Genomic DNA, 115,343 nt, shown 5'->3' with positions numbered 1-115,343 from the left:
AGTTTTGGAAATATCTGTGAGTGAAATTACAAATGGACTCATCTTTGATAAAGTATTGGTTTGCATAAAGTTAACGAAATATATTTCAGCAAACAATAGCATTTCGGCAAAATAATTTACAGGTGATGTGCCCCCGGCTCCCCGCAGCTGCGCGTTAAGGACAAAAGTGGGTACCGGCCTTGCGCTGGCATCGCGGGCCGGCCGTGCCTAATGCCTGTGCAGTATGAACGAATGGCCTGGCCGCAGGCAACGCCCATATTATATAAAGCTATCACACCATCTCAAGCTCTCTTTTCACCGATGCCTGCCTTTTAAAGAGCACTACGGCAAACAATGCCCCGGTTACCGCCATTACAACGCCTACCAACTCGGGCGAGGTAAAACCATAACCCATGGCAATTGGCAGGCCGCCAAGAAACGCGCCTAAAGCGTTGCCGGTGTTAAAGGCGGCTTGTGTGGCTGCTGCACCAAGCATTTCGGCACCTTTGGCCGTACGGATCATGAGGATTTGGATAGGTGAGCCGATGGCCATAGACAAGCTGCCGGTTATAAACGTCATGATGAGCGACAGTACCTGGTTGCCAGATACAAAATAGATGGTGATGAGCGCCACAGCCATGCTGATGAGTAGTATTAAACAAGCCTTTACAGGGGCAACCCAATCTGCCAGTTTACCGCCTAATATGTTGCCTATTACCATGCCCAGGCCGGCAATAATGAGTACAAGTGGTACGGTATCTTTTGAAAAATGACTTACATCGGTCATGAGCGGGGCTATATAACTGATCCAGCAAAACAGGCCGCCGGTGCCAATGGCGGTGATGAGCAAAATAAGCCAGGCCTCGCGGGTTTTAAAAAAGCCCATTTCTGATTTGATATCACCCGCGCGGTTTACAGGTAAAGCCGGAAGCCACAGCTGGATGAATAACAGCGCCATTAGCCCTATAAAAGCGATAAGTCCAAACGTGTAGCGCCACGAATAATGGTGGCCAATGTAGGTACCTAACGGAACGCTTAGCAGGTTGGCGATGGTTAAGCCGGCAAACATGACCGATATGGCCTGTGCCTGTTTTCCCTTCTCGGCCAGGCGGCTTGCCACTACCGAGCCTACACCAAAGAACGCGCCATGCGGCAAACCGGATAACAACCGGGCGATAAACAAAGCATTATGATCGGGCGCGAACGCGGAGAATGCATTGAAAACCGTGAACATAACCATTAAGGCAATCAGTATTTTTTTAGGCGGATAGTTGCTGCTGATGGCTACCAGCAAAGGTGCGCCGATAACCACGCCAAGCGCATAGGCCGAGATGAGATGCCCGGCCACGGGGATGCTCACCCTGAAATCTTTGGCTATATCGGGTAACAGGCCCATCATTACAAATTCGGTGGTGCCTATACCAAGGCCGCCAAGGGTAAGGGGAATTAAATTCTTTTTCAATGAGGGTTAAATTATGGTGATGCCTGCTTGCTTGTAAGCGGTTAGTCTATCGTCGCTTGCTTCGGCATCGGTAACAATAATATCTATAGCTGTAGCCGGGCTGATGTAGTACGATTCGGCGGTATTTAATTTATCGATGGTGGATAGGGCGATGGTTTGGCCGGCCATTTCCATCATGGTGCGTTTTACCTGTGCTTCATCGTGGTTTACGGTAGTTAGGCCCATGGTGGGGTGAATGCTGCAAACGCTCATCAGGCATAAGTCTGCGCGAAAGTTTTTGAAAGTCTGGATGGTTTCATATCCTATAGTGGTAAAAGCGGTTTTACAAAGCCGGCCGCCGGCAAATATCACTTCGGCGGTGGGATGATCTTCCAGTACGCTTACTACAGGGAAGCTGTGGGTAACTACCGTGATCTTCATATCGGCAGGGATCAACTCGGCCAGGGCCTGGATGGAGGTACCACCATCGAGGAAAATTACCTGCCCGTCTTTTATGAATTGTAAAGCCTTTGAAGCTACAATACGTTTTTGCGCCATATCGTGCTTTTCCCTTGCCCGGAAGTGCCGCGGCGTAGGCGAATGCGCCACAGCCCCACCACGAACGGCTTTCAGCAGGCCCTGGTCCGACAGGATCTTGATATCGCGGCGGATGGTATCTTCTGATACATTGAGCGCGTTGCTGAGGTCGGTAAGTGATACGCTGCGCTGCCTTGCCACATGCGCCAGTATTTGTTCTAAGCGTTCGTCCTTAATCATAGCTTAATTGCAATTTGTTGCAAATTTAAAAATAAAATTTGCAAAATATTGCAGAAAATGATTTTATTTGCAGAAAAATATTGCAAACCAGATGAAAAAAACAATAGCAATTGACATGGATGGCGTAATGGCCGATACCGAGCCCCATTTTTTTGACTACTATGAACAGGAAACCGGCATAAGGCTAACCCGGCAGGATATTGCAGGCATGACCGAGTACGACGCTTTTAAAGGCAAAGGCCACGGGATGGTAAATAAACCCGGTTTTTTCCGCACGCTGCCGCTGATGGAAGGAGCGGTTGAAGCGGTAAAGTCGCTGATGGAGGATTTTGAGGTGTATATTGTATCGGCCGCCATGGAGTTCCCGTTGTCGCTTCCCGAAAAGTACGAGTGGCTGGCCGAGCACTTCCCGTTCATCCACTGGAGAAACATTGTTTTTTGCGGCGATAAAAGCATCATCAAAACCGACTTTTTAATTGACGACCACTGCAAAAACCTGGACTACTGCCACGGCAAGCCCATTATGTTTGATGCTTTCCATAATACCAACCTGCATCACCACCAAAGGGTTAATAGCTGGGCTGAGGTGCTGGAGTTGTTGGAGGGGGAAAGAGCTGCAAAAGTCAAGAATTAAGAATCAAGACAGTTTTGTAAATTGGTTTGGAGGAGGCTTAATAATATAAAATTATGCCTCTCGTTGTTCATGAAATATCCGGTTTTCCTGTCATCCTGATGAACGAAGGATCTGCCAACTATGCATAACCGAAGGAAAAGTTCGCAAATAGATGCTTCGTGCCTACCCATGACATGTTTCTTTTTCTGTCATCCTGAGCGATAGCGAAGGATCTATTCTACGCCATGCATAACCGCCAAAAAAGTTCGCGAATAGATCCTTCGTTCCTCAGGATGACAGTCTTTTATTTTTGAATGTCATTCTCCCTTCAGAATTTCGCGAAATTTTACCACTCAGCATGACAATAGTAAAATAAAGCGCCCCATTTTTTCATTTATTAAACTACTTTAATTTTATTGCGGCTATGTCTCGGTTCCTTTGTATCACATTAAAACGTAATACAAATGAAAACATCACCAGAAGAAACCATTAAGCAATACGTAGCCTCATGGAACGTACAAGGCGAGGACGACATTAAAGCGGCATTTGCCAAATGCTGGGCCGCCCATGCTATTTACACCGATCCTAACTATGAAAATGTAACCGGGGTTGACGGCATTGCCGCATTGTGCGTAGGCTCGCACCAGTTAGCGCCAGGCCGCATCTTTCACGTACACACCCTGCCCGAGCACCACCATAACGTGGCTTTATATACCTGGACGGTTGACATCCCCGGTAAAGAAACCAAGGGCGGTACAGATTATATTGAATTTGATGAAGACGGGAAAATAGCAAGGTTGGTGAGCTTTTTTCCGCCGTTGCAGTAGGGACGCGGTTGCATAACAATTTTACAAGCCATTAAATACTGTCATGCTGAGGTACGAAGCATCTATTCTACGCCTTACAAAGTACGCGCACAGTTTGCGAATAGATGCTTCGTACCTCAGCATGACAGGTGGCTTTTGCTATGATTAAAAAACATCTGCACATCTGAAATTTGAAATCTGCACATTAAAAAGTAAACCCCGCCTCACTATCAGGGTTATCCAGCTTATCGCTCTTACGTTCGCCGCCTACTGTTACGTGCAGCATGTTTATTTGCTGGGGGTGTTCGGTATAAAGCAAATCGTCGTGCACATCAATCTTTTTGGGTTTGCTGATGCCTTTGGCTTCAAAGTAAACCCAGGCGCCATCTTCCTGTATCTCGTAGCCCAGGTAGGTTAGGGCAATAACTTTATTACCGGCTTTTATTACCAGGTGCTTTTTAATGTAGTCGTTCAGCATCTCGTTCAGCTTCGCCTTGTCTTTGGGGTGCACAATATCAACCGGGGTTTTGTATTGCTTTTCTATGGTGCGCTCCAGGTCGTCGTAAAAAATGCGGCAGCTTACCTCAACGCTTTGGGTTTTGGCGTTGTGGGTAATTTCGGTAACACTTACAAAAAAGGGGTGGAATAAGCTGAACAGGCTTATCATCATCAACTGTAACATCTCTCGTCCGGGTGTTTTATTTTCGACAAAAAACGTTATTTTTATTGGCAATTGCGAATTAGCTCAATGACTGACTTTTCATTATACTTCCAGTTAGGATGGCAACACATCTGTAACTGGGAGGGGTACGACCATATTTTATTTGTTACCGTGCTTTGCGGTACCTACCTGCTGGCCGACTGGCGCAAGGTGCTGGTACTGGTTACTGCCTTTACCATAGGTCATTCTATCACGCTGGCTTTAAGTGTGTTAAATGTTATTCATATCAATACTTCGCTTATTGAGTTTTTAATTCCTGTTACCATAGTATTTACAAGTTTGGTTAATGTGCTTAATAAAAGGCGCACAACAGGCACTATGCGGCTTAACTACGCACTGGCCTTATTTTTCGGCCTTATCCATGGTATGGGCTTTTCAAACTACTTAAAAAGTTTGCTGGGCAGCAGCACTAATATCACTGCCGAGTTGTTTGCTTTTAACCTTGGGCTGGAGTTTGGGCAGGTATTAATTGTAATATCTGCGTTACTTATCTCTTTCCTGCTCGTCAAATTTGCCAAAACACCGCAGCGCGACTGGACGATGTTCCTGTCGTCGGCTATATTTGGAATTGCTTTTATCATGTGTATCGAACGTTTTTTCCTAATTAAATTCAGATGAATAAATTTTACCCTGCCCTATTTTCGTGCCTGCTGATGGCCTCGGCATCATGGGCACAACACGACAACAACCCCGGCTCCAATCACGGTAACCGTTTTGAGCAGCTGGGCACCATGCTAAGTACCCCAAACAGCTATCGCTCGGCATCGGGCGCGCCCGGCCCTAAGTATTGGCAGCAAAAAGCCGATTACGAAATTAACGCCACCCTTAACGATGATAAGCAGCGTTTGGATGGATCGGAAACTATTACCTACAGCAACAACTCGCCCGATGCGCTTACCTACCTGTGGGTTCAGCTGGATGAAAACCAGCACATGAAGGATGCCGAAAGCTTTACCACTGCCGAAAGCAAAATGCAGGGCAAGATGACCATGCGCCAGCTGCAAGGCGTTATGGGCCATAACCTTGATTTGGGTAACCACATCGAGAGCGTAAAGGATGCCAATGGCGGCGCCCTTGCTTATACTATTAACGAAACCATGATGCGTATTGAATTGCCAGCTACTTTGGCACCGGGCGCAAAATTTAAGTTTAAAATTAACTGGTGGTACAATATATCCGACAGGATGACCATTGGCGGCCGCGGCGGGTACGAGTACTTTGCCGAGGATAACAACTACCTGTACACCATGACGCAGTGGTACCCAAGAATGGCTGTTTACAGCGATTTCCAGGGATGGCAAAACAAACAGTTTTTGGGCAGCGGTGAGTTTGCCTTAACCTTTGGCGATTTTAAAGTGAACATTAACGTACCTGCCGATCATTTGGTAGGCGGTACCGGCCAGTGCTCCAACTATGCCCAAAACCTTACTGCTGCGCAGCTAAGCCGCTGGAACAAGGCACAAACGGCTACCACGCCCGTGCAGATAGTTACCTTGGATGAAGTTAAAAACGCCATGAAAGGCCATGCAGCAGCGCGCAAAACATGGAGTTTCCATGCCGAAAACGTGCGCGATTTTGCATGGGTATCATCACGCCGGATAGTTTGGGATGCCATGAGCGCCCAGATTGAGGGCGGCCGCAAAGCCATGGCCATGTCATACTATGGCCCCGAGGCTTACCCGCTTTACAGTAAATACTCAACCAAGGTTGTTGCGCATACTATAAAAACTTATTCAAAACATACCATCCCGTACCCTTACCCGGTTGCTATCTCTGTTGAGGCGGCAAACGGTATGGAGTACCCGATGATTTGCTTTAACTACGGCCGTGCCGAAAAAGATGGCACTTACAGCGAGGCTACCAAAAACGGGATGATAGGCGTAATTATCCACGAGGTTGGCCACAACTTTTTCCCGATGATTGTGAACTCCGACGAGCGCCAGTGGACCTGGATGGACGAAGGCCTGAACACCTTTGTACAGTACCTTACCGAGCAGGAATGGGATTCAAAATACCCGTCATCACGCGGTCCGGCCTACAAAATTGTTGATTACATGAAAATGCCCAAGAACCAGCTGGAGCCTATCATGACCAACTCCGAAAACATTATCATGTTTGGCCCCAACGCATACGCCAAACCGGCTACCGCGCTTAACGTACTGCGCGAGACCGTAATGGGACGCGAGCTGTTTGATTATGCCTTTAAAACATACGCCAAACGCTGGGCCTTTAAACACCCGACACCCGAGGATTTGTTCCGCACCATGGAAGATGCATCCGCTGTTGACCTGGATTGGTTTTGGCGCGGATGGTTTTACGGAACCGAACCGGTCGACGTATCGCTTGATAGCGTAAAATACTATAAATTAAACAGTAAAAACCCTGCCCTTGAAGGCGCTACCGACCGTGCCGCGTACGACCATAATATGGAAAACATCAGTACCACCCGCAACAAAGCGGCCGGTATGCAAACTACCGTAGAAGCCGATACCTCGCTACAGGATTTTTACAGCAAATGGGACCGCTTTGCCCCAACACCTTTAACCGCTAAAGCTTACCAGGATATGTATGCCGGTTTAAGCCCCGATGAAAAGAAGTTTTACGATAGCAAAACCAATTTTTACGAACTTACCTTCAGCAACAAAGGCGGCCTGGTAAGCCCAATCATCATTGAGTGGACTTACACCGACGGCACCAAAGAAGTTGATAAACTGCCGGCCTACATCTGGCGCAAAAACGAGTTTAAGGTAAGCAAGGTATTTGCCAAAGCCAAAGAAGTAAAATCAATTAAGCTTGACCCATACCGCGAAACCGCCGACATTGACGAAGCCAACAACAGCTGGCCCCGCGAATACGCCCCAACAAGGTTTGAACTGTTTAAACAACAGGTTTTACCACGGGGAGCCACATCGGGCAGTAACCCGATGCAGGATGCCAGGAAAACGAATTGATATAATAAAGCCCCCGATGATGAGTTGGGGGCTTTGTTTTTGTGAGTAGTACAGCCTGGTAACACCAATAACGGGCTGGATAAAATAATTTTGAATACTTGTAACGTAATAAAAAAAAGATCGGTCTATAAGCTATTATGAAACATATTTATCTGCTGGCCATCACTCTTTGTTTTCCCCTGTTAATTAAAGCTCAAAAGCGCGATTTCAAGATCGTTTACACATCCGACATTGACAGGTTTTGGTTAGCATATGATAGTGTTGCAACCACCAGCGATACAGCAAAGCAAATGGATTTTATCCAACGCCTTTATGTGGATAAGGCCACGCCAGGGTTAAATGCCTTTATGAAAGCCCGAAACTATAATGCAAAGTTGTGGACTACATTAATTAATAAGTATCCTAAGTTTTGGAAAAGTATCAGAAGTAATACCCTGAGTATCAAAAATCAGGTACCTGCCATTACCAGCAGTATCGAAAACTTTCGGAAGCTATATCCCGAAATGCGCCCGGCTAAAATGTACTTTACCATTGGCGGCCTGCGCTCGGGCGGTACCACTACTGATGATATGGTGCTTGTTGGTGCAGAAATTGCTACAGCCGACAAAAATACCGACGCTTCGGAATTGAATGACTGGTTAAAGAACGTATTCAAAAATCAACAGCCGTCAAATCTGGTTGCCCTTAATGTTCATGAATACGTGCACACACAACAAAAGGGTGGTGACGGGCAACTTTTGCTTGCGCAGGTAATTACAGAAGGGGCTGCCGACTTTATTGCCGAACTGGTAACCCGTAAGAAAAACAATAATGCTTACATGATTTACGGACGGGGGCATGAGCAGGAGCTCAAAGAAAAATTTCTGATTGAAATGTTTAGCGGCGCAACAGGTAACTGGTTATATAACGGTTCCAACAATCCCCATGCAGATTTGGGGTACTTTGTGGGTTATAACATTTGCCAGGCTTATTACGGGCATCATGCAAACAAAAAACAGGCAATAAAAGAGATTATTGAATTGGATTACACCAATGAACAGCAAGTTACAGACTTCCTTACACAATCCGGATACTATACGGGCCCCATTGATAAACAGGAGCTGTTAAAGAAATTTGAAAAGATGCAGCCGCGGGTAGCCGGGCTAACACCCGAAATAAACGGACAGGAAGATGTTTCGCCGACACTGACAGAACTCTCCATAAATTTTTCGGAACCAATGGGTGAGGGGTATTCTATTGATTTTGGTGAAGGCGGTAAAGAGCATTTCCCCATTTCTGGTGTAGCAGGCTTTACAGAAGATCGTAAATCATTTAAGCTCAAATTAGCTTTACAATCCGGTAAAACTTATGATTTTGTAATTACCGACAAATCGTTCAAGTCCAAAGCAGGTTATCCGCTGCTACCATATACTGTGCATTTTAAAGTAAAGTAGAATCCTTTTTTAGAGGAACCTTTTACAGCCCGCACAGCGGATGACCTATTATATACAGCCCGATAGCACCGACCGCAGGCTGAAGGGATTACGCCCCATCGAGGTTTGGACTGTTTAAACAGCAGGCTTTACCAAGGGGGCTCATCGGGAGGGAATCTAATGCAGGATGCGAGGAAAATGAATTAATATAATTAAGCCTCAATGATGAGTTGGGGGGCTTTTTTTGTGCGCCTCTAAACAATGTCGAGTGGCCATCAGATAAACCAAAACAAACATGGTGATAAGGTGCTACGGATATAGTTAACTGTCGTAATTGTGAGTAACCATCAGGTAAGCCTGAAAAAAATGTTATGACGTGCAACGAAATATAGTTAAATTAATGTCCTATAGTACCGTCATTGAGGCACAAAGCAATCCCGAACTATGTGGGACTTAGCATGTCGGAGATTGCTTCGTACCTCGCAATGACGGGTATTCGATATTGCGAGGCAATAACTTACAAGTATGTCATTATAAGCGATTGCTTGCTCCTCGCAATGACATTTTTTTACAGTCCTTATCCCCTACAACTCATACGACGATTTCCTGCTCACTTCGCTCACCAATTCCTTAATCAATTCCCGTCCGCTTTTCCACCGTTTTAAACGGTTAACCAACTGGATATCGGCCCTGGTTTTAATTTCATTATTGGGTTGGTAGTAATCCCGCATTATGGTTTTCATGGCATCGTGTACATCAGCTGCAATACCGTTTAACAGGAGTTCCGGATTGTTTTTTACCAGGTCGGCCAGGGCGTCGGCCATGCTGGTGGCGTAGTAGGGGCAGTCCCAATCGTGGCGGTAGGGGTTATCGCCTTTGATATTTACTTTTTGTAAGGGGTGCGAAAGGTCTTCCACTATCTCGGCTATCGCGTCGCCAAATACGTGCGAATATTCTGCAATAAAATGGTTCCACCAGCGCGGGTGATGGGGGAGGTCTTTAAGCAGGGTATCACAAACCATCACACGGCGTGGGAAATCGGGGTTTGCAGGATCCATGATCACCAGCGATGTTCCAAAATGACCCTCTTCGGGCGAATGCCTGCTGTAGATGACAAAAAATTGAAGCTGGGTTTCGCCAGCGTCATGCATTTGGGCTGCAAGTTCTTTTATATCCTGTAAACGGTCTTCCAAAAAACCGCGTTTAAAAAGTACGTGCAGGTTAGCTGCCGACTTTGCCCTGCAGTGCCTGCTATGTTCATCAAACACGTTTCCGTTTGCCGGGCGGCTGCTAAAATGATTGCCGCTGTTATACCGGATTTCTTCCGATCCCTCGGGATAGGTGCTGATATCCGCGGTATCGCCTGCCTCGGTCTGCTTATTGGGATGAACCGAGCGGAAAGGTACATGCATGCGTTCGCTGTCCATCCGGCGGGCAAGGTTATAAATGCGCTGTTCTGTGGGTGCCAATAAAGGGTCGCCGGTTATCGGGTCGAAATAAACAGCCCCTGCACGCCGGCCCAGGTGGCAGGCTATGGAACGGTTGGTTAATAATTGCTGTATAGGATGCCGCGTATTCAAAAACAAATCGCGCAGTGCGTCATTTGCTAAATACTCATCTAATGGCTGATCAAACTGCAGCAGCGTTTTATCCTCGTGGTTATGTACCCATGCGCGCAAAAAATTGTGCACTTCCCACTCGAAACTGCGGTTGGCAGCTTCTGCTATCTCCTTAATACACGTGCGTTGTTTCATAAACTCCATCGGGGCCAACAGTATCGCGGTGAAAAGCGCGATAAAGGCCAAAAGATACTTATAAATTGCCGGATTCTCTTGTCTGAACCGGAATTTATCGAATTAAAGAATTAACAGAATAATTGTCTGAATCAGGATTGGCAGAATTTTAGAATTAACAGAATTTAAAAAGCGATTCGACAAATTCTAAAAATTCGCTCAATTCTGATTCAGACAAATGCATTAGCGATAGTAGCGGATACCGGCCCGCGCCTAAGGCCTTGTGCGCGTATGAGCGCGACCCGCAGGGAATGCTATCATTAGCTCTTTGATGATGTCCCCTTAATATTTTAATAACCATTAATGCCGGTTCTCGTTTTATTTTTTTCTTATATTGTCTTCACCAAATAAAGCCCTATGCCACAGCATGCTAAAAACAAAATTGTACCCAAACACGATGGCGAGAAACTGGAGATTTACACCGTACGCGACTGGAAAGAGTATGTAGGCGAATCGCTGTTGATTGTGTTCAGCGTGTTTTTGGGATTGTTTTTAACCGAATTTATTAATAGCCGGCACGAAAAGAAAGAAACCCAGGAACTGGTAAACAACATCAGAGCCGAGTTGATTAAAAACAAACAATTTACGGTTGAGCAATACGCTTATGACCAGAAGGTTTTGAAATCGATAGATTCGGCTTTGGTCGATCCAAAATTGCAGGCCAGGATGGTAGCTAACGATGAGTTTCATTTAAATTATATTGCCCCTGCCGGGGTTTTATACCGTTACCTTGATAATGTTGCCTGGGATGTGGCCAAAGGGCACAACATTCTTTCGAAGATAACATTTAAGCAAGCCGCCCTGCTTACCCGCATTTATGACGAGCAGGCCCGGATTATGAAGGTAGAAGATGAAGTAGCCAAAGTGATGTTTGATCCGCAAGCGCGTAAAACGCCCAACGCCCATGCTACGCTCATGTTAATAAAAGATAATTACCACGCCTGGGCGGTTGATAGGGCGCCAGGCCTGCTAAAGCAGTACGACGAAGCTATTGAATTGCTAAAAGAGGACTGATAAAGAGCGTTACTGGTTTTTCAGTTTTTTATTCGTGATCTGCAAAAAGGTAGTCTCTACGAGGCAGCTTAACACGGTATTGTTCTGCAAACGTTTATTAACTATAGAACTTTTTACCCTAAATCTTATACCTTTGCCCCTGTGAAATTCCTTTGCTACCTATCGGCCATTGTTGTGCTGCTGCTTACAGCCAAGCCTTGTTGTGCCGATAATGATTGTGGCACTAAAAATAAGGTCGAAAAAAGCACCCCGTCCAAATCATCATCCAAAGAAAAAGATTGCCAGGGTTGTTCGCCATTTTTTGCGTGTGGCGCATGCACCGGGTTTATTGTTGCAAAAGCGGTTGGTCACAGTCCGTTTTTACTGCCCGAAACACATGTTAAACATGTTATTGCTTATCATCGCCCATACCCTGAAGATGTTGCCCTTTCCATCTGGCAACCACCCCAGATAAGTTAATACAACCTACCATTACAGCTAAGCAGCTGGTTATTTGTATTAGGCCTCACCCTGCCCTCTCCAAAGGAGAGGATTCAAAGAAAATAAATTTTAAATGCCGCGCAGGCAAAGTCCTCTCCTTTGGAGAGGATTTAGGTGAGGCCAAACGTTTATACTAATTATAATATTTATGAAAAAAATTATAGTGTTTTTTACAGCACTTTTATATACTGCTACGGCGTATGCCCAGGATACGTTTAAGGCAATTATTAAAGACGCCAAAACTAACGAAACCCTTATTGGTGCAACAGCATTACTACAAGGCATTAATAAAGGGGCTACTGCCGATGCCGCAGGCCTTATTGTATTAACCAATATACCCGCCGGTAAACAGGTTATCCGCTTTAGTTATATAGGTTATGAAACCCGGCTGGATACTTTAACATTCCCGTTTACACAAACAGAGCCAATGACCATCTTGTTACAACCTAAAGGAGAAGGTGATGGCGAGGAGCTGGGCGAGGTTACCGTTTCATCAACCCGAAGCAGCCGCACCATTGCCAATATACCTACCCGGGTGGAGGTGATATCGGGCGAAGAACTTGACGAAAAAGCCAATATGAAACCAGGCGATATCAGGATGATGCTGGCCGAAAGCACGGGCATACAAACACAGCAAACATCGGCTACCAGCAATAACTCCAGTATTCGCATCCAGGGGCTCGATGGTAAGTACACACAAATTATACGGGATGGTTTCCCGCTGTACTCCGGATTTTCGGGCGGTTTGGGTTTGCTGCAGATAGCTCCGCTCGATTTAAAACAGGTGGAAGTTATTAAAGGTTCGTCGTCAACACTGTATGGTGGTGGCGCCATAGCGGGCCTGGTTAACTTAATATCTAAAACCCCAACAGATCAAAGGCAACTCAACTTCCTGTTAAACGGCACATCGGCCCTGGGTTTGGATGCCAGCGGCTTTTATTCACAGAAGTTTAAAAAGGTAGGCGCCACTATATTTGCGGCCTATAATCACGGCACAGCTTATGACCCGGCCCACATTGATTTAACGGCCATCCCTAAGTACAATCGTTTTACACTCAATCCCAAATTGTTTTTTTATCTTGATGATAAAACCACGCTGATAACCGGCATCAACAGCACTATTGAAAACCGCATAGGGGGCGACCTGCATTATATTGAAGGCGACGGTAATGCGCAGCATAGTTATTTTGAAAAAAACAAGACGGGCAGGTACAGCACCCAGCTGGAGCTTGACCGCAACCTAAGCGATAAAGAAAAACTGGTGGTTAAAAACAGCGTAAGCTATTTTGACAGGGCTATTAACCTGCCGGACTATCGCTTTTCGGGCCTGCAGTTTTCCACCTATAGCGAGGCCACTTATTCGCGTAAAAGCGAAAGGTTTGATTGGGTTGCCGGGCTAAATTATCTTTCAGAAAAATTCAGCGAGGATAAGAACAGCAGTTTCGCACTCCGGGACTACAGTTACAATACCATTGGCGGTTTTATACAAAACACCTGGGATGCTACCGAAAAGCTGACGATTGAAAGTGGCTTGCGCGGTGACTATCACAACAGGTATGGCTTTTTTATACTGCCCCGTATATCGGCTTTGCTGAAGATCAACTCCCATTTTTCTACACGTTTAGGGGGCGGGCTTGGTTATAAAGCGCCTACGGTATTTACCGAGGATGCCGAACGCATTCAGTTTAGGAACGTGCTGCCTATTGATGTTAAAAACACCACAGCCGAGCGCTCATACGGCGCCAGTTATGACCTGAATTACCGTACCGGTTTATTTGATGATAAGGTGAGCTTTAGCATCAATCAATTGTTTTTTTATACCCGGATAGAGAAACCCATCTTGCTTGCCTCGCTGCCGGATGGCAACCTGCAATACCAGCAACCCCGCGGCGACCTGAACACAAAGGGATTGGAAACCAATGTAAAGCTAACCTATGCCGATTTTAAGCTTTTTATAGGTTACACACTGGCAGATGTAACACAGCATACAGGCAACAACATTACTACATATCCTTTGGTATCCAAACACCGGCTTAATAATGTGCTGGTTTATGAGCTGGAGAATAAGTTGAAAATTGGTTTGGAAGCTTATTATTTTAGTCAGCAACGTTTAAATGACGGCACCACCGGCAGGGGCTACTGGACAACCGGGCTGATGGCCGAGAAGATATGGGAACGTTTTTCGCTATTTATCAACTTTGAAAACCTGACCGATACGCGGCAAACCAAATTCGACGCCATTTATACCGGGAGTATTACCAACCCGGTATTTAAGGATATTTATGTGCCGTTAGATGGTTTTGTTATTAACGGCGGAATAAAGATTAGGTTGTAATAATAATTTGTGGCGGTAGTCGTTTAAAAAGCCAATGAAAGCAATTTCTTTTGTTATGTTAATTTGTTTGCTGCTCCTTTCCGTTATTCCGGCAAGGGTGATGGCTGTTGCTAATATGCCCAAAAAAGATTGCTGCCACAAAATGGCCGCTGCTCCTTGCGGGCACAATTCAAAAAAAGCCTGCGATGGCGGGATGTGCGCTACCATGTTATCATGCGGCACTTGCTGCTTTGTAAAAACGGAGCCAGTTACTGTTGCAGCCATAGCTGCCACTTTTAATGCCAAAGATGTGACGCCATATCGTGTGGGCGATTTATCTGATTATTCCATCACCTGCTGGAACCCGCCAAAAGTTTAATAAAATCATCTGCCTTTTTCAGAACGTATTTTTTTATTAAACATTAATTATTCAAAATCATGAAAAAAATTCTTTTCATCACAACGCTGATGCTTTTTACTATTTGCAATATATCATTTGCCAATACACCTTGCTGCAATACCAAAATGAACCAATGCAACAAGTGTGCTAAATCATGTACCAAACCAAACTGTTTGGATACCTGTGGCAAAGCCTGCAAAGCATCGGGCGAATGCACACGGAAGTGTAGCAAATAACAAAAATGCCCCGGCCTTGGCCGGGGCATTTTTGTTATGCTTAAAAAGTTTACAATGTTGGTGTTGCTGTAAAAATACTTTTGTAATATTTAAAATAAGCAATGCCTAAAAACAGGTTCAAGATAACAACTGCCAACCCAATTGGCATACCGGCAGGTGCCAGCAGGGTATGAAAAAGAAAGATATTTAACGAAATAGGGAAAAGTACAAGTACAAACAAGGCGGTGTACCGGTTAATGAGTAAAAAGAGGCCGCCAACAATCTCGATAACTTTCATGTACTGAAAAAAGTAACCCGAGCCAAATAACCCGCCGCTGAAAGCCTGGGCTTTAGGTGGCATTGGTGGTTGGCCAGTCATCGGGATAAAATGGAAAAAGAAATTAAGACCAAATACCACGAATACCAGGCCCAGCAATATGCGGGCAATTAATACTGCAATTTTCATAATGTGTTAGCGTAATGTTTAAACACTAAGTTTGCTAATTTAAGCGGCAATACCAAATTGTCACCCGGCTAATTAACTAACCTACAGGTTACTTGCATTTGTAGCAATATTAAACTGCTTCTCGGGTTTACAATTACAGTAAGCCAAAATGACTTAAATGCCGCCAATTCAATACATCTGCTACATTCCCGGAAAATGCAAAAGCCCGAGCAAAGCCGGGCTTTTATGTATACAATACGGGCTGCTTAAGCTACCCTGTTGGTTTTATAAATCGTAACTCCGCCATCAAGTATCGGGCCGGCTTGTGCTACAAATTTTTTGATGTGCGGTTGCTGGTTATGTACATCCAAACCTTCCTGGCTGGTCCATGTTTCGTGGAAAATAAACTGGGTATCATCATCTGTTGATTGGTATAGCTCATATTGCAGGCAGGCTTCCTCTTGGTTTGATGCTGCTACCAGCTGCTCAAGGTAACCTTTTAGCTCGCCGGTATTACTCGGTTTACACTTCACTAAGGCTGTTAAGTACACTTTCATGGTTGTTGTGGTTTTTGATAAATAGCTTGTTTAAATGCTCCTGGTAATTTTGCAGGTTGGTTGCAATGTTAGCGTTTTTCATCACATCATAAAAATGCATGCTTTCTAACGGTTCCATACCGGTAAAGGCATTCATGCGGTGAAAGCCAAACAACGGGCCTTCATCAACGCTGTGCTCATTAAAAAATTCGCCAGGCAGGGTAAAGGCTGTTAAAGGGGCGTTCCATGAGGTGGTTAGCAGGTATTTTTTGCCATGCATTAAGCCGCCGGTACCATAGTTAATGCCGGGGTTTTCGGCCGTGCGGCCATCGCTGCGGTAAATACCATTTTGATAGCCAGCTGTAAAAACCTCATCAATATACTTTTTAAAACCATAAGGCAATTGAAACCACCAAACCGGCGTATGGTAAATAATTACGTCGGCCCATTTGTAGTTTTCGGCCTCCTGTGCTGGGTCATAAGCGTTGTTGATATCCGTGGACCGCACTTCAAAATCAGGGTTTTCCTCAAAATATTTTACAGTCGTATCCAGCAATGTTTTATTGAACTGGCCGCCCGAATGGGCGAAGATCTGCCCGCCATTTATAACAAATATATTTTTCATTTTTTATCTCGTTTTAACTGGCATCAAAATTACAGTGCTGTTTACTATAATTAAAATAACATAAGTTATATATTTGTATTATAATTATGATGATTGGTTATGGTGAATTTAGAATGGTTCCGTACGTTTAAGGCGATATATGAAACAGGTTCGTTAACCGGCGCGGCCGAATCTTTGTTTATTTCGCAGCCCGGGGTAAGCCTGCATTTAAGCTCGCTTGAAAGTTATGTGGGCTACAAACTGTTTGATCGCTCATCGCGCAAAATGGTATCAACCGAGCGGGCTAAGATATTGTATAACTATATACAGGAGTCGATTTGTAAGTTAGAGGAAGCCGAACGGCATTTTCATAAAAGTACCGAAAAAGATGTGCCTACCATCAGTATAGGCATGTGTTTTGAAACTTTTCAGTTTACACTGGAATCGTACCTGCCCACGCTACCCTTTAACGTGATCATTAAATTTGGGGATTATCCTCAGATGCTGGCCGATTTGGATAGCGGTATCCTGGATATGATCATCACCCCTCAAAAAGGTGATTATAAGGCTTTGGAATATAAACCGTTTTTTAAAGAGCGGATTGTAGTACTTGCCGGCCCGCAAACCGATGTGGAAGAATTTAACAAGTTACTCAAAACAAAAGATTTGCCCAAAATACAGGATTGGTTAAAGGCCCAAACCTGGTATGGCTCGTCGGGCGATATGGAGCACCTACGGCGTTTCTGGCACACCAATTTTGGTAAACGCCCCGATTTTAAACCCAATTTTATAGTGCCCAACATGGGTTCCATCATCCGCTGCCTTAGCGGTGGCAAGGGTATTGCCGTAATCCCCGATTTTTTATCAAAAACCGAGCGCGACCTGGGGAACATTAAACTGCTTTGGGAAGGTTATAATATTATAGAAAATACCCTGTACTTTGGCACACGCAAAAAATCAATCTATGCCCGTGAAGTAGCTATGGTGCAGGAAATTTTTGAACGCGAAATGGTGTAAACAAAAGGTAACCGCCTAAGCAATTAAGGTGAGCTTCTTTTTATCTACCCCTTTGGCAAATTCATCTGTCCGCATAAATTCGTAGCCCTTTGATTTTCCCCAGTTGATAAACTCTTCCAGCCTGTTTGCAAAAGGTTGCCCCGAATTTTTGACCACATATTTGGGAAACCCAAACCGGGCATCGTGCAGGTTGGTAAATTCCCAGGGGTGAAAATACAGGTTAAGGTAGCCATCCTTTTTATGGGTGATGCCGCTCATCCACTTTAACAGCCCCATAGGCAGGTTATGAAAGCTGAGCCAAAATAACGGGAAACGGATCAACGGCGATACCGATGCCGGAATCTGTAACACACCCTGTTCATAAAACCAGCTGCGGGGCTTGCCAAAGTTATTGTACCTGCCGGGGATAAATGTGGGGTTAATAGATGAATTATAGGTATAGCCCGCCTTAGCTATCTCCTGTTCATCAACCGGCATCATCCTGGCCATACGGAAGCCGGTTACTTCGGCCCTGGATATTTCTTCAAGTTTGGTTTTTGATTGCGCCAGGTGCTCGGGTTTAAAATCTGAATGATAGTAACCGTGCGAGGCTATTTCATGGCCTTCGCTTACAATCTGGCTAATAACTTCGGGTTTTTGTACAGCATAATTTGCTGTACAAAAAAAGGTAGCCTTAATTTTTGCCGCTTTTAATATGGCCAAAATAACGTTAGTACCCTGGGTTGATATAGACAGCTGCTCGGCGAACGATATTTGTTTGCCATACTCCAATGGCATGTCAAACTCCTCGATATCAAACCCTAATAAGATCATTATTTACATTTACAAGGTTGGTAGACCTGATGAGATAATTTGGACGTGCTTTTGACTGCATAAATATTTTGCCTACATATACGCCAATGATGCTTAATACCATTAACTGCAGACCCCCAAAAAATGCGATGGTAGCTATAATAGATGCCCACCCGTTAACGGCGTAACCTTCGGCAAAGCTAATTAAAACGTAAGGGATGTAAAAGATTGTCATGAGGGAAACTGTTAAGCCCACACCTGTCATGATATACAAAGGCCTTGCACTGAAAGCCATAATACTGCCAATGGCCAGTTTTACCAGTTTGGCAAAAGAATAACTTACTTCGCCGGTATGCCTTTTTGATGGTGTATAGGGGATGCCTGCTTGTTTAAAGCCCGCCCATTTAATAATACCTCTCAAAAAAAGTTCGTGTTCGTCAATAAGCTTTAAGTCCTTGATAACCCTTTCGTCCATCAACCTGAAATCGGAAGTGCCATCTTCCAGTTTGATATCTGATAGCATATTTATCCCTTTGTAAAAAAGTCTGGAGGTTACCTTTTGATATAATTTGGCGTGCGGGTTCGCATTTTCCCGGTAGGTATAAACAATGTCATAACCTTCTTCCCAAAATTGCAGCATTTTAATGATCATACCGGGCGGATGCTGCATATCGGCATCCATAGTTATTACGGCGCTGCCGGTAGCCATGCTAATGCCGGCTTTCAACGCGTTATCTTTCCCAAAGTTTTTTGAAAGTTCGATGTAAAAAACATTGGGATAAATGCCGGCGTTGAATTTAATTTCGTTCACGGTATCGTCGCTGCTGCCGTCATCAACAAAAATCAACTCGAAATTATATTCGGTTTCGTTTAACGTTTTGGTAAGTGCCTGAATCAGAAATCCCACATTATTCTGCTCGTTATGGCAGGGAATAATCACAGAGAGTTTCATCTTTAAATCGGGAATCATATTGCTCAATAGGTTTTAAGGTTGCTGCAGGTCAGCTTATACCCTATGAATATTTTATTTTACTGTTTATTAAAAAGCGTATATAAATCAAAAGCAGTTGCACTTGTTTTACCGTTAGGATTCCGGTATACCAATGCCCCGCTTTTCCTCAATACGAAGTTTTTTGTATAAATGTAACTTTCTCTTTACAAAAATAATAATTTATGTATCATTTTAATTACAAAGCGCATTTTAGGGCATTAATCTGAAGAAATTCTGAATTCTTTGCTAATAAGCGATAGACTGTAAAAAACAGACATTCAAATTATAAAACAGGCCTGGTTTCTGGCTTTGCAAAGTTCCTGCTTAGTGTTTCATACACTATTTTCAGCCATATTAAAAAACAGGGCAGCGACTTTAATTTGTATGGCAATACGTACGTTTCGCGGATGGATCTTGGGAAAAGATCGGAGGGCGACAGGGTAGTTAAAATGATGGCCATCACCAGCAAAAATATTTCAAAACCGGTTACAGGTCTGTCTAAATTCATAAACCAAATGCCTACACCCGCGAATGCGATAATATAGGTGGGCGACTCGGATCCGCTGCTAAAAATTACGGCAAATATTAGTGCCGATGACAGGATAAGTAAACGGTAAGGTGTCGATTTAAAACAGTTTATCCGCAGGTATGAAAGGGCGAACAACGCCATTGCCGGGATAATTACCACCGCGTTTTTTAGCCCCGGGTAGTTTAATATTTTGCGGAAAAAGCCCATTACGCAAATATCCTGCATAATAGAGCCTTCGTTTTGTAAGTTTTTGCCTTTTAGGTCTACATACCAGTCGCGGTAGGATTGCACAATAAACGCCGGCGACGAGATGAGCATCGGTAACACAAACATTACTACCGACCAAAAAATAAAGCTGGCAATGAACTTTAGTTTGTTATCGGAAAAAAAGAAGAACGCCAGGCCAACAATACCGTACAATTTGATGAACGTGCCCAACGCAATCATTAGTGCTGCCCAAAAATCCTGCTTTTTGTTGATGAAGTTGAAACTTAAAATAATAAGTCCCGCCACCAATGGATTACTTTGCACATTGGCCGATGCCGTCATTAATTCGTGGGCGCAAATAAGTAGTACAATCACATATTGATTTTGCTTCAGCGGCAGTAGCTGGATAGCTTTAAACAGCACAAACGCGTTAAACATTACCCAAAACATAATGCCCACGTAATCAGGAAAAAACGTAAAGGGTGCAAATATGATTGAAAATATAGGGCCGTAATGATTCAGGTCGTAATAATGTTCAGGGTACGCGGCATACAGGTTTTGCTGGTGCAGCGTATGTAAAAAATTGTATTTAAAAATGGTGTAGTTATTAAAACCCTGGTGGTTCAGGATCTCTTTTAGCACAATAAGGAAACTCAAACCAAACCATGCGGCATATACAAAGGGTTTATTATAAATGAGTTTGGATAATTTTTGAATCATGAGGGATAAAGCAGGGCTCAAATATAGTAATCTATCAAGAATGTTACGTGGGTTTTAATAAGTTGATGGTCTATTTGCATTGCTGTTGAGCGTTTCCATGGTCAAAATCCTTACACAGTAATGAAACAAAAAGCATCGCAAATGAGTATTTTTACAATATGTAACAGCCCCGGTGTTAAGTCAATAGTCTTAAGTTGGAAGTCTTAAGTCGAAATTTGTCTATTTCCGGCTTAGAACTCAATACTTTCGACTTAAGACTATGTGTCAATTTATGATTGAAACAACACATATTATGGAGCTGTTTATCAATTAAACAAAACAAAAAATGCCTTCAAATATTCAAAAAATAACTTTTGGCAATGGGTGCTTTTGGTGCACCGAAGCCATTTTCCAATCGCTTAAGGGAGTAATTTCAGTAACATCGGGCTACATGGGCGGCCATGTTGATAACCCCACCTATAAACAGGTTTGCACCGGCACCACGGGCCATGCCGAGGTTATTGAACTGGAGTACGATGCCGATGTATTGTCGCTGGATGAACTGTTGCTGTTTTTTTTTAAAACCCATAACCCAACAACACTTAATCGCCAGGGTAATGACGTAGGTACGCAATACCGCTCAGCCATTTTTTATACAACCGCCGAGCAAAAGGACGCAGCCATTGCCATGATTAATACCCTAACCAACGAAAAGGTTTTTGACAGCCCGATAGTAACCGAGGTAACGCCGGCCAGCCAGTTTTATAAGGCCGAAGATTATCATCAAAATTATTTTAACGATAATCCGGGGCAGTCGTACTGCGCATTTGTTATCCAGCCTAAACTCAATAAATTTGCCAAAGAGTTTACGGACAAAATTAAGCCGGAGCTGTTGTAAAGCTATTTTGGTGGGATGTAGGGTTTCGCAAAGTTCGATACAGATACATTGGCTTTGAACGCTGGCTAAGACTCACCCCGGCTACGCTACGTTGGCCGACCCTCTTTGCGGAGAGGGTGCAGGTCATTTTTTATATTTTTACCCCTCTATGCGCGACGCGGAGAGAGGGGTGACGGGCGTAGCCTCGTCGGGGTGAGTCGTTTCCGCCATGCGATATAAGAGTAATTAAAAGAACATAACTACCAATGAAAAAAATACACCTACTGCCCATAATTCTGTTATTTACAGCCTGTGCCACAACAAAACCCGTAGCTACAAACAGCGCCGCATCCATCACCAATAATGGCAAAGTATGGGGCTCTATATGGCAACAGCGCGCCGCAGAGTATAAGGCTTTATGTTTCCAGGCGTATAACATTGCCAGGCTTAGGGTTGATGAAGGTGTAAAAAATTCCGGCAGCAAGCCGCTGGCCATTGTTACCGATATTGATGAAACCTTGCTGGATAATAGCCCCTATGATGCAGCCCGTGCCCTGCAAAATAAAGACTACACCGATGCCACCTGGAAGGAGTGGACCGACAAGGCTGTGGCCGATACGGTACCCGGCGCCCCGGCATTTTTTAAATACGCGGCGTCAAAAGGCGTCACTATTTTTTACATCACCAACCGTAACGAAAATGAGCGGGCTACAACCCTTAAAAACCTGCAATTATATGGCTTGCCAAACGCCGACGACGCACACCTGCAATTAAAAACATCAACATCAAGCAAAGAGGCGCGACGGTTAAATGTTTTAAAAACCCATAATATCCTGCTGCTTTGCGGCGACAATCTGCCCGATTTTGACGTGCTGTATGATAACCACCCGATGGAGGAAAGCCGGGTAGCCACCACTCAAAAACTGGAAACGGAATTTGGCAGCAGGTACATCATCATCCCTAATCCATCTTATGGTGATTTTGAGGGTGCGCTTTTCGGGTTTAACTATAAGCTTACAAACGCACAAAAGGATTCAATTATCAGGGCTAAAATCAAGACGGATAAGTAAGTTTTTATTCAGCTTTTTTGGCATTTGATAATGACCAATATGTTTTTTTGACACAGATAGCCTATCTTTAGCCATTATGGCTGCAAAAAACTTGCCTCATAAAACCTGTTCAGTTTGCAAAAAGCCTTTTAGCTGGCGCAAAAAATGGGAAAAATGTTGGGAAGATGTCAAATATTGCAGCGAACGATGCAGGAGAAATAAATAAATTGCAAATTTGTAGCCTGCATTAATACAGTTAACTCCCTGTTTAACTATGAGCGATAGAACGATACTGGTTTGGTTTAGAAATGACTTGCGGATACATGATAACGAAATTTTGTTAGAAGCCGTTCGCAAGGTTGATAAAGTTCTGCCGGTATATTGTTTTGATCCGTATTACTTTCAGCAAACAACATCTGGCGCCAGCAAAACAGGAAGTTTCAGAGCCCGGTTTTTATTGGAAGCCGTAGCCGATTTACGTAAAAACCTGCAAGGCTATGGGGCCGAACTGATTATCCGCATAGGTAACCCTGCCGAAATTATACCCCAGCTTGCAGGCCAATACCACGTAAGTGAAGTTTATCATCACCGGGAGGTAGCCTACGAAGAAACCGCAAAATCCGAAGAGGTTGAGGCTGCACTTTGGAAACTGCGCCTTAACCTGAAGCACTTTATTGGGCATACCATGTACCACAAGGAGGATTTACCCTTCCCTATAAAAGATATCCCGGATAGTTTTGCTGTATTTAAAAAGAAAGTTGAGCGCGACAGCAACGTACGCCCATGTGTACCCACCCCCGAACATATTTATACCCCCGATATTGCCGATGCGGGCGAGTTGCCAACCCTGCAGCAGTTGGGCTTAAACCAACCTGTTGACGATGTGCGTGCTACCAATTATTTCCAGGGTGGCGAAACAGCTGCGCTGGTACAGCTGCATAAATATTTTTCGAAAACCGACCTTGCCGTTAAAGCCAAAGGTAAAGCAGGCATCATTACCAATACATCAAAATTATCGCCCTGGCTGGCTGTAGGCTGTATTTCACCAAGGCAGGTTTACTGGGAAATATTTAAGCATAACGATGCCCAAAGCAGTATGCTTAAACTGGAGCTGTTATGGCGCGATTATTTCAGGTTTATGTTTAAAAAACACGGCCAGAAATTCATCCAGGCAAAGGTTACTGAAGAAGCGGTTGCCATAAACAACGATAACTTTGATAAATGGGCGGCAGGCAAAACCGGCATCCCATTCATTGACGCCTGTATGCATGAGTTAAATGCCACAGGCTACATTTGCAACCAATGCCGCCAGATAGTGGCCACCTACCTGGTAAACGACTTAAAAGCCGACTGGATTAAGGGCGCTACCTATTTTGAAGAAAAATTGATAGACTACTCGCCTGCAAGTAACTGGGGCAACTGGGCGTTTATAGCAGGCGTAAATGATGCTAAAGTAAGCAAGTACACCATAGCCGCCATCCCGCAAAAAGAACTGGATACCAAAAGCGATTTTGTGACTACCTGGGAGTCATCTCCTGTAGATGAGGCCGGAGATTTGGTAGGGGTGTGAGGAAAAAGTAATTTTATATTGTCTTTTTTGCTTAAAGAATAGATAAAACCGCCTACTTTTAGACTTTGGTCTATATCGTTGATTTTCATGAATGTACTGCCGGAGAGTTACAAGGATACACTTATAGCTTTAAAAAATAAGATAAGACGAGCGCAAACTAAAATAGTTTTAACTGCGAACGTTCAACTTTTAGCTATATATTGGGAAATAGGCGAGTTTATTTGTCATATCGAAAAACAAAAAGATTGGGGTAGTAAAATTATTGATCAAATATCTGCCGATTTAAAGGATGACTTTCCTGAATTAAAAGGACTATCGCCGCGAAATCTCCGGTATATGCGTAATTTCTTTGTGAATTGGCCTCAATTATCTTTATTGCGTCAAAATGGTATAGCGGTGGATAATCTAATTTTGCAACAGCCTGTTGCAAAATTGCCGTGGGGACATATCTGCATTTTAAATGACCGCATTAAGTCAGATGAAGAACGTAACTTTTACGCGGCTAAAACTGCTGAAAATAACTGGAGTCGCAATGTCTTATTAAATCAAATCGATTCTGGTCTTTTCATTAGACAGGGCAAATTACTAAACAATTTTACACATACCTTGCCGCTTTTGCAAGGAGACTTGGCAAAAGAACTATTTAAAGATCCCTATAAATTCGACTTTTTTCATTTATCTGAAGAAGCAAAGGAAAGAGATTTAGAAAACGCTTTGATCGCCGATATACAGAAATTTTTGCTTGAATTAGGGAAGGGTTTTGCTTTTGTTGGAAGGCAATTTAAGATTGATAAGGGAGATAGTGAATATTTTCTCGATTTATTATTTTATCACACAAAGCTACACTGTTATATTGTTCTTGAACTGAAAACGGGAGAATTTAAACCGGAGTATGCGGGCAAAATGAATTTCTATTTATCAGTAATCGATGAACACGAAAAAGCATCCGGTGATAACCCGTCGATAGGGATTATTCTTTGTAAGAGTAAGAATAAAATAACGGCAGAGTATACTCTCAGAGATATGAATAAGCCAATGGGAATAGCCGAATATAATTTAACAGATGCAATTCCAACTGAGATTAAAGCAGAACTACCAAGTATTGAAGACCTGGAAAATGAACTTGAAAAATCTGTTAAGCTGAATCAGAAGCCTTATGAGAAGCAACTCGATAAAATGAAAACACTAATATCCAATTTAAATCATGAGGAATTGCGTGAAAAGGTAAGCAACCAAGCCATATATAAACTTTTCACTGAACTTTTGCCCCAAATAGTAAGTCAGGCTGAAATAATTTTAAACCCGGATATCTATTCTCTATTCGATTATCATTCCATTAGTCGCACAATTAATAATAATGATTTTGAGTATAATACTTCCATTGATTTAGAAATGATGATGATTCAAGGGGATGTACAGCAGGTTGGGTTAACTATAAATCTTAAAGGATTTAAAAAAGCTGGAGTTGAGACGTTTTCTGTTTTTCAAACGTTTTTGATTTTATTTTCCGATTATTTTTATGAGATAGGAACAACAAGGCGGGATGTTTGGCGTAAGTATTTATATCACGAAATTTTGAATGACAACGATATTAGTTATATTGTTGATAAATGGGTAGACAAAATCATCAATGATATCAATGAACGAATAGCAGCAATTGCAAAAAAGCATATTGAATAAGTTAAAATATCTTAACAAAGAATTCTCGCAAATTATCAATCATTCATCGATTAAGCTTTACTACCACTGTCTTTCCTGATCTACATATTCATCAATGTCTAAGTTGCTCCATAAAGATGAGCCTATGCCTGACAGTGAAGATAGTTTTGTCTGCTTTTGTTTTCGTTCAGATTTACGAATCATTAATGCAAGCTTTTCTAAAAGACTTAGCTGATCTTCTTTGTCCAGTCGTTCAACCTGCAACAAGATTTCATTGATGTTTAAATCTGCATTCATATTAACAAAAATAATAATATTTGTTCAACAATTGCTCTCCATAAAATTTCAAAACTTTAGATTCTGAATCGCGGAGGCCAGGGTTCCGCACCCGCTAACAGTTCTATTTGAAAGCACAAGGAGAGATATGGCCATTATTAAGTTTTACTCTTTTCAATCCTGAGCAACCATATTTTACCCTTCAAACTACTCATTCCCATTAAAACTGCATCATTTTTAACTGAATTTCTTTACAATTAATTGTGAAGTATATTACCGTATATGCTTACTTTTGCACTGTTTTAAAGATCATTTTAACATGGATCGTCTAAATTATATCAATAGCGGCAACGCAGACTACATCAATTCCTTATACGAAGCATACAAACAAGACCCCGAATCGGTAGATTATGGCTGGCAAAAGTTTTTCGAGGGGTTTGAATTTAACATAAATACAAATGCAACAGGCACAGCAGCTTCAACAGCTGCGCCTGGCGTTGATGATAAAACTTACGATCACTTTTTAAAAGAGATCAAGGTGCTTAACATGATAGATGGGTACCGCTCACGCGGCCACCTGTTTGCTAAAACCAACCCGGTACGCGAGCGCCGCCACTATTATCCGGGTAAAGAGCTGGAAACATTTGGCTTAAGCGAGGCCGATCTGGATACCGTTTTTAACTCCGGTGTTGAAGTTGGCCTGGGCGCTGCCAAGCTGAGCGACATCCGCCAGTTATTGGAAGATACTTACTGCCGTGCCATTGGCGCTGAATACCGGTACATCCGCAACCCTATCAAAATCAAATGGTTTGAGGATAGGATGGAAAAAAACCGCAACACGCCATCTTTCACCATCGACGAGAAAAAATCGATGCTGAACAAGCTCAATGAGGCTGTTACTTTCGAAAACTTTTTGGGTACAAAATTCCTGGGTCAAAAACGCTTCTCGCTCGAAGGAGCCGAGGCGCTGATCCCATCCATGGATTCGGTTATTAAAAAGGGCGCCGATTTGGGTATCGAGGAATTCATCATCGGTATGGCCCACCGCGGCCGCTTAAATGTGCTTACCAACATCATGGAGAAAACCTATAAAGAGGTATTCTCGGAGTTTGAAGGCAAAAACTTTGATTCTGAATCTCCTTTTGGTGGGGATGTTAAATACCATTTAGGCTTTTCAACAGACGTAATCACATCAAACGGAAAAAAAGTACACCTGAGCCTTTGCCCCAACCCTTCGCACTTAGAGGCGGTTGACCCGGTTGTGGAAGGTATCACCCGTTCAAAAATCGACTTTAAATACAATGGCGATCATTCAAAAATTGCCCCTATATTAATCCATGGTGATGCATCTGTTGCAGGCCAGGGTATTGTTTACGAAGTTTTACAAATGGAAAAACTGGATGGCTACCGCACCGGCGGCACCATTCACCTGGTTATCAATAACCAGATAGGTTTTACCACCAACTATAAAGACGCCCGTTCAAGTACCTATTGTACCGATGTGGCAAAAACTGTGTTGTCCCCGGTATTCCACGTAAATGGCGATGATGTGGAGGCTTTGGCCTACGTGGTTAACCTTGCCATGGAGTACAGGCAGGTATTTAACGAGGATGTATTTATTGATATCCTATGTTACCGCCGCTATGGTCACAACGAGGCTGATGAACCAAAATTCACCCAGCCATTGTTGTACAAAGCCATAGAGGCGCATGCTAACCCGCTTAAAATTTACAATCAGAAACTGATTGATGAAGGCAGCATTGATGCCAATTACCTGAAGGGCGTAGAGAAGGCGTTTAAGGATGAATTGCAGCAAAAGCTGGATGAATCGAAAGCCGAAGACAGGTTTACCGATACCATTGCCATGTTTGAAGGCGCCTGGAGTGGATTACACCTGGCCAGCCATAAAGAGTTTGTAAAAGCGATTGACACATCGGTACCCGAAGAAGAATTATTAGCGATAGGTAATAAGTTAACCACACTGCCGGCCGACATGGAGTTTTTCAAAAAAATTGAGAAACTGTTTGAAGACCGCAAGATTATGGTGAACCAGACCAAGGTTTTTGACTGGGCCATGGGTGAGCTTTTAGCCTACGGAACCTTATTAAAAGAAGGTTATCCGCTAAGGTTAAGTGGCGAAGATGTTAAGCGTGGTACTTTCTCGCACCGTCATGCGGTATTAACCCTTGCCGATTCGGAAGATGAGTATACGCCATTGGCAACTATCGAAACTGAAGCAAAGCTGAGCATTTATAATTCCCTGCTATCTGAATATGGCGTACTTGGGTTTGAGTATGGTTACGCTTTAGCCAACCCCAACGCCTTAACCATTTGGGAAGCGCAATTTGGCGATTTCTTTAACGGTGCCCAAATTATTGTTGACCAATATATTGCCAGTGCCGAAACAAAATGGCAGCGCGGCAATGGCCTGGTGATGTTGCTGCCGCACGGTTATGAAGGCCAGGGCCCCGAACATTCATCGGCCCGTGTGGAGCGTTTTATGGAGCTTTGTGCCGATGATAATATCCAGGTAGCTAACTGTACTACGCCGGCAAACTTCTTCCATATATTAAGGAGGCAAATGCACCGCGATTTCCGCAAGCCGCTTATCATATTTACACCTAAAAGTTTATTGCGTAGCCCTAAATGTGTATCGCCAATTGAAGATTTTACAAACGGTAAATTCCACGAGCTGATTGACGATGTTTATGCTGATCCTAAAAAGGTAAAACGTGTACTGTTGTGCACCGGTAAAGTTTATTACGATTTGCTGGATAAGCAACTGGCCGATAAACGTAAGGATGTAGCCATAGTACGTGTAGAGCAATTGTACCCAACCCCGGTTACACAAATACTAAAGATAAAAGCCAAATACGAAAAAGCTACCGAGTTTATCTGGGTACAGGAAGAGCCCGAAAATATGGGCGCTTGGCCATACATTTGCCGCAAATTCCACAACGATACGGTAATAAACCTGAATGTGATATCACGTAACGAGGGCAGTAGTACCGCTACCGGTTTTGCCAAACAGCATGCCGCTCAGCAGGCCTACATTGTTTCAAAAGCATTTGAAGCACCTGCCGGTAAAGTGGTAAAAGAAGCAATAAAAAAGACAACCAAAAAAATGGCTGACGCCGGAGCGGATTGAGTTAGGTGATACGTTTTACGTGGTACGTTATACGTGTCCATAAAAAACGTACAACGTTAGCTGACTATGCAAAACGTACAACTTAAAACGTATAACGTACAACCATTAAAAAATATACAATACTAAAATATGAGTTTAGCGATCAAAGTACCTACCGTAGGTGAATCAATAACAGAAGTAACCCTGGCAAGCTGGAAAAAGAAGGATGGCGATCACGTGGAGATGGATGAAGTTATTGCCGAGTTAGAATCGGACAAGGCCACTTTTGAACTTACTGCCGAGCGTGCAGGTACTTTACAAATTGTTGCCAAAGAGGGCGATACTTTAGCCATTGGCGCATTGGTTGCCAATATTGAAGAAGGCGAAGGCGCTGCTGCTCCTGCACCGGCTGCACAACCACAGCCCGAAGTGGTGGCTAACGCACCAGCACCGGCTCCTGTGGCCGCTGCCGCGCCTGTTGCTGCACCGGCCCCTGTGGCAGGTGGTGCTTCTTTAGAAATTAAAGTACCAACCGTAGGCGAATCAATCACCGAGGTTACTTTATCACGCTGGATAAAAAAAGATGGTGATGCCGTTGAAATGGATGAGGCCATTGCCGAACTGGAATCAGATAAAGCCACATTTGAATTAACTGCCGAAAAAGCCGGCGTATTAAAAACTATAGCCAAAGAAGGCGACGTATTGCCAATTGGCGCTGTTGTGTGTACCATTGAAGGTGTAGGTGCTGCTCCTATTGCAGTTACGCCCGCTGTAGTAAGCGCGACCGACGAATCGCCTCGTGGTGGTGCGCCTGTATCAGCCGCCGGAGCCGTTACTTATGCATCAGGTACCCCATCGCCTGCGGCGGCAAAAATATTGGCCGAAAAAGGCGTTGACCCTAAAGCCGTTTCCGGTACAGGTGTTGATGGCCGTATTACCAAAGGTGATGCATTAGGCGCTCAGGCTTCAAGTCCTAAGCCTGTAGCCGAAAGTCCTAAGTCTGCAGCTCCAACTCAAAACTCGGAACCCGCAACTCAAAACTCAAGAAGCGAGAAACGTGAGAAGATGACCTCACTGCGTAAAACTGTTGCCAAACGCTTGGTAGCTGTTAAAAACGAAACAGCCATGCTTACCACTTTTAACGAAGTGGATATGCAGCCTATCATGGAATTGCGCAGCAAGTACAAAGATAAATTTAAAGAGAAACATGGCGTTGGCTTAGGCTTTATGTCGTTTTTTACCAAAGCAGTTACCGAGGCGCTGAAAGACTGGCCGGCTGTAAATGCCCGTATAGAAGGCGAAGAAATTGTATACAGCAACTACGCCGATGTTTCTATCGCCGTATCGGCTCCTAAAGGTTTGGTGGTGCCGGTTATTCGTAATGCCGATAGCCTTAGCCTTGCCGAAATTGAAAAAGCCATTGTAGTATTGGCCGGTAAAGCCCGCGAAAACAAGCTCACCATTTCCGAAATGACCGGTGGTACATTCACCATCACCAACGGCGGTGTATTTGGATCAATGATGTCGACCCCGATATTAAACTCGCCGCAATCGGCTATCCTGGGGATGCACAATATTATTGAGCGCCCTGTTGCCATAAACGGACAAGTGGTTATCCGCCCCATGATGTACCTGGCCCTGTCGTATGATCACCGCATCATCGACGGCCGCGAATCGGTAAGCTTCCTTGTACGTGTAAAACAACTGCTGGAAGATCCTGCAAGATTATTATTAGGCGTTTAATAACGCCACCTGAATATTTGAAAAGCCCGGCGATAACCGGGCTTTTTGCATTGTGAGCTGCTTGCCCTACCGTAGAGGCGCATCACATGCGCCTCTCGCCAGAAGGGCCGGTTTTAGCCGGATAGTGTGTGGACTAACCTAAGTTATACACTCAACATCTCGCCGGTATATGTCACCCTTTCAAGGCGGTCGTGTCATTGGGGCATCATCTTTCTTTTCTATGGTTAACATTACTGTTTTGTTTCAATTATGGGCATAAATTACCGCAACAAATTGAATTGCACCTCATTAAAAATTTTAGGATATGTAATAAAATATGATATTTTTGTGAAAACCTATTCACTATGGAACTTTTCCTGCCCGGTATTCTGCTTTTTTTATTGAAAATATTCTGTTTCACGCTTGGTTATTTAATTGTACGCTTGGGGTACAAACTTATTTCGGCAGGCGTTACAGGCAAGTTTAACTTTACTGCCGATATGAAGGGCACGAAACTGGGGCTCGCCAGTTCGTCGCCCGGCTTGTTGTTTGTATTATTAGGCACATTCCTTATCGGTTACGCCATCAAGGTCGATAAATCGGTTGATTATACTAAAAGCGTTAGTCCTGCCAGTGAGGATGGCGGTGCTGTGATAATTCAAAAAAAAAGTAACGGTAAAATAGATACCACTTACCACTCTGAAAAGAAAGTAAACAACTCATTAAATTAATTATGAAACCAGCCGTAACCGTTATACTATTAATTTTAGGCTCTTCACGGCTATTTGCCCAGGAAGCAGATTACAAAACGTATTTTAAGGACGGGGCTAAATTATACTCGGAAAATAAATACAAGGAAAGTGCCGATAAATTTCAGCAGTCATTTAAACTGCAAAAAAATGCAAAAACCGCCTGGTTTATCGCAGTATGTTACTTTAAAAGGGCGAATTGCGACAGTGCCGTTTCTTATTCAAAATTTGCATTGGACCATCGTAAAGAACTGGACGGCAATGATATTTTGCAATGTGAACAATCGTTAGATAAGTGCGGATACGCAGTGAGTTATAGGCGGCCTGCACAAGGATCGACCTATACCCATGTAAATTTCACGTTATCTACATCTAACCCCCGAACGGACGTTAATTCAAAGGCGATTAATAGCGATGCTGCCCGGCAAAAACAGTTGCTTAAAGGGAATAAAACCAAAGCCGATACAGAAGCTATCATCGTAAAACGAAAGGTAGACACCGTTAGCTGGTAGCCAACTTAATACTATCGCTGTTGACGTGGTGTGCCAATATTTGCGTATTCATCTCCTTAGGGCAACTAATCTACCTTGTGTACACATAGTAGGTCGCTAATGCGCAGATGATTTATGACTTGTTTAGAAAAGAGTTTCAATTTAACTGGGGCGCTGTTAAACTTATACGTTATGCTCATCCATTAAATGTTAAAAATGAAAACAATCACAACTCACTTGCGTCATTCCCCCACACAAGCTTTGGGCCAAATAGGGCAAAACTTTTAGCAATACACCATTACTCTTTTTTAGTGGCGTATTTATCTCCCCATAGCAGGCGGTCGGCCCCCACCTGGTTGGCTGTTACGCCCCTTAAATTGGTAAGCATTTGCAGTGCTACATTTTTATCATACCCGATGTAACGCAGCAGGCCATAAGTTATCATGCCTGTGCGGTGGATACCGGCAGAGCAATGGATGTATATTTTACCGCCACCTTTTAATAACAACTGCAATTGGTTAAATAGCTTTAAAACGTTGGTAGTATCGTATTGTTCATTGGGTTTGGAAGCCGAAAACGGGAACCATAGCCACTCCATCCCGGCTTGTTTGGTTTTTGTTCCAATTTGCACAGCGCCTTCATTTTCATGTAACAGGGTAATTATGGCCGTGGCACCATCGTGTTTTAAGCCATCAAGAGAAATTTTTCCGCCCGGTTTATGGCCTATGGCTAAAAAGCCCCCATCAACAAGTACCCAGTTAATACCTGTTGATGAGGGTTCCGGTTTGATAGCATCGTTAATTAAGCGGATATATGGCCCCAACTCCTTTCCTTTGGAGGGATCGTTTTTTATATCCTCCCTAATGTCGTTAAGCACGGCCACTACTTCGGCCTTGGATTTTTGGCCGGTTTGTATTAAGAAGAGGAGATGGGCAATTTCGTCTTGCATATTTCAGCGCTCAGCAGGATTGCAACCTATCAGAGAGAACTTTTACCAGTTTGCAACGACTACATAAATAAATCAACAGATAAAACCCATCAGTTATTTTTTTTAACCACTGTTCCATTTTTTAAAATAAAATAAAACTCTACTTTGTTAAATGACGATCTGCTAATGAATTTACCGTAGTTTACAACACATGCAACCCAGGTTGACAAATCCGGTAAGGAAAAAATATTGTTATAAGCTTCTCTGATGTTAAACATACCAATTGGAACAGGGTAGGATGGATTATCTTTTACAACAATAACAGCCTCATTTGTGTAAAAACCGGGCCCACCATTCTTTCCAGACGCAGTATCGTATTCTGAACCCTCATAATAGGCAAGTTGCGAAAACTCGATTTTTTGTTTTGATTTTATATTATATAAAAATTTAGTATCTGAACTACTATTTGAAAATGCTAATCTAAAGTCTGTCCCAGCTAAAAACCAATTTCCTGCAATATGCTCTACTTCAACAATATCCTCTCTGTTAAACACCCTTTGGTTTTTAATATTAATAATGTCCCAGGTATAAGTTTCGTAATTAAAAGCTCTACCAACGCTCGATTTGAAATCGTTAGGTCTATTGGTGTACTTTCCGCGGGCGCCATCTTTGTACATAGCCATGCCATAACCTATTGGAAGAGAGTTTGTTGCAGATGAGGAGCTGATGCCTCTCCAGGCCGGGTCTTTTTCTAACACCACCTCACTTTGATTTTGTTCATTGTAAAATACATTATCGATACCCGCAATCATTTTTATTTGCGGACCTGCGGCCATTACCACTTTCTTACCACCTGCAAGGTCTTCTTTAGGTATCGCATATTCAACTTTTGTTGAGCCATTATAAATTTTATTAATTCGCTCGGTGTTTGCTTTATCAGCAGCGTCGTTTTCTGCTTTGCGTGCCGCTTCTTTTTTAGCCATCACTATTCTTTGCACCCTGTCGTTTTCTTTAATCCTGGCTACTTCCTCGGCCTTTGCATCCTTTAAACAAGCCGGGCACATATCTTCGGCAAGGCGCCCGGCATGAACATCTTTCGAGGCGGTTGCAGAGGCCGGCGCAACATAATAACGGCAGCCGGCTTTATAGGTGTGGCTTTGTGCAAAAGCGGCAGAAGCAAAAAAAAGTACTGCTATTGTAAGATATGCTTTCATTCTTTTAATTTAACGTTTTTAAATTAGCCTGCCTAAGGGCGATCTGCCGTTATAGTCATAATCAACACCATCGGGCCTGTTAGATTACCCGTTTGGGCATCTGTGATATCTTGCATATCGATACTTAAGGAATATTTACTAATGCCTTTAAAGTCAGCATGATACCAATCACTCATAAAAGGGTAACTTGTAGGATGTTTGTTTATTATATTAGTAGGATCACCAAATCCTGCTTCAAAAAGCTTTACCGTTTGGAAATAGTTTTGATAAGGGTCCAGAATGCAACTAAAATCAAGCGATTTTACCTTATCGTTGGCATCAAATTTGACTCTGAATAGTTTAATACGAACGGGGATGTGGATATAATTTATCAGATCTGAGTTTGGCACCCTGGTAATCTGGTCATCAAAGTCCATAATCAATTGCATATATTTATCCCCTTTTCTGGTATATCGAACTACATCTAAAATTTCGTTGCCAAAGGATGTAGCATCATTATTTCGATATAACCAGGTTTCGCGTTGGGTCTGTCTGAAGCCATAGGCACCATCTTTATATTTAAACGAGAAATTTTGAATGAAAGATTTCAATAACTTATCATCAGTTTGATAGCTTCTTATTTTTTTCAAAATAATCTCTTCAAACTGGGTTCTCGTCATGTTTATGTTAAATTCCCCCAAATCAAGGTCCAAAATTTTAATTGTCTTATCAAGATCGTGTATTCGCTCGGCGGCATATCCCCTAAAAAGAGAATTTGGGTTATTGCTCAAAAAGGTTGCGTACCCCTGCATGGTATCTTCGGCTTTTGCTTTTTTCCAGTTTGGTTCCAGGGTTTCATCATAATCTGTTGTACCAGTTTTTGCAAACCAGTTCGCCCGTTGAACCAAAGCCATCAATGCCCCAAACAAGGCGTCTCTTTTTCTTATATCATTTAATGGGTAAAAAAATGGTACAGAAGTAGTTTTAACCATCAAGGATGCCTGCTCTCTTACCTGTGTTAATATGGTTGGCTGGGTTAATTTTATCATGGCAATCCCTATGGAACTGTGTGCATCATGTACAAAGGTAATATCAATGGTATTGGCCAGGTCTATACTTTCATAAGCATAGGTAAGGACATTCTCTAATTCAAATACCTTGTGAAACTTTTGGTCGTTAAAAGTATAGGTAAAGCTTTGTGGGGGAACAGTTACGTTAGCTACGTAGCTAACAGCCGGGCTATGTACGTAATAGTTACCTACGGCAGACGCCTGGACAGCATTGATCACATTACACAAACTATCGTTTATGCTGAAGCCGGTTCGGTACTTTTGCGCATTGGCAGAAATAAATAATAATAAAACTGTAATTGTTAACAAATATCTTTTCATCATATTGAATAGGCGTGGCCTAATTTGATTATTCGCTTACTTTAATATAAGTATATAAAGCTATGTTTTTAGGGCGGGTTTCGCCGCCAACACCAGATATACTATAGTCTTTCTGCGCTGAAGCCACGTACCTGTCTTTTTCAAACTTAGGATCTTTTTTTAAACCCTCTTCTGTCCAGCGTCGTTCAGCGTTATCAGGGTAGCCATAACCGCCCATATAACCAGCCTCCCCTGTCCATCCGTGACTATGCGGCCCAACAATATCATTCTGATATCTGCCCACAATTCGCTCACCGTCCGGATCTCCTGTTAACGAAGGTCGTTTGTTGTTTATACCACGAATAAAAACACCCCTTGCATCTGGCAAAATAGTATATCCATCAACAACCTGGAGAACATTAATCACATTATGTGTATCCAACAGCTTATATAATTGGGTATTTTTATCTAATGGCTTGCCATCAAGAAGCACCCATTTACCTGTATGCGTTTTAGCAAAGAGGTCGCTGTCCAGTATTGAATATACAACGTCGCCAACGCCCCACGGTTGCGTGGCCTGTGTTTCTTTATTAGTAAAGGCAACAATTGTTACTATGAGCAATATTCCTAAATAAAGTAGAGGGTTTTTAAGAATTTTCATTTGGAGTGATTTTGGTATTAGTTTTTATAAATATTTGAATAGATGGCGTCGCTTAAGCCTTTTACATTTTTTGTTTTCTTAATAAAATCATATTCGATAAGCCTATTGGTTAATTTAACTTTTGTATCAAGCAAATCATACACATCCGAAGGGTAAACCATATCGTTGTTAAAAATTGTAAGCGGAGTTTGAACCGGAAGATTGATTTCCGATTTGCCAGGAATTGACAGTTTTAAAAAAAGCCTTTTTTGATCACCAACAAAAAGTAATCCATTGGGAATATGTAAAAAGTCGTTTAGTTTTCTGAGGCTTTCGTTGTTGGCACTATTACTATAAACATTATTAAATAAATTAAAAAGTGTTTGGTTACCACCAAATGCGTTGTGAAGAATATAAGTTGATAAATTGGACTGGAAGTAATAATTGTTTTTTTCGTTTAAAACTTTTACAATATTCTTTTGAGTATCTTCATCAACAGGCATCCCTCTTACCAAATACTGATAAAACAACTCCATGTTGGGGCCACCATTTAATATATTTTGCTGAATCAGCGCTGTATTACAAAAGAAAAGCATGTTTTTGAACCGCAGTTGCGCACTTTCATTTTTTGCATTAATTATTTTCGAAAACTCCTGGTAGGGCAATGTTTTAAAATTGCTCCCGGCCTCGCCAAAATATAAATAGGGCTCCAATGCCAAAAGCAGTTCTGTAAGCCGTGTAATTTCTTTTGGCTGTAACAAATCGTCCAAATCAATTTTTGTCAGAGCAGGTCTTTCTTTTTTCGCGAATTTCGATGACATAAATTCATTATAAATATCATTTGAACTTCCGCATTTTGCCGCCAATAGCGTAAGTGAAGAATAAAACAGGCTTGCATTGTCGCTATTGCTATTCCTGAGTGTTTTTAAAATTTCCAGTTGAGGGTTATATAAGTCAAGCTGTATATGCGAGCCCTTATCGGTTGTGTTATAATGTAAAAAAGGTTTGCTGGCAATATTTGTATCAATTGTATTATTATAAATGGCATTTAAAACGGTAAATAGCCTGTCAATTCCTAGCCAATTATTACGTAGCCCACTTAACGATCTGCAGGTGTCGGTTTTTCTTTTTATTTCGATCGGAAAGTCTTGATTTATCCCATTTATATTATTAGCCGTTAACAGGTGGATTTGGTAATCGGCTTTTTTTTCTATTTTATCTAACTGCCTCTGTATCTGTGTTAATTGATCGGTGGTTTCTTCATGAAGGGCAATTTGCATATCCATCATCCTGGAAAGCTTAATAGACAATGTATCTATTTTTTTATCAATAACATTCAATTTTATATTTACGGCAGCAAATTGCTCCATAAGTGCCTTAAACTCAGGATTGGGTTGTGCTTTCTTTTTTCCAAAAACCTCGAAGCCCATGTTTATACCCTCTATTCCTGCCAAAACATCGCCGGTTTCATATGCCTTTGCAATTTTTGCAGTTGCAGAAAGCGCCTTGATAATTTTGCCCATATGGTCTGCATCAGCGTCACTTAAACCTATATTATTAGCTAATTCCACCGTTTGGTTTCCTATCGCAAAATATCGTTCCGCAGATTCAATTTTGTCAATCCGTTTCAGGCGGTGTTTTTCTTTTTCAAGGTCTGCAACCTTCACTGCTCCAGTTTCTAATAACTGTAACTTACCCTTTACATCAACGTTATTGTACAGTACTCCCGCAATTACATTGGTTTTATAAACGTTTTCGTCAATCAACCTTCTGTTTTTTTCAGTCTTAACATTTAAGTCGATTGTAGCCTTTTTGCTTTCCTCAACATCATTTACAACAGACGCCAGCTTTACTGAAAGCCGTTTAATATCATTTTTATTCTGAGTTATCTCGTTTGTATTTTTGACAACCTCAGCTTTCATCTCGTTGATATCCTTATAAACGTTTTTATAATTGTTAATAACGTTGCTTTGCAAATTGTCAAATGATTTTTGGTATTCCACTAATTTCTGCCAGTGATTTTTCTCCAGTTTTGCAAAAGCCAGCTTGTTCTCTGTTTTTAAATCTCCTTTAATTTTACTGAGTTTTTCATCAAAAGAAATACTTCCGTTTTGGTGGCCCGATAGCTTGCCTTTCACTATCGTTTGAAGATCATCAAACCGTTTTTCGTTTACAGCTATGTAATCCAACAAAAAAGCATCGATCTTTTTTCCGACTATTGGATAGTTTTCAGAGCTTACGAGATCGGATTTTACAAATTTGCTGAAATGTTGGCTTACGTCGGTTGCAGTAGCATCGGGCTTGCTTTGCAAATAAGCTGAAGTATACTCGGAGAATGTTTTTTCTATTGTAGTTTGAAACTGCTGTTTATCCTGGTTATTTGCATGCTCAGTCCACTCGTTCGCTGTAAACTCAAATAATGCTTCTATTGGGTTAACGTCTTTTAAGGCAGGGATATACTTCGAAATTAAATTATTCCCATAACTCAAAGTACTGCTTAATGCCTTTGTTTTGGTATTGGCAAAAGTGTATTGCCTTTGCGCTTCCATTAGTTTTTCATTGGCTTTTAACGCCAGATCATAGGAATTGGGTATTGGGCCAACATGCGGTTCAATACGTATATCATTCTTTAGGTAAACCGCTAACGACGGAGGCATTAAATCCTGCGGCTTTTGAGCAAATGCTATGCAAGGGAACAAAAAGGTAATCCAACAAAAGCGTTTAATCAACATGTCGACCGATAGGGGAGATGATAAACAGCTTATCAAAAATCCAACAGTCTTTTTAATACCATTCATTGTGTTATTTTATATTGAAATTTTGAGACGGTGTTCAGGTTGGTAACAAAGATTCTGATTGGCAAAGCGGCAATCATTATAAATACTACTTTAATTATCAATAAGGTTTTTGCTGCTAAATAATGCAAAATAAACAGCTAAAAAAATCCCCGGAAGCGGGGATTTTTTAGAGAAGAACTGAGTGTAATTGTGCCGTAATTTATTTACATTAGCTATGCCCTAATTATGATGATAAAAAACGACATTGCCGGAATAATAGCCCGGAATATTGCCGAAGTAGCTTTAATTACCGATAAACTGCCTGGTGTAGTTGTAATTCCTGATCTGCGCGATTGGTCGGTAGCCTGGATGTCGGCACGGGGACTCAATCACCTTTCCACATTGTATTCCCCTTTCCCACAAATATGAGTACCGTTACCGATTTAGAAAATAAAATTCGCGACAGGATTGAACAGATAAACGCTGTTGCCAATTTATTACCTGGTGTTATTATTATTCACCGTATGCCTGGCTTTTCGTTGGAATATATGTCGCCAAACGGCCTGGCCCAGTTGGGTATTAGCCTGGAAGCGTTTAGAAGCTACACGTTACTGGAATATACCCAAAAGTATTTCAACCTGGAAGATGCAGAGGATTATGCCCCCAAATTGCATGCGATGATAGATAACAATACCGATGAGAATGTTACTTTTTTTCAGCAGGTAAAAATAAACGGCAGCGATGACTGGGTCTGGCATATGAGCATCGTGAAGATTTTATTGCGTGATGATGAAGGCCTTCCGCTGCTAATCATTAATATGGCCTATAAGGTGGATCCGATGCAACACATTACCAAAAAAGTTGACCGGATTTTAAAAGAAAACGAATTTTTGCGCAAAAACCTGAACCGGTTTTCGCAACTTACCAAACAGGAGTGTGTTGTTTTAAAGTTGCTGGCATTAGGGGAAAGCTCGGCCGAAACAGCAGAAAAACTGTTTATAGCCGAGGGAACGGTAGAAACACATCGTAAAAATATCAGGAGAAAATTAGGTACAAGCGCCTATTATGAATTATGTGAGTACGCAAGAGCCTTTGATTTAATATAGCTGCCTGAGATTTTTGTAAAGTCGCATCACATGGGCTTCCCGCCAAAGGGGGCAATTTCAGCCGGATACCGTTTAAACTATATATTCGGCGCTTTACCGGGCAGATGTCATCCTGTTTAGGGCTATTGCATCCATCACAACACAGGGCAGCGCCCTGTGTTGACGTATTAGTTCCTTTCAGGGCCGGCAGCTTACCTCTTCAGGAAAAGCATCTTCCCAATTAAACAAAACGCCAACTGCTTTGGCCCCTGCTGCTTTATAATATACATCTAACGCCAAAATCATTTGTTTCATCCCTTAGGTTGGGCCCCCACCATGCTCATCTGTTAAGTTTCCGTTTTCATCCCAATTTCTCGCAGGAAAACTAATAAACTCTTCAAGCCCCTGTTTCCTGCGCAGCAGAAAAGAGGGATGCCGCCCCGATAAAATCGGGCTCGGCAAGGTGAGTCTTCGCCGCCATACCATTTACATCATTCCCCAATCTCCGCCAAAAATACAAACTACTTTGTATTGTGTACCCTATCGTCACGCCGTAAAATTGTATCAACAAACAACCAAAACCACTATGATGAAAATATATTTATTTAGCCCTTAACCGCGCCGGTGAACTGCTTACCCAATCGCTCCCTACACCCCTTTTTAAAAACCCAGTTAACCTTAAAAAATGGAATACCTGATAGCTACAATTGTAATTATGCTGTTTTGCATAACAGCGCTTGCGCAGGAAAAATCGCCGGAAAGCGCAATAATAATATCAAGGGATAAACCTAAGCCCTTAAAAACAGAAAAGGCGAACGCAAAACAAATGACAAGGCACATTTGCACCCCGGCCTTTACAAATTTGCCTCAGTTTACCGGGCTGCTTTGTTTGCATGCATCCCCAACAAACGGAGACGGGGCGTTAAGCCTGTATTTACCGGCCAGGTATGGCCATGTAACGGTATCACAACCGGCGTGGGCGTATCGTTACCAGCTGCCATCAGCCGTTGGTAACGCAACCGAAACAGGAGGATATATGGCTATATTGCCGCAGTTTAAGCCTGCTAAATTTATTTGGCAAAGCATATTGTTTTGTCATAAAAAAATTACAACTTAGCTAAAGCGATAAACCAGCCTGTTGCCAATTATCAGGCGCTACAATTATCAACCTACTTATTACTTAACCTAATTTCCATCACCATGATTTGTAAATTACGGCTGCCATTCCTGTATTGTGCGGTAATAGCGCTTTGCCTGTTAGCTCAATCAGCATTTAGCCAAAACTCATTCGAAAGAGAATTAAAGCAACAAATTGATTCGTTTTTAGCGGTGAAACCCAATGTAGATGTCACGCAGGAAATACCGCAGGTGGGCCAGCGCGAACTTTATCCCAGCGATGCACCGTCGGCCCTTTTAACGCCCACCGGTTTTGGAGGCTACGGGATGTATATATTCGGAGGCCTGGGCGGCGCTTACCCCGAAGTGTATAAGAACAATAAAGCCGATTTAATTGCCTCGGTGGGCGCCTGCGTAGGCGACCCCATTGAAGCCGTAAACTTTGCCGCCAGTTTGAATATGACCGATGTGCACAAGTTCAGGGATTTTTCCGGGAATTTTATCTTGAGCCGCAAATTGTTTACAGGTACAAGTATCGCTGCAGGTGCGCTTCAAATGTTTGCCAACAACAACCAATCGGACGCACCCGGATCAACCTTTTTTATGGCGATAAGCCACGCGGTACAAACCCTGCCATCGCTAACGCCCGGTAGTTCGCGGCTTAGCTATACCATTGGCTTGGGCAGCGGCCGGTTTTACGAAAAAAGCCCCAAAGATATAGCTGCCGGCAAAGGTAAACACGGTACTGCCGTATTTGGCAGCGTATCATTTGAAGTTATACGCCACCTAACCTTAAACACCGAATGGACGGGTATGAACCTGGGGCTATCGGTAGGTATAAGGCCATTTAAATCGCCCATTAGCCTGGGCATTGGTGTGGCCAACTTAACCAAATACTCGTCAGACAGGGCCAACATGGTTTTTTCGATTGGATTACCACTTTCACTTACCCGATTAATGACTAAATAATTTACATTATGAAAAAGATAATTATCACATCAATGTTTGCCGTGGCAACATTAGTGGCAGGTGTAAAACATGCCAAAGCGCAAAGCAACCGCTCGGATTGGAACGTACCACCGCCGATACCGCCTGTACCACCTATACCACCAGTACCGCCCATACCACCGGTACCACCCATACCGCCGGTGCCGCCGATACCGCCTGTACCGCCCATACCACCAGTGCCGCCAATAACGCCGCCGCCGCCAATAACGCAACCGCCGCCGATAACGCCGCCGCCGCCAATAACACCGCCACCGCCGATAACGCCGCCGCCGCCGATAACACCGCCGCCGCCAATAACGCCGCCGCCGCCGATAACGCCGCCGCCGCCAATACCGCCGGTGCCGCCAATTATACCGCCGCCGCCGATAGTACCGCCGCCGCCGATACCAACACCGCCGCCAATACCCGGTTTAAAACCGTTGCATTAATGGTAAATGGTTCGTGGTTATTTGTTCATGGTTCATAGATCATGGTTCATGGCCTTTTAAATTCTGCAGAGCAGGTTTGGGACAATTTTTCCCGCTATGAACCATGAACTATGATTTGAATAAGCTACGAACAAAAACTATGAACCATGACCTATTAACCATGAACAAGCCATGAACAAAATTATAAACTACGGCCTCAATCATCAAAAAGATAAAATGACAACACATATAAAAAAACTAAAAGCAATTTTAACACTATCCCTTGTAGTGATAGCCGAAATATGCTTTGCGCAAACGGCACCCCGCAAGCTTGATATGAAAAAAGCAACCGAATTGCCGGCAAGTGCCCTGTTGAATACTACGGTGATTACACCTTTAATACTGCCGGCTACAACTGCCGATGGGCATCGCCAGCTTGCGTTCAAAAAAGGCGATGGATATCAAAAAACTACCGTTGTAAATTCAAACACCGTTTTGCAGCGGTACGATCAAAAGTTTAGTATCAGCAGCAACTCATCGGTAACAAAAAACTACAACGTAACCGATGCTACAAAATCGGGTTTCGCGGTTGCAGTTACTACCAAACGTATTACCGACACCTTGTTTGCTATGGGCAAATCGATGGCCTATAATTCCGATCAGCCATCAGATACCAGTTCGTATATTCAAAAACGGCTTACCGCTATGGTTGGGCAAACAACCAATGTTAGCCTGGGCACCCGCGATACTATTTTTGATATTAAAGGTGGCGGTAGCCAGGCCGTTAATGATACGCTATTTGCATTTACAGGTTTACAAAACGATCAACTGGTTAAAGGCAGCTCTTTAGGGTTGACGGTAGATTACGCAGCCTTTCAAACCATGAAAAAAGGGTACACCTGGGTAGATACTACCACCAGTGCCGGCGCTACCGTTAAAAATACCTTTTGGATAGAGTCAAAAACCGACAAAACCACTACTATCGCCTTTGAAAGTGCACAGCGCCAAACATACTCAAACAGTAATACCAACGGGGTTTATGTAATTGACAATACTACAGGTGTTGTTTTGGTACGCCAGATGCGAAGTGTTACCACGGGTTACCAAATGTTAAACAACGTGGTATACGCAGCTTCCAGAAGCACCGCCTTTACCGAAAGTTGTTATAAAATACAATAGTCCCCAGCCTCCAGAACAGGCAGCTTTTGAATTCCAGTTTGCATTTCAGTGCCTGGGATAATAAAAAAGCCCGGTTATCAAAAGACGATAGCCGGGCTTTTTGTTATTAATTTTGGTGATGAAACGGTTGGTTATGTTCAATAATTATCAGCAGTTAAAAGGATACTTCTTAAAGTTGCAAAAAGTATCATTTTTGTTGAAATCAGTATGTCTTTTTTGGTCGATTAGTAGCAATTAATTACTCAAAAATCACAGTTTTTTACGTGGTTTTGGCATAAAAATGCTGTTTTAAGAAGTTTTTACGGCAATTAATGTAAAATTTTCTTCCGCTCTTTACTTGCCGGGTTTAGGTAACCATTGTCGGCCAGCCAATCGGCCAAACGTTGTGGCCAGGTGCTGATACTTTGTAATTTCGAACGTTTGCCCATGTTAAAACCGTGGGCTCCCTGGGCATACAAATGCACTTCGATGGGGACCTTAGCCTCGCGATACTTTTGCATCAAACTTACTACCGGTACCGCGCAACATGGGTCGTCATTGGCAGCTAATAAAAAGGCCGGTGGCGCATTGGCCGGTACCACATCCGGAATGTATAAAGGGCCGGGATAAATCTGTATGATAAACTTAGGAGCAGCACTCTGCCTGTCGACAGGATCGGCGGCCTTAGCATCGCCTTTGCCATCGCCCAAAGCAACCATGTCAACAACCTCGCCGCCTGCCGAGAAGCCCATCAGGCCTATCCTGTTGGTATCCAGGCCATATTCGGCCGCCTTACTGCGTACAAGGCGCATTGCCCGATAGCCATCCTGCCTGGCGTGCACGTCAATTTTATAAGGCGATAAGGTATCACGGCCTAAACGGTACTTCAGCACAAATACAGTAACACCTAACTCATTAAGATACCTGGCCGGTTCAATACCCTCGGCGGTATAAACTAACAACCGGTGACCGCCACCTGGGCATATCACCACAGCCGCGCCGTTGGCTTTACCTGCCGGGGGAGTGAAAACCGTAAGCGAGGGATTGTGGATGTTTTTTACCCAGTAATCCTTTGCCAGCTCGGGCTCATTTCGCCTGTTTTCGAACCCAGGTGCGCCATTTGGCCAAAGTGGTATAACAGCGGGGTTTTCTTGCGCAAACGCTGCAAACCAAGTAATTAAAAGTGCCAGCGTTAGGTAAATGCCGGTTGTTGTGCTCTTGTTCATGATTAATAATTAAGGGTTCATAGTCGGAAAGTCATATTTCCAATTAAGCGTCTGTTCAATAAACTTTTATCTAAAATAATGGTTATTATTGATAATAATAGCTAATAACTATTAGCTGTCAGCAATGAACTAAATAGCAAAAATTATGGCAAATTTCCAGGATATAATAGCTTCAGAAATTCCGGTATTGGTCGATTTTTCGGCCGAGTGGTGCGGCCCCTGTAAAATGATGCCGCCTATACTAAAGGATGTAAAACATGCCCTTGGCGATAAAGTAAAAATCATCAAGATTGATATCGATAAAAACCCGCAGGCGGCAAGCGCATACCGTGTACAAAGTGTACCAACGCTCATGATATTTCAAAAAGGGCAAACCAAATGGCGGCAGGCCGGTGTTGTACAGGCAAGAGAGCTACAGCGTACGGTGGAGATGTTTATATAAAAGCCCCTCTAAATCTCCCCCTGAAGGGGAGACTTTTATACGTTTAGGGCAAATAAAACCGTTAACTAATTAAACCCAAAGCCCTTCGGTTGGCTAAATAACCGTTTAATAATATGCAAATCAAAGTCTCCCCTTCAGGGGAGATTTAGAGGGGCTTCCAACCAAATCAAATATGGCAACTATCGAAAGTATCCAGAACGCCTATATAGATTATGTGCTAACCGAAGGCTCGGAGTCTAAGTCGGTATATATATTCGCCAAACAAAATGAAATGACCGAGGCTGAGTTTTACCAGTTTTATGGCTCGTTTGAAGCCGTGGAACAAGCTATTTGGGCAGGTTTTACAACTAAAACCATTGCCGAAATAAAAAGCCAGGAAGTTTGGGCACAATATTCTGCCCGCGAAAGGGCTTTATCTTACTTTTATGTTTTTTTTGAGTTGCTTAAGGGCAGCCGTAGCTTTGCTATCTATTCCATCAAAAAACAGCCAAGAGGTTTTACTACACCACGCGTTTTTGAACCAATGAAAATGGCTTTCGAAAGCTTTGCCGAAGATATTTTGAAGGAAGGCATAGAAACTACAGAACTTACCGACCGTAAATTTTTTAGCAAACGTTATAAAGACGCGCTTTGGGTACAATTTGTATTTGTACTCAATTTTTGGGTGAATGATAACTCTACCGGATTTGAGAAAACGGATGAAGCTATTGAAAAAGGCGTTAATGTAACGTTCGATCTTTTCCAACGCTCGCCCATCGACAATTTATTTGAGTACGGAAAATTCCTGGTGAAAAACGGCGGGATGTAAAGGAGTATGGATTTTTAAAATTATTATGACAGATAGCGAAACAGATTTTCCATCAGCCGGTGGAGAATATTCACAGGGAGCTTCGCCCGAACAAAATAGCATACCAACAACCAAAGTAGAACGTAGCGCCAAATTTGTAAAAACAGGGTTTAAAATAGGCGGCAATTATATTAAGCATTACTCAAAAAAGCTATTTAACCCGGATATGGATAAATCTGAGTTGAACGAGGATAATGCAGCTGATATTTACCAATCACTAAGCGAGCTTAAAGGCAGTGCCCTTAAAGTAGCGCAGATGCTCAGCATGGATAAAAACCTGCTGCCACAGGCTTATGTAGATAAGTTTACACAATCGCAATACAACGCGCCGCCGCTTTCGGGCCCGCTGATTGTGCAAACGTTCAGGAAATATTTTGGTAAAAATCCCGATCAAATCTACGATAAATTCAACATCCGGTCAAACAATGCCGCATCAATAGGGCAGGTGCACCAGGCCGAACTGAACGGGAAGAAACTGGCCGTAAAAATTCAGTACCCCGGTGTGGGCGAATCTATCTCGTCCGATCTGAAACTGATCAAGCCATTTGCCTTCAGAATGCTGGGCATGAGCGAAAAGGAATTGAATGTGTACATGAGCGAGGTTGAAGAGCGCCTGCTGGAAGAAACCGACTACGAACTGGAAGTACGTCGCTCTATTGAATTTTCTACCGCTTGTGCCAATTTGGATAATGTGGTATTCCCTGCTTATTACCCGGAGTTGAGCAGCAAGCGGATTATCACTATGGATTGGCTGGAAGGGAAACATCTTAAAGAGTTTTTGGCCACCAACCCATCGCAGGAATTGCGGAACCAGATAGGGCAGGCCCTTTGGGATTTTTACAATTTTCAGCAGCACGAGATGCGTGCCGTACATGCCGATCCGCATCCAGGCAACTTCCTGATAACCCCCGAAGGTAAATTGGGGTGTATCGATTTTGGATGTATTAAAGAGATGCCCGAGGATTTTTACTATCCTTTCTTCTCGCTTACTTCAACCAATCTGTTGGATAATAAGGAAGAAACTATTAAAGCCTTCCGTTTGCTGGATATGACCCGTAAGGATGATACCCTGGCGCAGGTGGAGTTTTTTTACGGCCAGTTTAAAGAAATGATAAGCCTGTTTGCCATGCCTTATATTGATGATCACTTCGATTTTAGCCAATCAGAGTTCTTCGACAAGCTTTTTGCCTTTGGCGAGCGCCTTTCAAAAATGCCTGAGTTTAAACAGGCGCGGGGTGTTAAACACTTTATATATGTAAACCGCACCAACTTTGGCCTATACAATATATTGCACGAATTGAAAGCCGAAGTAAAGACAGATACATTTAAACCACACGTGGTTTTGGAATATTAGTCGATTTTTTAGGTGTTTAGGTTATATTTGAATCACTATACTTCATATATGAAACCTTATTGTTGGTTAATAGCATTATTTATTGCTGTTTCTTGTAAACCTAAATCAGTACCGGTAAAAACAAATACAGCGGCTAAGCCCGTTCGTGTTTTGCCGGCCGGTTATAAAATGGTTACTGCCATCAAAGCGGCCGAAGCTGATACATCCGAAACGGACGAACAACTTAACGCCTATGCCAGCTATTATGTTCTTGTTGTCGATACTGGCAAAAGTTATGAGGAACTCAGGAATAAAATGTTTAATCTGCATCAATCATCAAACCTCGATATTGATACCCTGGGCCGTTATTATGATAAAACCAAAGGTTTGATTCAATTACCTGACGGCGATGACGATGAGATGTATGCAGGTGAATATTATCCGCGCAGATATCCCTCTCAATATTTAAGCCTGGAGTATCTGGATGAATATCACCCGGGATCCGAATCTAAAATGATTGCATTGGTTGCCGGCATTTACGAAACTAAGACAAGTGCCGATAGTATTTTAGAAGCAATTCAACCAAGCGAGAAAGCTTTTGTGCTTAAAGCCCGGATTTATGTGGGATGTATGCATTAGCCGTGTTGAAGGGACTATTGCTTCAACAGCTTAATAATATTGCCTTAAATCTTACAGTACCTTATTTTTGTTCTCTGATCGATAGGGAGTTAAAGTTTATTGTTAAATAAATATTAAGAATGGTTTGCAGGAGTGTTAAAAATGGCTACCTTTGCAGCCCGCAAATAAGGAAGCGGAATTGTTCTTAGAAAGGTTATAGAGGCTGTTTTTCGGCGGGTAGGATAGAGAAGAAGATAAAGGAAAGAGGAAAACAAAAATACTTCAAATAAAATTTCGGAAATAGAAAAAGGTTGCTACCTTTGCAGCCCGCTACGAGGGACGAAAGTCAGGAGGAAACGGGTTCAAAACTTAGAAATTTCGCAAGAAAAAAAAGAAAAAATAAGTTTTGGAAAAATGAAAAAGGTTACTACCTTTGCAGACCCAAACGGAGGGTTGCTTTACGAAGCAAAAGAAGTTAAAAAAGCCGGAGCGATTCTGGTAATAGAAATGACAAATCACACAAGGCAACTTGTAAAGATTATATAGCGGATTCGGATGATGAAGCGGAAAAGTTCTTTTAAGAAATAGAAAATCATGTAGTGTAACAACTCAAACAAACGCAAGTAAGTAAGAGGAGTTATGATAACAAAATTTAGATACTGTATAAAGATATAATGATTATACAGATTCTATTATTAATAATAGGGTCAGTGAACAAACGAGACATTTTACAATGGAGAGTTTGATCCTGGCTCAGGATGAACGCTAGCGGCAGGCCTAATACATGCAAGTCGGACGGGATAGGAGAGCTTGCTTTCCTTGAGAGTGGCGCACGGGTGCGTAACACGTATGTAACCTACCTTGTTCAGGGGGATAGCCTCTCGAAAGAGAGATTAAGACCGCATAACATTAAGTTGTGGCATCGCAATTTAATCAAATATTTATAGGAACAAGATGGGCATGCGGAACATTAGCTAGTTGGTAAGGTAACGGCTTACCAAGGCTACGATGTTTAGGGGATCTGAGAGGATGACCCCCCACACTGGTACTGAGACACGGACCAGACTCCTACGGGAGGCAGCAGTAAGGAATATTGGTCAATGGGCGGAAGCCTGAACCAGCCATGCCGCGTGCAGGAAGACGGCCCTACGGGTTGTAAACTGCTTTTGTACGGGAATAAACCTCGATACGTGTATCGAGCTGAATGTACTGTAAGAATAAGGATCGGCTAACTCCGTGCCAGCAGCCGCGGTAATACGGAGGATCCAAGCGTTATCCGGATTTATTGGGTTTAAAGGGTGCGTAGGTGGCTTATTAAGTCAGGGGTGAAAGACGGTAGCTTAACTATCGCAGTGCCTTTGATACTGATGAGCTTGAATGAACTAGAGGTAGGCGGAATGTGACAAGTAGCGGTGAAATGCATAGATATGTCACAGAACACCAATTGCGAAGGCAGCTTACTATGGTTTGATTGACACTGAGGCACGAAAGCGTGGGGATCAAACAGGATTAGATACCCTGGTAGTCCACGCCCTAAACGATGAATACTCGATGTTGGCGATATACGGTCAGCGTCTAAGCGAAAGCGTTAAGTATTCCACCTGGGGAGTACGCCCGCAAGGGTGAAACTCAAAGGAATTGACGGGGGCCCGCACAAGCGGAGGAGCATGTGGTTTAATTCGATGATACGCGAGGAACCTTACCCGGGCTTGAAAGTTAGTGAATTGAGCAGAGACGCTCAAGTCCTTCGGGACACGAAACTAGGTGCTGCATGGCTGTCGTCAGCTCGTGCCGTGAGGTGTTGGGTTAAGTCCCGCAACGAGCGCAACCCCTATGTTTAGTTGCCAGCACGTTAAGGTGGGGACTCTAAACAGACTGCCTATGCAAATAGAGAGGAAGGAGGGGACGACGTCAAGTCATCATGGCCCTTACGTCCGGGGCTACACACGTGCTACAATGGATGGTACAGAGGGCAGCTACCTGGCAACAGGATGCCAATCTCCAAAAGCCATTCACAGTTCGGATCGGGGTCTGCAACTCGACCCCGTGAAGTTGGATTCGCTAGTAATCGCGTATCAGCAATGACGCGGTGAATACGTTCCCGGGCCTTGTACACACCGCCCGTCAAGCCATGGAAGCTGGAAGTGCCTGAAGTGCGTAACCGCAAGGAGCGTCCTAGGGTAAAGTCGGTAACTGGGGCTAAGTCGTAACAAGGTAGCCGTACCGGAAGGTGTGGCTGGAATACCTCCTTTCTGGAGCAGTATCAATACATTAGTTATTGTACAAGTTACCTACATGATTATTTCTTAAAATTGGTTGATTGAGTTTGAATAGTTAGATTAAGTTGAATAGGTTATATACTATATATAATACAAAACAACAAATCACTAATTCACTAATTCAGTCATTCAATAATTAAACAAAAAAGGAAACCCAAAAGATGAAAGCCATTAGTGTGGCGATGATCAAAAGGTGATACGAGATTGAAAGAAATCGGGAATAGGAGAATCACAAATCGTAAATCCGACGTCCGAAATCGCACCCAGTCCTGTAGCTCAGTTTGGTTAGAGCACTACACTGATAATGTAGGGGTCAGCAGTTCAAATCTGCTCGGGACTACAAGCAATTATTGAATTGTATAATTATAGAATTAATGAATAGAAGTATTCAATAATTCAGACAATCAATAATTCAATCATTCATCTAAGGGGGATTAGCTCAGCTGGCTAGAGCACCTGCCTTGCACGCAGGGGGTCAACGGTTCGAATCCGTTATTCTCCACCACACCCTCCGTTTTCCGAAAGGAATAGGATATAATGCAAATAAACCATTTAATACTTAAATGGAATAGGGGTAAAGTTCTTTGACATATTGGAAGAAGTAATAAAAAAGAGAAGACAACAGTATAGAGACGGTTGTTGGCTTTAAAGGATTACGAGGACAAAGGTAAAGAGGTAGCAATGCCAATGAACTAATGAACGAGTGAACCAATGAACGGCAACCATATCAAAAAGCATACATACCGGGCAAAAGGCGGTATAGTAGAAGAAAGTAAGAAAGGGTACACGGGGGATGCCTTGGCTCTCAGAGGCGATGAAAGACGTGATAAGCTGCGATAAGCTGCGGGGATCAGCAAATATGAATTGATCCGCAGATTTCTGAATGGGGAAACCTAATTAGTTGAAGACTAATTGCATAAATGCGCAAACCTGCTGAACTGAAACATCTAAGTAAGCAGAGGAAGAGAAAATAATAATGATTTCCTGAGTAGTGGCGAGCGAAAGGGAAGAAGCCCAAACCAATTATGTTACGGCATAATTGGGGTTGTAGGACCACAACATGAATATCAAACAAAACCGGAATGGGGTGGGAAACCCAGCCATAGAGCATGACAGCTGCGTACGGGTAATGGATGATAGGATAGTGGTATCCTGAGTACCGCGAGGTCGGAGACGCCTTGTGGGAATCTGCCGGCACCATCCGGTAAGGCTAAATACTCCTGAGAGACCGATAGTGAACCAGTACCGTGAGGGAAAGGTGAAAAGAACCCCGAACAGGGGAGTGAAATAGAACCTGAAACCGTGTACTTACAAGCGGTCGGAGCAGACTTGTTCTGTGACGGCGTGCCTTTTGCATAATGAGCCTACGAGTTACTCTTTCCTGGCAAGGTTAAGTGTTTAAGACACGGATCCGAAGCGAAAGCGAGTCTGAATAGGGCGTATAGTCAGGGGAGGTAGACGCGAAACCTTGTGATCTACCCATGGACAGGTTGAAGGTGCCGTAACAGGTACTGGAGGACCGAACCGATAAACGTTGAAAAGTTTCCGGATGATTTGTGGGTAGGGGTGAAAGGCTAATCAAACTGGGAAATAGCTCGTACTCCCCGAAATGTTTTTAGGAACAGCCTGGCGGTTGAGTTATAAAGAGGTAGAGCTACTAATTGGGTGCGGGGGAGTCAAATCCTACCAAATCCAGATAAACTCCGAATGCTTTATAATATACGCTGGAGTGAGGCTCTGGGTGCTAAGGTCCAGGGCCGAGAGGGAAAGAACCCAGACCATCAGCTAAGGTCCCCAAATTACTGCTAAGTTGAACTAACGAGGTCCGATTGCACAGACAGCTAGGATGTTGGCTTGGAAGCAGCCATTCATTTAAAGAGTGCGTAACAGCTCACTAGTCGAGCGATCGGGCATGGATAATAAACGGGCATCAAGCAGTATACCGAAGCTATGGATTTGCAGTAATGCATCTGGTAGGGGAGCATTCTATTATCCGGCGAAGCAGGAGGGACAACCGACTGTGGAGGGAATAGAAAAGCAAATGTAGGCATAAGTAACGATAAGGCGGGAGAGAAACCCGCCCACCGAAAGACTAAGGTTTCCTGATCAACGCTAATCGGATCAGGGTTAGTCGGGGCCTAAGGTGAAGCCGAAGGGCGTAGCCGATGGACAACTGGTTAATATTCCAGTACTTTTTATAACTGCGATGCGGTGACGGAGTAGTGACACTGACGCGAACTGACGGAATAGTTCGTTAAAGGCTGTAGGTATAGGTTTTGTAGTTAAGTACGCAAGACTTGCTGAAAGCTGATAGTACACCGAATCTTCGGACAAGGTGATAGTTCAGGTAATCAGACTTCCAAGAAAACCCGCTAAGCTTCAGGTTATAAAAACCCGTACCGTAAACCGACACAGGTAGTCGAGGAGAGAATCCTAAGGTGCTCGAGTGAATCATGGCTAAGGAACTCGGCAAAATGGCCCTGTAACTTCGGGAGAAGGGGCGCTTTCAGCAATGGAAGCCGCAGTGAAAAGGCCCAGGCGACTGTTTAACAAAAACACATGGCTATGCAAAATCGAAAGATGACGTATATGGCCTGACACCTGCCCGGTGCCGGAAGGTTAAGAGGGGATGTTAGTCGCAAGGCGAAGCATTGAATCGAAGCCCCGGTAAACGGCGGCCGTAACTATAACGGTCCTAAGGTAGCGAAATTCCTTGTCGGGTAAGTTCCGACCTGCACGAATGGTGTAACGATCTGGGCGCTGTCTCAGCCATGAGCTCGGTGAAATTGTGGTATCGGTGAAGACGCCGGTTACCCGCAACGGGACGGAAAGACCCCATGCACCTTCACTACAACTTAACATTGATATCGGATACAGGATGTGTAGGATAGGTGGGAGACTGTGATGTGGCTTCGCTAGGAGTCATTTAGTCAACGTTGAAATACCACCCTTTCTGTATTTGGTGTCTAACTCTGCACTGTGGAGGACATTGTTTGGCGGGTAGTTTGACTGGGGTGGTCGCCTCCAAAAAGGTAACGGAGGCTTTCAAAGGTAAGCTCAGTACGCTTGGTAACCGTACGTGGAGTGCAATAGCATAAGCTTGCTTGACTGTGAGGCAGACAAGCCGAGCAGGGTCGAAAGACGGATATAGTGATCCGGTGGTTCTGCATGGAAGGGCCATCGCTCAAAGGATAAAAGGTACGCTGGGGATAACAGGCTGATCTCCCCCAAGAGCTCATATCGACGGGGAGGTTTGGCACCTCGATGTCGGCTCGTCACATCCTGGGGCTGGAGAAGGTCCCAAGGGTTGAGCTGTTCGCTCATTAAAGTGGCACGCGAGCTGGGTTCAGAACGTCGCGAGACAGTTCGGTCCCTATCTGTTGTGGGCGCAGGAAGTTTGAGTGGGGCTGACCTTAGTACGAGAGGACCGGGTTGGACTAACCTCTGGTGAATCTGTTATGGCGCCAGCTGTATTGCAGAGTAGCTACGTTGGGAATAGATAAGCGCTGAAAGCATCTAAGTGCGAAACTAGCCACAAGATGAGACTTCCATTGAGGGTCGTAGCAGACTACTACGTTGATAGGTCATAGGTATAAAGGTGGTGACATCATAGCCGAGTGATACTAATTGCCCGAAGCTTTCTCATAGCAGGTAATAATAGGTTATACGTAAAACGTTTGACGTGGTACGTATAACCGAACAATACAATATTGTTGTTTTCTCTGATTTACTTACTTCTTTCAATAATATGTCATAGATATGAGATATTAGATGTGAGATATGAGATAAAGACGCAAGTCAATCTCAATACTCAAATCTCAATACTCAAATCTAAAAGAAATTCAGGTGCCTATATCGGCGGTGTCTACCTCTTCCCATTCCGAACAGAGAAGTCAAGCCCGCCAGAGCCGATGGTACTGCGGTAAAACGTGGGAGAGTAGGTCGGTGCCAAATCTTAAATCAAGCCCTTGCTGGAAACAGTCAAGGGCTTTTTTGTGTCCTGTTAGTTCATTGGTTCACTCGTTCATTAGTTCATTGGTGTTCGGTTTGCTACCATACCGTTCGGGTGTTCGGGGGCGAATACTTACTTTTAGCGCAGATCTTGAGCGCCAGTTGTGCTACTGCAGTCCTGTGCTTTAATCGTATCTTGTCTTTGAAATCAAGTCATCCACGCGGCGGGTAGCCGCATAAGACTTACGCCAAAGGGGTATAATAGGAGATTCATTACAAATATTAAACTATGCCAAGTTCTCTACAAGAAGGATATCTTTCAATTGAATGCTGGACGGCGCAGCTGTTAAATTGTAGTCATCAATACGAAGCTTGCAGGCCTCTGTAGGATTAATCGTAAAATAAAGGGTTACAGGATACCATTCAGTGGTATTAATCACCCGTTCCTTTCGCTGCAAAATTAAACCTTTATCTTTTTCTATACCTTTCCAGGTAAAGGCCAAGGTGTGATCGGCTCCAATTGTTTTGGCATACAAACTGAGTTTAAAATTTCGCTTTATACCGTTTATTTCATCTTTGGGAATAAAGTTGACCCGTTTGTTTTCGATCATATAATTATCTAACCATAATTCAAACCTACCAGTAGTATTTGTCCTTTTTAAATTAATCGTATTTTCCTGAAATACGGCTTCCCCTTTGCCTCGATCTTGACTTTTTACTTCAATCCCCTTTTCGCGTGAATAAACGTGTCCCCCCTTTGATGTAAAATCATGGCCCACATCTCGAACGTTACTATCGTAAAGTATCCGTTCCTTAACGTTTGTCTGGTAATAACTAATCGTCTCGGATATACCCTCCGTATTATCGGAAAGTTGCTTTTTCAATAGTATCATCTGTAATTTACCCATCTCTATATCCTGCTCTACCTTGCGCCGGTCTGCTCTTGATTTTCTAAGGGTGATCAAGTGATTAAATAATGCAACTACGACGCCGCTGACCAATCCAGTGGCCCCGACCAGTTGAATGAAAAATTTAGTATTTGGATCTACTGTCATAGAGAGTGAAAGGTTAAAGTTGAAGAAGCAATATAGCTGATTTACTGGAATTTGTCAATTATCTCAATTGTTTTTATTATTAGGTTTGTTTCTAGGATGTGGCGAGGTTGTGTTTAACATTACGATATGTTACCGACTACCGCAAGCACTTCTCGCTACTGTAGCCCCCTTCTATCGCAATTAATTCTCCGTGGCCACAGGCCTCCAGGCCTGCGCGCCCGCATGCAAATCACGGTGTGGTTGTATGGCGTTAAGCCCACAATTACCAGCAGCCCGCGTTAGTGATGGAAGTGGATACCGGCCTCGCGCTTAATGCCTGTGCGCGTATGAGCGTACAGCACGGCCCGCAGGGAACGCCACTATGGTTCATTGGTTCACTTGTTCATTAGTGGGTGGCTTGCTACAGGACTAGCGTGGATTTGTGAGGCCCGCACTTTGTTGGGGTTGTCCTCCAACAAACTCGTTATCCGTTATGCTGTTGCAGAAAACCGATGCATTTTTTCGACGATTGGGCCGTCCCTAGGGAGGCAACTTCGGATCCTTCCGCTTTTATATTTCGGGCTAATAGCTGCTTAAAAAAGACAGTACAGGATAGCGCGTCGAAATCAATAAGCTACTTTTAAAATAACCGTTTATTTAACCATACCTGCCTGGCGGCGGTGTAATATGATTTCGTTTAACTTATCTACCTGGTGATGAACAAATTTAAACTGTTGTTTTGCTTAGCGCTTGTGCAGGCATGCTTTGTTGTTTTTAAGGCGAATGGGCAAAGCTCTGCTAAACATTATGATGTGGCGGCGTTTTACTGGCCTGCGTACCATCCCGATGCCAGGTTTAAGGATATTGGCGTTTTCCCGGACGGGAAAGGGGAGTGGGAGGCTATTTACAAGGCAAAGCCTAAGTTTGCAGGTCATGAAGTGCCCAAGGTGCCGCTTTGGGGCTACGAAGATGAAACCAACCCAGCGGTAATGGGTAAAAAAATAGCCACGGCTACAAAGTACGGCGTTAACGTGATGATATTTGACTGGTATTGGTACGATAAAAAACCTTTTTTGGAAGATGCCCTAAATAAAGGTTTCCTGAAGGCTAAAAATACCAACGATATGAAGTTTTACCTGATGTGGGCCAACCATGATCATAACTCGTATTTAGATCCGTCGAACCCCGATAAAAGCAAGGTGTATTTTTATGGCGGGGTGGATAGGAAAACTTTTGAGGAGATGATAGCGCATATCATTAACGATTACTTTAAAAAGCCCAACTATTATAAAATAAACGGCCGGCCGGTGTTCAGCATTTACGAGCTGTCGACCTTTATCAAAGGCATAGGCGGTTCCGAAAAAGCAAAGGAGGCTATAGATTATTTCCGTAAGAAAACGATAGAAGCAGGGTTCCCCGGCTTGCATTTGCAGGCTACGCTTTGGGGCAATATCCCGTCGACCTTAAACGATGTGCCCGGAGATAAGGTACAAACACAAAACTCGACCCTGAAGTATTTTGGATTTAACAGCATGACCAATTACCAGTGGTGCCATTTTGTAGCGCCAAGTGGCGATTATATTCCCTGGGGCCAAAAAGCCGTAGCCAAATGGGCCGAGTGGGATACCACCTTTAAGATTCCGTATTGCCCGCATGTTTCGATAGGCTGGGACAGCAACCCCCGTTTCCCCGTACAAAGGCAAGACCTGGTTGTTAACAACAAGCCCGAATATTTTGAGCTATACCTGCAAAAAGCAAAAGACTACATAGACGCGCACCCTAACCAGCCGCCACTAATTACCATAAACGCCTGGAACGAATGGGCCGAAGGCAGCTACCTTGAACCGGATAAAAAACACGGCTACGGTTACCTGGAGGCAGTTAGAAATGTGTTTTTAAAATAGGTGGGTACGCATCTTTTTAGAATCGTATCACTAAACAAAGATGTTGTCATTTCGACGAATCGGGGGGGGATTTGAGCGGTGGTGTGAGGAGAAACTATCTCTTGAGCGTAGCGAAAAATCTTATACGTCATGCTTACAAACTTGCATGGTTGAATGAATGTCGTATGGGATTTCTCCTCGTACCTCGTTCGAAATGACAATTTTCTTTTATTAAAAGATATATACACATGATAGCCCGTTGGGAGGGAATTGAAAAAGATCGATCTTCCGAACAAAAAAGTCTTAACTCTTGATTCTTGACTCTTGACTCTCTTTCCCCACTACCGTAACCGCTATTCCCTTTTCCTGTAATACTTTGAGCATGGCGGGGCTGATGCCGTTATCGGTAATAATGTGCTGCACCTGGTCGAGGGGGCAGATTTTGCCGAGGCCGCGTTTGCCAAATTTGGTGCTGTCGGCCAGTACCACTACGGTTTGGGCGGCTTCTATCATTTTTTGGTTCAGGCGGGCTTCCATTAAATTGGTGGTAGTTAGGCCAATTTCGGGGTCGATGCCGTCGACACCTAAAAAAAGCATACTGCATGCCATATCCTGCAGCATCACTTCGGCATATGATCCGGTTACCGATGACGACGAGCTGCGCAACTGGCCGCCTAACTGGATTACTTCGATATTTGGGTGATGCGATAGCTCGATAGCCACGTTGAGGGCCGATGTGATTACCGTTAAATGCTTCCCCGCATTAACAGATCGCGCCAGGGCCAGCATGGTAGTGCCCGATGCAATAATGATAGAATCGTTATGGCCAATGAGCGCGGCAGCGGCTATGCCTATCTGCTGTTTTTCGGTGGCATTCAGCTTTTCCTTTTCGGCAACGGGCCTGTCGTTGGTATAGGGGTTGCTTTTGGTAGCCCCGCCGTGGGTACGGAATAATAACTTTTTATCCTCCAAAAGTTTCAGATCCTTCCGGATGGTAACTTCCGAAACATTTAACTGCTTGCCCAGTTCCTGTACGTTTACAAAGCCGCCGTCTTCCAGTTGTTGGAGTATGATTTTATGCCTGTCGGTATTTTTATTCATTACAAACAAAAATAAGTAAAAAACCGGTATGGGTAAATTGAAACAAAAAATAAGTTTCGATTTGTTATTTTATGTTTCGATATTGTATATTTGAAACGTAATCGAAATACAACAGAATTAAAATGAGTATTTTCAAAAGAGATTCCATTTTGCAATCCATCCATAACCAGGATAAAATTTGGGATATCATTATCATTGGGGGCGGCGCAACCGGCCTTGGCGCCGCGGTTGACGCGGCCTCGAGGGGATTGTCAACCCTGTTACTGGAGCAGGCCGACTTTGCCAAAGGCACATCAAGCCGGGCCACCAAGCTGGTGCACGGCGGTGTGCGTTACCTGGCGCAGGGCGATATTGGCCTGGTGCGCGAAGCGCTGCACGAGCGGGGTTTGCTATTAAAAAACGCCCCGCACCTGGTAAAAAACGAAAGTTTTATTATTCCTAATTACAGTTGGTTTGATGGTGTTTTTTATACCATCGGTTTAACCATATATGATTTGCTGGCCGGCAAGCTCGGCTTTGGCAGGGCGAAGCACATCTCCAAAAATGAAACCATAAGCAGATTACCCGGAATTGAAGAGAAGGGCCTGCATGGCGGCGTTGTATACCACGACGGGCAGTTTGATGATTCGCGGCTGGCCATAAACCTGGCACAAACCGCTTTGGAGCAGGGCGCTACCGTGCTGAATTATTTTAAAGTTACCGGGCTGATAAAAGATGGCAACCAAAAAATAACGGGCGTTAAAGCCATCGATGCGGAAACCGGGATGAGTTACCAGTTAAAGGCCAAAATCGTGATTAACGCTACCGGAGTTTTTGTAGATGATGTGCTTAAAATGGATGTGCCAGATAAAAAGCCGCTGGTAAGGCCAAGCCAGGGCGTTCACCTGGTTTTCGACAGGCAGTTTATGCCCGGCGAGGATGCCATCATGATCCCCAAAACCGAGGATGGCCGGGTACTATTTGTAGTGCCCTGGCATAACAAGCTTTTGGTAGGTACGACCGATACGCCTATTGACCACCATAGCCTGGAGCCTGTGGCCCTTGAAGTCGAAATTGATTTTATTTTGCGAACCGCCGCCAAATACCTGAAAAAGGTGCCCGCGCGCGCCGATGTACTAAGCGTTTTTGCCGGACTACGGCCATTGGCCGCGCCGCAGGATGATTCATCCAAAACAAAAGAGATTTCGCGCAGCCATAAGCTGATTGTTTCTAAATCAAACCTCATCACCATAACCGGTGGCAAATGGACTACCTACCGTAAAATGGGCGAGGATACCATTAATAAAGCCATAGAGGTGGGCAAATTACCAAACAAGGTTTGCCACACCACGGGCTTAGCCATCCACGGCAGCAGGCCGAACCCCGATAGGAGTAACCACCTATACGTTTACGGCGATGATATAGAAAAACTATTGGCCTTAACTGATGAGGATGACGACTGGAAAAATCCGGTACACCCGGATGATGATTATACCAAAGGCGAGGTGATTTGGTCGGTACGGTACGAGATGGCGCGTACTGTTGAGGATATACTGGCCCGCCGCACCCGGATATTATTTTTAGATGCCCGCCTGGCCACGGCCATGGCGCCGGAGGTTGCGCGCCTGATGGCCGGCGAATTAAATAAAGATGCCGGATGGCAGAAAGAACAGGTTGAAGCCTTTAATAAAGTGGCCGGAAACTATATATTAGCGTGAAGAAGAAGAATCAAGAATCAAGAGCCAAGAATCAAGATAGGGAAAATAAAATTCGGACTAGACAGATTGTGTTTTAACAAGGTGTACGATAATTAGATAAACGTGTATTTTTTTCTCTTGATTCTTGGCTCTTGATTCTTGACTCTCAATAAACCAACAATTATAAATACCTAAATAATGGAAGAATACATTTTGGCCCTTGACCAGGGGACCACCAGTTCGCGGGCAATCATATTTGATCATGCGGGGCAAATTATAGCGCTGTCGCAAAAAGAATTTAAACAATATTTTCCAAAACCGGGCTGGGTTGAGCATGATCCGAACGAGATATGGTCGACCCAGGCGGGCGTTGCGGCCGAGGCCACCGTTAAGGCGGGGCTTAATGGCAAAAATATTAAAGCCATTGGCATTACCAACCAGCGCGAAACCACCATCGTATGGAACCGCGAAACCGGCGAAGCCATTTATAACGCCATAGTTTGGCAGGACAGGCGCACCGCAGCCTATTGCGATAAACTAAAACAGGATGGCCACAGCGATATGATCCGCTCTAAAACCGGGTTGGTTATAGATGCCTATTTTTCGGGCTCAAAAATAAAATGGATCCTTGATAATGTGGATGGCGCCCGGGCACTGGCTGAAGCTGGTAAACTGGCCTTTGGCACGGTTGACAGCTGGCTGGTGTGGAAATTTACCCGCGGCCAGGTGCACGTTACCGATGTAACCAACGCCAGCCGTACCATGCTGTTCAACATCCGTACCCAGCAATGGGATGATGAACTGCTGCAGCTGCTGGATATTCCCAAAAGTATGCTGCCCGAAGTAAAGCAATCAAGCGAGGTTTACGGCGAAACGGCTACCACTATATTTGCAAGTAAAATACCAATAGCAGGTATAGCCGGCGATCAGCATGCTGCCTTGTTTGGGCAAATGTGTATTGATAAGGCCATGGTTAAAAATACCTACGGTACGGGTTGTTTTATGCTGATGAATATTGGCAACCAATTTATCGAATCAAAAAATAACCTGCTTACCACTATTGCCTGGAAAATTAACGGGCAGGTACAATACGCCTTTGAAGGCAGCATATTTATTGGCGGCGCCGTAGTACAATGGCTGCGCGATGGTTTAGGCATCATCAAAACATCGGCCGATGTAGAGCAATTGGCTACCAGTGTTAAAGATACCGGTGGTGTATATTTTGTACCCGCTTTTGCCGGCCTGGGTGCCCCTTACTGGGATCCCGAGGCGCGGGGCACAATAGTTGGCCTTACGCGGGGTACCACTGCCGGCCACCTTGCACGGGCGGCCCTGGCATCCATAGCCTATCAAACTATGGATGTATTAAAAGCAATGGAAGCTGATGCAGGCATGCCCATTAAAGAGCTGCGGGTAGACGGTGGCGCCACAGCCAACGATCTGCTGATGCAATACCAGGCCGATGTGTTGAATTGTAAAGTGATAAGGCCAAATGTGGTAGAAACAACCGCTTTGGGCGCGGCCTACCTTGCAGGCCTGGCAGTAGGCTTTTGGAAAGATGTAGCCGAAATACAACAGCTTTGGCAATCCGAAAAGGAATTTATCCCTGCCGGTAACCAGGAAGATATTAAAGCGGATATTGAAGGCTGGGAACGGGCCATTCATGCGGCCAGGAGCTGGGCCGATAATCCAACGCCGTCGAGTTAAGGAAAAAGGATGCTTTAATATCGAACACAGAATGTCCAACACCGAATTACGAAGAAACAATTCGGTGTTGGATATTCGGAATTCATTATTCGATATTGCTCATAGCCTGTTAAAGTCATTTTAATCATTTACAATTAATACCTATTACCATGTCTCCATTTATTGCCGAATTCATTGGCACCATGTTACTGATACTTTTAGGCGATGGCGTTGTGGCCAACGTAGTGTTAAAAGATACCAAAGGAAATAACAGCGGTTGGATAGTAATTACCACGGCCTGGGGCCTGGCCGTATTTGTAGGGGTTGTGGTTGCAGGCCCGTATAGCGGCGCTCACCTTAATCCTGCGGTTACCATAGCGCTGGCAATAGCCGGCAAGTTTGCCTGGGCACAGGTGCCAGCGTATATAGCAGCGCAATTTTTAGGGGCCATGGTTGGCTCGTTCCTGGTATGGGTAATGTATTTTGATCATTTTAAACGCACTAATGATTCGGCCTCGATATTGGCGGTGTTTTGTACAGGCCCGGCGGTGCGTAACTATATCTCAAACATTGCCAGCGAAATTATTGGCGCCTTTGTGCTGCTGTTCACCATATTTTACATTTCGGGCGGCCAGATTGTGCCCACCAAAGTACCTATAGGCCTTGGCTCGGTTGGTGCCATACCTGTGGCCCTATTGGTGTGGGTGATAGGTTTATCGCTGGGGGGGACAACCGGTTATGCCATTAACCCCTGCCGCGATCTTGGCCCGCGCATCATGCATATGATACTCCCCATCAAAAACAAAGGCACCAGCGACTGGGCTTATGCATGGATCCCCGTTTTAGGCCCAATCATTGGCGCGTCAATAGCAGCGGGGCTGTATTTACTGATTAAATAGATAGTTTTGAAAGTGTAAAATATATGTCACCCTTTCAGGGCTGTCTCGTCAATGTATTTTTAACCGATGGGCGATGCCCATCGCAGATGGATGCCACCCTTTCAGGGCTTATCTCACTAACTTAACACATTAATGAAGTATGAAAAATATCGAACATCCAATATTGAACTTCGAATGATGAAGTAAAGCCCTTCGAAATTCATTATTCGACATCGGATATTCGATATTATTTACATTAAGTTGTGCCATTATTTCAGGGCTGGTATATGGCAACAAAAGGCTGTTCTTCAGCTTGGTGGCCCTGAAAGGGACTCATACGTTAACACAGGGCACCGCCCTGTGTTAATGCGGCGCATCATGACAGCCCTTAAAGGGTGACATATCGGCCGCCGCAACCCGCAACTGGAACCCCACAACCCGAGCCCCAACCCTCCAATTGTTAAAATTTGTTAATTCTACGAAAGTTTCGTAGTTTAACTATTCTGTTAGTTATATTTGATCTGTAATTATTAAAAAGCAGATATAACCTTATAACCATCATGAAAAAAACGATACTCTTTTTAGCCTGCCTGTCTGGCTTTGCGGCGGGTGTACAGGCACAAAAGCCCGATACCGCCAGGGCTGTTGTTCATTACAAGTTTTCGCACCTGCGCGATACCACGCATCGCGATAAACCATATACCGAAAATATGGTGTTGTTTGTAGGCGCAACTTCCAGCGCTTATAAAAGCTATGACCGTAAAATTCAGGAGGCTTTGATGAAAAAACAGGTTGCCGACCAAATGGCCGAGCAAAAGGGCAATGGCGGTCGGGTGAATATTAAAGTAACCGGCGCCGCGCCTACCACCCGGAACGAGTTTTACCAGTTTCCGATGCAACATAAGCTGGTACGTAAAGAGCGGCTGATAACCCCGTATATGATTGAAGAGCCCATGCCGGTGATTGATTGGAAGATAAGCGCCGATACGGCCAGCTTCTCGGGTTTGCATTGCCAAAAAGCAACCGGTCATTTCAAGGGCAGGGACTATACGGCCTGGTTTTGCCCGGATCTGCCTTTTCACGCCGGCCCGTGGAAGCTGAACGGTTTGCCGGGCTTAATTGTGGAGGCTTATGATGCCAATAAAGAGGTGGTATTTAAATTTGACGGACTCGACGAAGTAACCAACACGCCAAAACCGGCCACAGAAGCCCCGGTTCCGGGTGGTGCCACAATTAAACTGATTGGCATGGACGATGCCAACGACGATCCTAATGTAATAGCCCTGCCAACTGATGCTGTTAAAACCACCGAAAAGGAATTTAGAAACCTGGAAGCTGCTATGCGGAAAGATCCTAATGCTTTTGCACAGTCGGCCATGGCAGGCTCGGGCGGCGGCATGCGGGCCGGCGGGCCGGGTGAAGGCCCGGGCGGTGGCGGCGGTGGCCCGCAGATGAGGATCCAGATAAATGGTACAGGACCGGTAATTAATAACCCTTTAGAGCTTCCTGAGAAAAAATGAGCCGCCTGCATAAAAGTGCCGGGGTGTTCATATTTTGGATGCTCATGGGCATGGTATGCCTTGGCCAAAGCATCAAAGGCAAAGTTACCGATAGCCTGGGCAAGCCAATCAGCTACGCCGGCATCAACCTTAAAAACAGTGCAGGATTAATTATAGCCTACACCACCAGCGATGCAGGAGGGCTATATAGTCTGGGTATTCCGGCAAATGCCGATAAAAACGGCCTTACTTTAGAGGCCAGCTGCATAGGCTTTAAAAAAGCGGGGCTTCCGGTAAACGGCTTTACCACACCCTACAACTTTAAACTTGCGGGCGCGGTGCATCAGCTGCAGGGGGTTACCATAAAAAATAACCGGCCGCGGCTACGGGTTAGCGGCGATACCACCAGCTACAAGGTGTCGGATTTTAGCAGCCCGCAGGATAGAGTTATCGGCGATGTAATTAAAAAGCTGCCCGGCATCGATGTAGCCAAGGATGGCAAAATAAGCTACAATGGCAAGGCTATATCAAACCTGTACATAGGCGGCGATAATCTGCTGGACGATAAATATAATATTGCCACGGGCACTATACCCCATGGCGTGGTTGACCAGGTGCAGGTGATGGAAAACCATCAGCCCGTAAAAATGCTGCGCGATAAGGTGGTAAGCGAAGATGTGGCCCTTAACCTCACCATAAAAAAAGATGCCAAACTGCAGCTGATAGGCCAGGAGACCATAGGCGCGGGCCTACCCAAAAAGTACGATGAAGACTTGAATGCCATGATGTTTAAGGATAAATACAAGGCTATTAATTACCTGCGCGGCAACAACACGGGCTATGATGTGGCCGGCGATTTGGTGTCGCATAATTCGGCCGAGCACATGCAGCGCCTGGATAATGATCAGCCCGGTACGGTATTGTCCTTAGGTACCGCCGGCGACCCGGATTTGCCGCGTAACAGGTATTTGTTTAATCAATCGGGCATAGTTAACCTTAACAACCTGGTTAACCTGAAAAAAGATGTGCAGCTGCGGGCCAATATATCATACCTGCGCGATAGCCAGCACCAGGATTACAGCCGCCTGAGCGAGGTTTACCTGCCCGGTGATACCATACGCTATACCGAAAAGCAAAACAACAAATGGCGGCCCGATTTAATCCATACCCAGTTTACCCTGAACGTTAACCAAAACAAATATTACCTGAACGATAACCTGGTAACCGATTATAACCACAACACCTCGTACTCAAACCTGGTGAGCAATGGCGTACCCGTAAACCAAACGTTTAAGGATAATTTGTTCAATTTTTCAAACGAGCTTAATTGGATGAAAACCTTCCACAACGATAAGATTATGGAAGTGTATAGTTACATCAACCGTACATCTGAACCCGAGAGCCGGATTATTGAGCCAAACCTTAACCCGGATATTTTTAACAACGGTGTTAGTTATTCGTTGCTTACCCAAACAGTAAATATCCCTACATGGTTCAGCAATAATTATTTGGCTTATAAAATACCAGGGCAGCATATAACACAAAGCTATAAGGCAGGGTTTAGCAGCCAGTCGCAAACGTTAAACTCGGGGTTGTTGGTTACCCAGCAAAATAATGTGGTTAACCCGGTTGGCGATAGTACCCGCAATAGCTTAAACTGGAGCCGTAACAAGGCTTACGCCGAAGCAGATTTTGACATACCCGGCAAAATTCTGAAAATAGAGGCCAGCCTGCCCTTCAGCTGGCAGCAAACCCACTACAACGATGATTACTACCAGTTAAGTAACAGCCTTAACCGCTTGTACTTTAACCCGCGGCTATATGTAAAATACCAAAGCGGCATCGAAAATTATTTTACCCTGAACTATGGTTTGCGCAACAATATTGGCAGCATCCAGGATGTGTACCGTGGCTATATCCTCACCAATTACCGCACGCTGTACGCCAACAGTGCCGACCTTACCGAGCGCCAGAGCCAAAACGCGGGCCTGGGTTTTAACTACCGCAAAGCCATTACGCTGTTCTTTTTCAGCCTGAATGTTAATTACAGCCATATTTACGCCAACAATATCGCAGCCAGCATATTAACCAATAACCTGCAGCAACGGGTGGTACTGCCCTATGATAATAAAACCGATGCATGGGCGGTTAGCGGCTACATCAGCAAGTATAATTTTGATTTGCAAACCACTTTCAGCGCCGGGGCTTCCTGGCAAACTGCGCGGCTAAACCAGCTGCAAAACGGGCTTATCCTGCCCTTCAATACCGTAGGCGAAACGTTGAACGTTGGGGCCGAAAGCAAGCTGAGCAGCAAAGTTAATTTAAGCTATAAGGCCAATTACAGCCAAATCACCAGCAAATCAACAGCGGTTGCGGGCAGCAGCAAATTTCAGCGGCTTATCCAAACCGCCGCCATTGAATATAATCCGCTTAATACCCTGCAATTCAACATCGCTGCCGATCATTATTACACCCACCAGCAACAGGCCAATGATCTTAAATACTTTTTTGCCGATGCAACTATGCGCTACAAATTCAGCAAACCTAAAATAGATGTACAGCTAACCGCCCAAAACCTGTTCAACGTAAAAAACTATACCTCGCTATACTTGTCGGCCAATGTGTTTACGTCAAGCACGTACAATATTCCGGGGAGAATGTTGCTGGCTAAGGTGATGTTTAATTTGTGATAGGGAAGATTATCGGGTTTAAGAATAAGCTTACGATAAATATCGAACACCGAATGTCCAATATCGAATAATGAATGAGAAAGTTGGGTCTTCGATATTCAAAATTTATTAGTCGATATTGTTTAACTTTCGTTTTTTGATTTTCTCCCCCAGCGGGCTACGGCGTGTACACATCTTTTGGAAACGTACCAATAATAAAAAAAAATGTCATTTCGAACGAACCGGGGAGGGCTTTGAGTGTTGGCGTGAGGAGAAATCCTATACGTCATGCTTGCAAACTTGCGTGGTTGAATGCATGACGTATAGGATTTCTCCTCGTACCTCGGTCGAAATGACATTTTCTTTTGTTTTAAAGATGTGTACACACAGTAGCCCAGCGGGGGAATAGCTTGATAGCAAAGCGAAAAGAGGAGGCTCTTTTTCTTCTCCCGCCGTTTAACTACATTTAAACCAGATAACCTGCACCATCATGATACCTGCTCAAGAGTTACTCTGGCAAAAGATTCAAAGTTTTAATTTAGATAAACCCGGCGTCGATTTTAAATTTTCGGATAGGCTGGCCCGCGAAAATGGCTGGCCCCGCAACTATGCCCTGCGCGTGATTGAAGAATATAAAAAATTCATTTTCCTGTGTTGCATCACTCCCGGCGGGGTAACCCCGTCTGATCCGGTAGATCAGGCCTGGCACCTGCATTTAACCTTCACCCAATCGTACTGGAACGATTTATGCCGCGATACCCTGGGCCGGCAAATACATCATAATCCAACCAAAGGAGGCCAGGCCGAGGCCGTTAAATTCGATGGTTATTACACCCATACGCATCAGTTGTATACCCAGGCTTTTGGCAATGCGCCTCCGGCAGATATCTGGCACAACAATAAAAGCCGCTTTACAGATATCAATTTCAGGCGGGTAAACGTGGGTAGGTACTGGCTGCTGCCCAAGCCCCGGAATATGAGCCAGGTTGTTATTTTACTGATGCTGGTTGTTGTCGCAGGTTTATTTATACAGGCATCAGAAACCAACATAGCGTTGGCTATTATGACAGGAGTTATTGTGCTGGTGGTTGTGGCAGTTTACAAGGACGGGGGCGATGACAGCGATGACGATGGTAAAAACAACAATAATGGTAATAGCGGCTGCGGCGGCGACACGGATGGCGGCCACCATGGTGGCCATTCAGGTCACGGTGATTCACATGGCTGCGGTGGGCACAGCGGTTGCGGCAGCGGTTGCTCGGGCTGCTCGTCTTCGGGTTGTAGCGGCTGTGGTGGAGGAGGGCACTAATAAAGCCAGTTATGCATATTATCATCCCACAACATCTATATTAGCTGCACCAATAAATTACCAATGGAAAACACCGCACAAACTGCTATTGAACAAGTAGTAAAAAAACAACTGGATGCCTATAATGCAAAGGATATAGATTTGTTTATGACCTGTTGGGCCGATGATGCCCTGTATTATGAATTCCCGGATACACTGCTGGCCAGCGGAGCTGCTGCCATTCGCGAAAGGCACCTGGTAAGGTTCGGGGAGCCCGATTTGTTTGGTAAGCTGCTCACCCGTACGGTGCTCAACAATAAAGTTGTGGATTTTGAGCTGGTATCCCGTACTTTTCCTGATGGGCCTGGGCATGTTGAGGCGCTTTGTATTTACGAGGTGGCCGGCGATAAAATTAGTAAAGCATGGTTTGTAATGGGTACGCCTGTACTGGATGCTGCCGTGTGATATTGATTATTGCCTTTAAACATAAAAGACCTGCTTTTTGTCAAGCAGGTCTTGGTTAATATAAGTCAGTCAATAGTTAATAGTTCAATTTTATTGGATGGAGATAATTTTGTACAGTACCCAGTTATTGGTTTCATGAACGCGGCGGTAGTTAACGCCGCTATTTACAATACGAATGGCTGGGATATACTTATTGTTAAGCTGTGTATAACCGGTAAACGGATTTTTGGCCGTCGCAATCAGTATGTAATCATCATACCGGTAGGGCGTTTCAATGGCACTTAAAAACAGGTCCTGGTAGGGTAGGGTTAACCTCCTGATATCGTTGGTAAACGCGGCAATCGGGTATGCTATGGCATCGTCCACCAGTACATGCGAGTTTTTGGGCAAGGTGTTGATGTAGCCCGCCATATCCATAATTTCAATCTGGTCCATATTATGCTCGCCGCTCACAAGTGTGGTTATAAATGCCTTTTCGTCATGAATAAATGATCCTTTTAAAAATGAGTAACCGGTGTAAAATGTAGATAGCGCCGCAACCAAAACAATTATTTTAAAAACTTTTTGATTTTGAACTACCAGCGCCTTAAAAATAAGACAAAGCAATGATAGTATAAGGAAAATGAGGTAGTACTCATAAGTAATATATAGCTTATCGTATTTGATATGCAAAAATTCGATAAACGCAAAAGGGGTTAAAATAGTTAAAGCCTGGTAAGTACTTTCGCGGAAAAGATATATAGCTATCAAAATAAGCGGGCAAAAATAAATAACCCTTACGGATACCAGTACCGAAAGTTCGGGCAGTTGATAGTTGGTTGCCGCTGTTGTAATATCGTAGTTTAGTTTATCAACCAATACATTCCAGGTGGCATAGGGGCTTTCGATAAAGTAGTTAAGATCGTTGGAGTGGGTTAGGTTGAGCAGCTTATACGAAATGATGGAGGCAATGGGCAAAATAAACAGGATAATATAGATTGCGAAGGTTTTGCTGATGAGTTTACGGCGCAGCGATGGACTGTTAAAACTTAAAAACAGGCGGAAAATGGATTCCTTTTCGCCAAGGTTTAAGCTTTGTAAAGTAATAGCCAATACCAGCGGTATAAAGAAGAGGCAGAGCCATACAAACTTATAATCGCAAAAAATAAGTATCACCAGCGAAATACTGGCCAACGATACGTGAAAAGTTGTATTGGACCGGTAAAACTTTAGCAGGTTAAAAAAGAACAGGAAAAAGCTGATAAGCACCAGGTAAATAGCCTTGCCCGATGCAGCCACATAGATGATACCGGGGTGTAAAAAAAACAGGGCTACAAATATGTAAAAATAAAAATCATCGTGCTGGATACGCGTTTTTAACGTAGATGCAAGTATGTAAAATAAAACGGCAGTACCCAGGGCCGATGCTATTACCGGTGCCAGGAACGTACTTACAGAACTGAAAATTATAGAACAATAAAAGGGTAATAATGGCGATGTGAGCCCCATTACTTTAATACGATTGCCAAGGCCCTCAAAAATGATCTTCGTTTTTTCTATATAAAATATACTCTCCTGGTTATAATAGCCCAAATGGTTCATGTAAATGCCCACTGCCAGGTAATAAACAGCAAGCATTGCGGTTATTATAAACAGGTATTGACTTTTAGAGATACTCATTTTTTATTTAACAACGTTTGTAGGGTTATTAACTTTACTTAAACCATGATTGGTTTTTTCCCAATAAAACGGATTGGTTATCAGCTGGTATAAACCCATATAGGCCGCTGCCGAGTGCATTAACCAATAAACCGGGTTGGCAAGGGCAAACAATATCAGTTCAAAATAGCGGCGTTTAAATACGGCCATCATATTTACATATATCATCAGGATGTTGCCCACCATCAAATTAAATATAGCCATAAACAAAACCCAATCAGGAAACAGGGTGCGGATGGTTGAAAAATCGAAAACCAGGTAGCAGATAAATATGGCTAATAACAGCGGGTAAACCAAAAACGTGGCTGATGTGGCACCGATAAAAAAGTTGAAGCCTAAAAAACCTTTAAAGCCAATCTTCCTGATCAATTCAATAGGGTTGCGCATGTGTACCAGGTAGGTTTGCATATAGCCCTTTATCCATCTTGAGCGCTGCCTGATCCAGTTAATGGGTTCGTTGTTAGCCTCTTCGTAGGTGGTTGAATTGATGATGGCTATTTTATAACCTTTGGCGTAAGCACGCACACCAAGGTCGGCATCTTCGGTTACGTTAAAGGGGTCCCAGGCGCCAAGTTCAATAAGGGCATCCATTTTAAAGTGGTTACTGGTGCCGCCTAAGGGGATTGGAATATCAAGGGTATCTAAGCCGGGCAACATATAATCAAACCAGTATGAGTACTCAAGGGTAAACATACGGGTAAGGAAGTTTTCATTGCGGTTAAAATAATTAAGCGCGCTTTGAATACAAATGTAATGATCGGGCAGCTTGGCAAATAAGGTAACTACTTTTTTAAGCTGATCGGTATCGGGGATATCCTCGGCATCATAAATAGTCAAAAATTTACCCCTCGAAAAATGAAGGCCGTAATTGCAAGCTTTGGGCTTGGTTTTAGGCATGTGAAAAGGCACCACAATCACCTCGAAAACAGCAGGGAAATCAAGGTTTTGAACAGCTTTTAACGTTTTATCATCATCTTCTTCAATCAGTAACTTTATATCCAGCATTTCGCGGGGATAATCGAGGCTTTGCAGGTTCCAGATCAGTTTTTTGATGAGTTTGTCTTCTTTATATACCGGCAGCAGCACGGTGTAAAGGGGTAGTTCGGTATCAACAACATCGCGTACTTCATCCTTGGTTACCGCCTGGTGTAATTCAAACCGCGACCCCACCAGGGCCAGGAACAGTTTAAAGGTAATAGCCACCAGGAAAAACATACTGATAACTACGTTGATGGCAATTGATGTGTTTTTAAAGTTTAAAACCATCCCGGCCGCTATGACGCCCAGTAATATAAAAATAAATGCCAGTTGAGGGGTTGTGAAAGTGGTAGAAGCTGAACTTTTCGGGTCGCGCCTCATCAATTCATAAACGGATGCCTTAACGTATTTTTCGCCCAGTAATTTGTGGCTAAGCCAGGTAATATCCAAATCATAGGCAGCAATAATGTCGGGTTCCATATCATAGGTAAACCTGATGAAATCGACAAAAAGCTGGTCTGATGGATCGGCCATAAGCGTAACCACCCGGTTGTTTTCTATACGCAGGGGGAGCGCAAGGTGGTCGTTGGCAAATTTAAGTTCAACCTTTTTTAATACCTCGGTATCAAAAGCTTCTTCCCGGATTTGTGCAAAATGATAACCGGCGTTACTTAATGAGCGTTCATAGTTTTTGCGGGAAATGTAACCAAAGTTAAGCGCTATTTTAACATAGGCCATACCTGATCTTTCTGAAAAACTTTTGATTTTTACCTGATCGCCTGGTGTGATAAACCCGTCATTAACCAAAAGTTCAGGAATTGAAATACTCATTATATATAATGTAAGATTAGTATCAAGTAGTAAGTATCAAGTAGCTGGTAGTTGGTACCGAAAGCCGTGTTTGCAGCTATCTTACTACTTGATGCTAACTACTTGATACTAAAAAAGGTTAATCGTTAAACAAATCCTGTGATCTTTGCACTCGTGAACGAACGTACAGGAACGATAGCAATATTAATATAAGTATCCCCAGCAAAATGTACAGGTTGTAGCTGTCCCAGAAACGGGTTAACCCGCTTTTGGTATCAATATACTCCAGGTTTTCGCTCGATTTATTAATGTTGAACAAGTATTTGTTGGAGTTAACATCTGATATACATACGTTGCTTGACAGGGTAGACAGCTGCTCCGTGATTGATTTTGACGCAGCCAGGAATGCTTCGCTAACGTGGGTGCCGGTTGCGGTAAGTACCAGTGTGGCGTTATTGCTGCGGCCGTAAAATATTTGCGCCAGCCCGTTTGATACAGTATCATTTAAGGAGTATACCACGGTGTTATCATCGGTTTTATATAACCTGAAATCCTTGTCGAACCGGATTGGGGCATCAGGAAACTCGCCCATTAATTTGTCGTTTTTTGATAACAGGGCGATGATATTATATTTTTTCAGATCGCCGGGAGGTATTTCTTCCGAATAAACAAACTCAGGGAAATTATTGGCGTTAATGTTGTTGTTTAATTCATAAATAATCTCGCCTAAAGCGCCTGCAGCATATTTTGCATAATCCTTAGATACTACTATACGTGTAGTACCGGTGTTAAATGCTTCGGGATATTGGTAAAAACTCAGGTCGCTGGTTACAAACGGGTTTTTTGATTCCAGGTATGATTTGTCTACATCCACCTCGGCAAAAAAGTTGGTAAAGCTATCCTTACAATGGCCGCTGGTTGGATAAAACCTGAATTCGGCCTCCAGGGTATTGTATTTGTGGTGCTGATAACGGTTAATGGTAATGGCAGTATTTAATTTACCGGTACCGTCAAGCTTTTCGCTGTTAATAAGTAAGCCATTAAGGTATATATTAAAGAAACCACGGTCGCCCGCGCTTAAAGCACTATAGTTGGCCACAAAACGAATCTCCACTTCTTTTGGAGTAAAACTAAAATCGCTGTTTTTAAACGAGTATGCACTTTTTAACGATCCTATGCCCGATAAAAAGTCGGCAACGCCACCAATTTGTTTTAACGAAAGTTTTGAACGGTTTTCGTCGATAGTTTTAGAAAATGTGTTTTGAGCTTTTTCAATCAGCAGGTAGTCGCCATAGGTCGAATTTAAAATATTCATGTTACCTAAGGCGGTAATGGCCTTTTCGTATCCTGCATTATCGCCCCCGGTAACAAATAGCACCTCTTTTGGCTGCAATTCCTGTGTTGCTGTTTTTACGGCAGTAAGTACACCTTTAACATCAACCAAACGGGTATTGGTATCGGTAACCATACTCATTGATTTATGCAGGTAAAATAAGCCCTGGCCGTTTTGCGGGGTTACTTTTAACAATTCGCGCGAATCGGCGCCTAACGAGCCGATGGTACCAACTTTAATATAATTTCTTAGCGTATCGGGCACATGGGCTTCGTCATAAACCATGATGTCCCTGGTTTGTGTCTTTTTTAACCTGGAGTAAGCCCATGCAACTGCTTTAAGATCGGGAAGGGTAGGGTTTACAGGATAAACGATAGCTTTTTTTGAATCGAAGCAATTACTAATATTTACGTTATCAAAAAAACCTTTAGTGTTACGTAAAAGGGATAAGTATGAATAATTTTTAACTTTTAACCACATACCAGGATTGTCCAGGTCGCGGCACTCATCATCGGTGATGGTTAGCAGAGTTTTAATCTGTATCTTCAGGAACTTATCGTTCGATAAATCGGCCCTGGTTAAGTTAAGCGTAACTTTTTGGATAGAATCTTTAGTCATGCGGCCGCTATAAGCCGGCTTATTATTTATAACAACGTTTATATAGGAGTGTTCTTTGAGCAAGGCTTGCGACGGCTCAAAAAACAAAACCACTTTACTGCCATTCATTTCGGTAAGCGGCGTTATTTTAAAATAAAATGAATTGGCACCACTCATGCCATATATCATATCGTCATCATGGCCCAGCGTTTTAAAAGTTACAAGGTGTTGTGCTTTTGACGCTGTACTAATAAGAAATACAAAGGCTAAGAGGGAAAGAAATTTATTCATCTGGTTGTAAATAATTAATTTATAACGTAAAACTCTACTCGGAAATAATTACCATTTTCATTACTGCGGTATGTTAGGTCGCCGCCCATTTCCTGGGTCATTAACTTGGCTATTGAAAGGCCAAGCCCTAAGCGGCTTTCGGTAACTCCCGATGTATCATTTAATGTTTTTAGTTTGTTAAACATCATATCCAGTTCGCTTTGCCCTATGGCAATACCTTCGTCAATAATTTCAAACACAAAGCGTTGACGTTGCAGGCTGGTTACAATTTTTATAGTATTATTGGTTTGCGAAAATTTAATTGCGTTTGATAACAGGTTTTGAAAAACCTGCCCGGCAAATACCTTATCAAGTTTTACGTTGAGCGGCAGTTTTAATATGTTATCAACCAAATGGATATTTTTAAGTTGGGCGGTTTCATACAGGCCCTTAAAAATATGCATTACTTCAACGTTGATGTCGAAAATTTCGAGGTTGAATTTAATCTCGGGCGATTCAATCTCCTTAACATCCATCAGCTTATTAAGCATATACTGCATTTTATCGGCCGATTCGGCTATATAGCCTACAAACTCTTTCTGATCGTTGCTTAAGCGGTAATCCTCCTCTTTGATCATGTTATTACTCATGGTGATAGAGCCTATGAGGTTTTTTAAATCGTGACCAGCTATATTAATAAAGCTGTTTTTTTGCTCATCAAGTTTGCGTAATTGCTCATACTGTAAATCAATAAGGTTATTTTTTTCATTGATGGCTGTATTTTGCTCCTTTAACTGTTCGTTTGATTTCTCGATGAGTATCTGCGAACGCACATCGCGCTGCATTATCTTATAGCGGGTATTGGGCACTATACATGATATGGCCGATATGATAAAAAACAGCTGCCCGCCGCCGTTTATCACAATATCAAGGTTGTACTCATGCTGCATGTTAAAAAACACAGCAAGAAACAATATGGCCAGCATAAACTGTATAATTGAATTGATGGGTTCCCAAAAAACCTGCAGGTTAAAAAACAGTACCAGGGTAGCAAAAAGCGAGTAGTATATATTTAAGTTAGATACGCTTACAATATTACAAAGCAGCGCCGATGTTACCGATAGCAGCAACATGCTAACATGTAACAATATGCGGTAATTGTATTTTTTGTATTGCACGTAACTGTGTAAGGCATAAATTATAAGGCAGGTAATTATCCTTACAATAAAAAATTGTATCCAAACATCGGGCGCGTATATAAAATCGACTATACTAAAAAGCGGGTACAGAAATATAATCATCCAAACAATGTTATTGGTTTGGAACCATGCTTTTTTTGAGGTCTCTTTTATTAATTCTTCTTTTGTAATTTGAACAAACATTATTCGCTATCTTGAAAATATAAATTAAAAATGAAGGCCTGAACTAATTAATTGGTGATGAATATAATATGCTTGCGAAACAAAAATATATGTTTTAAGCTGCTTTTAAACTTTTTGTTAATATTATTATGCATGACAACAAGTTGCCCAATTGCAAAAAGCAGTCCAAAATATATGCAGTTGCGGGCGCTCGCCTTCAGGCGGGCTGCAAGCCTTAATAATGGCATCAGTTTTTCATGGCTCGAGCAAACATGGAACAAAAATCCGTTAAACCAGGGCGCTATAAAAGATGCCGATTTTGCATTGCTGAAAAGGCTTGGTTTTAGGAGCATACGGCTCCCTATAGCTTTTACATACCTTGAAACGGCACATATACCAACTGTAGAAATATTAGGATACATTGATAAAGTGGTTAAGCAATGCCATAGGTACGGATTTAAATTGGTATTAGATTACCATTATGGCAATTTAAATGACGCAAACAGTAGCGCCGAAACCCTTAAACTTATTGATTTATGGGAGAAACTTGCTAAAAGGTATACCAATGTAAGTGCCGATGACTTGTTTTTTGAATTATATAACGAGCCACCCCACATGAACCCCAATGTGTGGAAAGATGTAGCCTACAACGTTGTAACTGCCCTGCGTAAAGTTGATAAAAAACGCACGCTTATTATAGGCGCCAGCAATTATAACAGCATATATGAATTAAGCCGTTTTGTAAGGCTTGCCGATGAAAACATTATATACACATTTCACTTTTACGAACCTTTCTTTTTTACCCACCAGGGGGCCGGCTGGGTAGGCAACCAGGTTGCCACAACCGGGGTATCATTTCCTTATAGTGCGGAAAATTTTCCAGCACTTGATCCCAGGGCCAAAGGCACTCCCGGCGAAAGTAACCACGAAATGTACCGGCGCGATGGTAACGAACAGTCGGTAAATGATAAGCTGCAAATTGTGAAGGCCTGGGGCGATAAATATGACGTGCCGATAATATGCGGCGAATATGGCGTATATAATAAATATGCAGATTTGGACAGTCGCTGCAGGTATATTAAAGCCGTAAGGGCGGCATTAAAAAAGCTGGGTATCCCGGGCATGCTTTGGGACTACAATGGTACATTCTCGATATTCGCAGGCAAGCCTTCGATAGATAATTTGCCCGCGTGTATGAAAGACGCAATAGCTTATTAAGCCTTAAAATGATGTAACTTTATTGTGGTTTAAATGTTACCTTTGAACACTAATAATTTGTTATGGAATTTTTTGTAGAAAAACGCAGGGAAGTAATGAGCCACATTGAAAAATTCATGCTCGAAAAGATGTATGATTTTTTAAAACCTGTTGATACGATATGGCAGCCCTCAGATTTTTTACCCGATTCTTCAAGAGATACCTTCTTTAACGAAATTAAAGAATTGCAGGAAAGCGCACAGGGATTAAGTTACGACCTGATTGCTGTATTGATAGGCGATACCATTACCGAAGAAGCGTTGCCAACCTACGAATCATGGCTTACTATGGTTGATGGTGTTTCGAAAAATGAAGATGGCGGCTGGATGAAATGGACACGCCACTGGACTGCCGAGGAAAACCGCCACGGCGATTTGCTTAACAAGTACCTTTATTTATCGGGCAGGGTTAACATGCGTATGATGGAGGTATCTACCCAATACCTTATTGCCGATGGTTTTGATATAGGTACAGGTACCGATCCGTACCGCAACTTTATATATACCTCTTTCCAGGAGCTGGCAACCAACGTATCGCACAGGCGCGTGGCATCGCAGGCAAAAAAAGATGGCGATACTTTATTATCAAAAATGTGTGGCGTAATTGCAGGCGATGAGGCCCGCCATGCCAAAGCTTACAAATACTTTATCGAAAAAATATTTGAGGTTGACCCTAACGAAGCCATGATAGCCTTTGAGGATATGATGCGCAAAAAAATTGTGATGCCGGCCCACTTCCTGCGCGAGGTAGGCTTAAAAATAGGCCAAACTTTTGGTCACTTTACCGACGCCGCCCAACGCTTAGGTATTTATACTGCCATTGATTATGTTGACATATTAAAAGAACTGATTGAAGACTGGCATATTGAAAGCGTTACCGACCTTAATGAAAGCGGCGAAAAAGCCCGCGATTATATCATGAACCTGCCCGGCCGCTTACTACGCGTTGCCGACAGGATGAAAAACCCCATGCTGGAATACAAGTTTAGCTGGATAAACGGTTAAGGTTTTAAACCGATAAGATTTTTAGAAGGCGCATTATATGCGTCTTTTTTTGTTTGGGGGGGACCTAAGATCTTCAACCTCCAGCGATAACCGAGTGTCATTTCGATAGAGCAGAGGGGGCAAAGCGTAGGGAGCGAAAGAGAAATCTTAGACGCTTTGCATATCGCCGTCAAATTTGCATTTTTAAGTATGAGGAATCATAATTATTATGTCAATATCACTACTAATCCTTCAAAAACCACATTATATATTGGCGTAACCAATGATATAACGGTACGCCTAGGCCAGGATCGAGAAAATAAGGGAACACGAAAGTCATTTACCGGCCAATACTATTGCTTTGATTTAGTTTATTATGAACATTTCACACATATTGAACATGCAATTGAAAGGTAGAAAGAAATTAAGAAATGGCGTAGAGAAAAGAAAAATGACTTGATAGCTTCTGCAAATCCCGATTGGGTTTTCTTAAACAGCCAGGTCGGCGATGATTAAAATGGTGAGTTGTGTTGTCATTTGTTTATGAGGAGATTTTCACGACAAGCTAATCTGATAGTAGGGTGTAAAAGATTTCTCTTTCGCTCCACCACACCTCCCCACGCTCGCTCTATCGAAATGACAATCGGTTATATATTAAATGTATCTACTCTACCTTAAACCCTGGTTTAACATACCCGTTGGCCACGTAGTCATCCGGAATCTGGATGTGGTTGCCATCCCGTAACGACGTGTAATGCGGCGACATGATCTCCACCCCGGCCTCGTTAAACTTATCCTGTATGTTTTGATGTAACCGCGAATAGATGCCGGCCATTTGGTTTGATAAAGCGGTATAAGCGTTAAGCTGGTAGCTCACATTAAAATCATTGAGTGCGGTTTGCAGTACAAAAGGTTTTTTATCGGCCAGGATGCCATCGGTAGCTTCGGCAGCAGCTATTAAAAGATGGTGCACTGTTTGCCAGGGCACATCATAACCAATGGTAACCGTAGTATTTAATATAAGGCCCATTGTATTGGCTACGGTAGTATAGTTAATGGTATGCCCGCTTAATATGGTGGCGTTAGGTATGGTAATATCTTCGTTTTTGATGGTGCGCAGCCGGGTAACCAGCAGGTTTTTTTCTACCACATCACCCATTACATCTCCCACTTTTATGCGGTCGCCAATTTTATAGGGGCGCATATAAGTAAGCACAATGCCCGCTACCATGTTTGATATGGCGGATGATGACCCTAAAGAAAACAATATCCCCAGGAATACGGTAACCCCCTGGAAAATTTTTGAATCGGAACCAGGCAAATAAGGAAAAATCACCACAAACATAAATGCGAAAAGCAGCACCCTGATAATGTTATAGGTGGGCATGGCCCACTCGGCATAAAAACCGTTAATAGTAAAGTTGCCCAGGGCTATTTCGTTGGCTATAAACTTTACCAGTTTAACAATGTAACGGGTTACCAGGTAAATAACCGCTATGGTAAGCAGGTTGGGGATATAATGTACAATAGCAAGCAATATGCTTTTAAACGGCGTAACCACATAGCCAAGCAACTGTACCGAAATGGGTTTTGACGAAGGGAAAATATAAAACAGTACAGGTAATGCAAGGTACACCAGCAAAATAATAACAATAATGCGCGCTATGCGCAGCACGCCTGTAATAACGGGCAGCAGCCGGTGGGCATACACTACGGGGGCACCGGCCGACGCCAGTTTATCCATCCGGGTTTCCCAGGCCCTTAATAGTTTCAGCTTTAGCCATCGCGAAGCTTTAAATAGTGCCCATATCAGCGCTATTAACAATACAATAACAGCTATGGCTTCTAAAATATTAACCACTACCTGTTGTGTACCGTTATTGGTAAAGTAATTACCCAGTTTTTGTTTAAGGATGTGTAAATAGCTGGCGGCAAGTTGCGGGCGGTTGAGTTCGGTAAAAGTAGCGTCCTGGTTATTTACGGCCATTACAATTTGCGAGTTGTAATAAATAACCGATAACGTACTATCGTCTTTTAGCGTGAGCGAATCCGGATTAAAATCCATCCGCGCTACAAGGGCCTCTATTCGTTTGGTAACTATGGCGGCACGTTCCTGTACGTTAAACAGGCCCTGCCCTGTATACAATTTAAGCAAGGTATCGCGGTTAATAATAACCGGCTCGCCGCGCAAAGGCGCTGGGGCCGGGGTTTTGGCTTTAACAGGCGCTTGCGCGTTCAGGCTGACCGATGTTAATAAAAAACAGATCAACAGATACCATATATTACGCATAGGTAGTTTTTCTGTTAAAGCTAAAAATTATATTTCAAATTTTTGCTCAGCCCTCTTGTACAAGGTCGGTGCCCCGTTTGCCTGCCACATCGGCAAAAAGGTCGTTCAGGATAGATTCTACCGTCAGGGAGTTTACATCATCAACATAATGTTCGTTACGGGTGATATGCAGTTCCTGGCCAACTATTTCAAGTTTAAACAAAACGCCGTCATATAAATCATGCTGGCTTATCTCAATAACATCATTATGGCCGCTAATGGTAAAATTAATATCAACCTGCCTGCGTTCTTGAAAAAGCGCGTTAAGCTTATGCTGCAATATGTTAAATAACTCGTGGATATGAATGGGGGAGTGGAGTGTTATAATTTTCATGGTAATACATTTGTATTGTTTAATATTACAAAGCACCTTTGTTATTGTTTTGCCCCACCCAAACCCTCCCCGGTAGGGAGGGCTTTAAATTTTCTTACTTGGTGTTTGGGGGCTAATTGGTAAAATCAATAAACTAAAAAATAAAAGTCTCCCCTACCGGGGGAGATATAGAGGGGGCTCCTATGAACTACAAATTACTCGGCCGGTCGGGCCTTAAAGTTTCTGAACTGTGCCTGGGCACTATGGGTTTTGGCACCGAAGGCGGCTGGGGTGCGGATGCGGCAACCAGTTTTGCCATTATGGATGCCTATGCCAACGCGGGAGGCAATTTTTTGGATACCGCCAATGTTTACAAGCTGGGCACCAGCGAAAAGATCATAGGCGATTATATAAGTAATCACGACCGGGATTATTTTGTGCTGGCAACAAAGTATACCTTAAAGGATAACGTAACCAATCCCAATGCATCGGGAAACAACCGTAAAAACATGATGCGCAGCGTAGAGGAAAGTCTGAAACGCCTTAAAACTGATTTTATTGATGTTTTATACCTGCACATATGGGATAATATTACCCCCATTGACGAGGTGCTGCGCGCTATGGACGACCTGATAAAACAAGGCAAAATTACTTATGCCGCCATAAGCGATACGCCCGCCTGGGTAGTAGCCAAAGGCAATACCCTTGCCGAACTGATGGGCTGGAGCCAGTTTATAGCTTTACAGGTTGAGTACAGCCTGTTGGCCCGCACTGCCGAGCGCGAGTTGATACCCATGGCCAAACATTTTGGGATGACGGTTACACCATGGGCCCCGCTTGCCGGAGGTGCGCTTACCGGTAAATATTTGAAAGGCGATAAAGGCCGCATAAAACCCGAAAGTAACCGGCTGAATGCCCGCGCCGAAAAGATTACAAAAGTAGTAATGGAAGTTGCGGCCGAACTGGGCGTATCTGAAAGCCACGTTGCCCTGAACTGGACCCGCCAGCAATATTTTTCGTGCATCCCCATTGTGGGGGCAACCAAGGTAAATCAGCTGCTTGATAATTTAAAAACCGTTGATGTGGTTTTAAACGCCGATCAGATGAAACGCCTGAGTGATGCCAGCGCCATTGAATTAGGTTTCCCCGGCGATTTTTTTAACGAAGAGGCTGTTAAAAATAACAGCTTTGGCGGGTTTTATGATAGGGTGGAGAAAAGATAGTTTTGAAATCTATTGCTAAAGATAATGTTCAAAATAAACGACTGTCATCCTGAGTGGTAAAATTTCGTGAAATCCTGGAGGGGGAATGACATACAATAAGAGAACTGTCATCCCGAACGTAGTGAAGGATCTATTCGCGAACTTTTCCGTCGGCGATGTATGTCGGTTAACAGATTTTTCACTTCGTTCAAGAAATAGTTCTTCACTTCGTTTATAATGACGGGTTTTATAAATGTTATTTCACAAACGTCATCACTGTTTTTTCCCAGCTTATCTGATGGTCACTCAGAATGACAAAGAGGTATTAACAACATGTCATAGGTAGGTTCGAGGTGCGCAGACCTGTCACGCTGAGCCTGTCGAAGGGTCTCGCGGTGAGGCCTTTGCCCGCTATGGTTCGACAGGCTCACCACGACAGCCCTTTTTACGATGTCATTCTCCCTTCAGAGTTTCGCCAAATTTTACCACTCAGGATGACAGTTTTTGCAAATTATCTTACCTGTTATGATGGCAATCGTTTGCTATTCAATAGTTTGATCGTCATTGGTATGCGTTTCGTGATGTGCATGGTGCTCACGGCGGGCATTGATATTTTCGTCTTGTTGCCTGGAGTGTTTCCGGTCAAAGTAACGTCTTAAACGATTGAACATATGTTGGGCTTTTTTGATAAAACGCGAGTCCCAATGATCGAATTTACCCGATAATGCCATGTTGCCCAAAATGACGAAGCCACTTATCACTACAATAACAAAAACGTGCAGGCCGTTTATAAAAAACTCTCTCATGATCATTATTGGTTAACTATACATGCAAATGTACAAGCACGATATAGTTTAATAAATGACCAGGATCACTCAAAACGTTTTAAATATTCCGGACTTACCAGTTCGCCATATAGGATATAGGCTGGTTCATCAAGGCTAAACCAGGGGTTTTCCTGGTATTGGAGCAGTTGGATGCTTTGCGCAGGCATATAGCTTTGCGCCAGCAGGAATTTTTTATGGTGGGCCGCATCTTCTACCACGTTCATTACTATAAAACAATGCCCCGGCGAACCGCCTTTTATAAATACATCGCCGGTTTTTAAGGTTGAGGGATTGCTTACGGTTTTCAACTCTTTTTGTAGCGATAGGGTGCCGGCATAGCTAAATACCAGGGTCATGTACCGCACGAAGTTATCGTAGCCATAATCTTTTTTGGCTTTAAGTATCCAATGATCATTACTGTAACGGTAACCATTGGCATAATGCACAAAATCGCAGCGGAAACCACTGGTAAAGTTGAAGGATATTTCATTGTACCTCTTCTGGCTGTACAGGTACTCGCCGCGCAGGCGCATTACGGCATCTGCACATTGCTGCAGGTCGTATTTACCAACGCTCAAATCAACTATGCCCGCTGTATAAGCTTCGGTACGTGCCACCTTGCCCTGGTAGGTAAGGCACTGCGATCCATTAGGTTTCAATGGGACAGCCTGCAGCCAGGCGCCGAAACTTCCGGCCGTAGCGGCCGATTGTTTATAACCTGTGGGAGGTTTAAAACGGGTTGTTACATTGTCAGTTTTTACAAGGCTGTTCATCAACCCCAGTATTATGAGCATTAAAATCGCTTTCATAATGTTTTAGCTTTTTTTAATTGCTGATAAGGGTTAAAGGGCACCGGGATATCATCAACCAGCCTGAACGCCGAAAAATGCAAATGTGTTGGCGAGCGTTTTTTATAAGCATTGTAACCGGTGCGGCCAACCTCGGCTATTTTTTGGCCGGGTTTAACTTCCTGTCCGGGTTTTACAAAGATTGCGCTGTTGTGCGCGTAGTAGGTAATTACTCCAGAATAGTTGTGATATATCCAAATGTACTTGCCTCCACGCAAACTGCTTGCCGGCTCCCATTCATTACTACAGGCAATAACAATGCCTTCGTCTGCCGCCACCACATTTACTGGTTTTTTGGTATGGTCATCTATACAATCCTGGTTTCTATCGTTAATAAAAATATCGTGCGCTGGGTGGGCAGCGTGTTTATTGCCATCGATGTAACGATATCCTTTGTCAAAATAGCCATTACCATTGCCACCTACGGCGTGATAGTTATAACCCTGTAAAGGAAAAATCCATGCAGGCTCGCTTATCCTAACCTCGCTACGTATTATCAGTGCGTGTTGAATGTGGCCAATCAGTTCTTTGAACTGTTGGGCTGCTAAGGCCTTTGTTGTTGGTGTTTTTAACACTTCGTTATTGAAGCTATTGAATTTATCGCAGGCAATCTCAATCTCTTGCGCCGCCGCCACAAAACAGGCTGCCAATAATCCAACAAGCAGTACAATTTTTCGCATAAGGTTTATCCTGAAGAATACATATAACTAAATATCTGCCAGAATATTATCCCTCAATTTTAATATCGTATTTGGCCAGCAGGCCAGGGAGGCCGTGGAGCGAGAACATGGCTTTTTTTATCATATTATCATCGGGGTCGATGGTGTAATTGTAGGAACTGCGCAGGTCGGCCCCCTTCAATATGGTGCGGCTGAAAAAGGCCCGGTTAAGGTTACAGTTGATGAATTTAGCTTCTGTTAAATCAGCTTCGGTGAGGTCGGTCTCTGTCATGGAGCAATCGGTAAACCGGCCTTTTTTGTTTTTCTTTTTGTAAAAGATGGCGTTATCTAAAATGCAGTTCTCGAAGTATACTTCGAACAGAAAGTCGCGGGCTTTGCCAAAGTTTAGTCCGCTTAGTTTGCAATCTTTAAACCGGATGTTTTGAAAACCGGTGTCGGTGGCATCGGCCAGGGCCAGGTTACAGCCGTCGAACACACAGTCGATAAAAACCAAACCGTACAGGTTGGCATGCGACAGATCGCAGCTGATGAATTTACAGTTTTCGTAGGTATGGTTGCGCCCGGTAAGCTGAGCGGCAGGGGCTTTGGTAAATGTTTCGTCCTCGTAATGCATAGGATAGTAGCAAGTATTTAGTATCAAGTATCAAGATTTTTTTTGGATAGTTAAACGCGAAAGGTTAAATAATGAGTAATACTTGCGACTTGATACTAACTACTTGATACTGATTTTGTAACTTTTCGGAGTTAAACTATTCTTAGTAAAAAGAAGTCCGCACATGTTTCCAAAATACATTTTAGTGATCAATGGCAGGCCCGAAGGGCCTTTCGGTATTGATGAGCTAAAAGCCCGGAAAATAAAGCCTGCTGACTTTGTAAAAACGCCCGAAATGCCCGATTACAAGGAAGCCCAGGAAATTGCCGAATTGAGGGAGCTTTTTGGTTTTAAAAAGCCGGCGTTGCTGATGCAGTATTTTGGCAGTTTCGACCAGCGGTTGCTGGCTTCATTTTTAGATTGGTTTATAGTTTTCGGCGCATTTGTGATCGTTATTTTTGTGGTAGTGTTATTGAAATTGCAGGATAAAGAAACGCGCATGACAGCCAGCTTTGGGTTGTTGGCTTGCATACCATTTGCCAAGATTATTTACCATATGGTGATGGAAAGTTCGGCCAAACAGGCCACCTATGGCAAACAGATGCTCAAAATAAAAGTGGTTGACATGAATGGCGACCGCATTACGTTTGGCAAAGCCGTAGCCCGTAACCTGTGCAAAATCTTTTCGGTACTTACGTTTTTTATCGGCTACCTGATGGCCTTTTTTAACAAGAAGCAGCAATGTTTACATGATATGATGGCCGGCACGCTGGTAATTAAGGAGAGGTTGTTTTAGTAAACATAAATGTTTAAATTTGGATATGGAAACGCTAATTGTACATCCGCAAAACAAAGAGCAACTGGATGCTTTAAAAGCTTTTATGAAAGCACTTAAAATTTCATTTGAGGCGGAAAAACCTTATGATCCTGAATTTGTGGCTAAAATCCAGGAAAGCAGGAGACAGGTAAAACGTGGTGAAACGAGAGTTGTAAATATTGATGACCTGTGATTGTAGAATTTACCAGGCAAGCCGATGAAGATTTGGCATACTTCAAAAAGAGCGGAAATAAGCAGGCAATTAAAAAAATAAAGGAATTACTTGAGGCTATAACCAATAATCCTTATCACGGTATAGGTCAACCCGAGCAATTAAAACATGGATTGTCTGGAGCTTGGTCTCGAAGGATCAATCAGGAACACAGATTGGTTTATGAAATTGACGGCGATATTGTTTATATCCTATCGTTAAAAGGACACTATTAATCAATTTAATTCACCCTCACCAACCTGTAGCTCAATTTATCCAAAACCAATTCTGTTGAATCGGCATTTTTTGGCATCCCTAAAATATAAATTTTATCCTCATCATAATTTAACCTCCCATTAATTTATCATTTACATCCAAACAACTTATTCCCCAACATAATCGTTAAATTTGCAGCTTATTAATTATCCGCTGCATGAATACTGATGCTGTTAAATTGCTGCAAGGCCGTTATTGTAATTCGTTAACCCAATATTCGCGTTTTGTTACCCGCGAGGTAAATATTGGCGATGTGCCTATGGGTGGTAATAATCCCATCCGCATACAAAGCATGACTACTACCGATACCATGGATACCATGGGTACGGTTGAGCAATCTATCCGCATGGTTGATGCCGGCTGCGAGTACGTACGTATTACCGCACCAAGTATTAAAGAGGCCAAAAACCTGGCCGAGATAAAAAAGCAGCTTCGCGCCCGCGGGTATAATGTACCCCTGGTGGCCGATATTCACTTTACGCCAAATGCCGCCGAGGTAGCTGCCCGTATTGTTGAAAAAGTACGCGTAAACCCCGGCAACTACGCTGATAAAAAGAAATTTGACCAGATTGATTATACCGACCTGGAGTACCAGGGCGAACTGGAACGCATTTACCAAAAATTTGCCCCGCTGGTAAACATCTGTAAAGAGTATGGCACCGCCATGCGCATTGGCACCAATCACGGTAGCTTAAGCGACAGGATCATGAGCCGTTATGGCGATACCCCGCAGGGCATGGTTGAATCGGCTATGGAGTTTATGCGCATGTGCGAAACGCTGAATTATTATAATTTGGTGATCAGCATGAAATCGAGCAATCCGCAAGTGATGGTGCAAGCCTACCGCCTGCTGGTAGAAACCATGGTTGCCGAAGGCATGAACTATCCCCTGCATCTTGGCGTAACCGAAGCCGGCGACGGCGAAGACGGCCGCATTAAATCAGCCGTAGGCATAGGCACCTTATTGGAAGACGGCCTGGGCGATACCGTACGGGTATCCCTAACCGAAGAACCGGAGGCAGAAGCACCCGTAGCTATCGAGTTGGTGAAACGATACTCTTTGAGGGAGAAGGAGGTTAAAGGCGAAAGGTTAAAGGCAAAAGGCAATGAGATTATTACAGATAAAAACCTTTTACCTTTTACCTTTCACCTTTCGCCTCAAACGCATAGTCCCTACGAATACAAAAAACGCCACACCTACGAGGCCAACGCTTTCATTGGCGGGCATATGGTGCCAAGGGTGGTGCTCGATCTGTCAAAAAAGAACCTGAAAGATCCTGGTATTATGGCCGATGCCGGTTATATCTACTCGCCCTTGCTGGATAAATATAACATGGCCGAGCAATCGGTCGATTTTGTTTACCTGGCAGATGAGTTGCCGTCGTTTAACTTGCCGGGTAACTTAAAACAGCTTTATAACTACCAAACCTGGTTAAAACTGGCCGATAAAACCCTTTGTCACCCGTTGTTTACGCTGAAAGAATATATCGCAGCCACCAACAAAACATCAGCATTAAACCTGGTGAAACTGTTTCCGGAGGATATTGATTCGGAAGATTTTGGCTCGTTACCGTTTGATAATTCGCTGGTGTTTGTTTTAGAAACCAATGCGCTGCACGGCATGGCCGACCAACGCGGCTTCTTCTTCAAAATGGAAGAGCTGGGTTTGGATGTGCCTGTTATAGTAAAAAGGAGTTATGAGTTTGGAGTTATGAGTATAGAGTCGGAACACGAAAACTCGGCACTCAAAACTCAAAACCTACAACTATTTGCCGCCACTGACCTTGGCGCTTTATTGGTTGATGGCTTTGGCGATGGCATTTGGATTGATGCCCCCGGGGTTGATACCAAAGTGATCACTTCTACGGCTTTTGGTATTTTGCAGGCTACACGTTCGCGCATTTCCAAAACAGAATATATCAGTTGCCCAAGCTGCGGACGTACCTTGTTTGATTTGATGATTACAACGCAGATGATCCGTAGCCGCACAAGTCACCTTAAAGGCTTGAAGATTGGTATTATGGGCTGCATCGTAAATGGTCCCGGCGAAATGGCGGATGCTGATTATGGCTACGTTGGTTCGGGTACCGATAAAATCACCCTTTACCGTGGTAAAGAAGCCGTAAAGAAAAACATCAGCGCGGCAAACGCTTTGGATGAGCTTATTGGCATCATAAAAGACGACGGCAACTGGGTTGAGCAGGAATAAACCTAATTTATGAGCGATAAGATCACCGTTTTAGATATTCCATCAACGCTAAAAAAGCACCTGGCATCGGCAGGTGATCGCGCGCCCGATTTTGGAATAATTAACGATGGCTGGAACCAGGACGATTTTGCTGTGCTCAATAACCACCCTGGCCTTACTCATGGACTGCCTGTTAAAACAGATTATTACTCGGTTATTTTATGTTTAAGGGGCAGCTGTAAAAAAACAATCGGCCATTTTGTGTTCGAGGTGTATACCAATTCTATCCACCTGGTATCGCCCCAGTTTATAACTTCTTTTGAAGATGCCTCGCCCGATTTGTTATTGTACGAGGTATTGTTTAAAAAAGAATTCCTGATCAATAACCTGCTTAAAGAAAATATACTGGATAACCTGCTGGAGGTAAACCCCGATTACCCGCCAATTTATGGCCTGTCGCAAAAAAGCTGTGCTTCACTAAAAGCCCTTTATGAAAAAATAAGCGACGAAAGCCGGGAGAAAGGCGCTTTTCACTTACCCATCCTACGGTTGCTGTTAACAGATTTACTTTACGAAATGAACCGGGCTTGTGAAAACTGCTTGCTGCATTCAACCCGCCACCTGAGTAAACAATATCAGCTGGTTTATAAATTCAAGAAGCTGGTTGAGGATCAGTTTCTAACTCTTAAAACGGTGCAGGAATATGCCGATGCCTTGTTTATTTCGGCAAAATATTTAACCGAAATTGTGAAGGCCGAGACCGGCCAAAACGCCTTGCACGTTATCCATAACCGGATGTACCTGGAGGCGCAATACCTGCTATCTTCATCGGGTTTGAGTATCAAAGAAATTGCCGAGCGGCTTAACTTTGATAGCAGCTCGCATTTCAGTCGTTTTTTCAAACGCTTTGCCGGTAATAATCCTTCGGAGTTTAAACAGCTTCAATAAAATTCTCTCCAATTTATCTTGCCCAAATCACCGTTATGACTATCGACTGACGGTAATAACCGGCCTCAGGAAAAATTGGTTGTTAAAACCGATTTATTGAGATTGATGCGCCCTGCTACGCGCAGTACCTTTGACATGTCAATCAAACAATACGGTCATGAAAAAGCAAAACCTCGAACTCATAAAAAGCAGGTTACTGCAATTGTACTTTGGTACTTACCAGATATTAACCATCATTTACAGGTAATAGTAAAGCTTAAAGCAGAATGCTCAAGGCTGAAAGCCCGGTATCCTGTTGGCGTAACAGATTACAAATCAAGGCGTAGGATAATTAAGAACTATAGGTAACAAACACTACAAAAACAAGCAGCCGTTAAAGGCTTCACTATATATTGGTACATAAAAAAAGGGCAGACTTATAACAGGTTTGCCTTTTTTGCTTTTAATTAATGCATCGGTGAAAATAAACAGGGTCGCCTCGCGCTCCCCTGAGTATAATTAAAAAGCATCTTTATATAATTTTTAGGGCAAATCAACATCTCTCAAATCTGTTGTGCGCGTTAGTTCTTTTTTACTTTAAAAGATGCCGCAAGCAGGTTGCTGTCGTTTACCGGTTTGCCGGTTGTCATTAAAATATCCAGCATGCTATTAAGCTTTCGCTGTACCTTTTTGTTGCTCACATTTATGCGGGCTTTAATGGTTTCGGTGTAAATAAGGTGCTTATCACTATCATAAAACCTTACCGTTTGTATGCCCGGGTGGTTAAGGTTGCTTTCTACAACCCAGGTAGCGGTATTACTGGTTTTTGTTTGGGCTATGCTGCCTGTAGCCGCCATCCAAATAATGGCAAGTGTTAATACAGTCTTTTTCATGTTGTTTATTTTTAAATCCGAAAACTAAATTATAGGCCGGGTAACACTTTATAAACTAACAGCGTCATATAGCAGGATACCACGTACAAACGGACTTGTTGCAGGCACAGGTTTCATTTATATGCAAAAGCATGCCGGATAAAACTATTTTAATGCATTTTGTCGACGCAGACATGTCATCCGTCGACAGGAACACCAAATAGTTCACTCTTTTAATTGACTATAAGTAATTTAGCTATATGAAACAGCTTGCTGATTTAGATGTTGCCCATTTTAAAATGCCAAGGCCCCTGCAGCACATATTATTTTGGCTAACGGTGAGCTTTATTATTATCATGATGTATTCGGTACAAACCAATTTCATGGTATCGCTGCGCAACAACCTTATTTTTATGCCCATCCAAATAGCCTATTATTATGCAATAGCCGGCTGGCTTATCCCTAAATACCTGTTTCCGGGCAGGTATTTAAAGTTTGGTTGCCTGGCGTTAGGAGTGTTTGTATTGTCGGTTGTTGTTACCCGCATAGTTGGTATTTTGTTTGTAACCCCCTATACCATCCGGATGATGCATGTTACCGAAGGCGACTATTTTGAAGCCTCGCGGCGGCCGTTTTTAATGAAGCTGTTTGATTTACAAAACATGATTAACGCATTAAAGGGGACCAACCTGGTAATAGGCTTTGTTTTGGCCATTAAGTTGTTTAAAATGTGGTATCAGCGTAAACAAGCCACTTTACAGGCCGAGCTAAATGCACTAAAAGCGCAGGTACACCCTCACTTTTTATTTAACACGCTAAATAACCTTTACGCTTTAAGCTTAAACCAATCTGCAAAGTCGCCGCAGCTGATCCTTAACCTGAGTAATATTTTACGTTACATGCTATATGAATGCAATACCGGCGAGGTATTGTTAAGCCAGGAGATAAAAATGCTGCAGCAGTTTATAAGCCTGGAAAAGCTGCGCTATGAAGACAGGCTGGATATTAATTTTAATATTTACGGCGATACCGATGGCAAGCTGATAGCCCCGTTGCTGATGTTGCCGCTTATTGAAAATGCTTTTAAACATGGCGCCGGCGAGCAAATGGGCGATGCCTGGATAAATATCAATTTATATGTTATGCGCGATGAACTTAAACTCAAAATATCAAACAGTAAAGCAGCAGGCGCAAATAAAGGCGCCGGTAAAACCGGTAACATCGGGCTGCAAAACCTTAGAAAACGGCTGGAATTGATATATCCAACCACCCACAGCCTTAAAATAATGGACGACCATGATACTTTTTTGGCTGTGCTTGACGTCCGACTCAACTTTGCGCCTCAAACCCCATCTCAAATAACTACCCATGAAATTGCGTATACTCATAGTTGACGACGAGCCATATGCCATTGAGGTGATGGAGAATTACCTGCGCAATTTTGATGATATGGAGATTGTGGGTAAATGCTACAATGCTATTCAGGCTTTCCAGTTGTTGCAGCAAAAAACTGTTGATTTAATGTTTCTGGATATCCAGATGCCCGGTATAACCGGGATTGATTTTTTAAAAACCCTTAAAAACCCGCCCAAAACTATTTTTACAACGGCCTACAGCCAGTATGCCCTTGATGGCTTTGATTTAAATGTGGTTGATTATTTGGTTAAACCCATTCCGCTTGACAGGTTTATGCGGGCCATTGATAAAGTTTACCAGCTTAGCGGCAATAATGCAGGCACAGGCCATAGTTATGAAAAGTTTGGCGGCGATACCGAAGCATTCCTGTACCTGAAGGTTGAGCGTAAAACCATTAAAATAAATGTAAATGATATTTTATGGGTTGAGAGCCTGCGTGATTACGTTAAGGTGATAACTACCGGTAACGTTTATATCAGCAAACAAAAAATAAGCCTGCTGGAGGGTATGTTGCCCGAAAATAAGTTTGTGCGTGCACATCGGTCTTTTATTGTAGCTATTGCGCACATCAGTTCTTTTTACGCCTATAGTGTAGAAGTAAACGGGCACGAATTACCCATTGGTCGCAATTATAAACAGGAAATGCAGAAGCGGTTAAAGGCCGAGAATTTTCATTTTAAATAGATAGGTCAGGCCCTTGTACCGGGTATGGGGTTGTGGCACAGTTCCCACAAATTATCTTCCGGGTCGGTAAAAAAGCCGCTGTATCCGCCCCAAAATGTTTGCGCGGGCATTTTTACAATGGTGGTTTTTAAGCTGGCCAATGCCATGAAATTATCGTCCACCTCCTTTGCTGAATCAAGATTGATGGTGAAATAACAACCGGTATGCTTTTCGCCGCGCGGCGGTATCCCGGTATAACCGGCAAACACCGCTTCGGTGCATAATGTAAGTACAACTGTTTTCAACTTCAGCATTAAAACGCTTTCGTTTTCGGTGAGTATTTCCCAGTCTAAAACACCGGTATAAAATAGCCTTAGTTGCTGCAAATTTTTAGCAGCGATGGTAACAGCGCTAAGTACTTGCTTCATAATTAAAAAAGCGGTTATGTTAACTGAATGAAAGTTTTTAAACGCCCGATTTTAACTGAAAGTAACCGGCGTGGTATAGGCTACCCTGCGCGCAACGCCGTTTTGCGAGCCTGGCTTCCATTTGGGCGAAAGCTTGATAACACGTACCGCCTCTTTATTGGCCTCGGCGCTCAGCCCTTTAATCACTTTAATATGATTTAGCTTTCCGGTCTTCTCCACAACAAAATAAACCAAAACCTTGCCCGACGCGCCTTTTACAGGCCTTAATTTTGATTTGATAAACGCGGTAAGCTTATCCTGCCCACCCGGAAACTGCGGTAGTACTTCGCCGGGTTCAATGGTAGCGGTGTTGCTTTTAACGGTATCTTTTTGTTCATGGGCAAACGAGTGTTGGCCGATAAAACAAAAAGCTAAAATGGCAATGATTGGTAAAAGGCTAAATTTCATATTTCCGGGTGTTAAAGTAAATTCGTTATTTATATTTTATGTGCAAGCCCTACCATAACAACAAAACACAAACTTTGTTGGTATATGGAAAATTTGTTTTAATTGGATAGCACGTTTTTTAGTCTGTTAATCAATAGCGTTAAATTCTGCAAACATGTTGCCGGCCTCGGCAAGGCTGTTTAGGTTTACATAGTCGCATACCTCTGCATATTCGGCCCACAACTGGTGTACAACGGGGTTGGCATGTGCCTGCCTGATGGCATCGGCCGATAACCATTCAAAAACTTCTATAACAGTGCCATCAGCTGCCTGCATAATTACGGCTTCGCGGTTAGTAACAAGCCCTTCGGCCCTTAAACGTGGCACATGGGTTTTGGTGAGTTCTTTCAACTCCAGGGCTTTGCCTGGTTTGGGTTTGTAAGCTACAATGACTATGCGTGCCATAAGGGTATTATTAAATTTAATAATCTGAACCAGTTTTTAACGTGTTTATTCCTATGTACCTATGTGTCAATTTTTTAATAAATATATAAAATGTTACTTAATGCCAACTTTACTCAAATGCAATCGTATAAAAACAGCATAAAGCTAAATTAATTTTTTTTATATCGTGATGATTAAACCGCACAGATGGTTTACATATTTGGTTAGGGGGCTTGTATTGTTTACAATCCTTTTATCCCCAAAAGATGGTAAAACACAAGCGCCCGAAATAAAATTCAAGCAAATAAGTATCGAGCAAGGCTTGTCAAACAGTTATGTTTTTGCAACGCGGCAGGACAGCCGTGGTTTTATGTGGTTTGGCACACAAGATGGGTTAAACCGTTACGATGGACAGCAGATGGTTGTTTACCGCAATATTCCGGGCGATAAACATAGTTTGAGTGACAACCTGATCAAGTATATTTACGAAGACAGCAACAAAATTTTATGGATAGGTACTGTAAATGGGCTTAATAGCTTTAACCCATATAGCAATTCATTTGCACGTTACACTCATGACGCTAAAGATAAGAATAGCATTAGCGGTAACATGATTGCCTGCATTTTTGAGGATACACAGCATGTTTTATGGGTAGTTTCTGAAGATGGTGGCCTTGATATTTTTAACCGTCAAACAAAGCAGTTTTTACATTTTGCCCACAGCAAGAAGGATGGCAACAGCATTAGTGCGGGTTCTGTTCATTATATTTTAGAAGACAGGCAGAACAGGCTTTGGATAGCAACTGATTCTGGTTTAAATGTGTACAACCGCTCTGCCAAAAAATTCAACCTGGTAAAAAACAAGCTCGGATCCGCGGCTAACAATATACAATCAATGCAGCTGGCCCGGGATGGCAAACTTTGGCTGGCCACTAAAACTGCCGGGGTGCTGGTTTTCGATCCGCAAAATAGTTCTTTTAAGCAGTATCAACATATCACCGGATCGGCAGGTAGCCTATCTGGTAATGAGATAGCGCTTGCCGGTTTGCTCATTGATCACGAAGGCCATGTTTGGGTAGGTACCATAAACGAAGGGCTTAATCTTTATAACCCGGCTGATGACAGCTTTTATCATTATACTCATAAGTTTTACGATCCGACAAGCCTTGCACAAACCTCAGCTTCGGGTTTGTTTGAAGATAACCAGGGTAACTTATGGGTAGGTACAGGTCGCGGAGGTATCAGCCTGTACACCCCTGCTGCCAACAGGTTTAATGTTTACCGGCAGGAAAAAGATCCCAATAGTTTAAGTTTCAGCGATGTTAAGTCGTTTTGCGAGGATAGCAGGGGCTATATCTGGATTGGTACAGATGGAGGCGGGCTGAACCTGTTTAACCGGGAAAAAGCAACATTTAAACATTTCAGATACAACGAGGCCGACGCGGCAAGCATTGGCTCGGACGCAGTGCTTGATATTACCGAAGACCTGGATAAAAACCTGTGGATAAGTACCTGGGCCGGCGGGTTAAACCTGCTCCGCCCGGGGAGCACCAGGTTTACCCGTTTTAAAAATAATCCGAATGACAAAACAACCATTAGCTCGGATATGGTATTTAAAACATTCCAGGATAGCGAGGGCAACCTGTGGGTAGGCACTTTTGGCGGGGGGCTTAACCTGCTGGATGCTAAAACCCATCAATTCAGGCGTGTTACCAAAGATCCTGATGGTGTTACCGAATTTTTGGGGAATAACGTATTTGTGATTAACCAGGATAAAGCCGGCAATGTTTGGTTTGGCGGCGACGACGGCGGCTTAAACTGTTATAATTTAAAAAGCAGGAGGTTCTCTCATTATTTTAATGAATTGGCCAAGAAGCCCGATATCCGGGTGATTTTTACCGATCATAAGGGGCGCCTTTGGATTGGCCAAACGGGCTTGTATCTTTTTGATGCGAAAAAAAACGCGTTTGCTCTTTACAATAAACAACCAGGCCAGTTTGATGATATGATCAAAGGTATAACCGAAGATGAATTTGGCAACCTATGGGTATCGGCTAATGATGGCTTGTCTATGTTTAATCCGGATAAGCACACCTATAAAAAATTTAATATTCATGATGGCCTGCAAGGAATTGAATTTGAATCCAATTCGTTTTTAAGGGCAAAAGATGGCGAAATGTTTTTTGGCGGTACCAAAGGGCTCACTACTTTTTATCCTAAAAATATCAAAATTAACACCTTTCTGCCGCCTGTTTTTATTACCGGGCTGCAGATTTTTAATAAAACCATCGTTCCGGGCGAAAAGGATTCTATATTAAAAACCGATATTTCTTTAACCAGGCAACTGCATTTAAACTACAGGCAAACATCGCTTACTTTTGAATTTAACGGGTTGAATTATGTAATACCCGAAAATAACAGTTATGCGTACAAGTTGGAAGGATTTGATACAAGCTGGACAACTGCCGATGCTACAAAAAGAGCTACTTATACCAATCTTGATCCGGGTACTTATACATTCAGGGTAAAAGCATCAAATAACGATGGCTTTTGGAACCCCAAAACTGCTTCGGTTCGGGTTATTATTACGCCTCCTTACTGGCAAACGCTTTGGTTCCGTATTTTGGCGGCGCTAACTTTTATTGTTGGCATTTATTCCTATTACCGCCACCGTATCGATGGTATCAACAAGCAAAAAATAGCGCTTGAAAAGCAGGTTAAAGAACGCACTGCCGATATTGCGAATAAAGCCGAAGAATTGCAAACGCAATCAGAAGCGTTGCAGGCGCAGGCCGAAGAGCTACAGGCGCAATCAGAAGAATTACACTCGTTAAATACCGAATTAACTATAAAATCGGACAAGTTGCTTGAGCAGGCTGACGACCTTAAAGTGCTTAACCAGCTGCTTACCGAACAAAAACACCAGGAGCATTTGGCCCGCGAAGAAGCCGAAAAAGCCAACCTGGCAAAAAGTACTTTTTTGGCCACCATGAGCCATGAAATACGCACCCCAATGAATGGTGTAATAGGAATGGGATCATTATTGGCCGAAACCAATCTTGATAGCGAGCAGCGTGAGTATACCGATACGATTATCAATTGCGGTGAAAGCTTGCTGAATGTGATTAACGATATTCTTGATTTTTCTAAAATAGAATCGGGGAAAATTGAAATTGAACATGAGGATTTTGTGCTTCGCAAAAGCATAGAAAATGTGATGGATGTGTTCTCGACCAAAATTGCCGAAAAACATATTGATTTAATTTACGAAATAGATACTGATGTACCGGCATGCATTGTAGGCGACGAACTTAGGCTTAAACAGGTGTTGATAAACCTGGTAAGTAACGCCATAAAATTTACCGAGAAAGGCGAAATATTTATAAGGGTTTTTGCGGCATCCAAACCTCATGACGGTAATATACTGATAGGCTTTAGTGTGAAGGATACCGGTATTGGTGTTCCTGAAAATAAGTTATCAAATTTATTTAAGCCTTTTAGCCAGGTAGATTCTTCCACCACCCGAAAATATGGGGGCACAGGGCTTGGCTTGGTAATCAGCAAAAAGCTTGTTGAGTTTATGGGGGGCGAGATTTGGGTTCAAAGCCTGCCTTCAGAAGGCTCGGTTTTTAATTTTACCATTACCGCCGGGGTAAGTGATGCTAAAGCGCCGCGCGATGAGATGTATACAACCGCGGGTTTTAAAGGCGTGCAGGTATTGATTGTGGATGATAACACAACCAACCTCAAGATTTTAAAAAACCAGCTTGAGAACTGGGGAATGGAGGTTACTGCAGCTACTTCGGGTAAAGAAGCCCTTAATCAATTGGTAACTGATAGCAGTATACAATTGGTTATTACCGATATGGAAATGCCCGGGATGGACGGCGTTGGCCTAACCAAAGCGATAAAGAGCATTAATGAATTAATACCGGTTATTATGCTTAGTTCAATAGGCGATGAGAGCAGGAAAAAGTTTCCGGGATTATTTGCAGCTATTTTAATAAAGCCTGTTAAACAACAGTACTTATTTAACAGCCTGCAAATAGCTTTAAATTTAAATAATAACAATTCGCTGCCTGAAGGTAAAAGCAAACAAATACTCTCGGTTGATTTTGCGGTGCAAAACCCGCTTAGCATACTTGTTGCCGAAGATAATCCTGTAAATCAGAAATTGATACAACGCATTTTAAGTAAGCTGGGCTACGCGCCCCAAATGGTTCAGAATGGTTTTGAAGTTTTGACTGAAATGGAAAAAAACGATTTTGATGTGGTGCTGATGGACGTACAAATGCCCGGGATGGACGGACTGGAAACAACCGCTAATATTAGAAAAAACAGCAGGCAGCAACCCTATATCATTGCCATGACGGCAAACGCTATGGCCGAGGATAAAGAAGTATGCCTGCAGGCCGGTATGGATAATTATATAGCCAAACCAATGAAGCTGAACGAGATCATTGATATGTTGAAAAATGTTTCGACTACTTATAAGCAAAAAGCCTGATGGCCTATAAAATATTTTATCGGCAATAAGGGATAAATTGAAAACCCTTGCCCTGTAATTTGGTTAAGCTATACAAAAGATAATCAAAATTGACATGGCAAAAAAAGTTGCAGACCAATTGGTACAGATGTTGGTAGATGCCGGCATCAAAAGAATTTACGCGGTAACGGGCGATAGCCTTAACGAAGTAAATGATGCCGTAAGGCGCGAAGGCAGTATTCAGTGGGTGCATGTTCGGCATGAAGAGGCGGGGGCCTATGCCGCCGGCGCCGAAGCGCAGCTAAACGGCCTTGCCTGTTGCGCCGGCAGCAGCGGACCGGGCCATGTACATTTAATTAATGGCCTGTATGATGCCCACCGCTCGGGTGCACCTGTTATAGCCATTGCATCAACAATTGCCAGCTTTGAGTTTGGTACAAACTATTTCCAGGAAACTAATACCATTAAGCTATTTGATGATTGCAGTTATTATAACCAGATAGCTACCACACCAAAACAATTGCCGCGCATGCTGCAGGCCGGTATTCAAAGCGCATTGCATCAAAAAGGTGTTGCCGTAATTGGCCTGCCGGGAGATTTAGCCGCAATGGATGCCGTTGAAATAGAAACATCAATCCAAAACTTTACGCCTGCGCCGGTTGTCCGCCCCACAGATGCTGACTTGTATGAATTAGCCGCATTGGTTAACCGTTATAATAAGATCACCATATTTTGCGGTATCGGTGCTGCCGGTGCGCATGACCAGGTGGTGGAGTTATCGCAAAAGCTGAACGCTACGGTAGCCTATTCGTTTCGTGCTAAAATGGATATCCAGTATGATAATCCTAATGAAGTGGGCATGACGGGCTTGCTTGGCCTGCCATCGGCTTACCACAGTATGCATGAGTGCGATCTGCTGATTTTGCTGGGTACCGATTTTCCGTATACCCCTTTTATGCCTGCAGACTGTAAAATAGTACAGGTAGATATTAAGCCCGAACGGCTTGGCCGCCGCGCCAAAGTTGATGTTGGTTTATGCGGAACCGTAAAAGATACTTTAATAGCGCTGCTGCCCCTCATCTCCCAAAAACAGGACAACAGCTTTTTGCAGGCCCAGCTAAAAGTGTATGCCGATGTTAAAGATAAAATGCAAACCTACGTGGACAATAGCGGCGAAACCGATAAAATTCACCCCGAGTTTGTGGCTCATGTACTGGATAAACTTGCCGCCGGGGATGCAATTTTTACAGTAGATACGGGGATGTCGTGCGTATGGGGCTCGCGCTATATTAATGCTACAGGTAAGCGACAAATGATAGGTTCCTTTAATCATGGCTCGATGGCTAATGCCATGCCCCAGGCCATAGGCGCGGCACTGGCGCGGCCAGCACAACAGGTGATAGCCCTTTGCGGCGATGGCGGGCTATCGATGCTTTTGGGCGACCTGGCAACCATTGTTCAGTACAAATTGCCTGTTAAAATTATTGTTTTTAATAACCGATCGTTAGGTATGGTAAAGCTGGAGATGGAAGTTGCCGGCCTGCCCGATTGGCAAACCGATATGTACAACCCAGATTTTGCACTGGTTTCCCAGGCTATGGGCATTAAAGGTTTCACTGTTACCGAACCTGGCGATGTAAGGCAGGCTATAAGTAATGCCCTTGCTTTTGACGGCCCGGCGCTGGTAAATGTTTTTACCGACCCTAATGCCCTGGCTATGCCACCGAAAATTGAATTGAAACAGGTTGCAGGCATGGCGGTTTCCATGACCAAATTAATGCTTAACGGCCATATGGACGAGGTATTGGACACCGTGAAGGCCAACTATAAGCATTTGAAGGATTTACTGTAATGTACTTTTAAAACAAGCCAAACTTATGTATGCTGCCGCGGGTTACGCTTCACTAAACCCGCGGTAGCATTTACATTTTAAAACAAGCCAAACTTATCGCGCATTCTATGCCCTTCTTTTATGATATAGGTCATTGGTACTTCGTGGCCAAGATCTTTAAAAACCATAATGCCGCGGTACTTGCGGGGGATGAGATTGTAAAAAGCATATTCGTTATTAGGGGGCGCAAGGTGGTCAAGCAAGCCGATACCCAGCAGGATAGGGGTTTGAATATTTTGCGCAAAGTTTTTGATGTCGAAATAATCGAGGTTGTCCAATACCTTATCAAATTTAATCCCTTTTTCGCCTGCGTATTTGTGTAAATCGTACATAGGCCAGTCGTCCTGGTCAGAAAGGTTGCGGATGTCGCTCAGGATAGGATTTTGTGATGAGATGAGCTGCACACGGTTGTCTAACCCCGCCACTGCGGCCGCAAGGAAACCGCCCATACTGCCACCAGACACCTCGATGCGTTTAGGGTCAAGCTCGGGTCGCGAATAAATGAAATCTATCGCACGGATACAGTCCATAATGGCCCCGCGAAGCACATATTTGTTTTTATCCTCTACGTTCAGGCTAATAAAATCGAGCCTTTTAGGGTGAATAACATCGCGGCTGTTGCCCTGGCCACGTACATTAAGGGCCATAATGGCTATATCATCATCCTCTCCCAACATGGGTTTTAAATCAACCTGGTAGCCGGGCAATGCCAAAAAGGTGCTAAATCGTTTATTTTTAATGGTGCTTTTAGGAATAGTTAGCCAGCCGCGAACTGTGATATTATCCAGTGAGCGCATCTCTATTAAATAAACCTTGCGGTTTTCGGTTTCCTGATCGGCTTTTTCGATCATCTTGAATTGCGGATTAACCGTGGCTAATTCACTTTTGGTAGCTTGCCAAAAACTGTCAAAATCAGCAGGGCGACCATGTTGCGATTGGATCTCTTCCGGGCGGATGCCAAACACGCGGCGTGTTGTGTCGTCGTAATCAGATACATTGATCATGAAGTTGATCTTATAAAATCCTGGTTTTTGTTCGGGTATGGTAAAATCGAAGCGGCTGCTGCTTTGTTTGGATATATTTACCTTCCTGCTTTCTTTTGCAACTGTAACCCCGGCAGGCGTAACCGCTATGTACGATACCGTACCGGTTTGCGGCGCATCGGTAGTGTTTTTTACGTTGAAGGTATAACTGGCGCGGCTGCTAAAAACGGCATCTTTACTCCCTGCTATAAGCGTGGTTGATACTTCCTGATCAGCTTTATGAACAGGTGTTTTCGCGTTTGCATGTTCTATCGTTAAAAATATGGCGAGTTGAATTATCGGGATAAGGGATTTTAGGCTGATCATCATTCTGTATTAAATATATGCTAAAACTAACGGGTATCTAACCTGTAATTCAACGATGCCGAAAGGCTTGTACCCGCACCAGTATTGCGGCCGGTTATAAAAGTTCCGCCGGTTAAAAACAGCGATAAGTTTTTAGTAAAAGCATGGCCATAACTTGCCGATACCTGGTTAAACGCAAAATTTTTACTGGTATTAGGATTTGCCGAAATAATAGGATTAGGATTTATAAATGAATTATTGCTGGTAGCGTAAAAGCCGCCAATACTTATCGAGAATTGCTCCCTGAACTTTTTATCAAGCGTTAAACCATACGTTAGGTTATACCTGTCCTGGAAAACAGATTCGCTTCCAAAATATTCGCGCACGGCATTTTCGGCAACAAAATAGCTTTGTTTGCCAAATAAATGCCCGCTGCCGGCAAAGGCAAGCTTAAGCTCCGATCCGTAGTATCCATAACCCAGGCTTGCATTATTGCGGTAGGTAGGGATAATACCGGTAGCTTTTATGCTGAAGTAGTATTTGTAATTGATGTTGGCCAGGTAATATTTAAGACCAATTTCAATATCCTGCAAACCCGATGTGGTAATGGCATGTGTTATACTATCGGTATTAAAGTAATTCATGGAATAAGGTACCAGGGCAGATAGGGTAAACTTTCTGCTGATGCCATATTCGCTATAAAAGGCATAACTAACAGAATGAAAACGTCCGTTGTCGTCAAATGCCCGCCGGTGACTTGTGGAATCGAATTGCTTGTTGGCAAAAAAGTAACTTACCGATGGTGATAAAATGAACCGGCCCGGCCTTACCGGAAAGCCATCGGCATAGCTGTAACGTGGCGCAAAAGCTATTAGTATTAACACTGCAAGCAGGTATTTAAATAGCTTTTTGTTTAAGGTCAAGTTTTTATCCATAGGTATATCTTTAAAATAATCCAAAGGTATCGCGCATCCAGGCACCTTCGTAATCCTTATATTTTTGGCTCACCTCGTGCCCCAGGTCTTTAAACACCATAACTTTTTTATCGGTATTTAAAGAGTTGTAAACCGCAAAGCCGTTGCCCGGCGGCACGTAAGGATCAAGCAAACCCAAACCGAGCAGAATAGGGCACTTAATATCAGTTGCAAAGTTTTTTGTATCGTAGTATTCCATGTTATGCAAAACCTGGTCAAATGTTACACCAGGTTTGCCGGCAACATATTTTCTGATATCTTTTATTGGCCATTCAACGGTACCAACCAAATTGTGCACATCGCTCAGGATGGGGTTTTGTGCCGAGCATATGGTTACCCGCTTATCCAATGCCGCAAGAGCAATGGCCAGGTAGCCGCCCATGCTGCCGCCGGTAGCCAGGATTTGATCGTGCCTTAACTCCTTACGCGAGTAAATAAAATCAACCGCGCGCACGCAATCCATAATTACGCCCCGCATCACATATTTGTCCCTGTCTTCAATATTGTATGATATAAAAGCATCGCGTTCGGTATGTATAACATCGCGGCTGTTGCCCTGGCCCCTGGTATTCAGGGTGATGATTGCCAGGTCATCGTCGCGTCCTACAATAGGTTTTAAAGTAACCTGGTAGCCTGGTAAGCCTAAAAGTACCGAAAATTGTTTGTTTTTGTTGTTGTTTTTAGGAATTGTCATCCACCCGCGGATAGTAAGGTTATCCAGCGATTTCATTTCGATGAGGAAAACCCTCCGGTTATCGGTATTTTGTGATACGTCCTCCGTTACCTTAAATTGAGGTTTTACTTTAGCCAGCTCGGCTTTGGCATTAGCCCAGAAACTATCAAAATCGGCAGGTTTTGGAAATGCAGATTTTACTTCATCGGCCCTGATGCCAAATGCCCGTCGGGTAGTATCGTCATAATCAGATACGTTGATCATCATGTTAAGCTTATAAAAACCGGTTTTAAGCGCAGGGATTTCAAAGCTGTAGTGCTCCGTGCTTTTTCTTTCAATTTTTACAGGTTTTGAAAGGGTTTTAATTTTTACACCTTTTTCGTCGGTGATAAGGTATGATACCGTGCCTTCCTGTTGGGTATCATAGGTATTTTTTACGTCGAAGGTAAATGATGCAACCGAATTAAATATGCCGTCTTTGTTGTTAATATTTAATATAGTTGATACGCTTTCGTCATCTTCTTTTTTAGGGTTAACCGGCGAATCGTGCTGCGCAAATACCTGCTGAAAAGCAAATAAAGCCCCAATTAAAATAAAGTATCTTTTTAATTTACGCACCATATTATATTCACTAAGCATTGATGTTTTCCGGCTCATTTTCGGGCTTACGCGATTTGTTTTTAATCAGAAAGTCTGATTTACGGATATAATGATTTAACGGTTCCTCAATTAGTTTAAATAAAGTGATTGAAATTATATTTAAAACGATAAAAGCATACAGAAGGTTTAAGCTATCGTACTCAAATGGCGAATGCCACTCCACTCCCCATTTATCATAAAGTGCAAAAGTATAATCATTAAGCCAGTTAAAGCCAAAATGCAAAAAGTTGTACATGTAACCCAGGTGTACCAGGTAAAATATATAAGAGCTTTTGCCCAGTAGCTCCACAAACGGAGTTGCCAATACTTTTTTCAGCAAGGTTGTCTCGGTAAGTATACCATAAAAAAACAACGTAATTGATAAAGCCAGCAGGTAGTTGTTGGTGATAATGCCCAACGGGTTATGCAGGCCGGCTTCCTGTCCCTTTGGGATAGGTAGTACCGACATGATCCATACGCAAAAGAAAATAAGGAAAAAGCCCAGGTAGGTAAGTTTCTTTTTGCTGCTACCATCCGGCTTTTGCCTGCGCACAATAAGGGCAAGCTGTATGCCTGCAAAAAACTCAAAGCACCGGCCCAAAAAGGTATACAACATCATGAAAGTGAAGTTGCCAAAAAAGCCATACCAGTTAACATGGCTAAATATTAATACAAGCACTACGCCCAGGCCGGTAACAGCAATAGGCTGGATATAAAACTTTTTGTATTTGGTGGCTATCAGGAAAATGAACGGTGCCGAAAAGTAAAAGCATTCTTCAACCGTTAACGACCAGCCCTGCGCTACCCCGGTAAATTTAAGCTGATCAAAAAAGCCCCGCAAAAAAACAATGTTCATCAGGAACATGGCTATGGGGTTATGCCCGGCGGTAACAATTTGATTATTGGTAAAGTAAAAGGCAATGAACGCCCCTATGGTTAAAATGGCATACATGGGGTATATGCGCGCAACCCTGTTTTTAAGGTACTGCTTAAACCAGTCTTTAGTAAGCTTAAAGCTATCGAAATACCTGAAAGCAATTAAAAAACCCGATAATACAAAGAAAATTGTAACCCCAATGTGGAACTCGTTAAAAAAGCGTTGCACAGAGTGAGGAAATTTTTCATCAAATACATACGCAAAGTGCGATATAAAAACCAGGTAGGCAGCCATTGCGCGTACACCGGTTAGTGCTGGAATATAATTTTGTTGCGCTCTCTGTGACAAAACGTATCTAAGTTAGAAATTTTGGACGGATTTTTTCAACTATGGGTTAACAAAACTGGTACCAAACAGAAATGTAACAGGCACGGCTATTTGCTATCCACGCCAAAATAGCTATAGCAATGTTGCAAATAGAAAATATTTTATACTTTAGTTACTTACTAGACTTTATGCGCAAACTATTACCATCGTTGCTTTTGCTTTTTTGTTTTAATAACCTGCGGGGGCAGGAAATCATAGAACAATTTTTAGGCATTGATAATTTTCCGAATAAATTTATTATAGCAAACAAGGTTGTACGTCGAGTTAAGTATGAATATAAACTGAACGGCCATGGTATTGCTGATTCTACTTATATGGGAGCCATAAATTTCAATTATAACAATGAAGGGCATCTTACCGACCAGGTTCACTTTGATAAAGACAATTATTTGGACGAGAAATACGTGTATTTTTACTATGATTTTGGCTTGATTAGCAAAAAGATTGAATACGAATACCCTAAGCGAAAGTTGTATCCCAGAAGTTTAAACGTGACGCATGAGTTTGCTTACGATAGCATAGGCAGATTGCAATATCATGTAAGTTATAACCAGGATACATTGTTTGTAAACCGTGATAAAAGAGATTATGATGCTAAGGGACGCCTTTACCGGATTACAAAGACGACTAATAATTTACCTACATACGTATCCAATATGGCCAGTTACAATGAAGATAATAACCTGGAAGTGATAGACTACTTCTACAAACAAAATACGCCCGACTTTAGCTATAAGATGAACACAGATACAACAGAGCAGGGAGATAAAATTATCAATATATCTAAAATTGTACCTGGAAAAGACGAGGATTATTGGTGCACCTACAAATTTAACCGCTATAATCAATGCACTGAAATAATAGGGTTTGACGTTGTTGGTTTGCAGAAAACCAAGTACACCGAAAAATTAATATATAACACAGACGGCACTTTGTATACCATGATTTTTTATATCAACAAAAAGATGCGCAGTATGTATAAGTTTTACTACCATAAATAATTTGGTGCTGCTATGGTTAAGGATTTAACTACAACGCACTCCCCTGTACCACACCCCGGCTCAAGATTCTTTGATCAATATAATATTGGATCTCCGATTTTTTTAGGCCCCAGTTTGGTGCTATCAGTAGTTCGCGGTCGCTTAGGCCAAACAGTCGCTGGATCACGATATCAGGGCGAACGCGGGGAAGTAGTTCGCATAAAAAGTCGGCATATTCATCAATGCCAAACAGTTTAAACGGTTCGCGTTTGTATTTTACGCCCATCACCGATCCTTCTACAATATGCAGGTGATGGAATTTTACAAATTTTATCTGCGGGAAACGGTTTATCTCATCGGCATATTTCAGCATCATTTCGTGGGTTTCCCACGGAAAGCCAAAAATGGTGTGCACACAAATATCCAGTTTGCTGTTCTCAACCAGTTTAAGGGCTTTTACCAATTCCTCGTGGCTGCAGCCACGGTTTATCTGGCCCAGGGTTTCGTTGTATATCGATTCCATGCCCATTTCAAGGTCAACGTCAAACCTATCGGTATAACTTTCCAGCAGGGCAATTTTTTCGGCATCAATACAGTCGGGGCGAGTGCCAACGCTCAGACCAACAATATCTTCGGTACCATAGCTCAGCGCCTCATCGTACATCATTTTTAAATAATGCGCAGGGGCGTAGGTATTGGTATTGGGCTGAAAATAGATGATGAATTTATCGGCCTTGTTGCCTTTGCGGGCACGTTCCATACCTTCTATCACCTGCTGGCGAACGGTTGGCGCGTTACGGCTGACTGATGGGGTAAACGAATCAACATTGCAATAGGTACAGCCGCCATAGCCTTTGCTGCCATCGCGGTTGGGGCAGGTAAAGCCGCCATCAACAATTACTTTGAATACCCGGTGGCCTTTATATTTTTCCTTAAGCCAGGGGCCGTAATTGTTATAACCCTTTTCCCAAATCGCTGTTTTCTCTCCTGTTAATTGCATTGTGCCGCAAAGATAAGGAATTTGTTGCAGGTGCGTGTTGCGGGAAATAGCAGGTGATAAGTCATTTACCTATTACATACACAGGTTGCCCCAATAAAATCAATTTACCTTCAAATAAGCTTTTTTATACTCGCTTAGCACGGTGGTTATTTTTGACGGATTTCTCCACTCAAACAAGTGGATTATCCAAACAGTAAAACTTAATAACCCTACCGGGGCAACAATGCCCAGGCCAAGTTTGTTGATGTCGGCATCGCGGCTGCTTATTAGGTTAATGTAATCCTGGCCGGTTCGCGTGTAAAGGTCTTCGGCAAAGCACCAGGCGCCATCACGGGCGTTACCAAGCGCAAATTGAATCAGTATGGAGTTGTTTTGCGCGTGCAAACCGGCTAATGACATTAATGGAGATACCTGGTTTAGCTCGGTAATAACCTCATATGTGAGGGCAGATAAAATGGTGTTGATGGCATTAAAATCGTTATGCACCTGGGTCAATGATTGGTTAAAAGCCCGGGCAGTTTCAACAACGGCGATACCCAAATCAAGGTTAATGTGCGCGTTCATGCCGATAAGCAAATGTTGCAGCACCATTTTTCGGGGTTTATTAAATATGCCGAAAGCAAGCGCCCATGATGCCGAAGGTTGCTGTTTTTGTTGCCATTGATGATAGGCCGTAATATAGCGGCTTGCGAAAGTAACATCCAGTTGCTCCATTCTTTTGCCATCCTCAAACTCGCCGGCCAATATTCCCTCTTTTACTTTACAGGTTACTTTGTGGTACAGCGCAGCAAAATACCCGGCCCGGCTGCCGGTTTGTATGGCATCGGTAATGATGGTTTCCAGTTGTGTTATAATTTCATCAATTGTTGTAGCTTGCATAGAACTGTATCCGTAAGTTTAGGCAGGTAATTAAACTTAAAGATAGCGCAATAAACCGGATGAACAATACATGGTTCAATTACTTTTGGACCGATATCAGGATAGCATTTTTGCTTGGGCTGTACCTACATAAACTTTTTCCACCAGGCCGAGTTATAAGGGCCTTTAACTTCGGTGGGCTTACCCGGTTCGGGTACAAAAAGATCTATCTTTTTATCTTTGGCAAATTTCTCCAAACGTTCAACCGGCTCGTACCAGGCGTGGGGGGCCAGGTTAAACGTGCCGTAGTGTATAGGCATCATGAGCTTACCTTTAAGGGCTATGTGGGCATTTGAAGCATGATCTGGCCCCATATGGATATCCGGCCAGTATTTGCCGTAAGCGCCCACCTCAAGCATCGTTAAATCAAACGGGCCAAAGGCCTTGCCAATCTCTGCAAAACTGGGCGACCAGCCAGAATCGGCTCCAAAATAAATATTGTGTTTGGGACCTTTTATTACAAAACTTGCCCAAAGGGTTTCGTTTCGGTTTACCACGCCGCGGCCCGAAAAATGCCTTGATGGGGTAGAGGTAACAACAACCTGGTTCCCTATCAGCACGCTATCGCCCCAATCCATCTCGAATACAAAATTTTTAAATATACCCCATTTTTCAAGATACTGGCCTACGCCAACCGAACAGTAAAAAGGGATATCGGTTCCTGCAAAAAATTTAATCGTTTCCTTATCCAGGTGGTCGTAATGGTCATGCGATAGCAGCACAGCATCCAAAGGCGGCAAATCTTGTAATGCAATGGCAGGCTTAAAAAAACGCTTCGGGCCGAAATATTTGGAGAATGACGCCCTGTCGCCCCAAACCGGGTCGGTAAGGATACGTTTGCCATCTATTTCAATCAATATGCTTGAATGGCCAACCCAGGTAATGCGCAGGCCGCTTTCTGGCGCGTCGTTATAAATTTTAACGTCGGTTTTAAACGGACCTATCGGTTTTTTTGGAGAGTTCTCGGCTTTATTGCCCATATACTCGCGTAAAATGGGAATCATTTTGCCAAAACCTGCCTCGTCGGTAGGGATAACGTTGATGTATTTTTTTGCCTTTTTGCGGGATGCTTCTAAACTCATGTGAACAATAATAGTACTTATACCGGGTGTGATAACTTTAACACAAAAAAGTTACGATAGATTGTTGCCGTCGGTTTTATTTACTTAAAAATGATATTGTTGTATCGCAAAATGCAATCAGCGATGCCGGTAAAACATCGCTTAAATAAGGATGGGCACCGCCGAAAGTATGGTCGCCGCCAGGCAAAATAAAAAATTCAGCATCGGGATGTGCTGCGTACAATTCTTCGGCATGGCTTAAAGGAACTGTTTGATCTGTGTCGCCGTGCATCAATAACCAGGGCTGTTTCACTTTAGCTGCCTGCGCCAATATATCCAGGCGTTTAGGATGTTTATCCAAATCGCCCAGCAGGGTTGCTTTTAAGGGCATTTGTTGCCCTGTGCGCTTATTGGGCATGTAAATAATACCCTGTAAACGCCATTGTATCTCTATTTCTTCGGGCCAAAGGTTATAAAAGCTTGATATAGATGCCATGGTAACCAGCTTTTTTATCCGGCTATCCTCTGCCGATTTAACGATGCTGATACCGCCGCCCATGCTGTGGCCAATAAGGTAAACCCCACTGGCCGCTGCCATGCCCGATCCGCTGCAGGCAAAATCAATAATGGTATCCAAATCCTCCAGCTCTATCGAAAATGTATTATCGCTAAAAGCTATCAGGTCGGTAAAATCAAGCGGGTTATCGGGTGTTGTGCCATTGTGCGAAAAATTGAATTTAAGGTATTTAAACCCGGCATTGGCAAAGTAGCCGGCCACCAAATTATGCGTGCCCCAGTCTTTAAAACCTTTAAAGCCGTGTGCGAAGATAACTACCGGCGCGTTTTTAAAAGCGTCATTGTAAGTTACGTCTATCAGCATGGGCCGTCCTTTGGCGCCGGGGAGGGTGTAATTATCTTTACGGATCATTACCCAATACTACACTTTTTTCCCGTTAAAAGTAATATTATACAAATCGGTCCTGCGGTCTTTCAAATTTTGTACGCTGCCGTACTCATGCAGTTCATCCAGCAGTGAAAGGTCCACGTCGGCTATTACAATCATTTCGCTGTTCGGCGTGGCTTCAGATTGAATGCCGTTGGTGGGGAAGCCAAAATCCGACGGCGTAAACACTGCCGACTGCGCGTAGCTGATGCCCATGTTATTTACATTGGGCAGGTTGCCCACACAGCCCGCTATAGCTACATAACATTCGTTCTCAACCGCGCGTGCCTGCGAGCAAAACTTAACCCGGTTGTAGCCGTTTTGGGTATCGGTTAAAAATGGTACAAACAGGATCTGCATGTCCTGGCTGGCCAGTATCCGCGATAACTCCGGGAACTCCACATCGTAACAAATCAGGATGCCTATTTTGCCGGCGTCGGTTTCAAATACCCTAACCTCATCGCCGCCACGAATACCCCACGAACTGATCTCGGATGGGGTAGGGTGAATTTTGTAAACCTCTTCCATACTGCCATTGCGCCTGAACAGGTAGGATACATTGTATAACGAATCTTCAAAAATGGTAGGCATGCTGCCTGCTATGATGTTTACATTGTATGATACCGCCAGTTTTGAAAATTCTTCGATGATGGGCTGGGTATATTTGGCCAGCTCGCGCATGGCTTTGGCACTGTCCATGTGGTTGTAATCGGCCATTAAAGGAGTACCAAATAACTCGGGGAACAATATGAAATCTGCCTGGTAATCGCTTACCGCATCTACAAAGTATTCGGCATGTTTTAACAGTTCACTAATGTTGTTGTACGGACGCATCTGCCACTGTACCAGGCCAATGCGCACTACCGTTTTTTGATTAATAGCGTTGCTGATTTCCTCGTAATATACATTGTTCCATTCTATCAGGGTAGCAAAGCCCTTGCTGCGGCTATCCTCGGGCAGGTAATTGCGCAGCACTTTGCGCACGTGAAAATCATTAGCCAGCTGGAAGGATAGGGTAGGGTCATATATCTCTTTATACTTTACCTTATCAATATACTGGCGTGGGGTAAGATCGTTTTGGAATTTTTGATAATTGGGTATGCGGCCACCTGCAATAATGCTTTTCAGGTTCAGCTTTTCGCACAGGGCCTTGCGGGCATCATAAAGGCGGCGGGCCAGGCGCAGGCCGCGGTAGTTTGGGTGGATAAATACATCTATACCGTATAATACATCGCCCTTATCGGTATGGGTTTTAAACGTACTATCGCCGGTAATTTGTTTGTAGGTATGGTTATCGCCAAATTTTTGATAATCGACAATAATAGCTAACGCGCACCCTACCACCACATCGTTCACGGTTACACAAATTTGCCCTTCGGGGAATATTTTGATGAGCTTTTTAATGGAGTTAGCGTCCCAATAATCCTCGTCCATATCCATGTATGCCGATTTCATCGACTTTTTCAATTCCTGGTAATCGTGTACTTCCAGGTTACGCATTTCAACACTTTGCAAATCCATATTGTACTTTTAAGATGCTGTATCCTTAAATAAAAAACCCGGTGATTTGTTTTGCCCTTAAGATAAGCCTTTGATGTTAATTTTTGCGGTGCCACCATACCCACAGCATCAATGCCGGTTGTAAAATTAAGCGTACCCAGGCAATAAGTGGTGTTACGGTTATGTTAGCTAATTTAAAAGGCGCATCAATAAGCATCTGGATATGAACCGGTAAAAACGCGGCCAGCATCAATATAATTCCATATATGGCCCAGGGCCTTGTTTTGGGCCGTATCAGCATGAGCGCGAATGATATTTCTGCTACCCCGGCAATAATATTCATTAAAACCGGGAAGGGTATATAACGCGGAATGATATGGATGTAGGATTCGGGATTAAGGAAATGATTTATGCCCGCAAATGCATAACCAACCACCAATATGAACAGGCTAACCTTTTTTACAAAACGCATTCGTCAATATACATAATTTTGCCGGGTATTGTTTTAAGCAGTTTTTATGTGGTTTTTCGGCCATTTCGGCTAATTTATAACCATTCTAAATACCTCTGTTTGACAAAGTGTTGACATTGCATCGCATATATAGTGATATTTTTGTTCGGTCAAATTTAAAACTGCTTTGAAGTATTTAAAGGTTATTGCTTTTACACACAAACAGATTGAACTGAAGGAAATAGGAAGATTGGTGGTTTGCCAGGAAAATCTAACTGAAAAGCTTCAACAGGTTAAAACTCAATTTGGAATACCGGAAATATTCTATCTGGCTACATGTAACCGTGTGGAATTTGTTATGACTACCCCACAGGTAGTTGATAAAAACTTTGCCAAACGGTTTATTGAAGCTTTTAACACCGAGCTGTGTGAAAACTCCCTGAGTACTTTCATGGATGGCGCTTCTATTTACGAAGACCAGGAAGCTATGGTACACCTGCTGCGTACTTCATGCTCGTTAGAGAGTTTGATAGTTGGCGAAAAGGAGATACTGGCCCAGCTGCGCAAAGCCTACGAACATTGTAAAGAAGCAGGCCTTACCGGCGACGGGTTGCGCATGATTATGAACTGCGTGGTTAAAACAGCCAAGGAAGTTTATACCCATACCAATATCTCAAAAAATCCTATTTCGGTTGTCTCGTTAGCTTATCGTAAGCTTAAAGATTTAAACCTTTGCTCAAACGCCCGCGTATTGATTATCGGAGCCGGCGAAACCAACCGAAATTTATCTAAATACCTTCAAAAGCATAAGTTTAGCAACTTCGCAGTTTTTAACCGTACTGTTTCAAAGGCGGCTGAACTGGCCAAAGACCTAAACGGCGAGGCATTTGACCTGGAGGCGCTTAAAACATACAATAAAGGCTTTGATGCCATTATCACCTGCACATCGGCAGTTGAACCTATCATCACTCCCGAAATTTACCAATCGCTGCTTAACGGCGAAACCGGCAAAAAAACCATCGTTGATTTGGCCATCCCTAACGATACTGCTCCCGAAGTTTTAGAGCAATTCCCTGTTAATTTTATCGAAGTACATTCATTAAACGAGGTTGCCAAACGTAACCTGCAGGAGCGCTACCACGAACTGGTGCACGCCGAAGGTATTATTGAACAAAATATAGCCGAGTTTTTAACCCAACTGAAACAACGCCGTATTGAAGTGGCCATGCGCCAGGTACCCGAAAAGATCAAAGAGATCCGCAACACGGCCATCAATTCTGTTTTTGCTGATGAAGTACAAAGTATGGATCAGCAATCGCGCGATATCCTTGAAAAAGTGATTAACTACATGGAGAAAAAATATATCAGTGTGCCCATGATTATGGCTAAGGATATATTGATTAATGAGAATTGATTTCCATTAATTTGCAGCTGCCGCGGGTTTAACGAAGTGTAACCCGTGGTAATACATAAATTAAGCTTCCAGCTTAATTTACCCTAATAATTTTCATGGACGATGATTTAAGCTGAAAGCTTAATTTACATAAACCACGAGTTACGCTTCGCTAAACTCGCGGCAGCTATTAAAAGGATTTAATACTCCAGCCACTTCCAAAACCTAACCGATACCATATCACCCTCTTTGTAACTATCGGGTTCGCCGTTGGATACGCGGAGCAGCACGCCCTCTTTTTCAAGTATCAGGTCTTCATAAAAACCACGGAAAAGGATTTGTTTTATTGCCCAGCTTTTGGTTGATGAGATCAGTTTGATCCTTATCCAGTCGGGATAAATTACTACGTGGTCTTTTATGGTTTCAATACCGCAAATCTGCGCGTCGGCAGCGCTAAGTACATTACAATTACTTAGCAGTTGGGCGGTATACAAATGCTGCGGGTGTTGATACAAGGTTTTTGGGTGCCCCTGCTCCACTATTTGGCCGTTTTTTATCACCACCAGTTCATCGGCCATAGACAGCACCTCGGCCGGATCATGCGACACCATGATAACCGTAATGCCAAGTTCTTTTACAATCTGCCTGATATCCTGCTGCAAACCCTCCCTGAAGGAAGTATCTACCTGGTTAAACGGCTCATCCAGTAATAAAACCTGCGGGCGGGTAATGATGGCCCTTGCAATGGCAACACGCTGCTTTTCGCCGCCACTAAGGTCGGCCACCCGTTTGTCGGCCATGTGGAGCATGTTGAGTTGTGTTAAAATTTGCTCTGTTTTTTCCTTTTTGGCTTTTAGGTCGGTTGCGGGCAGCATGGCTGCTACGTTATCCCAAACTTTGGCAAACAGGTTCAGGTCGTCGGTATGCTGGGTAACCATTTTCATGGCATCATGACCGGGAATCAGCTTTTCTTCGGGCCCCCAGATGCGTTCGCCTTTAAACTTAACAATGCCTTCATCAGGAGAAAGCAGACCGTATAATAATCGCAGCAGCGTGCTTTTCCCGCTTCCGCTTTCACCAATAATAGCCGTTATTTTTCCGGGTTGGATAGAGATATCTGTATTTTTAACACCGGCCGCCTGTTTACCGGGATATATTTTACTTACTGCAATAGCCTGCAAAAAAGGAATGTCTGACATTAAGGCAAAGATAGCAGGATTTGGTGAATGGTTGATTAGGTTAAGTGGTTGATTGAGTTGGATTAGGTTGATTAAGTTGGATTGAGTTCGATTGAGTTGATTGGGTTGTGGTGGAAACCTAATCAACCGCTTAACTTACTCAACTCAATCAACTACTTAACCTAATCAACCACTCACCACAACATTAAAATCCCAGCGTCAATCCAAAGCTGAAGTTTCTTAACCCTTCCTGGGCGGGGCTGTTTTCAAACATATCGTTAAAGTAGTATTTGGCGTAGATGCCCATGATGCCGTAGCCCATGCGGATGAATGCGCCTTTGCGCAGTTTGGCAAAGTGATAATCGTCGTCAAATTTTTGCTTGCCGCGTTCTTCGCTTATTTGTTTTACACGTCCGTTAAGCAGGATGCCAACCTCGGGGCCCACAACCAGGCGGAAGTAGTTGCCACGGCTATCCTCATGACTGCGGTAGTAGAATGATAAGGGAATGCGCAGGTAGCTTGATGAAAACCGGTTTTTACTGAAATGTATACTATCGGGCAAGTAGGTTAACACCGGCGCATTGCGTTGTATGGTAATATCCTGGCGCAGGCGGATGTTGGTCCAGTCGAACCCGCCCGAAACATATATTTTGAAGGCGCTGTTAAAGCGGTAACCAAATTGTACCACATCAAACCCAAAGTTGGCTGTTTTGGCCTGGCGGTAACTCAGGAACTGGTTATTGGGCGACAGCGTGAAGCTGCCATGGTCAAGCAAAGTAGCAAAGCCAAGGTCGATCCTTGAAAAGGTTATTCCGAAAGAAAAACCAGGGGCTTTTGTCCTTTGTACTTTTGTGCTGTCGTTGCTATATGGCGATACATAAGGTGCATCATGGCCAAGCCCTAATTTAACTTTGATATGTTTTTTGGTTACAATAGTGGTATCTGTACCGGTTTTGGTCGAGTCGACTATAGTGGTTGTGGTAGTTGTGGTGGTTTGGGCAAAGCCGTAGCTTGCTGCAACGCATAGCATTGCCGTTAAAATTAAACGTTTCATATTCTCGGGTATATATTTTTTCTTTAGATTTTATTTTTCTTTTTTTACTTT

General features: G+C 43.3%; 100 protein-coding genes, 2 tRNA genes and 3 rRNA genes (1 of these 105 running past the window's edge). 58 read left to right on the top strand and 47 right to left on the bottom strand.

What is annotated here, in order from left to right; genetic code table 11:
• Positions 1-271 precede the first annotated feature (271 nt).
• Positions 272-1,441 (bottom strand): MFS transporter, encoded by a 1,170-nt coding sequence (locus tag FSB76_RS08010; RefSeq protein WP_147053078.1) that lies wholly within the window; start codon positions 1,439-1,441, stop codon positions 272-274.
• Between the two features lie 6 nt (positions 1,442-1,447).
• Entirely contained in the window at positions 1,448-2,197 is a 750-nt protein-coding gene (locus FSB76_RS08005) for a DeoR/GlpR family DNA-binding transcription regulator (protein ID WP_147053077.1), read from the bottom strand.
• A gap of 91 nt (positions 2,198-2,288) precedes the next feature.
• Here FSB76_RS08005 and FSB76_RS08000 point away from each other — a divergent pair, with 91 nt between their 5' ends.
• Positions 2,289-2,831, top strand: coding sequence for a 5' nucleotidase, NT5C type (locus tag FSB76_RS08000; protein ID WP_147053076.1), 543 nt, complete (start codon positions 2,289-2,291; stop codon positions 2,829-2,831).
• A 443-nt stretch (positions 2,832-3,274) separates the two neighbouring features.
• Positions 3,275-3,637, top strand: a complete 363-nt coding sequence (locus tag FSB76_RS07995) for a nuclear transport factor 2 family protein (RefSeq protein WP_147053075.1) — start codon at positions 3,275-3,277, stop codon at positions 3,635-3,637.
• A 184-nt stretch (positions 3,638-3,821) separates the two neighbouring features.
• Here the strand turns inward: FSB76_RS07995 and FSB76_RS07990 are convergent, their stop codons facing one another.
• Positions 3,822-4,286: a DUF6702 family protein gene (locus FSB76_RS07990; protein WP_225976447.1), complete on the bottom strand. Its 465-nt coding sequence runs from the start codon at positions 4,284-4,286 to the stop codon at positions 3,822-3,824.
• A gap of 78 nt (positions 4,287-4,364) precedes the next feature.
• Here FSB76_RS07990 and FSB76_RS07985 point away from each other — a divergent pair, with 78 nt between their 5' ends.
• The 3 genes from FSB76_RS07985 to FSB76_RS07975 all read left to right on the top strand — a co-directional run bounded on the left by FSB76_RS07985 (position 4,365) and on the right by FSB76_RS07975 (position 8,721).
• The gene (locus FSB76_RS07985; RefSeq protein ID WP_147053074.1) at positions 4,365-4,955 is read left to right on the top strand and encodes a HupE/UreJ family protein; all 591 of its coding nucleotides are present in this window, start codon (positions 4,365-4,367) and stop codon (positions 4,953-4,955) included.
• Positions 4,952-7,288 (top strand): M1 family metallopeptidase, encoded by a 2,337-nt coding sequence (locus tag FSB76_RS07980; protein WP_158642861.1) that lies wholly within the window; start codon positions 4,952-4,954, stop codon positions 7,286-7,288. Before FSB76_RS07985 ends, FSB76_RS07980 begins: the two co-directional genes overlap by 4 nt.
• A gap of 137 nt (positions 7,289-7,425) precedes the next feature.
• Positions 7,426-8,721, top strand: a complete 1,296-nt coding sequence (locus tag FSB76_RS07975; RefSeq protein WP_147053073.1) for an Ig-like domain-containing protein — start codon at positions 7,426-7,428, stop codon at positions 8,719-8,721.
• A gap of 563 nt (positions 8,722-9,284) precedes the next feature.
• Here the strand turns inward: FSB76_RS07975 and FSB76_RS07970 are convergent.
• Positions 9,285-10,454, bottom strand: coding sequence for a hypothetical protein (locus FSB76_RS07970; protein WP_147053072.1), 1,170 nt, complete (start codon positions 10,452-10,454; stop codon positions 9,285-9,287).
• A 396-nt stretch (positions 10,455-10,850) separates the two neighbouring features.
• Between FSB76_RS07970 and FSB76_RS07965 the strand changes: the two genes are divergently transcribed.
• The 4 genes from FSB76_RS07965 to FSB76_RS07950 all read left to right on the top strand — a co-directional run bounded on the left by FSB76_RS07965 (position 10,851) and on the right by FSB76_RS07950 (position 14,680).
• Positions 10,851-11,507 carry a hypothetical protein gene (locus FSB76_RS07965; RefSeq protein WP_147053071.1) on the top strand — a complete coding sequence of 219 codons (657 nt, stop codon included), beginning with the start codon at positions 10,851-10,853 and terminating at the stop codon, positions 11,505-11,507.
• Between the two features lie 141 nt (positions 11,508-11,648).
• Positions 11,649-11,966 carry a hypothetical protein gene (locus tag FSB76_RS07960; RefSeq protein WP_147053070.1) on the top strand — a complete coding sequence of 106 codons (318 nt, stop codon included), beginning with the start codon at positions 11,649-11,651 and terminating at the stop codon, positions 11,964-11,966.
• A 169-nt stretch (positions 11,967-12,135) separates the two neighbouring features.
• Positions 12,136-14,322 carry a TonB-dependent receptor gene (locus FSB76_RS07955; RefSeq protein ID WP_147053069.1) on the top strand — a complete coding sequence of 729 codons (2,187 nt, stop codon included), beginning with the start codon at positions 12,136-12,138 and terminating at the stop codon, positions 14,320-14,322.
• A gap of 34 nt (positions 14,323-14,356) precedes the next feature.
• Positions 14,357-14,680: a hypothetical protein gene (locus FSB76_RS07950; protein ID WP_147053068.1), complete on the top strand. Its 324-nt coding sequence runs from the start codon at positions 14,357-14,359 to the stop codon at positions 14,678-14,680.
• A gap of 43 nt (positions 14,681-14,723) precedes the next feature.
• On the opposite strand, the gene FSB76_RS07945 is transcribed toward FSB76_RS07950, so the two are convergent.
• The 4 genes from FSB76_RS07945 to FSB76_RS07930 all read right to left on the bottom strand — a co-directional run bounded on the left by FSB76_RS07945 (position 14,724) and on the right by FSB76_RS07930 (position 16,522).
• Entirely contained in the window at positions 14,724-14,966 is a 243-nt protein-coding gene (locus FSB76_RS07945; RefSeq protein ID WP_147053067.1) for a hypothetical protein, read from the bottom strand.
• Between the two features lie 20 nt (positions 14,967-14,986).
• Positions 14,987-15,382, bottom strand: coding sequence for a DoxX family membrane protein (locus FSB76_RS07940; protein WP_147053066.1), 396 nt, complete (start codon positions 15,380-15,382; stop codon positions 14,987-14,989).
• A gap of 245 nt (positions 15,383-15,627) precedes the next feature.
• Positions 15,628-15,918, bottom strand: coding sequence for a putative quinol monooxygenase (locus FSB76_RS07935; protein WP_147053065.1), 291 nt, complete (start codon positions 15,916-15,918; stop codon positions 15,628-15,630).
• Complete coding sequence (locus tag FSB76_RS07930; protein ID WP_147053064.1) at positions 15,884-16,522, bottom strand: NAD(P)H-dependent oxidoreductase; 639 nt, start codon at positions 16,520-16,522, stop codon at positions 15,884-15,886. The genes FSB76_RS07935 and FSB76_RS07930 overlap by 35 nt, the downstream gene beginning before the upstream one ends.
• 99 nt (positions 16,523-16,621) lie before the next feature.
• On the opposite strand from FSB76_RS07930, the gene FSB76_RS07925 reads away from it, so the two are divergent.
• On the top strand, positions 16,622-17,518 hold the full coding sequence (locus tag FSB76_RS07925) for a LysR family transcriptional regulator (protein WP_147053063.1): 897 nt from the start codon (positions 16,622-16,624) through the stop codon (positions 17,516-17,518).
• 15 nt (positions 17,519-17,533) lie between these two features.
• Here FSB76_RS07925 and FSB76_RS07920 read toward each other — a convergent pair whose 3' ends face one another.
• The 3 genes from FSB76_RS07920 to FSB76_RS07910 all read right to left on the bottom strand — a co-directional run bounded on the left by FSB76_RS07920 (position 17,534) and on the right by FSB76_RS07910 (position 20,757).
• A complete protein-coding gene (locus FSB76_RS07920) occupies positions 17,534-18,331 on the bottom strand; it encodes a polysaccharide deacetylase family protein (protein ID WP_147053062.1) in 798 nt (265 codons plus the stop codon).
• The gene (locus tag FSB76_RS07915; RefSeq protein ID WP_147053061.1) at positions 18,312-19,280 is read right to left on the bottom strand and encodes a glycosyltransferase family 2 protein; all 969 of its coding nucleotides are present in this window, start codon (positions 19,278-19,280) and stop codon (positions 18,312-18,314) included. The genes FSB76_RS07920 and FSB76_RS07915 overlap by 20 nt, the downstream gene beginning before the upstream one ends.
• A gap of 304 nt (positions 19,281-19,584) precedes the next feature.
• The gene (locus FSB76_RS07910; protein ID WP_225976446.1) at positions 19,585-20,757 is read right to left on the bottom strand and encodes a glycosyltransferase family 87 protein; all 1,173 of its coding nucleotides are present in this window, start codon (positions 20,755-20,757) and stop codon (positions 19,585-19,587) included.
• A gap of 325 nt (positions 20,758-21,082) precedes the next feature.
• Between FSB76_RS07910 and msrA the strand changes: the two genes are divergently transcribed.
• The 5 genes from msrA to FSB76_RS07885 all read left to right on the top strand — a co-directional run bounded on the left by msrA (position 21,083) and on the right by FSB76_RS07885 (position 25,912).
• Positions 21,083-21,634: a peptide-methionine (S)-S-oxide reductase MsrA gene (msrA, locus tag FSB76_RS07905; protein ID WP_147053060.1), complete on the top strand. Its 552-nt coding sequence runs from the start codon at positions 21,083-21,085 to the stop codon at positions 21,632-21,634.
• 245 nt (positions 21,635-21,879) lie between these two features.
• Positions 21,880-22,683 carry a 5'-nucleotidase, lipoprotein e(P4) family gene (locus tag FSB76_RS07900; RefSeq protein ID WP_147053059.1) on the top strand — a complete coding sequence of 268 codons (804 nt, stop codon included), beginning with the start codon at positions 21,880-21,882 and terminating at the stop codon, positions 22,681-22,683.
• 76 nt (positions 22,684-22,759) lie between these two features.
• Positions 22,760-22,888: a DUF2256 domain-containing protein gene (locus FSB76_RS07895; protein WP_147053058.1), complete on the top strand. Its 129-nt coding sequence runs from the start codon at positions 22,760-22,762 to the stop codon at positions 22,886-22,888.
• 48 nt (positions 22,889-22,936) lie between these two features.
• Complete coding sequence (locus FSB76_RS07890) at positions 22,937-24,232, top strand: DASH family cryptochrome (protein ID WP_147053057.1); 1,296 nt, start codon at positions 22,937-22,939, stop codon at positions 24,230-24,232.
• An 87-nt stretch (positions 24,233-24,319) separates the two neighbouring features.
• Complete coding sequence (locus tag FSB76_RS07885) at positions 24,320-25,912, top strand: PDDEXK nuclease domain-containing protein (RefSeq protein ID WP_147053056.1); 1,593 nt, start codon at positions 24,320-24,322, stop codon at positions 25,910-25,912.
• Between the two features lie 60 nt (positions 25,913-25,972).
• Here FSB76_RS07885 and FSB76_RS07880 read toward each other — a convergent pair whose 3' ends face one another.
• Positions 25,973-26,188 (bottom strand): hypothetical protein, encoded by a 216-nt coding sequence (locus FSB76_RS07880; protein WP_147053055.1) that lies wholly within the window; start codon positions 26,186-26,188, stop codon positions 25,973-25,975.
• Between the two features lie 298 nt (positions 26,189-26,486).
• Between FSB76_RS07880 and FSB76_RS07875 the strand changes: the two genes are divergently transcribed.
• The 4 genes from FSB76_RS07875 (at position 26,487) to FSB76_RS07860 (ending at position 32,277) form a co-directional block, all read left to right on the top strand.
• Positions 26,487-29,315, top strand: coding sequence for a 2-oxoglutarate dehydrogenase E1 component (locus tag FSB76_RS07875; RefSeq protein ID WP_147053054.1), 2,829 nt, complete (start codon positions 26,487-26,489; stop codon positions 29,313-29,315).
• A gap of 129 nt (positions 29,316-29,444) precedes the next feature.
• Entirely contained in the window at positions 29,445-31,037 is a 1,593-nt protein-coding gene (gene odhB, locus FSB76_RS07870; RefSeq protein WP_147053053.1) for a 2-oxoglutarate dehydrogenase complex dihydrolipoyllysine-residue succinyltransferase, read from the top strand.
• A gap of 344 nt (positions 31,038-31,381) precedes the next feature.
• Positions 31,382-31,747 (top strand): hypothetical protein, encoded by a 366-nt coding sequence (locus tag FSB76_RS07865; RefSeq protein ID WP_147053052.1) that lies wholly within the window; start codon positions 31,382-31,384, stop codon positions 31,745-31,747.
• Between the two features lie 2 nt (positions 31,748-31,749).
• Positions 31,750-32,277: a hypothetical protein gene (locus FSB76_RS07860; protein ID WP_147053051.1), complete on the top strand. Its 528-nt coding sequence runs from the start codon at positions 31,750-31,752 to the stop codon at positions 32,275-32,277.
• A gap of 277 nt (positions 32,278-32,554) precedes the next feature.
• Here the strand turns inward: FSB76_RS07860 and FSB76_RS07855 are convergent, their stop codons facing one another.
• From FSB76_RS07855 to FSB76_RS07835, 5 genes are all read right to left on the bottom strand, one after another.
• Entirely contained in the window at positions 32,555-33,205 is a 651-nt protein-coding gene (locus tag FSB76_RS07855; RefSeq protein ID WP_147053050.1) for a protein-tyrosine phosphatase family protein, read from the bottom strand.
• 89 nt (positions 33,206-33,294) lie between these two features.
• On the bottom strand, positions 33,295-34,167 hold the full coding sequence (locus tag FSB76_RS07850; protein WP_147053049.1) for a hypothetical protein: 873 nt from the start codon (positions 34,165-34,167) through the stop codon (positions 33,295-33,297).
• A 263-nt stretch (positions 34,168-34,430) separates the two neighbouring features.
• Positions 34,431-35,771, bottom strand: coding sequence for a hypothetical protein (locus FSB76_RS07845; protein WP_147053048.1), 1,341 nt, complete (start codon positions 35,769-35,771; stop codon positions 34,431-34,433).
• Positions 35,772-35,796: 25 nt separating this feature from the next.
• The gene (locus FSB76_RS07840; protein WP_147053047.1) at positions 35,797-36,408 is read right to left on the bottom strand and encodes a hypothetical protein; all 612 of its coding nucleotides are present in this window, start codon (positions 36,406-36,408) and stop codon (positions 35,797-35,799) included.
• A 17-nt stretch (positions 36,409-36,425) separates the two neighbouring features.
• Positions 36,426-39,185 (bottom strand): hypothetical protein, encoded by a 2,760-nt coding sequence (locus FSB76_RS07835; RefSeq protein WP_147053046.1) that lies wholly within the window; start codon positions 39,183-39,185, stop codon positions 36,426-36,428.
• Positions 39,186-39,410: 225 nt separating this feature from the next.
• Between FSB76_RS07835 and FSB76_RS07830 the strand changes: the two genes are divergently transcribed.
• The 6 genes from FSB76_RS07830 (at position 39,411) to FSB76_RS07805 (ending at position 43,959) form a co-directional block, all read left to right on the top strand.
• Complete coding sequence (locus tag FSB76_RS07830) at positions 39,411-39,593, top strand: hypothetical protein (RefSeq protein WP_147053045.1); 183 nt, start codon at positions 39,411-39,413, stop codon at positions 39,591-39,593.
• Entirely contained in the window at positions 39,590-40,270 is a 681-nt protein-coding gene (locus FSB76_RS07825; protein WP_225976445.1) for a helix-turn-helix transcriptional regulator, read from the top strand. Before FSB76_RS07830 ends, FSB76_RS07825 begins: the two co-directional genes overlap by 4 nt.
• A gap of 664 nt (positions 40,271-40,934) precedes the next feature.
• Positions 40,935-41,366: a hypothetical protein gene (locus FSB76_RS07820; RefSeq protein ID WP_147053044.1), complete on the top strand. Its 432-nt coding sequence runs from the start codon at positions 40,935-40,937 to the stop codon at positions 41,364-41,366.
• 83 nt (positions 41,367-41,449) lie between these two features.
• Positions 41,450-42,334, top strand: a complete 885-nt coding sequence (locus FSB76_RS07815) for a hypothetical protein (protein WP_147053043.1) — start codon at positions 41,450-41,452, stop codon at positions 42,332-42,334.
• A gap of 97 nt (positions 42,335-42,431) precedes the next feature.
• Positions 42,432-42,839, top strand: coding sequence for a hypothetical protein (locus FSB76_RS07810; protein ID WP_158642860.1), 408 nt, complete (start codon positions 42,432-42,434; stop codon positions 42,837-42,839).
• Positions 42,840-42,972: 133 nt separating this feature from the next.
• Entirely contained in the window at positions 42,973-43,959 is a 987-nt protein-coding gene (locus FSB76_RS07805; RefSeq protein ID WP_147053042.1) for a hypothetical protein, read from the top strand.
• 308 nt (positions 43,960-44,267) lie between these two features.
• Here the strand turns inward: FSB76_RS07805 and FSB76_RS07800 are convergent, their stop codons facing one another.
• Positions 44,268-45,164 carry an alpha/beta hydrolase gene (locus tag FSB76_RS07800; RefSeq protein ID WP_147053041.1) on the bottom strand — a complete coding sequence of 299 codons (897 nt, stop codon included), beginning with the start codon at positions 45,162-45,164 and terminating at the stop codon, positions 44,268-44,270.
• A gap of 145 nt (positions 45,165-45,309) precedes the next feature.
• Here FSB76_RS07800 and trxA point away from each other — a divergent pair, with 145 nt between their 5' ends.
• From trxA to rrf, 10 genes are all read left to right on the top strand, one after another.
• Positions 45,310-45,606: a thioredoxin gene (trxA, locus tag FSB76_RS07795; protein WP_090652262.1), complete on the top strand. Its 297-nt coding sequence runs from the start codon at positions 45,310-45,312 to the stop codon at positions 45,604-45,606.
• A 172-nt stretch (positions 45,607-45,778) separates the two neighbouring features.
• Positions 45,779-46,414 carry a TetR family transcriptional regulator C-terminal domain-containing protein gene (locus FSB76_RS07790; RefSeq protein ID WP_147053040.1) on the top strand — a complete coding sequence of 212 codons (636 nt, stop codon included), beginning with the start codon at positions 45,779-45,781 and terminating at the stop codon, positions 46,412-46,414.
• Between the two features lie 25 nt (positions 46,415-46,439).
• A complete protein-coding gene (locus FSB76_RS07785) occupies positions 46,440-47,807 on the top strand; it encodes an ABC1 kinase family protein (protein WP_147053039.1) in 1,368 nt (455 codons plus the stop codon).
• 48 nt (positions 47,808-47,855) lie between these two features.
• Positions 47,856-48,425, top strand: a complete 570-nt coding sequence (locus tag FSB76_RS07780; RefSeq protein ID WP_147053038.1) for a hypothetical protein — start codon at positions 47,856-47,858, stop codon at positions 48,423-48,425.
• Positions 48,426-48,818: 393 nt separating this feature from the next.
• Entirely contained in the window at positions 48,819-48,950 is a 132-nt protein-coding gene (locus tag FSB76_RS32690) for a hypothetical protein (RefSeq protein WP_262713490.1), read from the top strand.
• A gap of 184 nt (positions 48,951-49,134) precedes the next feature.
• Positions 49,135-50,656: ribosomal RNA gene (locus FSB76_RS07775) — 16S ribosomal RNA — on the top strand.
• Positions 50,657-50,948: 292 nt separating this feature from the next.
• Positions 50,949-51,023, top strand: a tRNA-Ile gene (locus FSB76_RS07770).
• A gap of 88 nt (positions 51,024-51,111) precedes the next feature.
• Positions 51,112-51,188, top strand: a tRNA-Ala gene (locus FSB76_RS07765).
• 261 nt (positions 51,189-51,449) lie between these two features.
• A 23S ribosomal RNA gene (locus FSB76_RS07760) occupies positions 51,450-54,329 on the top strand.
• 196 nt (positions 54,330-54,525) lie between these two features.
• Positions 54,526-54,637, top strand: a 5S ribosomal RNA gene (rrf, locus tag FSB76_RS07755).
• Together the 16S, 23S and 5S rRNA genes with 2 tRNA genes alongside form the textbook arrangement of a ribosomal RNA operon.
• Before the next feature lie 284 nt (positions 54,638-54,921).
• Here the strand turns inward: rrf and FSB76_RS07750 are convergent.
• Positions 54,922-55,689 (bottom strand): hypothetical protein, encoded by a 768-nt coding sequence (locus tag FSB76_RS07750; protein WP_147053037.1) that lies wholly within the window; start codon positions 55,687-55,689, stop codon positions 54,922-54,924.
• 695 nt (positions 55,690-56,384) lie between these two features.
• Here FSB76_RS07750 and FSB76_RS07745 point away from each other — a divergent pair.
• Positions 56,385-57,572, top strand: coding sequence for a glycosyltransferase WbsX family protein (locus tag FSB76_RS07745; RefSeq protein WP_147053036.1), 1,188 nt, complete (start codon positions 56,385-56,387; stop codon positions 57,570-57,572).
• Positions 57,573-57,854: 282 nt separating this feature from the next.
• Here FSB76_RS07745 and FSB76_RS07740 read toward each other — a convergent pair whose 3' ends face one another.
• Positions 57,855-58,652 carry a DeoR/GlpR family DNA-binding transcription regulator gene (locus FSB76_RS07740; RefSeq protein WP_147053035.1) on the bottom strand — a complete coding sequence of 266 codons (798 nt, stop codon included), beginning with the start codon at positions 58,650-58,652 and terminating at the stop codon, positions 57,855-57,857.
• Between the two features lie 122 nt (positions 58,653-58,774).
• On the opposite strand from FSB76_RS07740, the gene FSB76_RS07735 reads away from it, so the two are divergent.
• The 7 genes from FSB76_RS07735 to FSB76_RS07705 all read left to right on the top strand — a co-directional run bounded on the left by FSB76_RS07735 (position 58,775) and on the right by FSB76_RS07705 (position 68,813).
• Positions 58,775-60,349, top strand: a complete 1,575-nt coding sequence (locus tag FSB76_RS07735; protein WP_147053034.1) for a glycerol-3-phosphate dehydrogenase/oxidase — start codon at positions 58,775-58,777, stop codon at positions 60,347-60,349.
• Between the two features lie 177 nt (positions 60,350-60,526).
• Entirely contained in the window at positions 60,527-62,035 is a 1,509-nt protein-coding gene (gene glpK, locus FSB76_RS07730) for a glycerol kinase GlpK (protein WP_147053033.1), read from the top strand.
• Positions 62,036-62,184: 149 nt separating this feature from the next.
• A complete protein-coding gene (locus FSB76_RS07725) occupies positions 62,185-62,913 on the top strand; it encodes an MIP/aquaporin family protein (protein WP_147053032.1) in 729 nt (242 codons plus the stop codon).
• 539 nt (positions 62,914-63,452) lie between these two features.
• On the top strand, positions 63,453-64,412 hold the full coding sequence (locus tag FSB76_RS07720) for a GLPGLI family protein (RefSeq protein WP_147053031.1): 960 nt from the start codon (positions 63,453-63,455) through the stop codon (positions 64,410-64,412).
• Positions 64,409-67,081: a TonB-dependent receptor gene (locus tag FSB76_RS07715; RefSeq protein WP_147053030.1), complete on the top strand. Its 2,673-nt coding sequence runs from the start codon at positions 64,409-64,411 to the stop codon at positions 67,079-67,081. Before FSB76_RS07720 ends, FSB76_RS07715 begins: the two co-directional genes overlap by 4 nt.
• A 469-nt stretch (positions 67,082-67,550) precedes the next feature.
• Positions 67,551-68,369, top strand: a complete 819-nt coding sequence (locus FSB76_RS32345) for a glycine-rich domain-containing protein (RefSeq protein WP_192910137.1) — start codon at positions 67,551-67,553, stop codon at positions 68,367-68,369.
• Positions 68,370-68,432: 63 nt separating this feature from the next.
• The gene (locus FSB76_RS07705; protein WP_147053029.1) at positions 68,433-68,813 is read left to right on the top strand and encodes a nuclear transport factor 2 family protein; all 381 of its coding nucleotides are present in this window, start codon (positions 68,433-68,435) and stop codon (positions 68,811-68,813) included.
• 90 nt (positions 68,814-68,903) lie between these two features.
• On the opposite strand, the gene FSB76_RS07700 is transcribed toward FSB76_RS07705, so the two are convergent.
• From FSB76_RS07700 to FSB76_RS07685, 4 genes are all read right to left on the bottom strand, one after another.
• Complete coding sequence (locus tag FSB76_RS07700) at positions 68,904-70,472, bottom strand: hypothetical protein (RefSeq protein ID WP_147053028.1); 1,569 nt, start codon at positions 70,470-70,472, stop codon at positions 68,904-68,906.
• A 3-nt stretch (positions 70,473-70,475) separates the two neighbouring features.
• Positions 70,476-72,320, bottom strand: a complete 1,845-nt coding sequence (locus FSB76_RS07695; protein WP_147053027.1) for a glycosyltransferase family 2 protein — start codon at positions 72,318-72,320, stop codon at positions 70,476-70,478.
• 118 nt (positions 72,321-72,438) lie between these two features.
• Entirely contained in the window at positions 72,439-74,520 is a 2,082-nt protein-coding gene (locus tag FSB76_RS07690; protein WP_147053026.1) for a cellulose biosynthesis cyclic di-GMP-binding regulatory protein BcsB, read from the bottom strand.
• Positions 74,521-74,534: 14 nt separating this feature from the next.
• Positions 74,535-75,881, bottom strand: coding sequence for a sensor histidine kinase (locus FSB76_RS07685; RefSeq protein ID WP_147053025.1), 1,347 nt, complete (start codon positions 75,879-75,881; stop codon positions 74,535-74,537).
• 132 nt (positions 75,882-76,013) lie between these two features.
• Here FSB76_RS07685 and FSB76_RS07680 point away from each other — a divergent pair, with 132 nt between their 5' ends.
• From FSB76_RS07680 to FSB76_RS07670, 3 genes are all read left to right on the top strand, one after another.
• Positions 76,014-77,078 carry a glycoside hydrolase family 5 protein gene (locus FSB76_RS07680; protein WP_158642859.1) on the top strand — a complete coding sequence of 355 codons (1,065 nt, stop codon included), beginning with the start codon at positions 76,014-76,016 and terminating at the stop codon, positions 77,076-77,078.
• Between the two features lie 62 nt (positions 77,079-77,140).
• Complete coding sequence (locus FSB76_RS07675; RefSeq protein WP_147053023.1) at positions 77,141-78,121, top strand: acyl-ACP desaturase; 981 nt, start codon at positions 77,141-77,143, stop codon at positions 78,119-78,121.
• Between the two features lie 189 nt (positions 78,122-78,310).
• Positions 78,311-78,517 carry a GIY-YIG nuclease family protein gene (locus FSB76_RS07670; protein WP_225976444.1) on the top strand — a complete coding sequence of 69 codons (207 nt, stop codon included), beginning with the start codon at positions 78,311-78,313 and terminating at the stop codon, positions 78,515-78,517.
• A 247-nt stretch (positions 78,518-78,764) separates the two neighbouring features.
• On the opposite strand, the gene FSB76_RS07665 is transcribed toward FSB76_RS07670, so the two are convergent.
• Positions 78,765-80,390 carry a mechanosensitive ion channel family protein gene (locus FSB76_RS07665; RefSeq protein WP_147053022.1) on the bottom strand — a complete coding sequence of 542 codons (1,626 nt, stop codon included), beginning with the start codon at positions 80,388-80,390 and terminating at the stop codon, positions 78,765-78,767.
• Between the two features lie 46 nt (positions 80,391-80,436).
• The gene (locus FSB76_RS07660) at positions 80,437-80,763 is read right to left on the bottom strand and encodes a hypothetical protein (protein WP_147053021.1); all 327 of its coding nucleotides are present in this window, start codon (positions 80,761-80,763) and stop codon (positions 80,437-80,439) included.
• Between the two features lie 182 nt (positions 80,764-80,945).
• Between FSB76_RS07660 and FSB76_RS07655 the strand changes: the two genes are divergently transcribed.
• Positions 80,946-81,965 (top strand): aldo/keto reductase, encoded by a 1,020-nt coding sequence (locus FSB76_RS07655; RefSeq protein ID WP_147053020.1) that lies wholly within the window; start codon positions 80,946-80,948, stop codon positions 81,963-81,965.
• A 521-nt stretch (positions 81,966-82,486) separates the two neighbouring features.
• Here the strand turns inward: FSB76_RS07655 and FSB76_RS07650 are convergent.
• From FSB76_RS07650 to FSB76_RS07635, 4 genes are all read right to left on the bottom strand, one after another.
• Positions 82,487-82,750 carry a hypothetical protein gene (locus tag FSB76_RS07650; RefSeq protein ID WP_147053019.1) on the bottom strand — a complete coding sequence of 88 codons (264 nt, stop codon included), beginning with the start codon at positions 82,748-82,750 and terminating at the stop codon, positions 82,487-82,489.
• 65 nt (positions 82,751-82,815) lie between these two features.
• Positions 82,816-83,580: a DUF4846 domain-containing protein gene (locus FSB76_RS07645; RefSeq protein WP_147053018.1), complete on the bottom strand. Its 765-nt coding sequence runs from the start codon at positions 83,578-83,580 to the stop codon at positions 82,816-82,818.
• Positions 83,577-84,299 (bottom strand): M23 family metallopeptidase, encoded by a 723-nt coding sequence (locus FSB76_RS07640; RefSeq protein WP_147053017.1) that lies wholly within the window; start codon positions 84,297-84,299, stop codon positions 83,577-83,579. Before FSB76_RS07640 ends, FSB76_RS07645 begins: the two co-directional genes overlap by 4 nt.
• A 46-nt stretch (positions 84,300-84,345) precedes the next feature.
• Entirely contained in the window at positions 84,346-84,912 is a 567-nt protein-coding gene (locus tag FSB76_RS07635) for a pentapeptide repeat-containing protein (protein ID WP_147053016.1), read from the bottom strand.
• A gap of 163 nt (positions 84,913-85,075) precedes the next feature.
• On the opposite strand from FSB76_RS07635, the gene FSB76_RS07630 reads away from it, so the two are divergent.
• The 5 genes from FSB76_RS07630 to FSB76_RS07610 all read left to right on the top strand — a co-directional run bounded on the left by FSB76_RS07630 (position 85,076) and on the right by FSB76_RS07610 (position 89,331).
• The gene (locus FSB76_RS07630) at positions 85,076-85,687 is read left to right on the top strand and encodes an RDD family protein (protein ID WP_147053015.1); all 612 of its coding nucleotides are present in this window, start codon (positions 85,076-85,078) and stop codon (positions 85,685-85,687) included.
• Positions 85,688-85,712: 25 nt separating this feature from the next.
• Positions 85,713-85,901 (top strand): DUF2683 family protein, encoded by a 189-nt coding sequence (locus FSB76_RS07625; protein WP_147053014.1) that lies wholly within the window; start codon positions 85,713-85,715, stop codon positions 85,899-85,901.
• Positions 85,898-86,155, top strand: a complete 258-nt coding sequence (locus FSB76_RS07620) for a Txe/YoeB family addiction module toxin (protein WP_147053013.1) — start codon at positions 85,898-85,900, stop codon at positions 86,153-86,155. Before FSB76_RS07625 ends, FSB76_RS07620 begins: the two co-directional genes overlap by 4 nt.
• Before the next feature lie 197 nt (positions 86,156-86,352).
• Positions 86,353-88,404: a (E)-4-hydroxy-3-methylbut-2-enyl-diphosphate synthase gene (gene ispG, locus FSB76_RS07615; protein WP_147053012.1), complete on the top strand. Its 2,052-nt coding sequence runs from the start codon at positions 86,353-86,355 to the stop codon at positions 88,402-88,404.
• Between the two features lie 9 nt (positions 88,405-88,413).
• Positions 88,414-89,331, top strand: coding sequence for a helix-turn-helix domain-containing protein (locus FSB76_RS07610; protein WP_147053011.1), 918 nt, complete (start codon positions 88,414-88,416; stop codon positions 89,329-89,331).
• Between the two features lie 560 nt (positions 89,332-89,891).
• Here FSB76_RS07610 and FSB76_RS07605 read toward each other — a convergent pair.
• Positions 89,892-90,203 (bottom strand): hypothetical protein, encoded by a 312-nt coding sequence (locus FSB76_RS07605; RefSeq protein WP_147053010.1) that lies wholly within the window; start codon positions 90,201-90,203, stop codon positions 89,892-89,894.
• 239 nt (positions 90,204-90,442) lie between these two features.
• Here FSB76_RS07605 and FSB76_RS07600 point away from each other — a divergent pair, with 239 nt between their 5' ends.
• Positions 90,443-91,576 carry a sensor histidine kinase gene (locus FSB76_RS07600; RefSeq protein WP_147053009.1) on the top strand — a complete coding sequence of 378 codons (1,134 nt, stop codon included), beginning with the start codon at positions 90,443-90,445 and terminating at the stop codon, positions 91,574-91,576.
• On the top strand, positions 91,551-92,282 hold the full coding sequence (locus FSB76_RS07595; protein WP_147053008.1) for a LytR/AlgR family response regulator transcription factor: 732 nt from the start codon (positions 91,551-91,553) through the stop codon (positions 92,280-92,282). Before FSB76_RS07600 ends, FSB76_RS07595 begins: the two co-directional genes overlap by 26 nt.
• Before the next feature lie 5 nt (positions 92,283-92,287).
• Here FSB76_RS07595 and FSB76_RS07590 read toward each other — a convergent pair whose 3' ends face one another.
• The 3 genes from FSB76_RS07590 to FSB76_RS07580 all read right to left on the bottom strand — a co-directional run bounded on the left by FSB76_RS07590 (position 92,288) and on the right by FSB76_RS07580 (position 93,580).
• A complete protein-coding gene (locus FSB76_RS07590; protein ID WP_147053007.1) occupies positions 92,288-92,689 on the bottom strand; it encodes a VOC family protein in 402 nt (133 codons plus the stop codon).
• A gap of 51 nt (positions 92,690-92,740) precedes the next feature.
• Positions 92,741-93,136 carry an energy transducer TonB gene (locus FSB76_RS07585; RefSeq protein WP_147053006.1) on the bottom strand — a complete coding sequence of 132 codons (396 nt, stop codon included), beginning with the start codon at positions 93,134-93,136 and terminating at the stop codon, positions 92,741-92,743.
• A gap of 126 nt (positions 93,137-93,262) precedes the next feature.
• Positions 93,263-93,580 (bottom strand): hypothetical protein, encoded by a 318-nt coding sequence (locus FSB76_RS07580; protein ID WP_147053005.1) that lies wholly within the window; start codon positions 93,578-93,580, stop codon positions 93,263-93,265.
• Between the two features lie 169 nt (positions 93,581-93,749).
• On the opposite strand from FSB76_RS07580, the gene FSB76_RS07575 reads away from it, so the two are divergent.
• Positions 93,750-98,066, top strand: coding sequence for a hybrid sensor histidine kinase/response regulator (locus FSB76_RS07575; protein WP_147053004.1), 4,317 nt, complete (start codon positions 93,750-93,752; stop codon positions 98,064-98,066).
• Between the two features lie 94 nt (positions 98,067-98,160).
• Positions 98,161-99,897, top strand: coding sequence for a thiamine pyrophosphate-dependent enzyme (locus FSB76_RS07570; RefSeq protein ID WP_147053003.1), 1,737 nt, complete (start codon positions 98,161-98,163; stop codon positions 99,895-99,897).
• Positions 99,898-99,974: 77 nt separating this feature from the next.
• Here the strand turns inward: FSB76_RS07570 and FSB76_RS07565 are convergent, their stop codons facing one another.
• The 4 genes from FSB76_RS07565 to FSB76_RS07550 are packed head-to-tail and all read right to left on the bottom strand — an operon-like array spanning position 99,975 to position 104,775.
• Positions 99,975-101,288, bottom strand: coding sequence for an acetylxylan esterase (locus FSB76_RS07565; RefSeq protein WP_147053002.1), 1,314 nt, complete (start codon positions 101,286-101,288; stop codon positions 99,975-99,977).
• Between the two features lie 23 nt (positions 101,289-101,311).
• Positions 101,312-102,199 carry a hypothetical protein gene (locus tag FSB76_RS07560; RefSeq protein ID WP_147053001.1) on the bottom strand — a complete coding sequence of 296 codons (888 nt, stop codon included), beginning with the start codon at positions 102,197-102,199 and terminating at the stop codon, positions 101,312-101,314.
• Between the two features lie 10 nt (positions 102,200-102,209).
• Positions 102,210-103,568 carry an acetylxylan esterase gene (locus FSB76_RS07555; protein WP_147053000.1) on the bottom strand — a complete coding sequence of 453 codons (1,359 nt, stop codon included), beginning with the start codon at positions 103,566-103,568 and terminating at the stop codon, positions 102,210-102,212.
• Complete coding sequence (locus FSB76_RS07550) at positions 103,543-104,775, bottom strand: acyltransferase family protein (protein ID WP_147052999.1); 1,233 nt, start codon at positions 104,773-104,775, stop codon at positions 103,543-103,545. The genes FSB76_RS07555 and FSB76_RS07550 overlap by 26 nt, the downstream gene beginning before the upstream one ends.
• Before the next feature lie 167 nt (positions 104,776-104,942).
• Between FSB76_RS07550 and FSB76_RS07545 the strand changes: the two genes are divergently transcribed.
• A complete protein-coding gene (locus FSB76_RS07545) occupies positions 104,943-105,815 on the top strand; it encodes a hypothetical protein (RefSeq protein ID WP_147052998.1) in 873 nt (290 codons plus the stop codon).
• 28 nt (positions 105,816-105,843) lie between these two features.
• Here FSB76_RS07545 and FSB76_RS07540 read toward each other — a convergent pair whose 3' ends face one another.
• The 6 genes from FSB76_RS07540 to FSB76_RS07515 form a co-directional block, all read right to left on the bottom strand.
• On the bottom strand, positions 105,844-106,794 hold the full coding sequence (locus tag FSB76_RS07540; RefSeq protein ID WP_147052997.1) for a TIGR01212 family radical SAM protein: 951 nt from the start codon (positions 106,792-106,794) through the stop codon (positions 105,844-105,846).
• A gap of 99 nt (positions 106,795-106,893) precedes the next feature.
• The gene (locus tag FSB76_RS07535; protein ID WP_147052996.1) at positions 106,894-107,673 is read right to left on the bottom strand and encodes a DUF5995 family protein; all 780 of its coding nucleotides are present in this window, start codon (positions 107,671-107,673) and stop codon (positions 106,894-106,896) included.
• Between the two features lie 125 nt (positions 107,674-107,798).
• Entirely contained in the window at positions 107,799-108,794 is a 996-nt protein-coding gene (locus FSB76_RS07530) for an MBL fold metallo-hydrolase (RefSeq protein ID WP_147052995.1), read from the bottom strand.
• Between the two features lie 76 nt (positions 108,795-108,870).
• Positions 108,871-109,701, bottom strand: a complete 831-nt coding sequence (locus FSB76_RS07525; protein ID WP_147052994.1) for an alpha/beta hydrolase family protein — start codon at positions 109,699-109,701, stop codon at positions 108,871-108,873.
• 9 nt (positions 109,702-109,710) lie between these two features.
• A complete protein-coding gene (locus FSB76_RS07520) occupies positions 109,711-111,237 on the bottom strand; it encodes a carbon-nitrogen hydrolase family protein (RefSeq protein WP_147052993.1) in 1,527 nt (508 codons plus the stop codon).
• A 76-nt stretch (positions 111,238-111,313) separates the two neighbouring features.
• Positions 111,314-111,688 (bottom strand): DoxX family protein, encoded by a 375-nt coding sequence (locus FSB76_RS07515; RefSeq protein WP_147052992.1) that lies wholly within the window; start codon positions 111,686-111,688, stop codon positions 111,314-111,316.
• A gap of 166 nt (positions 111,689-111,854) precedes the next feature.
• On the opposite strand from FSB76_RS07515, the gene hemA reads away from it, so the two are divergent.
• Entirely contained in the window at positions 111,855-113,081 is a 1,227-nt protein-coding gene (hemA, locus tag FSB76_RS07510) for a glutamyl-tRNA reductase (protein ID WP_147052991.1), read from the top strand.
• Between the two features lie 179 nt (positions 113,082-113,260).
• Here the strand turns inward: hemA and FSB76_RS07505 are convergent, their stop codons facing one another.
• From FSB76_RS07505 to FSB76_RS07495, 3 genes are all read right to left on the bottom strand, one after another.
• Complete coding sequence (locus FSB76_RS07505; RefSeq protein WP_147052990.1) at positions 113,261-114,259, bottom strand: ABC transporter ATP-binding protein; 999 nt, start codon at positions 114,257-114,259, stop codon at positions 113,261-113,263.
• Positions 114,260-114,443: 184 nt separating this feature from the next.
• Positions 114,444-115,292: an outer membrane beta-barrel protein gene (locus FSB76_RS07500; protein WP_147052989.1), complete on the bottom strand. Its 849-nt coding sequence runs from the start codon at positions 115,290-115,292 to the stop codon at positions 114,444-114,446.
• Positions 115,293-115,322: 30 nt separating this feature from the next.
• Positions 115,323-115,343: the final stretch of a hypothetical protein gene (locus FSB76_RS07495; RefSeq protein ID WP_147052988.1), read on the bottom strand. The gene runs 792 nt beyond the window's last position; 21 of the gene's 813 nt are visible here — the last part of the coding sequence; its start codon lies beyond the right edge, outside the window — the gene reads right to left on this strand; the stop codon is at positions 115,323-115,325.

Origin of the sequence: Mucilaginibacter ginsenosidivorax (genome assembly GCF_007971525.1) — a bacterium.
Taxonomy (GTDB): domain Bacteria; phylum Bacteroidota; class Bacteroidia; order Sphingobacteriales; family Sphingobacteriaceae; genus Mucilaginibacter; species Mucilaginibacter ginsenosidivorax.
Note: the sequence above shows the minus strand (reverse complement) of the source record. Positions and strands in the feature narration are given on the sequence as shown.

Coding starts and splice junctions, on each gene's coding strand:
- FSB76_RS07600 (WP_147053009.1), top strand. CDS start 90,443: ATGAAACAGCTTGCTGATTTAGATGTTGCCCATTTTAAAATGCCAAGG.
- FSB76_RS07855 (WP_147053050.1), bottom strand. CDS start 33,205: ATGCAAGACGAAATTGCCCATCTCCTCTTCTTAATACAAACCGGCCAA.
- FSB76_RS07885 (WP_147053056.1), top strand. CDS start 24,320: ATGAATGTACTGCCGGAGAGTTACAAGGATACACTTATAGCTTTAAAA.
- FSB76_RS07745 (WP_147053036.1), top strand. CDS start 56,385: ATGAACAAATTTAAACTGTTGTTTTGCTTAGCGCTTGTGCAGGCATGC.
- FSB76_RS07540 (WP_147052997.1), bottom strand. CDS start 106,794: ATGCAATTAACAGGAGAGAAAACAGCGATTTGGGAAAAGGGTTATAAC.
- FSB76_RS07530 (WP_147052995.1), bottom strand. CDS start 108,794: ATGAGTTTAGAAGCATCCCGCAAAAAGGCAAAAAAATACATCAACGTT.
- FSB76_RS07995 (WP_147053075.1), top strand. CDS start 3,275: ATGAAAACATCACCAGAAGAAACCATTAAGCAATACGTAGCCTCATGG.
- FSB76_RS07565 (WP_147053002.1), bottom strand. CDS start 101,288: ATGATGATCAGCCTAAAATCCCTTATCCCGATAATTCAACTCGCCATA.
- FSB76_RS07640 (WP_147053017.1), bottom strand. CDS start 84,299: ATGCGAAAAATTGTACTGCTTGTTGGATTATTGGCAGCCTGTTTTGTG.
- FSB76_RS07660 (WP_147053021.1), bottom strand. CDS start 80,763: ATGAAAATTATAACACTCCACTCCCCCATTCATATCCACGAGTTATTT.
- FSB76_RS07560 (WP_147053001.1), bottom strand. CDS start 102,199: ATGGATAAAAACTTGACCTTAAACAAAAAGCTATTTAAATACCTGCTT.
- FSB76_RS07590 (WP_147053007.1), bottom strand. CDS start 92,689: ATGAAGCAAGTACTTAGCGCTGTTACCATCGCTGCTAAAAATTTGCAG.
- FSB76_RS07555 (WP_147053000.1), bottom strand. CDS start 103,568: ATGAGCCGGAAAACATCAATGCTTAGTGAATATAATATGGTGCGTAAA.
- FSB76_RS07500 (WP_147052989.1), bottom strand. CDS start 115,292: ATGAAACGTTTAATTTTAACGGCAATGCTATGCGTTGCAGCAAGCTAC.
- FSB76_RS07850 (WP_147053049.1), bottom strand. CDS start 34,167: ATGGCTAAAAAAGAAGCGGCACGCAAAGCAGAAAACGACGCTGCTGAT.
- FSB76_RS07505 (WP_147052990.1), bottom strand. CDS start 114,259: ATGTCAGACATTCCTTTTTTGCAGGCTATTGCAGTAAGTAAAATATAT.
- FSB76_RS07875 (WP_147053054.1), top strand. CDS start 26,487: ATGGATCGTCTAAATTATATCAATAGCGGCAACGCAGACTACATCAAT.
- FSB76_RS08000 (WP_147053076.1), top strand. CDS start 2,289: ATGAAAAAAACAATAGCAATTGACATGGATGGCGTAATGGCCGATACC.
- FSB76_RS07720 (WP_147053031.1), top strand. CDS start 63,453: ATGAAAAAAACGATACTCTTTTTAGCCTGCCTGTCTGGCTTTGCGGCG.
- FSB76_RS07805 (WP_147053042.1), top strand. CDS start 42,973: ATGAACAAAATTATAAACTACGGCCTCAATCATCAAAAAGATAAAATG.
- FSB76_RS07890 (WP_147053057.1), top strand. CDS start 22,937: ATGAGCGATAGAACGATACTGGTTTGGTTTAGAAATGACTTGCGGATA.
- FSB76_RS07630 (WP_147053015.1), top strand. CDS start 85,076: ATGTTTCCAAAATACATTTTAGTGATCAATGGCAGGCCCGAAGGGCCT.
- FSB76_RS07780 (WP_147053038.1), top strand. CDS start 47,856: ATGAAACCTTATTGTTGGTTAATAGCATTATTTATTGCTGTTTCTTGT.
- FSB76_RS07575 (WP_147053004.1), top strand. CDS start 93,750: ATGATTAAACCGCACAGATGGTTTACATATTTGGTTAGGGGGCTTGTA.
- FSB76_RS07880 (WP_147053055.1), bottom strand. CDS start 26,188: ATGAATGCAGATTTAAACATCAATGAAATCTTGTTGCAGGTTGAACGA.
- FSB76_RS08005 (WP_147053077.1), bottom strand. CDS start 2,197: ATGATTAAGGACGAACGCTTAGAACAAATACTGGCGCATGTGGCAAGG.
- FSB76_RS07860 (WP_147053051.1), top strand. CDS start 31,750: ATGAAACCAGCCGTAACCGTTATACTATTAATTTTAGGCTCTTCACGG.
- FSB76_RS07675 (WP_147053023.1), top strand. CDS start 77,141: ATGGAATTTTTTGTAGAAAAACGCAGGGAAGTAATGAGCCACATTGAA.
- FSB76_RS07535 (WP_147052996.1), bottom strand. CDS start 107,673: ATGCAAGCTACAACAATTGATGAAATTATAACACAACTGGAAACCATC.
- FSB76_RS07990 (WP_225976447.1), bottom strand. CDS start 4,286: ATGATGATAAGCCTGTTCAGCTTATTCCACCCCTTTTTTGTAAGTGTT.
- FSB76_RS07680 (WP_158642859.1), top strand. CDS start 76,014: ATGACAACAAGTTGCCCAATTGCAAAAAGCAGTCCAAAATATATGCAG.
- FSB76_RS07715 (WP_147053030.1), top strand. CDS start 64,409: ATGAGCCGCCTGCATAAAAGTGCCGGGGTGTTCATATTTTGGATGCTC.
- ispG (WP_147053012.1), top strand. CDS start 86,353: ATGAATACTGATGCTGTTAAATTGCTGCAAGGCCGTTATTGTAATTCG.
- FSB76_RS07900 (WP_147053059.1), top strand. CDS start 21,880: ATGAAAAAAATACACCTACTGCCCATAATTCTGTTATTTACAGCCTGT.
- FSB76_RS07525 (WP_147052994.1), bottom strand. CDS start 109,701: ATGATCCGTAAAGATAATTACACCCTCCCCGGCGCCAAAGGACGGCCC.
- FSB76_RS07935 (WP_147053065.1), bottom strand. CDS start 15,918: ATGAAAGTGTACTTAACAGCCTTAGTGAAGTGTAAACCGAGTAATACC.
- FSB76_RS07595 (WP_147053008.1), top strand. CDS start 91,551: ATGAAATTGCGTATACTCATAGTTGACGACGAGCCATATGCCATTGAG.
- FSB76_RS07625 (WP_147053014.1), top strand. CDS start 85,713: ATGGAAACGCTAATTGTACATCCGCAAAACAAAGAGCAACTGGATGCT.
- FSB76_RS07570 (WP_147053003.1), top strand. CDS start 98,161: ATGGCAAAAAAAGTTGCAGACCAATTGGTACAGATGTTGGTAGATGCC.
- FSB76_RS07800 (WP_147053041.1), bottom strand. CDS start 45,164: ATGAACAAGAGCACAACAACCGGCATTTACCTAACGCTGGCACTTTTA.
- FSB76_RS07790 (WP_147053040.1), top strand. CDS start 45,779: ATGGCAACTATCGAAAGTATCCAGAACGCCTATATAGATTATGTGCTA.
- FSB76_RS07650 (WP_147053019.1), bottom strand. CDS start 82,750: ATGAGAGAGTTTTTTATAAACGGCCTGCACGTTTTTGTTATTGTAGTG.
- FSB76_RS07815 (WP_147053043.1), top strand. CDS start 41,450: ATGATTTGTAAATTACGGCTGCCATTCCTGTATTGTGCGGTAATAGCG.
- FSB76_RS07705 (WP_147053029.1), top strand. CDS start 68,433: ATGGAAAACACCGCACAAACTGCTATTGAACAAGTAGTAAAAAAACAA.
- FSB76_RS07515 (WP_147052992.1), bottom strand. CDS start 111,688: ATGCGTTTTGTAAAAAAGGTTAGCCTGTTCATATTGGTGGTTGGTTAT.
- FSB76_RS07950 (WP_147053068.1), top strand. CDS start 14,357: ATGAAAGCAATTTCTTTTGTTATGTTAATTTGTTTGCTGCTCCTTTCC.
- FSB76_RS07910 (WP_225976446.1), bottom strand. CDS start 20,757: ATGATTCAAAAATTATCCAAACTCATTTATAATAAACCCTTTGTATAT.
- FSB76_RS07580 (WP_147053005.1), bottom strand. CDS start 93,580: ATGGCACGCATAGTCATTGTAGCTTACAAACCCAAACCAGGCAAAGCC.
- msrA (WP_147053060.1), top strand. CDS start 21,083: ATGCCTTCAAATATTCAAAAAATAACTTTTGGCAATGGGTGCTTTTGG.
- FSB76_RS07920 (WP_147053062.1), bottom strand. CDS start 18,331: ATGATCTTATTAGGGTTTGATATCGAGGAGTTTGACATGCCATTGGAG.
- FSB76_RS07985 (WP_147053074.1), top strand. CDS start 4,365: ATGACTGACTTTTCATTATACTTCCAGTTAGGATGGCAACACATCTGT.
- FSB76_RS07965 (WP_147053071.1), top strand. CDS start 10,851: ATGCCACAGCATGCTAAAAACAAAATTGTACCCAAACACGATGGCGAG.
- FSB76_RS07735 (WP_147053034.1), top strand. CDS start 58,775: ATGAGTATTTTCAAAAGAGATTCCATTTTGCAATCCATCCATAACCAG.
- FSB76_RS07690 (WP_147053026.1), bottom strand. CDS start 74,520: ATGAATAAATTTCTTTCCCTCTTAGCCTTTGTATTTCTTATTAGTACA.
- FSB76_RS07895 (WP_147053058.1), top strand. CDS start 22,760: ATGGCTGCAAAAAACTTGCCTCATAAAACCTGTTCAGTTTGCAAAAAG.
- FSB76_RS07545 (WP_147052998.1), top strand. CDS start 104,943: ATGCGCAAACTATTACCATCGTTGCTTTTGCTTTTTTGTTTTAATAAC.
- FSB76_RS07830 (WP_147053045.1), top strand. CDS start 39,411: ATGATGATAAAAAACGACATTGCCGGAATAATAGCCCGGAATATTGCC.
- FSB76_RS07940 (WP_147053066.1), bottom strand. CDS start 15,382: ATGAAAATTGCAGTATTAATTGCCCGCATATTGCTGGGCCTGGTATTC.
- FSB76_RS07750 (WP_147053037.1), bottom strand. CDS start 55,689: ATGACAGTAGATCCAAATACTAAATTTTTCATTCAACTGGTCGGGGCC.
- FSB76_RS07845 (WP_147053048.1), bottom strand. CDS start 35,771: ATGATGAAAAGATATTTGTTAACAATTACAGTTTTATTATTATTTATT.
- FSB76_RS07610 (WP_147053011.1), top strand. CDS start 88,414: ATGAGCGATAAGATCACCGTTTTAGATATTCCATCAACGCTAAAAAAG.
- FSB76_RS32345 (WP_192910137.1), top strand. CDS start 67,551: ATGATACCTGCTCAAGAGTTACTCTGGCAAAAGATTCAAAGTTTTAAT.
- FSB76_RS07970 (WP_147053072.1), bottom strand. CDS start 10,454: ATGAAACAACGCACGTGTATTAAGGAGATAGCAGAAGCTGCCAACCGC.
- FSB76_RS07700 (WP_147053028.1), bottom strand. CDS start 70,472: ATGAGTATCTCTAAAAGTCAATACCTGTTTATAATAACCGCAATGCTT.
- FSB76_RS07930 (WP_147053064.1), bottom strand. CDS start 16,522: ATGAAAAATATATTTGTTATAAATGGCGGGCAGATCTTCGCCCATTCG.
- FSB76_RS07655 (WP_147053020.1), top strand. CDS start 80,946: ATGAACTACAAATTACTCGGCCGGTCGGGCCTTAAAGTTTCTGAACTG.
- FSB76_RS07955 (WP_147053069.1), top strand. CDS start 12,136: ATGAAAAAAATTATAGTGTTTTTTACAGCACTTTTATATACTGCTACG.
- FSB76_RS07605 (WP_147053010.1), bottom strand. CDS start 90,203: ATGAAAAAGACTGTATTAACACTTGCCATTATTTGGATGGCGGCTACA.
- FSB76_RS07695 (WP_147053027.1), bottom strand. CDS start 72,320: ATGAGTATTTCAATTCCTGAACTTTTGGTTAATGACGGGTTTATCACA.
- FSB76_RS07785 (WP_147053039.1), top strand. CDS start 46,440: ATGACAGATAGCGAAACAGATTTTCCATCAGCCGGTGGAGAATATTCA.
- FSB76_RS07945 (WP_147053067.1), bottom strand. CDS start 14,966: ATGCCCCGGCCAAGGCCGGGGCATTTTTGTTATTTGCTACACTTCCGT.
- FSB76_RS07585 (WP_147053006.1), bottom strand. CDS start 93,136: ATGAAATTTAGCCTTTTACCAATCATTGCCATTTTAGCTTTTTGTTTT.
- FSB76_RS07915 (WP_147053061.1), bottom strand. CDS start 19,280: ATGATTCCCGATTTAAAGATGAAACTCTCTGTGATTATTCCCTGCCAT.
- FSB76_RS07840 (WP_147053047.1), bottom strand. CDS start 36,408: ATGAAAATTCTTAAAAACCCTCTACTTTATTTAGGAATATTGCTCATA.
- FSB76_RS07825 (WP_225976445.1), top strand. CDS start 39,590: ATGAGTACCGTTACCGATTTAGAAAATAAAATTCGCGACAGGATTGAA.
- odhB (WP_147053053.1), top strand. CDS start 29,445: ATGAGTTTAGCGATCAAAGTACCTACCGTAGGTGAATCAATAACAGAA.
- FSB76_RS07520 (WP_147052993.1), bottom strand. CDS start 111,237: ATGGATTTGCAAAGTGTTGAAATGCGTAACCTGGAAGTACACGATTAC.
- FSB76_RS07740 (WP_147053035.1), bottom strand. CDS start 58,652: ATGAATAAAAATACCGACAGGCATAAAATCATACTCCAACAACTGGAA.
- glpK (WP_147053033.1), top strand. CDS start 60,527: ATGGAAGAATACATTTTGGCCCTTGACCAGGGGACCACCAGTTCGCGG.
- FSB76_RS07635 (WP_147053016.1), bottom strand. CDS start 84,912: ATGCATTACGAGGACGAAACATTTACCAAAGCCCCTGCCGCTCAGCTT.
- FSB76_RS07725 (WP_147053032.1), top strand. CDS start 62,185: ATGTCTCCATTTATTGCCGAATTCATTGGCACCATGTTACTGATACTT.
- FSB76_RS07865 (WP_147053052.1), top strand. CDS start 31,382: ATGGAACTTTTCCTGCCCGGTATTCTGCTTTTTTTATTGAAAATATTC.
- FSB76_RS07925 (WP_147053063.1), top strand. CDS start 16,622: ATGGTGAATTTAGAATGGTTCCGTACGTTTAAGGCGATATATGAAACA.
- FSB76_RS07670 (WP_225976444.1), top strand. CDS start 78,311: ATGAGGAATCATAATTATTATGTCAATATCACTACTAATCCTTCAAAA.
- FSB76_RS07835 (WP_147053046.1), bottom strand. CDS start 39,185: ATGAATGGTATTAAAAAGACTGTTGGATTTTTGATAAGCTGTTTATCA.
- FSB76_RS07645 (WP_147053018.1), bottom strand. CDS start 83,580: ATGAAAGCGATTTTAATGCTCATAATACTGGGGTTGATGAACAGCCTT.
- trxA (WP_090652262.1), top strand. CDS start 45,310: ATGGCAAATTTCCAGGATATAATAGCTTCAGAAATTCCGGTATTGGTC.
- FSB76_RS07665 (WP_147053022.1), bottom strand. CDS start 80,390: ATGCGTAATATATGGTATCTGTTGATCTGTTTTTTATTAACATCGGTC.
- FSB76_RS07975 (WP_147053073.1), top strand. CDS start 7,426: ATGAAACATATTTATCTGCTGGCCATCACTCTTTGTTTTCCCCTGTTA.
- FSB76_RS07820 (WP_147053044.1), top strand. CDS start 40,935: ATGGAATACCTGATAGCTACAATTGTAATTATGCTGTTTTGCATAACA.
- FSB76_RS32690 (WP_262713490.1), top strand. CDS start 48,819: ATGAAAAAGGTTACTACCTTTGCAGACCCAAACGGAGGGTTGCTTTAC.
- FSB76_RS07980 (WP_158642861.1), top strand. CDS start 4,952: ATGAATAAATTTTACCCTGCCCTATTTTCGTGCCTGCTGATGGCCTCG.
- FSB76_RS07685 (WP_147053025.1), bottom strand. CDS start 75,881: ATGTTTGTTCAAATTACAAAAGAAGAATTAATAAAAGAGACCTCAAAA.